Below are 94,362 nucleotides of genomic sequence, written 5' to 3'. Positions count from 1 at the left end.
GTTATTACTTTAGTATTTTTTTTATTTGACGCAAAAAATGTTACAAATAGGATGACAATAAATATTCCTGCGAATACAAAAAATGGAGCAGTTAAGCTGGTACTTTTTGTTAGAAATTGTGCTAGTTGCATAGAAATAGGAGCTATAAAATTGCCAATATTACAGCCAATAAAAATCAATGAAGTAGCAAAATTAATTGTATCCTTTGTAGTTACTTTATCTAAGTTACTAAAGATAAATGGGAAACACCATGATCCTGTTATACTTGATAAAAATAAACCTGTTAGCAGGAACGCCATATTACCATTTGACGTAGCAATTAACAAATTTGAAATTATAAAGAATATAATTCCCAAGTATAGGGTTCCTTTTCCTATCCACTTATTTATTGGTCCAAACATAAATCCTGCTAGTATTCCTAAGATAGGCATTAGAGCTAAATAGTTACTAGCATTAAAGTTTACCCCTTTAATTTCAGTTGCAATCGATGCAAATCGGACAGAAATAGCAATGCTATTCATTACGAGTAAGATTGCAAATAGGACTAGAGCAAAAACCATTGGATTCATCTTTTCTTTTACATGATTTTCAGGTATGACGCTATTTTCATCTCTAATTTCAGGAACTTTTAGCGCGAATAAGAGAGCTACAGGAAACGCAATTGCATAGACTAAAAAAGAAGCCGTCCAATTAATGTTCACTAAAACTCCAGCAAGAAAAATAAGAATTGTCTGACCTAAAGCTTCCATTGAATTTCTAATACCTAATAGTGTTGCTCTAGTATTGCCAGAATATAAAGAACTGATATATGTCACAGCCAATGAATTATATAATCCTAAACCGGCTCCTAATATTACTCGACTAATAAGAACGGTTTGGAAGGTAGCTGTAAATACTGGGATAATTCCTCCTATACCAGCTAATAATAAACCTAAAATTATTGTATTTTTCATTCCTATTCTTTTGGCAAAGTAACTAGATAATAAGATAAACACAATAACAGTTATACTTGGTGCAGTTCCTAAAAGTTCACTTTGACTTTGTGATATCCCCAAAGACTGTTTCATTTGTGGAATAACACCATTAATTGCTTGAGAGCTTGTTAACATTAGTGAAATACTTAAGATTGCTCCTTTTTGAAGTAAGCTTTTTTGGTTATTCATCTCTACTTTTCCTCCTGTGTTATAACCCAAATTTTAGAATCAAAATCAAATGTTTCTGGGCGTCGATTCTGATCATTTATTTGTCCACTAGATGCATCTGAACAGACTAGTCCTGCTCTCATCAATTCTATTCCAGATTGCAAACTATTTTGTCCTATTTTATAAAATCCGTCATTATCTAACCCTTTCAATTTCAACCGGCGATATGGAGCATTCACCTCATTTAATGTTTTGTAATGGGCTACAATAGCAGTCTTCTTATCATGGCTAACAACCATCCATGCAGTTTGATTATCATCATTGAATGGTGATAATAGTCTATAAAAAGTACCATTATGAATTATGGTTCTATATTTTTTATAAAAGGCAATTTGTTCTTTTACAATCCTCAAATCGCCTTCACTTAATTCATTTAAGTCAAGCTCATATCCAAATGCACCAAAAAAAGCTACATTTCCTCTAGTTTTTATAGGTGTTATACGGTTTGTTTGATGATTTGGAACAATTGATACATGAGCACCAATAGACGAAAGAGGATACAGCATACTAGTTCCATATTGAATTTTTAACCTTTCAATTGCATCTGAATCATCACTAGCCCAAGCTTGAGGTGCATAGTGAAGCATTCCAGGATCAAAGCGCCCACCACCTGATGAACAAGACTCAAATAGTATGTTAGGATATTTTGTTATAAGTTTTTCATATAAGCAATATACGCCTAGTACATATCTGTGGAATACTTCTCCTTGTTGATCTGCTGACAAGTGACTGTCAAATACATCAGTCAATGGACGATTCATATCCCACTTAATGTAATCTAAGTTTGATTCATCAATGATTTTACACATTTGATCGAAAATATTTTCAACAACCTCATCTAACCCAAAATTTAATACATATTGGTTCCTACCATGATTAGGTTTTCGATTAGGTGTAGAAATAATCCAATTCGGATGTGTGCGATATAACTCACTATCCTTATTCACCATTTCAGGTTCAAACCATAAACCAAATTTCATACCAAAACTACGAATTTTTTCTGAAAGGCTGCCGATTCCTCTAGGTAGTCTTTTAGGATTTACATGCCAATCTCCTAATCCTGCACAATCGTTTTCTCTTTCTCCAAACCAGCCATCATCTAATACAAATAATTCAATACCAACATCAAATGCTTTTTTAGCAATATTTACCAACTTTTCTTCGTCAAAATCAAAATATGTTGCTTCCCAATTATTAATTAAGACAGGACGGTCTTTTTCTCGCCACTTACCACGAGCTAAGCGTTTTCTAAATAGTTGATGAAAAGTTTGACTCATGGCATTTAAACCCTTACTTGAATAAACCAGAATCGCTTCTGGTGCTGTAAATATTTCTCCTGGATTGAGTTTCCAATTAAATCCAAATGGATTGATGCCAACTTGTAGTCTAGTAACATCCCATGTATCTACTTCTGCTTGAATTAAGAAGTTTCCTGAGTAAACTAGTGCTGCACCAATAGCTTCTCCTTGATTTTCATCAGTATTTTTTCTTTTTAAAGTAACAAATGGGTTATGCTGATGGCTTGAAATACCTCGAGTAGATTCAATTGATTGAATTCCTTGTTGTAAAGTACGCGACTTAATAGTTCTTTCTCTTCCCCAAGCACCAGATAATTGTTGCCATTCATAATTTGCATCGGGTAAATCCAATGATAAACTGCTAATATTCTCGATTATTTGAATATCTTTTCCTTTATTCATAACTCGCGCGCTACGAGTAATAACAGGATAATCTCTATAAATTGTATATAATAATTCTACTTGAACATTTGTAACTGAATCTAAAACATAAACTTTCAATGTTTTGCTTTCATCATTATTATCAACATAGGTAGCAGGTAAACCTTCTAGTTTAGGTTTTCCTTCTTCCACTTCGTACCCTTGATATACAAAATTTGTTAAACGAGATCCATTTTTCTGTAATAACGAAATGGAAGGATGTCTAAAATCAGTTGTACCATATTCAGGAAACTCTTGTTTTAAGTGTTCAAGCGAATATAGCAAATCGCTTTCATTTCTATAAGTAGTCATAGGTCGATGGTGCATTTCAATTAGATGGCTATAATCGCTATCTGGCAAGTTTTCTCCATAATATAAATGCAATAATTTACCATCTTCCGATATCTTAAAAATGTAACTTATCTCCTGATTAAACAAATGAAATTGTTGGTTTTCTGATCGATAAATAATATTCATTTCATTATCCATATACATAAGCTCTCCTCCGTTTCTTTATTGCATTATAAAAAACGCTCACATAAATAGTAAGCGTTTAAAGTAACGAATATTTATCAAAATCAAATGTTTAGTTTATTCACCATTAATGATTCCTAGACCTAATCTACGTTTTCGATATACTCCCGGTGAAACACCATTTGCTTTCTTAAAGGCTTTAGAAAAAGATTGTACTGTTGAGAATCCTATCTTGTCACTGATTTGCTGGATTGAATATTCAGTTGATGATAACAGATCGTTTGCAATAGAAATTTTGATTTCACTAATATACTCTTTTATTGATATTCCCATATCATTCTTAAACAATCGTGATAAATAATTTTCGTGTATCGATAGACTGACAGCAATATCTTTAACAGATAATTTTTGATACGCATTTTCGCGGATTATTTCAATTGTTTGACGAACAAAAGGATTCATCTTTTTAGTAATTATCCCTTCATTCAGATAACTAGCTGAACTTAAGAGGAGTTCTAAAAATTTATAAACTTGTTTTTGTCTGGACAATTCACTAACTAGATTGTCCTGATCATACGATAAGGTTTCAAAAATTAATCCTTTAAATGAATTTAAATTTTCGACTTTAAAAGCAAGATGTTCCTTTCCAACACCAATTTCTTTTAGATAGTATTCTACAAAATTGCCACTTAAACCCAACCATACATATGACCACGGCTTTTTTTCATCTGCTTGATAAAAAGTAGATACTCCTGGTGGGATAACAAATCCTTGCCCTTTCTTCAGAAAATATTTTTGATCATTAATTGAATAATAGCCTTCACCTTCTACCACTATGTGTATTAAGTATTGTTCTCGAATAGCTGGTCCAAAACTATGTCTAGGTTCTGTTTTTGAGTATCCACAAAAATTAAAGTAACAATCTCTCAACTGAGTATTAGGTTCTTTTACTAAATATAGAGAATTTTCCATCTTCGCCCTCCTATATTAGATTTGGATAATTTTTGTTTCGTTATGTTTATATTATTACATAATAACCATCTATTTAATCAATTGTTTCGTCTTTTATTTTATTTATGTACTAGTTGAAATGAATCATACTGTCTAATAATAAATTCTCTATCACTCAAAAACGATATAAAAACTATTATACTCCTTTTATATTTTTTTGTCTCGATGTGTCTTTTTATACACGTTTTCCGTTATTAATGGTGAATAGAAGAAAAATCCTATTTTGATCATTGAAAATTAAATATAATTTTTGAATAACGTTCCCTGCTATTCGAGCGAGAAACTCAAGTACGCCATGACCTAGTTAGAGATAAATACTTAGTGATTCTTTTTATTTTGGAACAACAAAACGCCATGACAATAGCAGTATATAATGATATTTCCGTAAGGCTCGCCATAAACTGGCGGGAGGTGAAATTCCTATGCGCTTACCCAAAGCAATTCAAAAATTCCAAATCATTATTTTAGGAGATGATTTTATAAAGTCGAGAGTCTACTTGAATAAAAAACAGACCTGTGAATTTCTGGGAATTGATAATAATACTTTAGATAAATGGATTCGTATATACAATTTTCCAGTAATAAGAATTGATGGTATAGTACGCTTTGACATAAAAGATATCAAAGATTTCATGAATACATTTAAAACAATTTGAAATTTTCTTCTCGCCGCATATACTAAAATTAGCGAAATATACTGCCTTACTTTTTTAAGGAGTGAGGAGTTTGCCTACAAAACTTTCAAATGGAAAATATAAAACTAATCTGAGGTATCCAAAAAAATTCAGAGAAATAACAGGAACTACATCAGAAAAGTATCAAAAAACATTTCCAACTAGGCAGCTGGCTATTAAAGCCGAAAACGATATGAAAAAGAAAATAGAAAAAGTCTTAAGGGAGGAGAATGCAAACTCATTAGAATTAAATGGAAGTCAGTGCAAGCTGAGCAATTGTTGAGATTAAAAATTAAACAAACATCAGATCAGTATCTCTTTACCTATACTAAACCATCCGGAGAAGTAAATTGCCTTGTTCACGCTGATTACCTAAACTGTAGAATCAATTCAATTAAAAGACGACATTCTGAATTGGCTCATTTATCTCCACATAAGCTTCGTCATACTTATGCAACTATAGCTAGACAAGGTGGAGCAAATATGAATCAATATCTAGTGCTTTAACACACTCAGATATTTCTACTACGAGAATATATGTAAATACACCAGATGTAGTAGATAAAACTGTTTTTGAAGCCTTTCAGAGAGGGTTGAATAAATGTGATTAATATGTGTTCTTAAAAAAGAAAAAGACACTTTTCAAATAATTGAAAAGTGCCTTGAAACATTGATATATAAATAATATTAACGTTTTGAAAACTGTGAAGCTTTACGAGCTTTCTTAAGACCTGGTTTTTTACGTTCAACCATACGTGCATCACGAGTAAGTAAGCCAGCACGTTTAAGAGCTAAACGGAAATCAGGATCAACTTGTAACAATGCGCGTGCGATACCGTGACGGATTGCACCTGATTGTCCAGCGTATCCACCACCATTTACGTTTACAAAAACATCGTATGAACCTTTAGTTTCTGTAACGCCGAATGGTTGGTTGATTACTTCACGCAAGTCTGCGTGTGGGATGTATTCTTCAACATCTTTTTTGTTAACAGTAATTTTACCAGTACCTGGTACTAAACGTACGCGGGCTACTGCATTTTTACGACGGCCAGTGCCGATATATTGAGCTTGTGCCAATGAAATTCCCTCCTATTAGATTAAGTTTGTGATGTCCAATACTTCTGGTTGTTGTGCAGCATGTGGGTGTTCAGCGCCAGCATAAACATGAAGTTTCATTCCTTGTTTACGGCCTAAAGTGTTTTTAGGAAGCATGCCTTTTACAGAAGTTTCGATCAAACGACGAGAATTTTTAGCACGTAATTCTCCAGCAGAGACTGATTTCAATCCTCCTGGGAAGTTTGAGTGACGGTAATAAATTTTATCGCTTGCTTTGTTACCTGTTAATTTGATTTTTTCTGCATTAATGACGATTACGAAATCGCCTGTATCCACATGAGGTGTGAATGTTGGTTTATTTTTACCACGTAAGACAGATGCTACTACTGCTGAAAGACGACCCATAGGAACATCTGTTGCATCTACTACGTACCATTTACGTTCTACTTCGCCTGGTTTGGCCATATATGTTGTACGCACAATTTTTTCCTCCAATTCAATTTCACGAATGTTTGACATACACTTGAGTTTCCGGGGCTCTTGTGGGGCAAACAATACCATATAACATAATACCTTCTATAAAGCCTAATGTCAACGTAATTCCGCCTCTTTTTGAAAATTTTCTCCATTCGTTTTCTGCTATTTTCTCTGAAAAACGAAACTTGTTGTTGCAGGCTTCTAAAACTGAATATCTTTATGAATATTATGTATAAAATTTCATTAACAAAGTGAGCATCCACTTCTTTTCCTTAACCATCGACAATAGTATAAAAACCTGATAATCACCACTTTTATGTATAAATATTTAATTTTACCCTTGATTTATTATTTTTATTCTGATAAGATAGCTTCAATCACTTGAAAACATGCGGAAAAGGAGTTAATAAGTATGAAAGAAAAAGTAATATTGGCCTATTCTGGAGGATTAGATACCTCCGTTTCAATTAAATGGTTAACGGACCAAGGATATGATGTGGTGGCTTGCTGCCTAGATATCGGTGAAGGTCGCGACACCCAATCCATTAAAGACAAAGCGTTGGCAGTTGGCGCGATTGAATCTTATGCCATCGATGCCCGCGAAGAATTCGCCCAAGATTTTGCTTTGATCGCTTTACAAGGCAATACTTTTTATGAAAATTCTTATCCTCTTGTTTCCGCTTTGTCTCGTCCATTGATCGCCAAGAAATTGGTGGAATTGGCATTAGCGACTGGCGCAACGACCGTCGCCCACGGCTGTACTGGTAAAGGCAACGACCAAGTTCGGTTTGAAGTAGCGATCTCCGCTTTAGCGCCTCACTTGAAAGTGATCGCACCGGTTCGGGAATGGAAATGGTCCCGAGAAGAAGAGATTGCCTATGCGGCTGAAAAAGGAGTGCCGATTCCCGCTGACTTGGACAATCCGTATTCCATCGACCAAAACTTGTGGGGACGTGCCTGTGAGTGCGGCGTCTTAGAAGATCCTTGGGCAACCCCGCCAAAAGGAGCCTACGCCATCACACAAGAATTAGAAGATACTCCTGACGTACCAACGATCGTTGAGATCACTTTTGATCAAGGGGTACCGACCGCCATTGATGGCGAAACGATGAATCTAGCAGAATTGATCATGAAACTAAACCGGATGGCTGGCGAACATGGCGTTGGTCGGATTGACCATATCGAAAATCGTTTGGTGGGGATCAAATCACGGGAAGTTTATGAATGTCCAGGAGCGATCGCTTTGATGACAGCTCATAAAGAATTGGAAGATTTGGTCTTTGTCCGGGAATTGGCGCATTTCAAACCAATCATCGAGCAGCAATTAGCCCAAGTCATCTATGATGGTCTTTGGTTCAATCCATTGACGGAAGCCTTGATTACCTTCCTGAAAAGCACGCAAGTCTACGTCAACGGGATCGTGCGTTTGAAATTGTTCAAAGGCAACGTCATTTGTGAAGGACGTAAATCTGAAAACAGTTTGTACGATGAAAACTTAGCAACGTATACTTCTGCAGATACCTTTGATCAGCATGCGGCCATCGGCTTCATCAAATTATGGGGACTGCCAAGCAAAGTGCACGCTGAGATCCAAGCACAACAGCAACTAACAGAAACATTGATTTAAGTATGCACGGCTGAAGCTGCCGCTTCAGCCGTAATCTTTTTTTGAGGTGAGAATATGGCAAAATTATGGGGCGGACGTTTCGATGGGAAAAACGAAGCATGGATCGATGCTTTTGGGGCTTCCATCACGTTTGATCAAAAGTTAGCAAAGCAAGACATTCTTGGCAGTTTGGCACATGTCAAAATGCTGGTCCATACGGGCATCATCAGTCAAACCGATGGCGAAGCGATCATTGGCGGCTTGACCACGATTCAACAGCAATTAGCCGCTGGCGAATTGACCTTCACGATTGAAAATGAGGACATCCATTTAAACATCGAGACATTCTTGCATGAATTGATTGGACCAGTGGCAGGCAAATTGCATACTGCCCGTAGTCGTAATGACCAAGTGGCGACCGATATGCATTTGTATTTGAAAGAAGTCGTGCAAGAGGTGATCACTTTGATCGCTGAATTGCGAGAAGCGCTGGTTTTACAAGCCGAAGCCAACATCTACACCATCATGCCTGGTTATACCCATCTGCAGCATGCACAGCCGATTTCTTTTGCCCATCACCTCTTAGCCTATTACAGTATGCTGACGCGTGACCAAGAGCGTTTCAGTGAGAGTTTGAGCCGCATCGATGTGATGCCTTTAGGCAGTGCTGCTTTGGCAGGAACTACCTTCCCTATCGATCGTGCTTTCACTGCTCAAGAGTTAGGGTTCAGCAATATTTACAGCAACAGCCTAGATGCGGTCAGTGATCGTGATTTTATCTTGGAATTTTTAAGCAACGCCTCTTTATTGATGATGCATCTGTCTCGTTTTTGTGAAGAGCTGATTCTTTGGTGCAGCCACGAGTACCAATTCGTGGAACTGACCGATACCTTCTCCACCGGCAGCTCCATTATGCCTCAAAAGAAAAACCCTGACATGGCGGAGCTGATCCGTGGAAAAACAGGACGTGTCTATGGGAATCTCTTTGGCCTTTTGACGGTCATGAAGGGTTTGCCGCTGGCGTACAACAAAGATTTCCAAGAAGACAAAGAAGGCATGTTTGACAGTGCCGAAACCATCACGAAAAGCTTGCAGATCATGACAGGCATGATCGCAACGATGAAGGTCAATCAAGCACGGATGCAAGAATCCACTGAAAAGGATTTTTCTAACGCAACAGAATTAGCGGATTACTTAGCTGGCAAAGGCGTGCCTTTCAGACAAGCCCATGAGATCGTTGGCAAGCTCGTCAGTGAGTGTTTGAGCAAAGGCATCTATCTGCAAGATGTTTCCTTGGAAGACTACCAAGCGATCCATCCTGCCATCGACAGCGATATTTTTGAAAAACTTGATTCCTATACCGCCGTCAAAAATCGTCATTCGTATGGCGGCACCGGTTTTGATCAAGTGGCACAGCAAATTGAAGCCGCCAAAGCATTATTGGCAAGCAAGTAAAAAAACCAGCGAAGAAAATTCTTCGCTGGTTTTTTGTTGATTAATGACGTACGCGAGATTTCGCTGGATCGATCAATGGCGCTTCGCCTAAGTGCGCTTGGATCATCCAAATACGTTTTTCGATGGCTGTTTTGAAGCCGATGAAGATATCTTGGGTTGGATCGTCGCCTTCTTCACCAGATACTTCGATCCCTTTTTGGTATAAGTCCGCTAAGTAACGGTAGCCTTCCACCAATGTAGCTAAGCGTTCTGGAATCGTGCGGTCCCAGTTACCCACTTCATCAGGGATTTGAGTGTGTTCTGCCATTTCACGCAAAGTTGAATATGGTGAACCGTCTAATGTAATCAAGCGTTCAGAAACTTCATCCAATTGCTCATTTAGATCATCCATGAATTCGTCCATCATTGGATGCAAGGTCAAAAAGCCAGGTCCACGCATGTACCAGTGTGTTTGGTGAACGACCATAGCCATTTGGCTTAAATCAGCAACAAGTTGGTTTAATACTTCTTTTGTTTGTTCAAATTTCATAACGATTCCTCCTCTAAATTATCTATTTTAAGGATAATACGAAACAAATAAAAAGTACAACAAAATCATCTATTTGAGAAAATTTCTCACTCTCTTACGTATTTCTTTATGAGGGGGTACGAAAAATGACGATTTTCGTGTTTTTTTTAGGCGCTTTACTCGGCTTCTTTTGGCTTTTACTCTTGCAAACCCTGTTTTGGAATCCACCAAAAAGTGATTCTCGTTCTCACTACCAGAAAGTGAACAAAGTTTCGGATAACCATTGGTTTTTTCTGCTTCCTACAAGATGGCCTTCATCCCCGCTTTATTGGGTCTTCGCTTGCATATGCTATGGCGGACTTTGCGGGGTTGCCTTTCATGCTTCAGAAAGCTTCCTGGCTTTTGTCTGGCTGACCAGTGCCTTTTTACTCAGCTTGACCGACTTGATAGACTATAGCGTCTACCCGCAACTGCTGTACCCCGCCCACCTACTGCTAGCGCTGGCACAGCTTAGAAGCGGCGCTTCTTTTCAATGGCTGTCTTTAGGCTTGCTGGTTCCACTGGTCTTTTTTGTCTGGCAGGAAAAAATGGGCGGCGGCGATCTCTTAGTGCTGGCAGGCTGGGGCACTTGGCTAGCGCCAAAGACACTTTTGGCCCTCTTACTGGTAGCCAGCAGTCTCGGTCTCCTCGCTTTTTTTAGCTATCAAGGCATCTGGAAGAAACGATTGGCGCAGTTGCCCTTCGTCCCCTTCTTGAGTCTGGGTTTGCTGATTGTTCGCTTTCTAGTGTTTCATACTTTTGACGCTTTTTTTCTTTGAAGTGAAGAAAAACAGGACAGGAAAAAGCGGGACAAGTTGGCCTCATCCCGCTTTCTCTTTCTGCTCTGTTGCTTCCCCTGCCTATGATAACGGCGTCCGTTTTTTGCGATCAAGGTAGATGCCTACTGCGATCACTACTAACAACAGTCCCAAGACGACCCAACCAGCGGTCGTGGTGTCATTGGTTTTCGGTAAGTTGCCAGTTCCCGGTTTCGTTGTTTTGCCTTCTTTGACACGGTTGTTGAATACCATGTCTGCCGTTTGCTCCGCTTCAGCTACTAATTTTCCTGCTTGATCTTTGACGGTGACCGTTACTTGATAGGTGGTTTCATCATAGATGATCGTTGCATCGTTGCCAGCTTTTTCACGAATCGTGTAACGATGTTCCCCAGCATCGTCATACGTCAATGCATCAAAGGTAATCGTTCCATTTGCATCATTGCGTTGGGTTTGCAGAACCTTTCCAGCTTCATCCACTAATTCAAATGCGAATTCGTTGGCTTGCAAATCTCTACCCGTCAAGACTTTCTTAGCACTTAGTACGACACTGCCTGCTTGTGGTTGGTAGCTGTTTTCAAAGACTTGATCGCCTTCGTATTCCGCCACTGCGGTCAACTGTCCCGCTTCATCGATGACCGTTACGACTACTGCCAGTTCTTTCGTATCGTAGGTGATGGTACCGTCAGTTCCTGCTTTCTCACGAATGGTGTAGTGGTACTCACCTGTTTCATCATATGTGAGAGCATCAAAGTAGATTTGTCCGGTTGCATCATTGGCTTTTGTTTGAAGTACAGTTCCATCTTCATCGACTAGTTCAAAATCGAATTCGTTTGCTTGTAATGTACGACCAGTTAAGGTTTTCTCGGCACTTAGTACGACACTGCCAGCTTTTGGTTGGTAGCTGTTTTCAAAGACTTGATTGCCTTCGTATTCCGCAACTGCCGTGAGCTGTCCGTCTTCATCCGTTACAGTGACAACTACCGCCAGTTCTTTCCTATCGTACGTAATCGTGCCATCGATTCCTGCTTTCTCACGGATGGTATAGTGGTACTCACCTGTTTCCTCGTAAGAGAGTGCGTCAAAGTAGATCTTGCCAGTGCCATCGTTGGCTTTTGTTTGAAGAACAGTTCCGTCTTCATCGACTAGTTCAAAATCGAATTCGTTTGCTTGTAGCGTACGACCAGTTAAGACTTTCTCGGCACTTAGTACGACACTGCCTGCTTGTGGTTGATAGCTGTTTTCAAAGACTTGATTGCCTTCGTATTCCGCAACTGCGGTCAACTGTCCGGCTTCATCAGTGACGGTTACAACTACCGCCAGTTCTTTTGCATCGTAAGTGATGGTGTCATCGTTTCCTGCTTGCTCACGGATGGTATAGCGGTATTCGCCAGCTTTCTCATAGGCGAGAGCGTCAAAGTAGATTTGTCCGGTTGCATCATTGGCTTTTGTTTGAAGTACAGTTCCATCTTCATCCACCAGTTCAAAGGCAAATTCGTCAGCTTGTAAGGTGCGGCCGGTCAAGACTTTCTCGGCACTTAGTACGACACTGCCGGCTTTTGGCGTATAGTCGTTTTCAAAGATCGCATTGCCATCATACGTTGCTTTTGCCACTAGTTGCCCGTCTTCATCGGTGACTTTTACGACAACGCCAATTTCTTTCGTGTCATAGGTAATGGTACTATCTGCGCCAGCTTTTTCCCGAATCGTATAACGGTATTCGCCGACTTCGCCATATGTCAATTCATCGAAATAGATTTGACCATTTACGTCATTGGTTTTCGTCTGCAACACGTTGCCTGCTTCACCGACTAGCTCAAAGGCAAACTCGTTGGCTTCCAGCGTGCGGCCCGTCAATACTTTCTCAGCATTCAGCACCACTCCGCCGACTTTTGGCGTATAGTCGTTTTCAAAGACTTGGTTACCTTCATATTCGGCAACTGCGGTCAACTGTCCGTCTTCATCGGTGACGGTCACGACTACCGCTAGTTCTTTCGTATCGTAAGTGATGGTACCGTCAGTTCCTGTCTTCTCACGAATGGTGTAGTGATACTCACCTGTTTCCTCGTAAGGGAGCGCGTCAAAGTAGATCTTGCCAGTGGCGTCATTGGCTTTTGTTTGAAGTACAGTTCCATCTTCATCGACTAGTTCAAAATCGAATTCATTTGCTTGTAAGGTACGACCGGTTAAGACTTTCTCGGCACTTAGTACGACACTGCCGGCTTTTGGCGTATAGTCGTTTTCAAAGACTTGGTTGCCTTCGTATTCGGCAACTGCCACAAGCTGTCCGTCTTCATCGGTGACGGTCACAACTACCGCCAGTTCTTTTGCATCGTAAGTGATGGTGCCGTCAGTTCCTGCTTTCTCACGGATGGTATAGCGGTATTCACCTGCTTTATCGTAAGGAAGAGCGTCAAAGTAGATCTTGCCAGTTGCATCATTGGCTTTTGTTTGAAGTACAGTTCCTGCTTCATTGACTAACTCGAAGTCAAATTCTTCTGCTTTCAAATCACGACCAATCAGTACTTTCTCAGCACTCAAAACGACACTACCGGCTTTTGGCGTATAGTCATTTTCAAAGACTTGATTGCCTTCATAGACTGCTTTCGCAATCAACTGGCTGTCTTCTTCCGTGACGGTCACAGTTACCTTTAGTTCCTTGTCAGTATAGGTGATGGTTGGATCGTTGCCGGCTTTTTCCCGAATCGTATAGTGGTACTCGCCAGGCTCGTTGTAAGTGATGGCGTCAAAGGTAACTTGACCGTTACCGTCATTGGTTTGCGTTAAAATCACAGAGCCAGCTTCATCCACCAGGTGGAAAGTAAATTCGCCGTCTTTCAACTCGCGTCCATCAAGCATTTTCTGAACATTCAAGGCAAGGGTTGTTTCTTTGATTTCTCGCTTATTGGCTAGTTCAAAAACATAATTGACTTGCTCATCAGAAATAGTGAAGGTGTACTGAGTCGCATCTCGTTCATATCCTTCTGGTGCGGTGATTTCTTGGATCATGTAATCGCCGTAGCGCAGATTGTCGATCCGTTCAATGGCGTTGCCGTTTTCCATGATCTGATTGTTTTTCACCACCAGATTCGACAAGATGACTTCATAGGTGTTTTGCGCATTTTTGCGGCTTAGTTGGAAAACTGCTTCTTCATCGATCCCTCGTTCTTTCGTGCCATCGGCATCGTATTTCACGATCGTCAAGGAGCCGTTCGTCCCAGAAGAGGTTCCGCTACCGTCTGTCGACTTGATGGTAACTTCTTTGGTCACTGTGTGAATTTCGATCTCACTACCCGTCAAATTGACACTATTGGCCACCCGTTCATTGTTCAAAATCCCGGGATCAAGCTGTGTTTGATAAACGATAAAGTACGGTTTATCAATCAATTCTTCAAAAGCGATCACTAACGATTGCGTCCCTGCGACCACATCCGAGGTGATTTTCGGATTGTCTTCGTTGGTGAAGGTGACTTTTTCCCCTTTTTCCCAAGTGCCATTGTTTAAGACCGCTTCATACACATCTACGATCACGTTATCGTCGGCATCGCGTAAAAAGGTGTGCTGATTGTAGTTGATGGTATCGGTCACTACCGCATTGTGGATTTTGCGACTGTCCGCGTTGATCATGATTTCCCAATCGAGCAACCGATTGTTCTCGGCATTCTGGCTGCCGTTTTTCATCAACCAGTCCGTTTTCGCAGACTTGTCGACTTGGCCATCGGCAGTCAACGTTGTGTCATTGTCCGTCAATGTAATAGTATTTTTGTAGGTAAATACTTCTTCAGATGCTTCCGTTGCCAAGAAGACCGCCAGTGTTTCTGACGTTTCTTTCAGCAAGGTGATCGTAACTTTCTTCGTGTCAGGGTCATAAGTGTAACTGTAATCCTCGTTTAGCACCAATTGCTCTTTCAGTGCTCTGACTTGTGTCGTATATCCAGTTACCGTGACCGTGTATAGCGCCAAGTCTTTCAAGGTTTGGCCTTCTTGCAGCTGGTCCGTGATGGTTGCATCTTTATTGATTTTTTCTTTGTACGTATTGAATAGCCCCATCCAATAGACTTGATCGCTTGAAGCAGTCTGCTCATCAAAAATAGTTCCTAGATTCCGACCTAATACAGCGGTAATCGCTTTGGCGACATCTTCCCCTTCACCAATGAATAGGCCGTATTTCAAGGCATTTTTAACCCAGTTGGTATCCATCCAAGTATTGGATTCAGAAGCTTCCGTGAACGTATTGCCGGCTTCGTCTTTATAATGGACAAACGCTGCATTACTAAACCGGCTGCTAGAACTTCCTAATGCGATCTGCTGTGAAACATCGAAGCTGGTTTTGAAATTAACAGTGATCGTTGCCGAGGTCGTTTGGTACGCTCCTTGCAGCTTGATGCGAAAACCACTCTCAAGTTCCTTCGTTGATCCATCGGCTAGCGTTTTCGTTTCTGTGATCAGCTCTAGCGTATAGTCGGTATTGAGCTCTAAAGGCTCGGTCACCCCGCTGGCTGTCACGATTAACGTATCCGCCAATAAAGCTAAAGCACTGCTGTTTGCGCCAGAGATCAATTGATAGCGGTCTTCTATAATCAGGTCGCTAACTTTTTGCTGATTGGTATTAGCTTCAATTTTCCATGCGACAGTCTTCGCCTCATAATCTTTAGTGCCAGCGGTTTTCACGACACCGATCGTTTTGGTTGGTGTCACTGTCCCGCTGCCCGTCAACGAGGTATTTTGATTGTCGCGGATCGAAGCGTAATTGTATATACGGGTATCGGCTAAAACCGATTCATACAACTGGGTGTCGTATTGGATCTTGTAGTAGCCAGCTTTGGCAAACGTGATGCCAAAGCGTACGATTTCCCCCTCTTTGTCCAGCTGGTATGTCCCATCAAAGGACCAATCCTCTGAAGGGATTGGATTACCGTCTTTGTCAGTGATCACCAAAGTTTCTGGAACAAAAAAGTGCAAGGCTTTTTCAGGATCTGTTCCCGAGTAGGTCTGATCCAAAACTCTGGCTTGATCTTTGTCCAATGTAACGGAAATTTCCCAAGATGCTCGTTTCGTTTCTGGATCGTAGCCTTTAAATCGTTTGTATTCTGATTGTTCATCGTAGGTAACCGTTGCTTCTGCGGTTTTTTCTGTAAAATCGCTACCGTTGATTGTTGCCGTGTTTTTGAAAGAAGAAGCCGTTGGATCGGTGACTGCACTATTAATGACGATTCGAACCGGTTGATTAACCGTTTGATTGAAGGTAAACGTATTGTTAACACTGTTAAACGTATATAAGCCATCGGTACGAATCCATTCATCGGTGGATTCATCGTACAAGTAGCCTGTCGAGGTACTATAAGCTAATCCTTGTGGCATCTTATCGGTAATCACCACATCATGCAATTCACGACTGGTTTGGTTAAAAATAATTTCCCAAACCACTGAACCGCTGGAAGTCACGTTACCCGTCTTAATGATATCGACCTCATAAATAGGTAATGTAATGATGATCTCATGGCCATCTTCATCGTAAATCCCGGTAGGAATGGTCACTTCCTCAGTAACGGTGCTTACACTTAATTCAGTGATCAGATCAATAGTCCCTGAGCGGTTGGAAAGTGTTTGTGCCGCCTCATTAAAAGTAACGGTCAATGTACCATCGAGTGCTAAGGTAAAGCTTCCGATCGATTGTCCGCCGGAACGGGTCAATTCACCACTGACGGTGTTATGAATGGCAAAATAATTCGGCAATTGATACGTATAATAATCACCAGCACGAATTTCTTCCGTATCTGCTAACGACCAGTCAAAATGAATTTTGATATTGTCATTATACATCGGTGGATTTTCGGCAGTGAAAGGCTGATCGTTTAAGTCAGTGATTCGGACATTGTCAAAAAGCTGCACGCCCCGTTCATTCAGGTTGGCACTAAGATTTTCAGCGGTAGCAGAAGCTTCCGTTTCCGTCTCAGCATCTGGCGCTCGGGGTTGAATGCTGTTTTGATTCAGTGTCGAAGATGCTTGGGTTGCTTGACTTTCACTAGGAACGGTTGCTTGTTCTTCTTCTGCTTGACTCGTTGCTGACTGAACTGCTCCCGCTGTCGATGAATCCGTAGGTGCTTTTTCCGTATCGATCGTTCCGGTCACAGGTTCAGTACTTTCTAACGTTTCGGTCGTTCTTTCGGTGCTTTCGGTTGCGTTGATTGCTTCTGCTAGAATGATCGTTGGTTCACAAAAAATGGAACCAAGCAAGACTAGCAAACATATATAGATAGAAAGTTGTTTTTTCATAATTGTTCATTCCTTTTTATAAATTTTTTTCAATTGATCTCGGAAGTGCTCTGCGCATAACATTGTTCAAAAGTGAGCAATATATCCCAATAAACAACTGCTTTTTGCCTCCTCACTAAGGTTCAATCATTTTGGTCTTTGCTACTTGTATCAAACGTATTACTACTATTCCACACTTCTATTTTCCCAAAATTTTGGGGTGGGATGTATTCAAAAAAAATACAACACGCAATTTTTTTGAATACATGTAAAAAAGTGATACTATTTACTTAAAAGGGGGCTCGACGGGCATCATGTTACGGAAATTGTTATCATCTACAACACAAAAGAAACTACAGCTGATTGAGTATTTATTAGACGATCAGGGGACGAGTCTTCACGATCTAGCAGTGAAATTTTCCATTTCAATGTCTGCAGCGAAAACCTATATCGCGGAAATCGACAATGAATTTTCGTTTCTGGACTTACAATTTGACGATTATTCAGCTGTTCGCCTACACTTGCATCCTTTCGCTACTCGACTAGACGTATACAGCCATTTTTTAAATCGCTCGTCTGCGTTCCAATTGTTAGAACTACTCTTCTCATCAAGTTTCACTAGTTATAACATGCTGGCACTAGAATTAAATTTAAGCAAGTCATCGATCATTCGTTTGATCAAGAGGATCAATTTGGTTCTGGCACCGTATGATTTCTTCATCGCAACCAAGCCCATCCAGTTAAAAGGAAATGAACACAACATTCGGCAATTTTTTCTGATTTTTTTCTTAGAGAAGTACCAGTATGAATTTGTGGATGCCAACATTAACCAAGAACAGGATTTCTTGAAGATCGCCCGTATCATGGCAGCTGCGACGCCCCTAAAACTTTATTTTTCCGACATCAAAAAAATTGCTTTTGTAATCTACATCAACACGAAGCGCGATCGTCTATACGCTTCTAATCCCAATGGGAACCACATCGAATATTTCTTAGAGAAAATCGATTTGAGCGAATTTACTGGCTACAGTCGGGCTTATGTCGAGAAAATGGTCGGTTATGTCACGTCCCACATTGGTCAAGACCCTGATGTCTTTCGTAAGACCAAACAAGAGTTTTATCAAATGACCAAACGTATATTTAGAAAATACAACTACCATGAAGCCAATTTTTAAGAGAAGCTCGACGCCGTGGTCTTTTCTTATTTTCTTGGGATCAACTTGCAGGTTCCTTACTGCATCTTGGATGATCGCTTTGCTCGTTTTGTTGATAATTGTGATTTAGTCCAACAGACAGTCAATCAAGACATCGTTCAGGTTTTGACCCATTCAAATTTGCCAATCATTCGACCAAGTACAATCAATTACCTAATTTATATTTTCCATACCTCTTTTCCAAATTTCTCCAAAGAAATCATCGATGCCCACGCTGACTTTCGCTTAGCTTTGTTTTATGATACAAATAGTTACCATACGGAATTTATCCAAACGAAAATCCAACAGTTTATTCCCTATCAGCTAACGATCACGATCTTAAATCCTCTAGACTCGTTTTCTCTGACCAAACTGGACGAGACTTATGATTTGATCATCGGCAATCTGACCCCCTCCTGCAGAAAAAATTTATTTCATTATGCAGACATCAACCTAACTTCGAATGACTTGGCGTTTATCGCTCGGCAGGTTCAGGAAAAGGGGATTCGGATGCTGCAAGAAAAGAATGCGCAATAAAAAAACACCCTCGAAAAGCCGCAATTTAGCGATTTTCGAGGGTGTTTCCATTATTTGTTTGCTGTTTAGTTTAGTTCACTACGCCATGGCTGGATATTTTGCTGGCGATACAAAGCTGCTTTCCCAATTGCATTGAAGAGGGTCATTTTTTGCGTAACCACTGCTTTAGCTGCCTCAATGCATTCTGGGTAAATAGCATTTGGATCCCATAATTCTGTTTCAGCTAAAATTTGACGGCATTTTTTGTAAAAGGCGTATTTATAATCAGAGGAGATATTTACTTTTTGGATACCGATTGCCACTGCCTGAGCGATTTCTTCATCGGGATTGGCCGATCCGCCATGCAACACCAACGGGATATCGACACGATCTTTGATTTCTTGCAAGACATCCATTTTTAGTTCCGGTTTGATATCTTTCGGATAAATACCATGGGCAGTTCCAATCGCAACTGCTAGTGTATCAATGCCTGTCTTCTCAATGAATTCTTGTGCATCTTCTGGACGAGTATAAATTACTTCGGAGACGCCCCCTTCAACGGAGGTTCCGGTATTGCCGATCGTTCCCAGCTCGCCTTCGACAGATACCCCAATCGGATGGCAAATCTCGGTAATCTGTTTTGTCAGAGCAATATTTTCTTCAAAAGGCAGCAATGACCCATCGATCATCACCGAGCTGAACCCGCAATGGATCGCCCGCATAATACTTGCCAGACTGTCGCCATGATCCATATGGATCACGATCGGCACAGAACTGTTTTTCGCTCTGGAAACTGCATAGTGGAAAAATTCATCCTTTGTAAAGGCCAATTCTGTTGGGTGGACCGCAATGATGGCTGGTGCATCGTTTTCTTCCGCTGCTTCGATAACGACGCGTAAAAAGTTACTGTCTGCGACGTTAAAGGCACCAACGGCAAATTGATTTTCTTTGGCAACGGTCAGTAATTGTTTCATATTGATCAACATATAAGTGTGCTCCATTCTTTTTTAAAGTGATTTGTTTTTTGATCCAGATAATTCGATATACTCTTTGACGACTGCTTTTCCTGCTTCGATGGTTTGGTGGATCAGGGTCGGATAATCGCTTTCGGGACAAGCATCCAGCTGTTGGTGCAGGGCATTTCTTTGGGCTTTCATAAAATCAGCCCCTACATTGATTTTATTGATTCCTAATGCCACGGAACGTAAGATATTCTCTCTACCGGCTCCCGAGCCACCATGCAAAACCAGCGGTAGGTCAGTGGCTTCTTTGATTGTTTGAACGATATCAAAGCGAAATGCCGGGCGGTACCCTTCTGGATAATCCCCATGACTGGAGCCGTAAGAAAGAGCGAGACAGTCGACCCCGGTTGCTCGAATAAAATGGATGGCTTCCTCTGGATCGGTATACATCCCATCGCTAGTATACTGATCCCCAGCCACTGCTCCCATGTCCCCAACCTCTGCTTCGACACTGGCATTATAGGCTTGCGCAAATTGCACGATCTCTTTGGTGATGGCGATGTTTTTTTCTAAAGGATGCATAGAGGCATCCATCATGACGCTTGAGAACCCTTCATGGAGACATTGTTTGACGAAGGCGATATCCTGTCCGTGATCCAGATTGATGGCAACCTCCACATTGACATTTTCCGCCATCCGAATGATCGGCTGGGTTAAGTAACGATGATCCAGATGGGTTTTTAAATGGTCTTGCAACAAATCCACGATGATGGGTGCATGAGATTCTGCAGCGGCATCGATCACTGCTTTAGCGGTTTCTAGGTTAAAACAATTGATAGCCATAACCGCATAGTTTTCTCGATTGGCTTTTTGCAGCATCTCTTTCATTGATACATACATCTTCTTCGCTCCTTTTCTTAAGAAATTTCAATCGACGAAAAGTCAATGTCTTCTTCCTCTTCCACGATGGGCGTTTCAACGGGTGCCTTTTTCAATGCAAAGAGCAAAACACCGGTGATGGCAGAACCAATCAAGAGTGCGATGGTAAATTTCAGTGGATCCGTCATGGCAGGAATGATGAAGACCCCTCCAGATGGTACCGGTGAACCGACGCCCCAAACCATGCTTAGACCACCGCCGACGGCTGCTCCGGCCGTACAGGAAAAAATGACGCGAAACGGATCGACGGCAGCGATCGGGATCACCCCTTCTGTGATCATGCAAAGACCCATTGGAAAAGCGATCTTGATGTTGTCTTCTTCTTCCGTAGAATATTTGGGTCGGCGTAAGAGACGAGAGAGGACCCAAGAGATCGTAACACCAAAGGGCGGCACCATTGAGGCTAAAATTTTCACGGCTTCGGGTTCTTGAATGCCTTCCAATAATAGCCCATCAGCAAATAGCGAGGCGACTTTGTTGACGGGTCCGCCAAAATCAAAGGCAGCCATACCACCGACAATCGCGCCAAATAAGAAATTCCCCGAGCCTTGCAGATTCGTTAAGAAGGTAGTCAACGCGTCAGTGGCCCACACGATCGGTACACCGATGACGAAGAACATCAAAGCACCGACGATCAGTGTCGACAAAACTGGAACGATCATCATTGGCATCAGACCTTGTGCCCAACGTGGTACTTTAAGGTTTTTTACTAAGAATAAGACCAGATAACCTGCGAGATAGCCTCCTAACATTCCCCCTAAAAAGCCTGCGCCAATCGCATTGGCAATCAGTCCCATAAAGAGTCCGGGAGCGATTCCTGGACGATCGGCAATGGAGTAGGCGATCGCGGCAGCGATCACTGGCGCCAGCAGCCCCATCCCTAAAACGCCCAGCGAGACCAGTGCATCCGGGATCGTATAGGCAGCATCGTAATTTTCAATGACTGTGCCGTTGGTAAGATTTCCGATCGCAATCAAAAGCCCGGCTGTTACAACGACCGGCAGCATATACGAGATGGCGGTTAAGGCATGTTTTTTCAACTGCAGCTGTTTCATCATTTGTTTCATCCCCCTTTAAATTTGCATTGTCAGAACATCCATTGATTCATCCCTGATTTAATTTTTCTTCAATCGTTTTAAGCAAACGCTTAGGCGCTTTGATCACCATACTAGTTGGAATTTCTACTATTCGCTTGCCTTCAAAGCGGTCTCTGCCGCCGATTTTGATATCTGCCGCAATAATGACAACATCAGCTGCTTGAATATCTGCTTCTGTCAATTCACTTTCTGTCCCGATGGTTCCTTGGGTTTCGATATGGACTTCATGACCAAGTTCTTTCGCAGCTGTTTCAATTTTTTGCTTAGCAATATACGTATGAGCGATTCCTGAAGTACAAGCAGCTACACCAACGATTTTCATCTCTTCTCCCCCTTTCTTAGTTTTCTGCCATTGGATCTTTAGCAAGCAAGGCCATCATTTGATCCTTTGTCCCTGACGCAACGAGACGATCAATAAACGATTCATCTGCTAGTAGCATCGCTACCTTTTGCAGCAGCTTGATATGCATCGTATTGGCATCGGTATTTTTGACTGCAAACAAGATAATTACTTGAACGGGCGCTTCATCGATGGACTCCCATTCAAGCGGACGCTTGGTTTTTCCGATCACTAAGGAAGTCTTTTTCACACTGTCTGACTTTCCATGTGGGATTGCTAAGCCATGTCCGATACCGGTCATTCCTTCCATTTCTCGGGCAAAGACATCTTGGGTGAACCCTGCTAAATCGGTAATTATCTGGTTTTCATATAAAAGTTCAGAGAGTTCAGTGATCGCCTCTTCTTTTGAATTCGCTTCCATTTCCATCTTGATAAGATTGGGATTGATTACATCTGCGATACTGAACGCTTGGATCGTTTGGCTTTCGTTTTTCATCTTTACATCTCTCCTAATAGTTGTTTGACTCGCTTCTCATCCTGTTTGGTAAATACCGAATTGACTAAAATCGTCAGCACCTTCGTTTCTACTGGCAAATTAATGGTGGTTAAGATCAGATCGATATCCTGGTAGTCTTGCGCATGCTTTCGGTACATACGAGCGGAAAGCACATCCACGATATCCAACTCTGGAAATGCCCGTTGGACTTTGACTTTCAGCAGTTCAGAGGTTCCTACGCCGCTACTGCACATGATTAAGACTCGCTGTCTGCGCCGTCGAATGACTTTAAATTTCACAAAATACAGCACCAAGAAACCAATCTCGTCTTCCGATATGGGATTCGTTCCATAGGTTCGCTCCACTTCCTTGCTGACTTGTGCCACTTGCTCAAAAATCCTTGGATACTCTAGTTGAATGTCATTTAGCAGACCGTTTTTCACGATAATTTTATTCTTTAGCCGATAGAGCATCGGCTGGATATGGCAAAGTAGATCGGTCTTGTCTGTTTGCTGGTTCAATTGAATACCCAGTGCTTTTTCCATCTGCTTAGTAAAAAACTCCGTGATTTCGCTGGCTTCTTTTGTCAGATTGGTCATTGCCAAGGGTTTGTTTTCTACTCTGGAAGACACTAGATACTGGTAGAGATAAAATACCTCACTTTCTGGCAGCTCCGTCACGAGATAGGCATTGATTTTTTCAATCACTTGTTGGGCAATTTGATAAAACTCTTGGTGCTGTTCAATCAAATGCTGTTCTTCCTCATCTAAACCCTCAATTATCTCTTCACGGTCAATTTCTCCTTCCCTCATTCGTAAAATCAGAATATACAGATGCGAGAAAATATTCATGTTGTAAGGATACGCAATACTGTTCGCGAGTTTTCGCTCAATGAATTCAAGAATTGAGGTAATAAAGTTGATATCAAAGGCATTGATGGGATATTTTTGCGTGACCATTTCTTCATTCCACACATGGGTTTTCGTAAAGAGATCATTGACACAGCGACGGATATTTTTTTCAGTACCAATCACTGCAATTCTCTTATCGGATCGGATCAACTGGAGTTCAAAGTACTGAAAATATTCCGCAAGACGATTGATATCACTACTTATCACTGCTTCACTCAAATAGTAAGGGGCGAACAACTCTTTGATCATTAAACGCTTTGGTGATTTAAACAATACATGCAGTGCAATCGCATGACGTCGCTCAAGCGGCTCATCATGTTGATCCGTTTCTTGATTTTCAATCGTGCCTCTGAGATATGCTTCATAATCCAAACAAAATCCTTTGCCGATTTCAGACCGAATGATTTCTGAACCAGCAGCCTCATTGATCCGCTTGATCGTCCGGTAAATGGTTTTCGTTGAAACCTTAGCAGCTGTGGCTAGTTCATTAGCGGTCAAATTCATCCCCTGTATCATAAACTGCTCAATCAAACGTGTTTCTCTCTTGCTCAGCTTCATACTGTCTCCCTCCGTATCTTTACTATAGCCTTCTTTGGCTCGAATATTTCTTAATCGATGTCCACTGATTTGGACATTCCAAAAATAGCGCTTTCATTAATCGTCCCAAATGCCCCCTTTTCTAAGATGAAAGAAGGGCGCATTCTTTTTCGTGACATCTCCTTTTGCTAAACAAAAAAAGCTTGCCATTCCGAAGAATGACAAGCTTTTCCTTCACACTGAGTCAATCAGGTGCTGGGCATTGATTAGTTTTGGCTGTTCAATGCGTCTTCAGCAGCCATTTGTGCTTCGATGTCTGAGATGCTGTAGACATTTTCGCTGGCAACTGTTACTTCTTTTGGTTCCATTTCACGGTAACGAGGCATACCAGTACCAGCTGGGATGATCTTACCGATGATAACATTTTCTTTCAATCCAAGAAGTGGATCTTTCTTGCCGCGGATCGCTGCATCGGTCAACACGCGAGTGGTTTCTTGGAAGGACGCAGCAGACAAGAAGCTGTTGGTTTCCAAGGATGCTTTCGTGATCCCTAATAAGACTGGACGGCTAGTTGCAGGAACGCCGCCGGCTACCAAAGTGTCGTAGTTGCGGTCTTTAAAGTCGGCGATATCCAACAATGTTCCTGGCAAGATGCCTGAATCACCTGGATCCATGACGCGGACTTTACGCAGCATTTGACGAACCATTACTTCGATATGTTTGTCACCGATTTCTACCCCTTGCATCCGGTAAACGCGTTGAACTTCCCGTAATAGATAGTTTTCAACAGACAAGACATCGCGAACTTGTAACAGTTGTTTTGGATCGATCGATCCTTCTGTCAATGGTGCACCACGATGGATAAAGTCGCCTTCTGCTACTTTCATCCGGGCAGTATAAGGAACGGTATACGTACGCGTATCGGTTTCCCCTTTGATGGTCACTTCTTTGGTCCGAGTTGAAGGATCTTCTGAGATATCGATGACTTCTCCGGTAACTTCGGTAATGACCGCTTGTCCTTTCGGATTACGGGCTTCAAAGATTTCTTGGACACGAGGGAGACCTTGCGTGATATCGTCTCCGGCAACCCCGCCGGTATGGAAAGTACGCATGGTCAACTGAGTACCAGGTTCACCGATTGATTGGGCAGCGATGGTACCAACTGCTTCCCCAACTTCAACTTCAGAACCAGTGGCTAAGTTGCGACCATAACAATGTTTACATACACCATGTTTGGTGTTACATGTAAAGACAGAGCGAATGGATACTGTTTCGATGCCAGCATCCACCGTTGCTTTGGCTAGGTCTTCGGTGATCAATTGGTTGACCCCAAGAATCACTTCGCCAGTTTCAGGATGGATGATTGATTTACGAGTGTAACGACCAACTAAACGTTCTTCTAAGGATTCGATGATTTCGTTTCCTTCGCGAATTGCTTGAATATCTAGACCACGGTCAGTGCCACAATCGTCTTCACGGATGATGACATCTTGGGCAACGTCAACGAGACGACGTGTCAAGTAACCGGAATCGGCTGTTTTCAAGGCGGTATCGGTCATCCCTTTACGGGCACCATGGGTCGAGATAAACATTTCTAAGACAGATAGACCTTCACGGAAGTTTGAGATGATCGGCAATTCCATGATACGTCCGTTAGGCGCGGCCATCAATCCACGCATCCCAGCAAGCTGAGTAAAGTTGGAGATGTTACCACGGGCACCGGAATCAGACATCATGAAGATTGGGTTTTTCGCTTCCAATGATTCCATCAGTTTTAACTGAATTTCATCTTTGGCTGCATTCCAAACACCAATAACTCGTTCATAACGCTCGTCATCGGTAATTAACCCACGACGGAATTGTTTCGTGATCGTTTCTACTTGTTTGTGGGCATTGTCGATGATTTCATGTTTTTCGTGCAAGTTCATGATATCAGCGATACCAACGGTGATACCCGCCATTGTTGAATGGCTGTATCCTAAGTCTTTCATGCGGTCAAGCATGCGTGACGTTTCAGTGATGCGGAAACGTTTGAAGACTTCTGAAATGATGTTTCCTAAGTTTTTCTTCTTGAATGGGCCAACAAGCTCTTGTTCTTTGATGAAGGCAGGCACATCTGTACCAGCTTCAATAAAGTACTTGTCTGGTGTTTGAACCGTCAAGTTGTAGTCTGTCGGTTCGTTCAAGAATGGGAATTCTGGGGGCATGATCGAGTTGAAGATCACTTTACCCACTGTTGTTACCATCAAACGTTGTTTTTGTTCAGACGTGAATGGTTTGTCCCCTAAAGTGTTTGGATTGATGGCGATCCGTGTGTGTAAATGCACGTAGCCATTGCGCCATGCCGTAACTGCTTCGTCCATGTCACGGAAGATCATGCCTTCCCCTTCACGGCCTTCTTCTTCCATCGTCAAGTAGTAGTTCCCTAGGACCATATCCTGAGATGGTGTTACAACTGGTTTTCCGTCTTTTGGATTCAAAATGTTTTGGGCTGCTAACATCAGCATACGTGCTTCTGCTTGCGCTTCTTCATTCAATGGTACGTGAACGGCCATTTGGTCTCCATCGAAATCGGCATTGTAGGCTTCACAAACAAGTGGGTGCAAACGAATGGCACGGCCTTCAACTAAGACTGGTTCAAATGCTTGGATACCTAATCTGTGAAGCGTAGGTGCCCGGTTCAATAGCACTGGATGTTCTTTGATGACATCTTCTAAAACATCCCAAACTTCGTCTTCTTGACGTTCGATTTTGCGTTTGGCATTTTTAATGTTTGACGCGATTTCACGAGAAACAAGTTCCCGCATCACGAATGGTTTGAACAATTCGATCGCCATTTCTTTTGGCAGACCACATTGGTACATTTTAAGGAATGGACCAACGACGATAACTGAACGACCTGAGTAGTCGACCCGTTTTCCTAGCAAGTTTTGACGGAAACGACCTTGTTTCCCTTTCAACATGTGAGAAAGAGATTTCAATGGGCGGTTCCCTGGCCCTGCAACTGGACGGCCGCGACGACCGTTATCGATCAAGGCATCGACTGCTTCTTGCAGCATCCGTTTTTCATTTTGAACGATGATGTTTGGTGCATTCAAGTCTAACAAGCGTTTCAAACGGTTGTTACGGTTGATTACACGACGATACAAGTCGTTCAAGTCACTTGTGGCAAAACGTCCACCTTCTAATTGCACCATTGGGCGCAAATCAGGCGGGATAACTGGGATAACGTCCATGACCATCCAGCTTGGTTTGTTTCCTGAAGCACGGAATGCTTCTAAGATATCCAAACGGCGGATCGCACGGGTCCGTTTTTGACCAGTTGCGTTTTTCAATTCTTCTTTTAATTCAGCAACTTCGCCTTCAAGATCAACGCCATCTAATAATTGTTTGATGGCTTCGGCACCCATCGCTGCTGAAAATTCTTGACCGTATTGGTCACGTTTTTCACGGTATTCCCGTTCAGTCAATAGTTGTTTTTTCTCAAGGCTGGTGTTTCCTGGTTCAATCACTACGTATGAAGCAAAGTAGATGATTTCTTCCAATGCACGTGGGCTCATGTCTAAGACAAGACCCATCCGTGAAGGAATTCCTTTGAAGTACCAAATGTGTGATACTGGTGCTGCTAATTCAATGTGTCCCATGCGTTCACGACGCACTTTTGAACGTGTTACTTCCACGCCGCAACGGTCACAAACGATGCCTTTATAGCGGATCCGTTTGTATTTGCCGCAAGCACATTCCCAGTCTTTGGTTGGACCGAAAATACGCTCGTCAAACAACCCTTCGCGTTCAGGTTTTAACGTACGGTAGTTAATGGTTTCTGGTTTTTTTACTTCACCATAAGACCAGCTTCTGATTTTTTCAGGAGAAGCCAAACCGATTTGCATACTTTCGAATTTATTTACATCGATCAAAAAAGGTTCCCTCCATTTCATTTCATGGACATATCCGATAGAACGGGGGCTATTTCCGCAGGTGGCGGAAATAGCGAGGGCCGTCTATTATTGCAAGCGATCTTCTGCTGTCTCGATTTGTTGGTTCAACGCGTCGGCGGCATTTTTAGCTTCTGTTTGTGCTTTTTGTTCTAATTCACGGGCTGTTTGTTGCTCCGCAAATTTTGTTAAGGCATCAACGGTGATCAAATCATCATCGTCATCATCCATATCACGCAGTTCGATCTCTGCATCATCGATATCTAGGACACGCATGTCTAGACCCAGTGATTGCAATTCCTTTACTAATACGCGGAATGATTCTGGTACACCTGGTTTTGGAATTGGTTCCCCTTTGACGATCGCTTCGTATGTTTTCACACGACCAACCACGTCATCTGATTTGTAGGTCAAGATTTCTTGCAAGGTGTAAGCAGCACCGTATGCTTCCAGTGCCCAAACTTCCATCTCTCCGAAACGTTGTCCACCAAATTGGGCTTTTCCTCCCAATGGTTGTTGAGTAACCAATGAGTAAGGTCCAATGGAACGGGCATGCAATTTATCATCGACCATGTGGGCTAATTTGATCATGTACATGACACCAACGGAGATGCGGCCATCAAATGGTTCGCCGGTACGTCCATCGTAAAGCACTGTTTTGGCATCGCTGGCCATTCCTGCTTCAGCAACCGTTGCCCAAACATCTTCATCACTGGCACCATCAAAGACTGGTGTTGCCACGTGAATGCCTAATTGACGCGCAGCCATTCCTAAGTGTAACTCTAATACTTGTCCAATGTTCATCCGAGAAGGTACCCCTAATGGGTTCAGCATGATATCGACTGGTGTGCCATCTGGTAAGAAAGGCATGTCTTCTTCTGGCATAATGCGAGAAACGACCCCTTTGTTTCCGTGACGTCCGGCCATTTTATCCCCTTCATGGATTTTCCGTTTTTGAACGATATAAACGCGAACTAGCATGTTCACACCTGGTGACAATTCATCGCCAGCTTCGCGGGTAAAGATTTTGACATCGTGGACGATTCCGCCGCCGCCGTGAGGCACGCGTAGAGAAGTGTCACGCACTTCGCGGGCTTTTTCACCAAAGATTGCGTGCAACAAACGCTCTTCTGCTGAAAGTTCCGTTACCCCTTTTGGAGTGACTTTCCCAACAAGCAGATCGCCATCTTTGACCTCCGCGCCAATGCGGATAATCCCCATTTCGTCTAGGTCTTTCAACGCGTCTTCCCCAACGTTCGGGATTTCGCGAGTGATTTCTTCAGGTCCTAATTTCGTGTCGCGGGCTTCTGATTCATATTCTTCAATATGGACAGAAGTGTAAACATCATCTTTCACCAAACGACGGCTCATGATGATGGCATCTTCATAGTTGTACCCTTCCCAAGTCATGAATGCGACTAAGACGTTTTGTCCTAATGCCATTTCACCTTGTTCCATAGATGGGCCATCTGCTAAGATGTCGCCTTTTTCCACTTTTTCACCAAGTGCCACTAATGGACGTTGGTTGTAGCTGGTTCCTGAGTTTGAACGACGGAATTTGGTAACAGAATAAACGTCTAATGCACCATTGTCACGACGAACGCGCACTTCGGCTGCATCCACGTATTCTACGATCCCATCATGTTTACATAACAAAGCAGCTCCTGAGTCATGTGCTGATTTGTATTCCATACCAGTACCAACCCAAGGTGCTTTCGGATTGATCAATGGTACTGCTTGCCGCTGCATGTTGGCACCCATCAAGGCACGGTTGGAGTCATCGTTTTCCAAGAAAGGAATACATGCGGTTGCGACTGCGACTACTTGTTTTGGTGATACGTCCATGTAGTCGACTTTATCGATCGATACTTCCAAGTTTTCAGAAGTAGCACGCGCCATAACAACGTCGTTTACGAAAGAGCCGTCTTCATTTAACAAGCTGTTTGCTTGGGCCACAACGTAGTGGTCTTCGGTATCGGCAGTCAAGTAATCGATTTTGTCTGTAACACGGCCTGTTTCGCGGTCAACGCGACGGTATGGTGTTTCAATGAAGCCATACTTGTTGACTTTGGCATAAGAGGCCAAGCTGTTGATCAACCCGATGTTTGGTCCCTCAGGCGTTTCGATCGGACACATACGGCCATAGTGGGAATAGTGAACGTCTCGGACTTCATAGCCGGCACGGTCACGCGTCAAGCCACCAGGTCCTAAGGCAGATAGACGACGTTTATGGGTCAACTCACCCAGTGGGTTTGTTTGGTCCATGAACTGTGACAACTGAGAAGAACCAAAGAATTCTTTGATACTTGCGACAACCGGACGAATATTGATCAATTGTTGTGGTGTCAAGGTTTCAGTGTCTTGGATCGACATCCGTTCACGCACGACACGTTCCATCCGAGCAAGCCCGATACGGAATTGGTTTTGCAATAATTCACCAACAGAACGAATCCGACGGTTTCCTAAGTGGTCGATGTCATCGACATTGCCGATGCCTTCCATCAAGTTGAAGAAGTAGCTCATTGAAGCAATGATGTCTGCTGGACGAACGGTACGTGTGGCAGTATCTGGATAGCCATTACCGATCACGTTGACTTCTTGTTCTGGATCTTTTGGTGAAAAGACTTTGATGACTTGGACCGTCATTGGTTCGGTCACGACCCCATCTTCTGATGGATAGTACGTTACACTGTTTAGGCCATTATCGATAAATGCGCCTAATGTTTCCATGACTTGGTGAGTCAAAACAGTGCCTTTTTCAACAATGATCTCGCCTGTTTCAGGGTCAACCAAGGTTTCTGCTAAGGTCAAATTCAATAGACGTGTTTTCAAGTCTAATTTTTTGTTTACTTTGTAACGACCAACATTTGCTAAGTCGTAACGTTTTGGATCGAAGAAACGTGCGTTCAGCAAGCTGCGTGAGCTGTCTGCTGTTTTTGGCTCGCCTGGACGAAGACGTTCGTAAACATCTTTCAATCCTTCTTCGGTACGAGAATCGCTTGCGTTTTTATGCAAGTCTTTTTCGATCGTGTTGCGCAATGATTCACTGTCGCCGAAAATTTCAAAGATCGTATCATCAGAACCAAACCCTAGGGCACGGACTAAGACCGTCAAAGGAATTTTACGGGTACGGTCAATCCGTACGTAAGAGATATCTTTGGCATCAGTTTCCATTTCTAACCACGCACCGCGGTTAGGGATAACAGTTGAACCAAAGCCTTCTTTGCCGTTTTTATCGACTTTGCCATGGAAATATACACCCGGAGAGCGGACCAACTGAGAAACGATAACCCGTTCTGCCCCGTTGATGATAAAGGTTCCTTGTTCAGTCATTAATGGGAAATCACCAAAGAATACTTCTTGGGATTTGATTTCCCCAGTTTCACGGTTCGTCAAACGCAAAGTAACATGTAATGGTGCCGAATAGTTTGCATCATGGGCACGGGCTTCTTCTACTGTATACTTTGGTTCTTTCAATTCATAATCCACAAATTCTAGGGACAAGTTACCGTTGAATCCTTCGATTGGCAAAATATCTTCAAACATTTCTCTTAGGCCCTCATCTAGGAACCATTGGTAAGAGTCGGTTTGAATTTCAATCAAATTCGGTAATTCTAATACTTCACTGATCCGTGCGAAACTTCTACGTTCGCGATGCTTTCCGTATTTTACTACGTGTCCAGCCAAGCTCTTCACCTCTTCATAAAGTCTTTCAAAAAGGCTATCCGATTATTTACAAAACTGTAACAAATATTAAATATAGGTTACAGAAAGCATTTTTTGCGGCTTTTAGGCAAAAAAAAACCAAAAATAGAACGGATGCATTGGGCATTTTCTACTTTTGTTTCCTTATTCCTAAGCCGAAACGGACAATATTTCGTTTCTGCTTTTTTCGTTCAGATAGTTTTTGCAACTCCTTATTATACAGATGAAGCACTTTCCTGTCAAGCTTTCATTGGAAGTTACAATGCTTTTCTGGCGCACCCATTTCCTAAGATTTTCTAAAGAAAAAAACAAGGCTGGTGGGGACTGTTTTTCGTAAGAAACTACTTTGCTTTTTGCCGATTTCTTGCTATGCTAACGAAAACGTTACACGTGAAACATTAGGAAGGATATCCTTATGACGACAAAAGAAAAAATACTGACCTTATTACAAAAAGAAGATACTGTACTGTCCGGAGAAAAACTAGCCCAAGCTTTGTCGATCTCTCGTACAGCAGTCTGGAAAGCCATTAAAGAACTCGAGAAAGAAGGCTATCATTTCGAACACTTGGCCAACGGCTATCGCTTTGTCTCGGATGATCGCTACGATCAAGCAGCACTTGCGGCCGCCTTGCCGATGATTCCCACGATTCAAATCAAGGAAGCTGTTGAATCCACCATGAAAGAAGCCAAGATCGCCGCTTTGGACAGTGGACTGGCAACCCCCGCCCTTTTTTTGACCGAAACACAAACAGGCGGTCACGGCCGCTTCGAACGACCGTTTTTCTCACCGAAAAAACAAGGGATCTATATGAGCTTGCTTTTAAAACCAAACCAAGCGTTTCAAGAATTGCCACAATATACCGTTTTGGCGGCGGTGGCAGTCGCCGAAGCCATCGACGCTCTTCTAATGAAGGAAACGGCCATTAAGTGGGTCAACGATCTGTACTTAGATGGAAAAAAAATCTGCGGTATTTTGTCTGAAGCAACCAGTGACTTTGAAACAGGCCGCATTACTTCGGTTGTGATCGGTATCGGTATCAGTTTTTCAATTCCACAACAGCAGTTTCCAGCAGAGATTCGGGAAAAAGCGACCTCACTCTTTCCTGGTGAAGAGTATCCGACCTTTTCTCGAGTCACGTTGATCCAAGAAATTTGGCGTCGTTTCTTCCAATTGTTGGCGCAGCTGCCTGACATGGATTATATGGCCCGCTATCGGCAGAAATCCTTCGTTTTGGGCCGCACCGTTCAATTTACGCAACAAGGGGTGACCTATGAAGGGATTGCCAAAGACATTACCAACACCGGTGAATTGGTGGTGGAAACAGCGACGGAGCGCAAGTTGCTTTCTTCTGGAGAAATCAGTTTGGAGCGGTATTGAGGCTGCTTTCGTAGGTAACCAGTCACAGCAAGCGTAAACACAAACACTCCATAAACAGACCTGCTTATTCCGAGGGGGTTAAATAAAAAGCAACCTAGGCAGCTCTCAAACAAACTTTACTGCTACGATCAATTTCGCAGAAAAAGCGAGCCTCATCTTTTCATAATAAGTATCATGCTCGTTCTTTTATCATGTCTTTTCTACAGTTTTTATGCGCTATTTCATTCCCCACATAAAAAAGATCGACCTGCTCTTTCAAGAGCAGGTCGATCTTTTTTTTAAAACAATTGCCACAGCAGGCACAAAAGCAAGCCTAAGGCATAGCTGCTGTTGAATAAAATCATGTTCTTAATCGAATAGCCGAAGCTACGTGGGTGCGGCAGACTGGCTTGATGCTCCTTCAAGTTTTGGCGGATTTTTGGCAGTGTCAGAAACACGAGCAAAATTGGCCATTGAAAGAGACCAAACAAGAGGCCCAATAAAATAGCGGCATAAGACGCCAACATCATGCCTTGAAACAGACGGATACCTGCTTCGCGACCGATGTAGTACACCAGCGTATAGCGATGGTTTTCGATATCAGCTTCCAGATCCCGTAAATTATTGGCTAACATGATGTCAGCAATCGTGAAAATCAATGGCAAGGATGCCAACACGATGGCACACACAGCCCAGAGATTCCCCACTAAGCCAAAGGTTCCGTTCGCAAAATCCAGTGCCAGATAAAAAACTTTTTGATCAATGGTATTGATATAGATCGTGATGGCAAAAATCCCTAATCCCATCGTTACACCGCTGAATACCTCGCCTAAAGGCATCCGCGATAACGGAATGGGGCCAAAGGTATAAAAGACCCCGATAAAACAAACCACCAGCCCCATCACTAGCAGCAGCCAGCCGGTAACAAAGGTCAAGTAAAGACCGATCAGTAAGGTTCCTGCCAGCATCGCAAAAATCAGATTGCGAACAGTAGCTTCTGAGATGTTTTCGCGCCCGATCACATTGTGCTGGTATTTGTAGGTCTCTGATTTGGCTTTTTTGAAATCCATATAATTGTTGATGGACGTCGTCGTCAAATCAAACAGCAGCATCCCCAGAAAAAAGATTGCGGTATTCAAAGGATGAAATTCATGAAAATACACCAACGAGAACAACACACCCATAATGAAGGGGAAGACACTGGCCACTTTGGTACGGATCTCCACTACTTCTAAAAACACTGAAAGAGACATCTTTCACTCCTCCTATTCTAAATCCGCACGATCACCCATCGTGTAGCCTGATTCCTCTGAAAGTTCAAAGGTATCTTTGATACCGTCGGTTACATACACTTTGTCTTCTTTTGTGATAAAGATCGCATCGGTACCCTCTTCGGTATGTTGTTCGATATAGGCTAAGCCTTCCTTGACCCCTTTATCAAATGCCACCGTAGTTAACCCATCGCCATCGATGGATTTGTCGGTGATGACAGTTACACTTGCCACATCGCTGTCGTAAGGATAGCCAGTCTCAGAATCGAAAATATGATGGTACGTTTTGCCGTCTACTTCTAAATAACGTTCGTAGATCCCTGAAGTAACTACTGTTTTATTGGTTACTTTGATACTGCCGATAATCGAGCCGCGAGATTTGTTCGGGTCTTGGATTCCGACATTCCATGGCTCATCTGTGCCGCGGTTACTATGACCTAACACATAGACATTCCCGCCCAAATCGACGATCGCGGAAGTCACGCCATTGTCCTTCAGCACTTTGACTACTTCATCCGTGATGTAGCCTTTAGCGATCGCCCCAAGGTCAAGGATCATGTCCTTGTCTTTTAAATAAACGGTTTGATCTTCATCGTTAAACTCGACTTGTTCATAATTGATATGTTTCAATGCTTCATCGATCTCAGATTGCTCTGGCTTGCGGGCATCATCAAAGCCGATTCGCCATAATTGGGTGATGGCACCGATGGCCATATTAAAGCCGCCTTCTGATTTCACACTATAATCATAGGCTTCTTTCAACAAATAATAGATGTCATCCGAAACCTTTACCGGCTTAATACCAGCTTGCGCATTGATCTCATCGATCTCTGACCCTGCTTGGTTGATGGTGATTTTATCGCCTAACTCTCTGATGCGGTCAAAGGCCGGCTTCATGGCGTCCTCTTTGCCTTCATCATAAATGCGAATCCGAGTATAAGTGCCTAATAAAAATTCTTCTTGAAAATATGGTTCTTCTCGCAGCGTCGTTGCTTCCTGATCACTGCCACAAGCTGCCAACATTGTGCCTAAAAAAACAAACATCAGAAAAAACGTTACTTTCTTTTTCATGATTTTCCTCTTTTCTATTGTCTTCAACCTTCATATAATAGCCTTTTTTTAGCAGAATGAAAAGGGGCATTCCGTGATTCCGCAACGTATTTTAGGAATCCTTAATCGAACTTTTTCTTCTTTGTAAAAAACAGTTCTTTTAAAAAAAAACTTCCTGCCAGATTGCTTCCTTTTGCACGAACTTGCTTTTATGACCTTGCTGCCCACGAAAAAAAGACAGCACTCAAAGCGAATGCTGTCCTCTTCATTCAAAAAAGTTGTGATTATTCAGTAACGAAGTTATCCACTTCGATTGTTGTTTGGTCACCTTTTTCAGCGGCATTCAACAATTGTTGTGCATAGATAACAAAGCTGTGGAAGCTGTGGGTTGCACCAGAAACTACATCCATGTCTGCCACAGAACCATCTTCAGCATTGACTGCAGAAACAAAAGCTTCATTGAAGTTTGGAATGAATTCTTCTGGACTTGTACCAGATTTAGCTTCCATGTTTTCGTTGTATGATGCATCATCTTTTTTCGACTCGCCGGCTTCGTTTAGGTAGTCGTAGTTTGATTCAGAGATTTTGCCGTCAGCCACAGTCATTGAGAAGACTACGCGGTAACCATTTGAGTAGTTCTTTTCTTCTAATGTATAGGTTCCGTCTTTCAAGTCGGCTCCATTGTCGATTTCAATGGTTTCCGTGTTTCCTGCTTGCGCCGCTTGAATCAATTGTTGTGCATAGTTTTGGAAGGAATCAAAGGAATGAGTCGCGCCAGAAACTACTTCGATTGAAGAAGGGCTTTGTGCGGCAACTAACTCTTCATTGAATTTAGGAATAAACTCTTCTGGGCTGATACCTGCTTTTTCTTTCATCGTTTCATTGTATTCAGTGTTTTCTGTTTTTGATTCGCCATCCGCATTGACGTTGTCATATTTTGATTCAACGATTTTGCCATCTTTGACTGTGATCTCAAAGGTAACACGGTAGTCGTTTTTATAGTTCTTTTCTTCTAAACGATATGTCCCATCTTGCATTGGCTCGCCTGCAACGACGGTTGCTTCCGTGCTTTCTGTTGATGCTGAATCGCTTGCAGAAGTTTGTGATGTACTTTCACTAGTTGACGAAGAAGCTGTATTGTTGTTGTCCGCTCCGCAACCCCCTAACAATAATGCTGCGAATGAAAATACCGCCATACCTACAATCAATTTCTTTGCTTTCATAATTATCCACCTTTTACTTGTTTATTTTCCCCACAAAAAAGTTTGTGATACATCTAACATTGTAAAGTAAATTTACGATATGTCAACCGCTTCCTTTCCGCTTTTTCTGGAAAAAATGACTTATTTTTTGATTTTCGCAAGTTTTCACGAATTTCAGGAAATATGCGTTTTTTTCATCAGAATCGTTAGACAAATGAACCATTTGTCTATATAATAGGAACGATTGTGTAATTATTATCATAGATTATTTTTATTAAGGAGAGATTTGCAATGGCAAAGAAAAACATTGTCGTTGTCGGTGCCGGTTATGCAGGCGTTTCTGCTACGAAGTACATGGCAAAGAAATTGAAAAAAGACAATGATGTTGAGATAACATTGATCGACCGTCACTCTTATCATACGATGATGACTGAACTGCATGAAGTCGCTGGAGGACGTGTAGAACCTACCGCAATTCAATATGACTTGCAGCGCTTGTTCTCACGCAAGAAAAATGTTCGTTTAGTAACCGATACAGTAACTGGGATCGATAAAGAAAATAAAACTGTCCAAACAAAATTAGGTAGCTATTCATTTGACTACTTGATCTTAGGGATGGGTGGCGAACCGAATGACTTCGGTACACCTGGCGTTAAAGAAAACGGCTTTACTTTATGGTCATTTGACGATGCTGTCCGCATTCGCGAACACATTGAAAAAACTGTCGCAAAAGCAGCGATCGAACCAGATGCAGCATTACGCAAAGCAATGTTGACCTTTGTCGTTTGTGGTTCTGGATTTACCGGGATCGAAATGATCGGTGAACTGATCGATTGGAAAGATCGTTTAGCTTCCGATTATAAATTGGACCCAAGTGAAATCAGCTTGAAAGTCGTTGAAGCAATGCCAACGATCTTAAACATGCTTGATCGTAACGATGCAGCGAAAGCAGAACGTTACTTGAAGAAAAACAATGTTGATCTTGTCTTGAATGCACCAATCGTTGAAGTGGCACCTGACCACATCAAACTAAAAGATGGTTCAACGATCCCAACCCACACATTGATCTGGACTGCCGGTGTCAAAGGAACTAGCGATGCTGCTGATTTCGGTTTAGAAACCGCGCGTGGATTCCGTCTAGTTGCCAATGAGTACATGGAAGCAAAAGGCTACGAAGACAAAAACATCTATATTATTGGTGACTTGGTTTACTTCGAAGAATTCCCGAATACACCAACACCACAAATCGTGCAAGCAGCTGAACAAACAGGTCACACTGCAGCAACGAATATCGTTTCAGCCATTAAAGGCGGCGAAAAACATAAATTCAAAGGAAACTACCAAGGATTTATGGTTTCCATCGGTGCCAAATGGGGCGTGGCGAACTTATTTAATAAGATTCACCTGAGCGGTTTCTTAGCGATCATTATGAAACACATCGTTAACTTGAAATACTTCTTTGATATTCGTTCTGGTTACTACATGTTCCAATACTTAATGCATGAAATCTTCCACATCAAAGATGACCGGACAGTAGCCCGTGGTCACACGTCTCGTTACGGTAACGTCTTGTGGAGTGTTCCGCTTCGTATTTTCTATGGTCTTGTCTGGTTCGTTGAAGCCTTCAAGAAAATTTTGGGTACGAATGGGGAAGTCTTCAAACCTGGTACTTGGTTCGGTGAAGGTTCTTGGTTCCAAGGCAACAGCGTATTCCCTTGGACTTGGGAATATCAAACAGTCGCTGATGCAGCCAGTGGTGCTAGTGAAGCAGCCGATGCAGCAAGTGCCGCTAGTGGCGCCGGCGAAGCAGCCGATGCAGCGACACAAGCCGCACACTTCGGTTTGAGCTATGCTTACGGTGAGCAACCAATGATCGTGATTGAAAAATCACCTGACTGGTTCACAAAAGTTATGCAATTTATCATGCCAAACAACGACGTTGCAATGTTCTTCCAAAAATTCATGGTCTTCTTTGAAATTGCTTTAGCTCTTGCATTGATGGCTGGTCTCTTCACTTGGTTAGTAAACGCAACGACTATCGTTTTAGTATTGACTTTCTGTATGTCTGGTATGTTCTACTGGGTAAACATCTGGTTCATTCCAGTTGCATTTGCCTTGATGAACGGTTCAGGACGCGCAGTCGGTTTAGACCGTTGGGTAATCCCATGGTTGCAACGTACCCTTGGAAAATGGTGGTACGGTACCCCTCGCTCCTTATATGGCAATAAATAAGCCAGCAAAATAGAATACCTGTACGACTTCATGAGACTAAGACATTCTGATTTTCAATCAGTGTCTTGGTCTCTTTCCAAGTACAGAACTTTTTCTTGATCGTCCTTGCACAGAAATCGGTGGATTATTGAGGATTCAGCTAGTAGAATCTTGTCTTCTTATGCTAGAATGAGACACATCACATGAAAGAACAGGAGTCTTTTTTGATGAAACTAAAAGAATTTATCCGCGATGCCCATTTAAAACCATGGGATGGCGTCATCATACTTGTTTTGATCCTCAGCTCTTTTTTACCGCTTTTTATTTTTGGCCAGACGCAAACGGCTGACAAAGAAGCCGTCTTACGGGTCGATGGGACAGAAATCAAACGTTTTGACTTAGTTGAAGGTCAAAAAGCATACACCTATCTTTATGAAGATGAAGACGGAGATACCAATTTACTGGAGATCGAAGGCGATCGGATCCGAATCAAGGAAGCTGATTGCGGCGACCAGATTTGTGTGCGCCGTGGCTGGGCCAGTAAAAATGGGGAAACCATCGTCTGTCTACCTCATAAATTAGTGATCGAAATCCAAGCCGCAGATGGGAGTGAGACCGACGATCTAATCTATTGATCGTTTGCTTATGAGTCGATTACAACGAATAATTTTCATCTCACTGCTGGTCGCCCAAGGGGTCGTGATTGGTTTAGTTGAAAATATGATCCCTTATCCATTTGCCTTTGCGCCTGGTGCGAAACTAGGTTTGGCAAATTTAATTACCATTATTGCTTTGTTCACCATGCCGAAAAAAGACAGTTTTCTCTTGATTTGGCTAAGACTGATTTTAACGACGTTACTAGGAGGAACGGTTTCAACCTTCTTATATAGTATGAGTGGTTCCTTACTGAGCTACTTTGGGATGTCTTTGGTGAAACAGTTGGGGCCTAAACGTGTCAGTATCATCGGCATTAGTGCGGCTGGCGGTTTCTTGCACAACGTCGGACAGTTGATCACCGCCTCATGGATCGCTCAATCCTGGAGCGTGATGCTCTACTTGCCGGTCCTGTCTTTCTTTGGGATCTTGTCCGGGATCGCTATCGGGATCGCCGCCAACTACTTGCTGCGCCGTGTCGAAACACTGCGCCGTTTTCAAATTGATTATGAACGCCAGACCAAAGTCAAATGGCGCTCGGATTCAGAATAAAGGAGTTAATTATGAAACTTCATTCCATGTGGCAAGAGTATCCAGCACTGCAAGCTGACTTATCTGCCTCCTTGCAATTGATGGAAAAATCATTAAAACTAAAAAACAAAGAGGTCGAACAAGCGATCCTGTCCATGATCCATTCAGGTGGGAAACTGTTGCGTCCTGCTTATCAGCTGCTCTTTTCTGCTTATGGCAGCGACAAAGATCGTGAAAAAGCCGTCGCATTGGCGGCCTCGATCGAAATGCTCCACACTGCCTCGTTGATCCACGACGATATCGTCGATCATGCGGACACCCGCCGCAAGCTGCCGACCATTCGTTCCGAATTTGGCAACGATGTCGCTGTCTATGCTGGTGATTACCTCTTCGTCTGCTGCTTTAAATTGATGGCGGATTATGCCAGCTCCATGAAAAGCTTGCAGATGAATTCCCGTAGTATGGAAAAAATCCTGGCCGGCGAATTAGGACAAATGAGCAAACGATACGATTTGTCCGTCACTGTCGAGGATTACTTAGAAAACATTCGCGGCAAAACCGCTGAGTTGTTTGCTTTAAGCTGCTTCATCGGGGCTTACGAAAGCGGCACCTCCTTGCGCTTTGCCAATCAAGCCCGTGAGATCGGTGAAGCCATTGGTCTTGCCTTTCAAATCATGGATGACGTCTTGGATTACAGCCAAGATGCGGCTGCTTTAGGGAAACCAGTATTGGAAGATGTTCGGCAAGGCGTCTATTCCCTGCCGCTGTTAATGGCACTGAAAAGTGACCGCCAACAGCTGCTCCCATTGCTGGAAAAACAAGACGCTATGACGGACACCGACACCCACGAAGTCTATCGGATCGTCCAAGAAAGTGCTGGGATCGAGGAAGCCAAGAAACTCGCTGCCGACTATACGAAAAAAGCTTTGCAGGCGATCCAGAAATTACCTGAGACCAAAGATGAAACCAAAACGTATCTTTACCAGATCACTGCTCAGATCCTTGGGCGAAGCAATTGATCTAATGAACGAACACCAAAAAGCATGGTCGCTGCCAAAAGCGATCATGCTTTTTTAGTTGAGCAAGGGAATCCCTCATGAACTCATTTCTCTTTGGGCAAACACTAAATCTGCAGCAACATAGGAAGAGGTAAAGGTTTTGCGGTATTGGTTCGGTGTATAGCTGGTTTCACGTTTGAAGATCCGGGTGTAATAACCCGCATCATCATACCCCACTTGTTCAGCGATGGCAGCAATGGAATCCTCCGTAGTAACCAGCAGCTTTTTGCTTTGTTCTATTCGATAAAACGTCAAATATTTAGTAAAAGTCATCCCAGTGGCTTCTTTAAAAATCCGGCTGATATAGTTGCGATGCATGTGGCTGAAAGCAGCAAGGACATCTAAGGTTATCGGCTGTTGATAGTTGAGATGGATGTATTCAATGATCTGATTGACTTGTTCAGCGATATTATCAGTGATCGCTGACGTAGAATAGTGCAATAGGGAAATTTGATTCAACGAGAGAATACTACGGTGGATACTGTGCTGAAGCTCTTGCTTGCTTAAAGGCCGCACTAAGTAATCGATGGCTCCGCAGCGCAGTGAGCGATGAAGATTGTCGAAGTTCTTCGTCTCATCAATCAAAATCAGTTTGATGTTCGGCTGTTTTTTCATGACTTCGGCTGTCCAATAAAAAGGATCTTCGGCCTCATTAGAGATTGACAAGATGAGGATATCAACGTGTACTTTCCCAGCGATCGCTACCGTTTCAGCCATTGTCCAAGCATCTTGCAAGAGCGTGGCGTTAAAAAAATCTTTTCTGACCACTTGTTTTATCTGATTTCGTTCCTTTTCATCTGGGGTGGAAACTAAAATGTAGCACATGAAAGCAGCTCCTTTCCGTGTTCTCTTTTTCAAATTATACCATATTTAATCATTTATCATTAAGTTTATTGCTTTTTATGAACAATAACAACACATGTTAAAAATATAACAATCTTGGATAAAATTGTCCTGAAACAGCATAGAACCCTCCTAAAGAAAACGCTTACTTTCTCATATAATTAAAGTATAAAAAACAAGGAGGATGATTGATATGATGACAAAGACAAAGATGCACAGTCCCTTAACACTGGTTGATTCCTTAATGAAACAAGCGTCAGACGCCCAAGAACTTTATCGTACTGCCTCGCAAGAAAAAGTTGATTACGTGGTGGGAAAAGCTGCAGAGAAACTGACCAGCCACTCGATGCACTTAGCAAAATTGGCACAGAAAGAAACCGGCTTTGGAAACGCAGAAGATAAAAACATCAAAAATTTATTTGCCAGTGAAATATTATATAACAGTATCAAAGATATGCCGACGGTTGGAATCGTAGAAGAAATTCCTGAGAAAAAGATGCTAAAAATCGTTGCGCCATTGGGTGTCTTAGTTGCTTTGATCCCCTCCACCAATCCTACATCCACCACGATTTTCAAAGTACTTTTGGCATTGAAAACGAAAAATGCAATCATCTTGTCCCCTCACCCCCGAGCGCTGCAGGCAATCAAGGAGACCGTGTCCCTCTTTAAAGAGGTGCTGCAAGCATGCGGATTGCCGATCGATTTGGTTCAATTACTAGAAGAACCGACAATTGAGGATACCCAAAAATTGATGGCACATCCCGATACCGATCTAATCTTGGCTACTGGTGGTAAAGCGATGGTTCGAATCGCATATTCTTCGGGCAATCCAGCAATCGGTGTCGGCCCTGGTAATACCCCTGCACTGCTAGAAAAATCTGCAGACATCGCGAAAGCCGTTGATCAGATCATCCGTAGCAAAACCTTCGATTATGGGACGATCTGCGCCTCTGAACAGGCATTAGTCGTTGAGCAATCGATCAAAGATGCAGTGATCTCTGAATTGAAAGCAAATCACGGCTACTTTTTGAATCAAGAAGAGTCTGAAAGGCTGGCTGATTTTATCACCACGGCTGAGGGCGGTCTGAATCCCCGGATCATCGGTCAGCCAGCAGTTAAAATTGCCGAAATGAGTGGTCTGTCGGTCCCAAGTGATACGAAAATCCTCGTTTCGGAACAGACGGTCATCGCTAAAGACAATCCCTATGCGCGGGAGAAACTTTCGCCGATCCTCGCGTTTTATACCGTGGCTGATGCCGAGGAAGGCATTCGTTTTTGCCAAGAGTTGCTAAAGATCCAAGGTGCTGGACACACCGCTGTCGTTCATACCAAAGACGATACCTTTGTTCGTGAATTTGGGCTGGCGATCCCTTCTGCCCGAATCTTAGTCAATACCCAAGCAGCTTTAGGAGCCATCGGTGGCACCACGAACTTAAATCCTTCCTTGACTCTAGGTTGCGGGTCCCATGGAGGCGGCAGTACTTCAGAAAATATCCATGTCGCACAGCTTTTAAACACGCACTACATCGCTTACGATGTCGAAAAATAAAGAACCTAGGTGCTTCAAGATAAGCGGCTGAACAATACAGCCCCTTCCTTTCATAAAAACGAGCAGGGAAGAACGATCCATTCGTTTTTCCCTGCTCGTTTTTTCTTCTATTTACTAGTTAACGCATCGTCACAAATTCTTCTGACCCTGTCGGATGAATGGCAACGGTTTGATCAAAGTCTGCTTTTGTAGCACCCATTTTGATGGCTACAGCGAAGCCTTGCAGCATTTCATCGACACCGATCCCGATGCCGTGCAGACCGATGATTTTTTCTTCTTCTCCTAAGCACACCAATTTCATCTCACATTTTTGGCGATACTCATTTAAAGCAAAGTACATCGGTGTAAAGCGCGAGCGATACACCTTTATCTGCTCTTGGCCGTATTTTGCCAAGGCTGCTTCTTCGGATAAGCCAATCGTGGCAATCGGTGGATGAGTAAAGATGACCGTCGGTACTAAGTGATAATCCAAGTACGCATCGCTTTGACCGTTGAACAAGCGTTCAGACAAGCGTCGACCGGCGGCGATCGCAACCGGGGTCAAATCCAATTTTCCGATGACATCGCCCACCGCAAAAATCGAGTCAGCTGTGGTATTTTGATATTTGTCCACAATGATAAACCCTTTTTCATCCAATTGGACATCGGTGTTTTCCAGACCTAACTTATCCGTATTCGGCACACGACCACCAGCAAAAAGGACGCAATCGCCGGTCAAGGTTTCGCCATTTTCAAAGTGAACGAGATACTCGTCACCTTCTTTAATGATACGAGAGGCCACGTAGCCTGCATAAGTTTCGATTCCTGATTCTTGGTACATCTCCACGAGATTATCCGCAAGCATCTTGTCAAAGGTTCGTAATGGCCGCTCTTTGCGGTACGCCCAAGCCACTTGGCTGCCCAGCTGTTGGCTGACACCGCTGATTTCGGCTGCGATGTAGCCTGCCCCTAAGACGACCATACGCTTTGGTGCTTCTCGCAACGCAAAAAAACCATTCGAGTCAATGGCGTACTCACCGCCGGTAATATTCATCGCGCTAGGTTTTCCACCGGTGGCAATCAAAATATTTGCTGCATGGTAGTTTTCCCCATTGACGGTAACCGTGTGGTTATCCACAAATTGTGCATAACCGTGGATAACTTCTACATTGTTACTGTCTAAGCCTTTTTGATAGGCTGTGTGTAAAAAATCAATGTATTTTTCACGGTTATCCACAAGCTCAGTAAAATCAAATTTATCCACATGTGGATAAATGCCGTAGCTAGTTGCGTCCCGTTTGATCATTTCTAACATCTCACTAGCTTGCCACATGACTTTTTTCGGTACACAACCGACATTGACACAGGTGCCGCCTAATTCATTGCCTTCGATCAATAATACTTTGGCGCCGTGCATCCCTGCCCGATTGGCTGAGGCGATTCCGCCACTGCCGCCACCAATTACTATGTAGTCGTATGTTTCCATATTTGTTGTTTCCTCCTTAAGATTGTCTATGTTCTCATCGATCCTTTTTGGCTGGATTGATTCAACAAAAAAAGCCGAGAGAAACTCTCGACCTTATTTTTTCTTCCGAATCATGTCTCCGACTTCCACCGGTTCTTTGACCGGCATCGTCAACAGCATCATAGGATTTGGTGCACGATCGATGGATTCACCGTCTTCATTATACATGACTTCGACGGTTTGGTGAAAGTGATGGAATCCGGGACCGTAAAATTCGATTTCATCGCCAACGGAAAAGTGGTTCCGTTGCCGAATCGTAGCTGTTTTCGTTGCCGGATCATACGCCATGACTTCCCCAATAAATTTGTATTGCGGAATTTTCCGACGCGGACCAAACAACTGCTCATTTTCACTTGGGGTATCGTAGTAAAAGCCTGAGGCAAGCTCTCGCTGCGCAACTTTCCACAGTTCATCGATCCATTCTTGTTTACAGACATAGTTCTCTGGATCGGCCATGTAACTGTCCACGGCTGCTTTATAAACGTTCGCCACGGTTGAAACATAGTGGATCGATTTCATGCGGCCTTCGATTTTGAAACTATCCACGCCGTTTTCAATCAAATCAGGGATATGTTCGATCATCGACATATCCACGGCACTCATGGAAAACTCTTCTTCCACTGTCCCGTTTTTAGTCAAACTGTTTCGTTCCGTTGCAAAGGGCATGTCAAACAGATCATATTTCCAGCGGCAAGATTGCGAACAGCCGCCGCGATTGGCGTCTCGCATCGACATATGATTGGACAAAGTACAACGGCCAGAATAAGAAATACACATGGCACCATGAATAAAGGCTTCGATCTCCACGCTAGTATTTTTGCGGATCTCAGCGACTTCCTCCATCGACACTTCTCGGGCGAGAACGACCCGTTCTAGGCCTTCTTCCCGCCAAAATTCCAATGTTTCATAGTTCGTGGCACTGGCTTGGGTGGACAAATGGATCGGTAGACCTGGCGCTTCTGTTGCGCAGATCTGGATCAAAGCGGGATCAGAAACGATCACTGCCGAAATACCGACATCTCGCAATTCCCGAAAGAATTCCCCTGCACCTTCTTGATTGCCCTCGTGGGTCACCATGTTGGCTGCTACATAGACTTTTGCGTTGTGGGCTTTGGCAAAAGCCACCCCTTCCGCCATTTCTTCATAGGTAAAGTTTCCCGCGCGACTCCGTAGACCATAGGCATTGCCGCCGATATAGACAGCGTCAGCGCCATAGTGGATCGCTGTTTTTAATTTTTCTAACGTACCAGCTGGTGCTAACACTTCTGGTCGTTTCAATGCTTGTTTAACGGTCATTTGTTCTTGCTCCTTACTTGATATCGTCAGGATCGATGGCATAAAATCCAGTGTCCAACCCACGTTCTGCTGGATGAAGTTGGGCAACTTGTTCACTGAGCACAGTTGCTTGCTCTGCTTGCCACTTCCCACTTTCCACAAGGCTCTTGGCTTGGGCAAACAGCTTAGCAATTGCCACAAAGGCAGCCCCTCGTGTATAGATTCCGTCCAGCTTCCAGGTTTGAAAGCCTGTTGCGGCTAATTCCGCCAGCTGCAGCATCAGATTGATGTCGTTATTGGCAAAAATGTGCGTGCCGTGGCTATCTTCATAAATGGAATAGTGAGTTTCTTCTTTTTTCGGTTCAGATAAAAACAACCCACGGTCGTGGTTCTTTTCTTCCGATTGTTGGGTATAGTTATAATAATTTTGTAAAAGCGGACGCTTCGATTGGTGAATGCATGTCGCACCATAAACCAATACTTCCACAGGAATATTTAGTTGCGGTGCCATGATTTTCATTTCCTCGAAAGGAACTTCTCGTGCTAAAACGGCTGCCTTTGCTCCTTTTTGTCCCCAAAAATTGATTTGACGAGCGCTCGTTACTAAGGTTTCCCCTGCATAGATAAATGGCAAGGCACATTCTGGATTTTGCTTCATGCGGTAAATGATCCCAGGATCTCCGAGAGCGATTTGATCGGCTTGATTGGTCTTCAGAAATGCTAGGTATTCTGGAATCCGCTTCATTTTTTCTGGATGCATGATGCCATTGACTGCGATCGTCACTTTCTTTCCAGCTTCGTGGGCCATGTCGATCAGTCTGATTTGCTCTTCACGAGAAAAAGAGGCCGGTAGGCGCAGCCCGAATGTCTCTTCTCCAAAAAACAATGTATCAACATAAGGGATGAGCTGCTGTGCTTGCTCGATCGATTCCACCGTGGCGATAATCTCAACCATAATACTCCTCCTTTTTTCAACTCATTCATAGTATCACACAGCAGGATTCTTTCCAAGAGGTCTCGTTACTCTTTTTTTCACGAATAGCGCTTTTTCCGTTAATCAACCGTTGTCATAAAGCTATTTAGAAGGATATTTTTTTGTGAATCATCAATCATAATTAATAGAGATCACTTGATCACTACTAAACATAGCAAGACAAAAAAGCGACGTTTCTATGGGTGCCGATTACTCGACCATAGAAACGCCGCTGCCGTTATTGGCTCGACTTAAACTTGTTGCAAGACCCGTGCTTGTCCCTCTTTGACATTGAGAGTGATCGATCCTTTGGAAGCACCAATCGTCACTTTGTCACCTAAATGAATTTGTCCTGATAGGAGTGCTTCACTTAAACGGTCTTCGACTTCTTTTTGCAATGCTCGACGAATCGGCCGTGCCCCATATTCTGGATCAAAACCAGCTTTACCGATCACATCGATGGCAGATGGCGTGATCTTCAATTGGATGTCTTGGTTGCTTAACCGTTTGATGATCGCTTTGCTCATAATCTTCACGATTTCGTGGATCTCCCCTTCACCTAAGGATTGGAAGACCACTGTTTCATCCACACGGTTCAAGAATTCTGGACGGAAGGCTTTTTTCAGCTCTTCTAAGATCCGTTTTTGCATCGCTTGGTGATCTTTCGTTAAATCAGTGACATTGAATCCAACGCTTTTTTCTTCGCGGATTTGTTGGGCACCGATATTAGAAGTCATGATCAAAATCGTGTTGCGGAAATCGACCTTCCGACCTTTGGCATCCGTCAAATGTCCATCATCTAGCACTTGCAAGAGGATATTGAAGACATCGGGATGGGCTTTTTCCACCTCGTCCAATAAGATGACGGAGTAAGGTTTTGAACGGATTTTTTCCGTCAATTGCCCACCTTCGTCATAGCCGACATAGCCTGGCGGTGAACCGATCAAACGGCTCGTGCTGTATTTTTCCATAAATTCGGACATATCGACACGAACCAAGGCATCTTCACTGCCAAACATCGCTTCCGCTAAGGCTTTAGCAAGCTCGGTTTTCCCGACACCAGTCGGGCCTAAGAACATGAAGGAACCAATTGGACGGTTGGGGTCTTTCAACCCACTGCGGGCGCGACGGATTGAACGAGCGACTGCTTTGACCGCTTCTTCTTGGCCAACTACCCGTTGATGCAAGATCTTTTCAAGATCCAACAAGCGTTCGCTTTCTTTTTTCTCCATCTGTTGCAAAGGTACACCAGTCCATTGGGAAACGACCGTAGCAACATCTTCTGCAGTAACACTATCGGCATAGCCTGACGCTTCTTTGACTTCCATAAACGCCACTTCCGTCAGTTGTTGGGTCAATTTCTTTTCCTTGATCCGCAGACGAGCTGCTGCTTCAAAATCTTGCTGGCGAATGGCTGCTTCTTTTTCTTCGATCAAGTTAGCGATCTCGTTTTGTAGATCTGCCAATTCCGAACTTTCATCGGTTTTGTCTAGACGCACTTTGGCTGCTGATTCATCCATCAAATCGATGGCTTTATCTGGTAATTGGCGCGAATTGATGTAACGTACGGACAATTGCACAGCGGCGTGTAACGCATCATCAGAAATTTCCACCCCATGATGTTCTTCATAACGAGGACGCAAGCCCCGTAAAATTTCTTCCGCTTCTTCTGGTGTTGGTTCGTCGACTTGCACTCGGGCAAAACGGCGTTCTAACGCAGAATCTTTTTCAATGTATTTTTGGTACTCATCTAATGTCGTGGCACCGATGGTTTGCAATTCTCCACGGGCTAAGGCTGGTTTCAGGATATTCGAGGCATCAATCGCCCCTTCGGCTCCGCCGGCCCCAATCAGTGTATGCAATTCATCAATGAATAAGATGATTTGACCATCTTGATAGATCTCATCGATGATTTTTTTCATTCGGTCCTCAAATTCTCCACGGTATTTCGTTCCAGCAACTAAAGCCCCCATGTCCAGCATCATCAAACGTTTGTTTTGCATGTCTTCTGGGACTTCCCCATTGATGATTTTTTGGGCTAAGCCTTCGGCGATCGCGGTTTTCCCAACACCAGGTTCCCCAACGAGAACAGGGTTGTTTTTGGTCCGACGGCTAAGGATCTGGATCAGCCGTTTGACTTCTTTGGCACGACCGACAACAGGATCTAGCCGTTTTTCACGGGCTAATTTGGTCAAATCACGGGCTAAGGAATCCAAGGTCGGTGTTCCTTGCTGCGCTTTGGCTTGGGCTGGACGACGACGACCAGCACTTCCGTTGGTTTTGCTTTCATTGAAGCCCATTTTTTTCTTCAAAAGCTGACGCATTTTCGCGAGACTCAAGCCGAGATTCAGCATGATTCGTGAAGCCAAAATGTCTTCGTCTCTTAATAAGCCTAATAATAGATGTTCGGTACCGATCTGTGGTGCCCCTAAACGCTTGGCTTCATCCCCTGCATAAGCAAATGTATGTTTTGCTCGTGGTGAATACGCGAGATAGGCGTTTTCTGGGTATTGACGAACGGTGCCGTACCCTGTTAAATGTTCGATTTCTTCACGAATATCGTTTTCTGTGATATTCATTTCCCGTAACGTTTTGCCAGCGATCCCGTTTTGTTCAATGACCAGTGCCAATAGAATATGTTCAGAACCTACCGCTTGGTGCTTAAAGTATTTTGCTTCTTCTTGGGCGATAGCCAAAACGGCTTTCGCGCGTTGGGTGAATAATTCATCCATCTCTTTCACTTCCTGTCTTCGTAACTTAATCGTTCTAGAATTGCATGGAGCAAATCTGCTCGTGTTCTATTTTCATAAGGAGAACGTCCTAGAACTGCTTTCGCGATGACGGTCAACAATAAATTGCCTTCTCGCTTGGACAGGATTCCTTCCTCATAAAGTTTCTGGATTATTGCATACGCATCTTTTTCCGAGATGGTTTCATCGAATAATTGATTCATTTCTTTTAAGTAGTGGTGGCTGTCAGTAATTTTGACTTTCTCGATCCGAATATAGCCGCCCCCGCCGCGTTTACTTTCAACCGCATAGCCTCTTTGAACGGTAAAGCGGGTATTGATCACGTAATTTATTTGTGAGGGCACGCAGTTGAACAAATTTGCCATTTCTGCGCGACGAATCTCAATGGTTTCACTGTCTTCAAGAATTTTCTTCAAATATGCTTCAATCAAATCGGAAGTGTTGTGATGACTCAATTCATTCCCTCCCTTGACTAATTCTGACCTTCATTATACCCAATTTTTGAATCCTTGGAAAGATGTACGCTTGCACAAATGGCCGGACTAAAGGAAATTTTAAAGACACCTGTGCCTCACTATAAGGTTTAGAAACAAAAACAAGCAGCTCGTCGGGGAACAAAAAGAAAATTCTTTGGTCCCCGAAGGCTGCTTGGTTAAAGTATTGGATTTTAGCTCGTTTCTAATCACTTTCGGAACTGCTTTCGCTCGTAGCCGTTGAATCCGAGGAGTCATCTGAACTACTGCTTTGGGTAGTTGAAGAAGAATCTTGCTCTGGTCCTCTTGAGATCGTTAACGTTACTTGCGAACCGGCAACGACTGAAGAACCTTCCTCAGGTGATACGGAGATCACTTGACCTTCAGGAACACTATCATCGTATTCGCGGTTAGTATTCGGTGTTAATCCTGCACGACGGACTGCTGCTTCGGCTTCTGATTGCGTAAGTCCGATCACAGTCGGCACATTTGTCATTTGAGGACCACTACTAATGAATAGCGTGATTGCAGTTTTTGATGTTACGACAGCCTCGCCACTATTAGGCGTTTGTCCAACAACTGTGCCCTCCGGTTCATCACTCGTCTGAGGCGTGCTAATGATCCGCGCTACATCGACTCCTCGAGAGGTCAATTCTGCACGAGCCTCTGCCTCCGTTAGTCCAATAAGGTTGAGCATTTCAAAGGTATCTGGTCCCGAACTAACTTTAAAGGTAATTTCACCATCAACTGGCGAAATCTCACGTCCAGCCGCAGGTGACTGACTAATGATGTCCCCTTCACTGACATCATCAGATTCTTCTAATTCTGATTTGATATTGTCTTCATCAAAGCCTAGATCAATCAGTTCTTCCTTCACCTCTTCGAAGGAACGACCTTCATAATCATCAAGAGTGATTTTCTTGGCTCCGCTGCTGATATAAAGAGTCACGACGGAATTCTTTTTGACTTCATTGCCTTCTGGCGGATCGGTCTTGACGACATTGCCTGCTTCGACTTCATCGTCTTCAATTTCTTCTACCTCGTCTGCCACTTGCAAACCAGCAGCTTCCAGCTCGGCACGGGCAGCTGCTTCTGTCTGGCCACTGACTTCAGGAATTGCCACATCTCCCCGACCACCGCCGAATAGGAAGTAACTGCCTATGCCTAGCAGTGCGATCACCATAATGATGGGCAGCAGCAGCCACCGTTTGCGTTTTTTCTTTTTCGGCTGCGCTGGTTCTTCAGCTTGATCCGCAACCTTATCTTCTACGGGTTCTTCTACTGGCGGCGTTTCGACTTGGGCTGCTTCCACAGGAGTCAGCACTCTCGTTTCATCCATCAGGGCATGAGGTTCCCATCTCGGTTCATTGAGTCGGTCAGGAGACAACACGGTATCAAGGTCCGCTCGCATTTCATCGGCAGTTTTGTACCGATCCGCCGGTTCTTTGGCGGTCGCCTTCAATACGACGTTTTCCAACGATTGCGGAACATTTTTGTCATAGATCCGAATCGACGGGATCTCATCTTGGAAGTGTTTCAAGGCGATCGTTACGGCTGATTCGCCATCAAAGGGTACTTTGCCGGTTAAAATTTCATAGAGGATGATCCCAATCGCATAAATATCTGATTGATTGGTGGCCATACTGCCTCGTGCTTGTTCTGGTGACAGATAATGCACCGAACCTAGCATCGAGTTGGTTTGGGTGATCGACGTTTCGGATAGGGCGATCGCGATCCCAAAATCGGTGATTTTCACCACGCCGTCTTCATTGATCAGCACATTCTGGGGCTTTAGGTCCCGGTGAATGATGCGGTGCTGATGGGCCAATGCCACCGCTGATAAGATTTGTTGGATGATATCAACGATCTGCAAATAAGGTACGGGATAGTGCGTTTGGATATAGCGCTTGAGATCCATTCCTTTGACATATTCCATCACCAAAAACTGCATGCCGTCTTCTTCACCGACATCATAAACGGTTACGATGTTGGGATGAACCAGCTCAGTCGCCGCCAAGGCTTCTCGTTGAAAGCGCCGAATCGCACTTTGGTCGTTTTGGAAGTCAAAACGAAGCACTTTGATTGCCACTTCACGGTCTAAGATCAAGTCATGCGCCAAAAACACATTTGCCATTCCGCCGCTACCGATATTGCCGATGATTTTATATCGGCCGTTTATCTTCTTCCCAATTTCGATCATGGGCGCTCTCCTCCAACTTTAATCAATAATACCGTGATATTGTCGACACCGCCGCGTTCGTTGGCTTGATCGATCAATGATTGCACTGCTTCTTCCAGCTCAGGGGTTTCTTGGATCGTTGCTGTGATCTCTTCATCTGAGACCATGTTGGTCAATCCGTCTGAACACAGCAGCAAATAATCCCCGTCTGCAATAAAGTGGATCGCCACATCGACTTCGACTTCGCTTGGCATACCGATCGAGCGGGTCAAAACGTTTTTGCGAGGATGATTCAAGGCCATTTCTGCTGTGATTTGTCCTGACTTCACCAATTCATTGACCAGTGAATGGTCCTCTGTGATTTGGGTCAGCACTTGATTGCGTAAAAGATAGGCACGGCTGTCCCCGACATTGGCGATCGTAAACTGGTCGCCTAATAAGGCCACAGCAATGATCGTGGTGCCCATGCCGCTAAGTTCTTCTTGTTCTTGTCCTTTTTGGAAAATCACTTGGCTTTCCGCTTGGATTTTTTGGATCAGCCATTGGGCAGTTTTTTCACTATCTGTCAGTTCTGTCTGTTCCCAAGCGGTGCCGATCTCACTGACTGCTTGACGGCTAGCGACATCTCCGGCCCGGTGGCCCCCCATGCCATCGGCAAGCAAGGCCAATGTCACATTGGCTTTATTTACATAGGTTGCTGCAAAATCTTGGTTTGTGTTGCGACGTTTGCCGACATCTGTTTGAAAACGAATCTCCAATTTCTTTCACCTCGTTACTTTTTGCGTAGACAACTGATAAAAAAGCCATCTGTCATAAAATCTTGCGGATAGATCGTCAACATATCCTCTTGAACAGCTTCGGCTGCCAGCGGTCCTACCGCAAGAGGCATTTGCTCAAATTCAGGATGGTCAGCGAGAAACGCTGCCACGACTTGTTGATTTTCTTCCGCTAGAATCGTACATGTGCTGTAGACCATTATACCCGATTTTTTCAAGGTTGGGGCGGCACTTTCCAAAATCTCTCGCTGAATCTGCGGCAAGCGTTGGAAATCGGCTTCCGTCTTGCTGTATTTGATGTCTGGCTTACGGCGCATCAATCCTAGTCCAGAACAAGGGGCATCCACTAAGATGCGATCAAATTGTTCGGGTGCAAAGGTTTGAGCCGTCTCCCGCGCATCCATCACGCGGGTTTCCACAACTGCTTCTACGCCTAAACGTTGGGCATTTTGCTGAATCAGCTTAACCTTATGGGCATGGATATCCAGTGCTGTCACTTTGCCGCCCTCTGCGGCAGACAAGAAGGCAGCGATATGGGTCGTTTTGCCTCCTGGTGCGGCGCAGGCATCCAATACTTGATGGTCCCGAGCTACTTGTAAAACGGGGGCAACCAGCATCGAACTTTCATCTTGGATCGTCAGTAAGCCTTCTTTGTAGAGGGAAGAGCCCGCCATAAAGCCTTTGTCAGCCACAACCCCATAGGGGGAAAGCTCACTTGGCCGTGCGTCGATGCCTTCTTCTTGCAGCCGCTCGATCGCTGCTGCTTGCGAGATGCGCTGCAGATCGATACGACCACTGGCATGATTGGGTTCAAATAGGGCATAGCCCAGCTCACTGGTTTCTTCGATCCCAATTTGTTTGACTAGTTTCTTCGTTAGCCACAGGGGCAAACTGATTTCCGTTGCTAGACGTTCCATTGGGTCTTTGATCAATGCCAAGTCTGGCACTCCTTGTCGTTGGATCGTGCGCAGCACCCCATTGACGAATTTACCGGTTCCCGGATTGCCTTTGGCTTTCGCGATATCCACGGCTTCATGAATGATGGCATGGGCGGGTACTTTATCGAGATACAGCATCTGATACAAGGAAAGCCGCAGCAGCGTTTTGACCCATGGATCGACTTTGCGGGCATTTTTAATAAACCGGTCCAAATAATAATCCAATAAAAGCTGACGACTGATGGTGCCGTACACCAATTCAGTCAATAAGCGACCGTCTTTGTCATTTAAACGCCCTTGATTCATCAATTCCCGTAGTAGTAGATTGGAATAAGCGCCGCCTTTTTCGATTCGTAACAACGCTTCTAGGGCCACAAAGCGCACTGTATATTGTATGTCTCCAAGATTACGCTTCATAGGTACCTACCTGATCTCCTTTTTGAATCTGTTGTCCACTGCCGTTTAAGAATGCGGCAATGTCTTGTCGGCCTTTTCCAGCTGGCTGCAATTCATCGATAGCCAATACCGTGCCTTCACCACAAGCGATCAGCAACGTTTTTTTCGTCCGTTCAATGATCGTTCCTGGCGGGGCTGTCGTCGTTTGCTCCAACGGTGTTACTTGCCAAAGCTTCCAGCGGTTGCCGTTTTGTGTCGTAAAAGCGATTGGCCATGGCCGCATGCCTCGGACTTGGGCGTCGATTTGCACCGCCGTTTTCTGCCAGTCGATGGCTTCTTGTTCACGGCTGATATTCGGCGAGAAGGTGACTTTTGCTTCTTCTTGCGGAACCGGCTGCAGCTCTCCTGACAAGATTTTCGGCACAGTTTCCAGCAGCAAATCTTTGCCTAATAGGCTCAACTTATCAAACATCGTCCCCACATCATCTTGTGCCGTGATCGGCAAACGAGCTTGAGCAAAAATACCGCCAGCATCCATTTTTTTGATCATTTCCATGATGGTTACACCCGTTTCTTGCTCACCTTCCATGATGGCATAATGCACAGGAGCCCCGCCACGGTATTTCGGCAGTAGGGACGCATGAACGTTGATAGCGCCATGCTTCGGTACTTCTAGTAAAGCACTAGGTAAAAATTGACCGAAAGCTGCCGTGATCAGCAGATCGGGTGCTAAAGCTTGAATCTGCTCCATTTCTGGTGACCCACTGATTTTTTCTGGTTGTAAAACCAACAAGCCATGCTTCAACGCCGCTTCTTTGACGGGGGTCGGAGTGATGGTTTTTTTGCGACCGACGGGACGATCCGGCTGGGTCACGACTGCTGCCACTTCATAGCCGGCTTCAAGCAAGCCTTCTAAAATTGGGACGGAAAACGCCGGGGTACCCATAAAGACGATTTTAGTCATTTTCATGTTCCTCCATATACTTTTCTAAGTCTTCTTCAGGAATGCGTTCGACGAGCTTGTCGACAAACAGCACGCCATTTAAATGATCGATCTCATGCTGCATCGCACGCGCCAAGTAACCGAATGCTTCCACTTCCATTTCTTCTCCTTCTCGATCGAAATAGCGGACAGTGATCTCGTCTGCTCGTTTGACGGTCCCGAAGGTGTGAGGAATACTCAAGCAGCCTTCCACATCAAGGGATTCACCAGAAGAAGCGATGATCTCAGGGTTGATCATTTCAAAGCGATCGTCTTCTTCGACTTCCACGATCGCCACTTGCAGGTTTTTGCCGACTTGCGGTGCGGCAATACCGATCCCATCGTGGGCAACCATCGTTTCATAAAGGTCGTCTAGTAGCTGAACGAGCTCATCGGTAATTACTTTGACGGGTTTTGCTTGCCGACGAAGACGTTCATCGGGGGTAATAATAATAGGATAACGCATATTTTCTCCTCTAAATAAAATTCAACGGCTCTTGGTCAATCGACACGTACAATCCTTTGCGCTGATCGATTTGACTTTGATCCAACAGACGGGTCAACAAAGCAGGTAGCTGCGGTTCATTTTTGTATTTAATGATCAATTGGTAGTAATAACGGTTTTTCACCCGCAAAATCGCACTTGGTGCCGGCCCCAACAAAATACTTTTCGGTGACAGCTCCTGCTGCAGATCCCGCGCGATCGCAAACATCTTCTGAGCGGCGACTTGCTCTTCGGGATGGCTGCAGGTGATTTTGACGGTGAAATAGTACGGTGGATAACCGCTTTGGTGCCGCATCCACATCTCTTTTTGATAGAAATCTTCGTAGTCTTGCGACTGCGCCAACTGGATGGCATAGTGCTCAGGGTTGAATGTTTGGATCACCACTTCGCCGGTTTTTTCCGCCCGACCTGCCCGACCACTGACCTGAGTCAACAGCTGGAACGTCCGTTCACTCGAACGAAAATCTGGCAAGTTCAAGGCAGTATCGGCATTCAAGACCCCTACCAGTGTGATATCAGGGAAATCCAAGCCTTTAGCGATCATTTGAGTCCCTAACAAAATATCCGCTTTTTTCTCCCCAAACAAGGTCAAGATTTTTTCGTGGGCGCCTTTTTTGCGGGTGGTATCGACATCCATCCGTAAGACCCGCGCTTCGGGAAACAGTTCCTTCAACTCTTCTTCCACTTTTTGCGTGCCCGTTCCGTAATAACGAATCTTGTCTGCATTACAGTTGGGGCAACGATGGGGGATGTGTTCTTCATGCCCGCAATAATGACAGCGCATCGTTTTGGTATCCATATGCAGCGTCAAGGAGATGTCGCAATTTGGACAAGGCAAAACATACCCGCAATCGCGGCACATCACGAAGGAAGAGTAGCCGCGCCGATTCAGCAGCAAGACGATCTGTTCTTTGCGGGCCAAACGGTCTGTGATTTTTTCCTGTAACGGACGAGAAAAGGTTTGATACTTTTTGTTGGCAAATTCGGTACGCATATCCACGACTTCGATCTGCGGTAATTGCGCACTGGTTTTTGCTCGTTGATTCAATTTCAATAAGCGGTAGACTTCTTTTTGGGCCCGAGCACGAGATTCTAATGATGGCGTCGCACTGCCTAACACCACTGGACAGTGATGGTACTGACTGCGCCAAATCGCTAAATCTCTCGCATGGTAACGAGGGGCTTCCTCTTGCTTGTAGGAAGCTTCGTGCTCCTCATCGACGATGATGACCCCGATGTTTTTCAACGGAGCAAAAATCGCCGAGCGGGCGCCAACCACCACCTGCGCCTCCCCACGTTCGATCTTACGCCATTCATCGTATTTTTCACCTTGGGACAAGCCGCTGTGTAAAACAGCCACTGCGTCGCCGAGACGGCTTTTAAAGCGTTCGACCATTTGCGGGGTCAAAGCGATCTCCGGTACGAGCATGATCGCGGTTTTGCCTTGTTTCAGCATTTGGGCGATCGCTTGTAGATAGACTTCTGTTTTTCCACTGCCGGTGATCCCTTCCAGTAAAAAAGTCTGCGCCTCTTGGTTATCCGCACAAGCAGTGATTTGCGCTACTGCAGCTGCCTGTTCTTCATTTAATTCAAGGGGGACCGTTTTTTGAAATTGACGGTCTTTGTAAGGATCGCGGTAGGCTTCAACTTCCGTAAAGGTCAGCCAGCCAGCTTCTTGCGCTTGGTTCAAAGCCGCGGTGGAAATCCCTTGTTCGGTAAAAAAGGAAACCGGCAAGCGGGCTTCCTCTGTCAAAATCTGTAAGATTTCCAGCTTGCGTTTGGCCCCTTTGCGCAGCTGTTGCTGGACGGCGGGGATTTCTGCTGGCTCGATCTTGCGTTCAATGTAACGGGTCATTTTCGCTTTGTTTTTATTTTTCACGAGATACTGCAATTCAACTACTGCGGCTTCCCGCAAAGGCTTCAACTGCGGCAGCAGCCCTGCACTTTCGGCGTCTTGCCAACTGAGGATGCCGTCTTCGGGAAAATATTCTTTGATGGGATGATTTCCTTCCAGCAAAACGATCTGCTTTTGGTACTCGGCTTTCATCACACTAGGCAGCATCGTCTGCAAGCAAGTAATCTTAAAGGCAAAGGTCGTTTCCTTCATGTAGTCGGCTAATTGGAGAAGTTCTTCATTGACGACAGGCGACAAATCCAACAAACGAACGATTGGTTTTAAGGTCTGCTGCGGTTCGGCAACTTCTGAAAGGCCGACGACGAACCCTTGGATATGGCGGTCGCCCTTGCCAAATGGCACTTCGACCCGCATCCCTGTCTCAATGGCGGCTTGTAATTCTGATGGGATCAGATAGGTAAAAGGCTGATCGGTCTGCATCGTGGGAACATCCACGATCACTTCTGCTATGTACGCCATTTCTTCTCCTCCTTTTAGGTTCTATTTTACTAAATGGGTGGGGGTTTGTCTGTACCCCTTACAAAAATTTAACCATCGCCATTCAAAAGAAAAAGCCAGAACACAGGCGTGCTCTAGCTTGCTTTTGTCTATAGCTTTTGTTCGTCGCGGATACGCGCTTCTAATTCTTTTTGTTCTTGGTCTTTTTGCGCTTTGCGCTCTTCTTGTTCCATTTTCAAGCGGGCCCGTTTGATTTCTGGATGCGGATCATTAACGACTAATTCCGCTTCGATTTCTTCAAGCGCTTGACCCACGCTTTTCACTGAATCAAAGTTTTCTAGTGTTGCTTGCGCACCGGCATCAAGTTCATGTGCCCGTTTGCTTGCTAAGATCACTAATGAATATTTTGAATTGACACGATCCAACAAAGAATCGATTGAAGGTTTTAACATCATATTTCTTACAGCTCCTCTAACATTTTGATATAGGTTCCGATCACTCGGTCAACGCGAAAATGTTCACTTGAAATAATTTCGCGAATTCGTTGGACTGCCTTAGGTACTTCATCATTGACAACGGCATAATCATACAAAGCCATCATTTCGATTTCTTCACGGGCGACACGCATCCGTTCATCGATCACTTCGGCAGAGTCGGTTCCTCTTCCTGTAATACGAGAGCGTAATTCTGCCAGATCAGGTGGCGTCAGAAAAATAAACACACCATCGGGAACTTTGTCTTTTACTTGTTTTGCCCCTTGCACTTCGATCTCTAAAAACACATCTTTTCCTTGATCCAGTGTCTGTTGGACATAAGATAATGGGGTGCCATAATAATTGCCGACATATTCGGCGTATTCCAGCATTTCACCGGCTTCGATCAAGGCTTCAAATTCTTCCCGCGTGCGGAAATAGTAATCGACCCCTTCCACTTCTCCCTCGCGTTTTTGACGAGTGGTCATTGAAACGGAATATTGAAAATCGTTGTCGTCACTCTCAAAAATTGCTTTGCGCACGGTCCCTTTCCCTACTCCGGAAGGTCCTGATAAAACTATAAGTAATCCTCGCTCTGACATAATGACGTCCTTTCACTGACATTTGCTTAACGTCTATTTTGCACTTTTTTTCAGCAACTTTCAAGAACTACTTTATTATAATGGGAATTTCATGAAATTGCTAGTCTACACTTCGGCTGCTTTCTTAAAAGCCCATGTTGCTTAAGGTATTGATGACCCCTGCCAATTCGTCTTTAGCGGTGATCGCTTTTTCGGTAGGATCCGTCACTTCTTGGCAATCGATACGCACGATGTACCGACGATTTAAAGAAACCGCTACGCCATCAACTAATAGATGAAGAAAATCCGGCTCGATGGCTACGCAGGCATCTTCCCATGCAGAGAAATTCTCTTTGTCAGAGGGAATACTGCGCTTGATGACATTTTTTCCGCTTAGTTCGTGAAAGGTGATATCGTAATATTTCATTGGTTCATTCCTCCTACTCGATGTTTTGAACTTGTTCTCTGATTTTTTCAATGATCGTCTTCATTTGGACGACACTGTTTTTGATTTGGATCGGACTTGATTTTGAGCCAATCGTATTGACTTCTCGGTTCATCTCTTGGATCAAGAAATCCAGCTCTCGACCTATCGGTGTCTCAGCTGCCAGCAGCTCCGTCATCGTCATTAAATGGATACTTAAACGATCCAGTTCTTCGTGGATATCGCCGCGTTCTAATAAAATCGCCAACTCTGTCAGTAAACGATCGCGCTCGACTTCTTCCCCTAGATAGGCAGTCAGTTTCTTTTCAAAGCGTTCTTGGTAGTCCGCCTCATAGAGGGCCACGAATTGTTTGAGTTCTGTCAGTTTTTCCTGCAGCTGTCGCTGGTTTTCTTGCAAGATCTGCAGAATGCCTTGCCCTTCCACCCAGCGGCTTTGATCGATCGCTGCCAGCGCTTGATCTAATGCTTCCATCACGCCATCGGCCAAGGTGCTTTCTTCTGGCTCTTGATCAGAGATCGTTAGAAAAGCTTCGTGGAGCAAGAATTGTTCCAGCAATGCTGCTTTTGGTAGCTCTGCTAGGTCAAAACGGTCTTTGGCTTCGCTATCGATCTCCTGCATGAAACGTTCCAGCAGGTCCCATTGGATCTCGATCTGTTTCGTATGTGCGGTTTTTTCTTTTAAAGTCACATACAATTCGATTCGTCCTCGCTGGAGGGTCTGCTTGATCGACTGCCGTAAAGCACCTTCTAGAGGATTCAATTGTTTGGGCATTCGCAGCTGCAGGTCCAAAAAGCGCTGATTGACACTTTTGATCTCAATTTCGATCTGCACATCTGGCGTTTCTGCACTGCCTTTGCCAAAACCAGTCATACTTTTCATTTGATCACTCCTCACCGTTTTGCTTTCTTACATGGAAAGCAGGGCTTTTTTAAGTTCTGCAAATTCTTCATTGGATAAGGTCACGCCTTTGCCCATCTTCTCGTGCTCTGGGCCCCAATCTCTCAGATCAAATTTTGGCGGACGCCCATTCCAGCTCACCAAATTCAATTCTTTGCGCCAGCCTCTTTGATTTTCCGAAAGCACGGCGATCTCTTCAACGATTTCATACGAAAATTTATCCATTTTCTGCTCCTTTCAAAAGATAGTGACTATACGCTGCCATTAAAGCAGTCAGCGGGTAACGCCGACGAATCTGCTGAAGGGCGGGCAGATTCAATTGCTGCGTCCGATAAAAAAAGAAAAAGCGGTTTTGCTCGGACAAGACAAAAAAACGGTCGCGATAATAGCTCAGCCACTCGGTGATCGACCAGGCATCGGCTTCTTCCACTGCCTTTAGCGCAATTTTTTCAGCTAAAGCCGTTAGAATCGTTTCCTGCTCATAAATCACTGTAGGCGCTAGATACAGTACTTTCGCGGTACACTCTATCAGTATACGCCCCCACTGCTCAAATGGCACATCCTGTTGATAGAATTTACGCATTTTTTTCCAAAATTCTTTTTTCTTTAGTTCCTGATAAAGCAGCGGGTCTGTCTGGCGCAGCTCTTTCAAAAAGCCCCGCCATAACGGCTGAAAATCAACCGTCGTTTCAAAGGTATACCAATGGCCTTGGTATTTGCCGAACACTTTCAAGGTTTCCAAATAGCCTAAGGTCATATTATCCAGCGAACGCTGGGCATCAAAAACCAAAAAGCTGCCTAAGGACCAAGGAGACCCCAACGAAAGCTGCGCAGTTTCTTCCGTCACAACCGTCCTTTTATTGATGCCAGGTCCTTGGACATCCACGGTGATACATTCCGTTGCCCCTTGCTGGAGAGCGACATCGATGGGCAGGTTGTTGCGATAGCCGCCATCGATGTAATAAGCGTCGTTAATTTTTTGCGCCTGCATCGCTGGATAAAATGAAGCGGATGCCAACAACCAATGCAGATTTTCCTCTACTGCGGATGGATCAAAGGCATAAACCGTCTCCTTGAAATCGGGCAGACGAGTCGTACAGATCAGCAAACGACAAGCAGTTTGGCTGAATTTTTCTTGATCAAAGGTCTTTTGCAAAAGCTTTGCCAACGGTTCGGTACTGGCACCGTTGCTTTTGACCGCTTCGCGGACCAGCGAATTGGCTTGATTCATCAAATCTCGCAGTGTTTGGGCACGTACCGAAGCAAGCGGATAGTGCAATACTTGCTCGTTAGAGATATTTGCCCATAAATCGACGGCCGCTTCCACATCGTTCATTAAAATCAAGGCGCCATTCAAGGCACCGACGGAAGTTCCCGTGATCCATTCAAAGGTGATGCCCCGTTCTTGCAGCGCTTGCCAAACCCCGATTTGATACGCCCCATGAGCACCGCCACCGCCTAAAACCAGCGCCGTCTGATAAGCTAGCGCTTTTTGATACCCTTGAGGGACCACCTGATACCCTTGCTGGATAAACCACTCAGCCAAGGGGGTCCGATGAGGGAGCTGCCACAAGACGGCTGCTACAAAACGACTGCGGGCAAAGCTTTCTGTCACACCTAGCAGTTGTTTCCAAGTAAACTCGGCGGCTGCTTCCCCCAGCAGATTGGTGATAGTCAGTGTCTTTTGGTCAAAATCAAACTGCCCGGCAAGGTAAAAGCGGCCATAACGGCTGTCGATCTGCCAGCCCTGCTGCGCCATGTCGGCAAGAAATGCTCGTCGCGCTTTTGAGTGCGACTCAAAAAAGGAAAAGACCAGTCGGCTTTCTTGAAACCCTGCCCTTTGTGCAAGAAAATCGATCGAAGTCAGCTTTTTCACTTTCATCAAGACGCCTCCTTAAGCAAAAAAGAATAGACGAATGACACGCCGGCTGCCGTACCACTCGAGCTATTCTTTTGATTAAAATGTTCGTTGTGCCATGTTGAATGCCGCCAGCATCTCATCCGTGGCTTCATCGACTGGCGTCACAGATTCCAAATCACCTTGGATCACACGACGGGTGACACCGCCCATTTCGCCACAGGTGATCAGCGTGATCATTTTGCGGCCTTCTACTTCGTCAAGCAAATAGACATCGGTCGGATCGACCCGCACAGAAGAAGTCGCGGTATACGTGTAAATATTTTCCAGATCGGTCACATAGATAGCCGCCCCGATGGCGACATCATCCAATGGTGTAAACAAAAGCTCTGGCGATTGGGCGCGATGGCTAGCTAACGCGTAATTGCCTTCCCCCATTTTTTGGGTGGGACTTAACGTACCAGCACCATACAGCAAGGCCTCGTTGGCCAAGCCTTTAAAAATCGGCAGATTGATCCCAACACTGGGAACCGCCACGCCGCCGATCACTGGCAAAGCTTTGTTGCTCAGCTGCGCCCGTAAGACTGCTTCTGAACTTGCCGGCTCCACGGCATCAAAATCAAAGGTCGCTTCCGCTTCCATGTTTTTTTCCACATCACTACGATCAATGGTGCCGACTGCGTATGCTTCACCTGTTTGTTTAATAAAATAATTTTTGATTTGATTATTAAAAATCAATGCTAAACCAATCAATAACAGCAAAAGCAAAAAGAGATTGCTCAGCCAATTCGAAAGTCTGCGTTTCTTTTTTCTCATAGGTTTTCGTCTCCATTAGTTTCTTCTTTTATCATACCAAAATCCTCATAAAGACGCCAATTTTGGCCAGTTTTTTTACGAAAAGACAAGATTTGCCTTTTTTTGTCGAAAAAGGGAACTTAAAAATTGTTTTTTCTGTTATTTTGTAATATAACTTTAAACGAAAAGATACAAGCAATTTTCAGCGCTTTGTTGTAGAATGAACTTAGTAGATAGGAGGGATCGATCGGCATGTCTAACACGATTTACGTACATATTGATACAACCAGCAATGCCGTCTTGACCCGCGGGCTTGCCCCCCAAGATTTTAACAAGAGCATTGTCCATCAGCCCAAGAATTTGCTCTTGCTTGATCCTTCCAGTGATTTCGGCGAATTCGACGGTCATACGGGCTTAAAAGTCATCCGTGGAATGGAAGATGTCCAACTGTTTTTTCAGCAGATCAACAAAGGTCGTATTGCTGAAGAAATGAAGTGGATCGATTTTAACGATTACGAGATGGTCAAAGAATTGACGCCTTTAGAGATCTCCGAATTGTTATATTTTGGCCACATGAAGACACACCTCCACTCCCCTTTCTTTTACAAACTGCAAAATAACTTTGTTTTCTTTGACTTAAAAGATGCACGTTCCCGCGTTTATTATCGCTATTTAGATGAATATTTCCGGATTTTGGCGGATCGGATCACCCGCATCGTCTTAGAAAAAATCAATGATCGCCTCTCCTTTTTTAAAAAAGCAACACCGGTGGAAAAGCTCGATTTTAATTTGCTGAAAGAGTTGCGGGGAATCATGCAAGAAGGCATCGTCTTCTGTCTGACACAAGAACAACTGATCGACAGAACCTATACGATCCCGATCTATCTGTCAGAAGATGCTGGCTTAAAAAACACGCTGGTCAATCAAAAAGAGCTGGATCAAATTGCAGTTTTGCGCTACTCAGCCAGCAAAAAAAGCTGGTCGTTGGAAATCGACAAAGAAGAGCTAGCGTTTGGCTTTATCGACAAAAAAATGTCTTGATGCTTCTCTTTTTCAAAGAGCATCAAGACATTTTTTATGATTTCATTTCTAAAACTAAGCTTTAGGCACAAATAATTTTGGAGCGGCCTTGACTAAGAGACCTAATACGACCCCTACATAAACGATATTGATAATGACCGACGTCCCATTGAAGATCAAGGAATACAGATACGGACTTTGTCCTTCTGGTGCGTACATTCCCCAGACAAAGACCCCTGCCCAATAATGCCAAAACCAACGGCTGATCACCGCCACGATGCCCCCTAAGACGACATACCACGTAACGGTTTTGCTGTTTTGTCGGATCGCTTGCTGGATTTTATTAGCAAACAAGCCGCCCATCCCGCCAAAAGCAAAGGCAAAGGGGTATTCAAAGATGATCTGTGGAACGGTGATAAAGTTACGCATGGCGCTACCAATCAAAATATTCAGCAAGCCCCACATAAATCCAGCTGTCATTCCCGGCAGCACCCCACGACGATACGAATACAAGACCAAGGGCACGAGACCTAGAGACAAGTCGATACTGGAATTGGCTGTCTGGATCGGGATATACGACAAGACGACCCCGATCGCAGCGATCATCGTTCCTTCCGTCCAGACCTGCAGCGACATTTTTCGTTTCAAAAAAAACTCCTCCTTTAGAATCATCACAATTCACAAAGGAGAAGTGTTGGACACTTCAACTCGTCACAATTCCTACGTTCGCATGATCGAAACAGGTACGAAGGGTTTAGAGTACTCTCATTCTCAGCCTTTGCAGACTCCCCTTTGTGATTAGATTCTATTTTATTTTTTGCTTGCGTTTCGCAAGTCACTTTCAAGAATACCATAAATTGGTGAAAAGAAACATGACTGCGATCGTTTTTTCTAAAAACATCCTGAAACTCCTCAGAAAAAAACAACCAATGAGGGGTTAAAGACCGACCATTGGCTGTTGTTCTCATGCTTATGAGGCATGATTAAATTGATAATTTTGATTCAAACAGTGGACTTACTGGTTTGTTCTCATGGATTCGTTTAATCGCTTCGCCCATCAAGGCACCGACACTGATCTCATCGATTTTTTTCGACTTGCGGTCTTCTGGCAAGTGAATCGAATCTGTCACAACTAGATGCTCAATGGCCGAATCTTCGATTCGTTCCAAGGCAGGTCCTGACAAGACAGGGTGAGTACATGAGGCGTAAACACTTTTGGCACCTGCTTGTTTCAACGCATTCGCAGCCAATGTGATGGTACCCGCAGTATCGATCATATCGTCGATCAAGACACAAGTTTTGCCTTCAACATGACCAATGATATTCATGACTTCCGCTACGTTGGCTTTCGGACGACGTTTGTCGATGATCGCGATTGGTGACTTAAGAAACTCAGCTAATTTGCGGGCACGAGTCACGCCACCGTGGTCTGGTGAAACGACGACGACGTCATCGCCTTGAATGCCTCTTTCCAAGAAGTAGTTGGCGATCAATGGTGCACCCATCAAGTGGTCAACGGGGATATCAAAGAACCCTTGAATCTGTGAAGCATGCAAATCCAGTGTAACCATACGGTTCGCACCGGCTTTTTCGATCATGTTTGCTACAAGTTTTGCGGTGATTGGTTCTCTTGATCGCGCTTTGCGGTCTTGTCTTGCATAACCATAATAAGGCATTACTACATTGATCGTCTTCGCACTGGCGCGCTTCAAAGCATCGATCATGATCAGCAATTCCATTAAGTTATCGTTTACAGGGCTGCTGGTTGATTGAATCACGTAGACGTGGGCACCACGAATACTTTCTTCAATATTCACTTGGATTTCACCATCGCTAAATTGTTTGACTGAACACTTACCTAATTCAACACCTACTGCAGCTGCGATTTTTTCCGCCAAAGGACGATTTGAGTTCAGAGAAAAAATCTTCAATCTTGGATCAAAATAATGATTTGACATGAGAACCTCCACTTTCTTTGCGTTCATCTAGAAAAAAATGACTCCTTTTACTAGAATCTTCTTCCTAATAAATAGTAGTCATTTTTCCTTAAGAAATCAAGTCATTTCGCTATTTCTAATTTAGATAAGGCAACTTTTTCGCGTAATCCGCTTTATTTTCCTGACGGGCGCGGGCAATCGCCATACTGTGTTTAGGAATATCTTTGGTGATCGTTGAGCCAGCAGCGATCATCGTTTCCTCTTCGATGGTCAATGGCGCAACTAGATTGGAGCCAGAGCCGATAAAGCAATTGTCGCCGACAGTCGTTTTGAATTTGCTCTTGCCGTCATAATTAACAAAGACTACGCCGCAACCGACATTGATGTTTTTGCCTAAGGTCGCATCGCCAACATAAGACAAGTGTCCGACTTTGGTGCCTTCACCAATCGTCGCATTTTTGACCTCCACAAAGTTCCCGATATGGGCATGGGCCAAAATTTCCGCATGGGGACGAAGATGGGCATTGGGACCGACATCGGCGCCATCATGAATGATGCTCTCCTCGATCGTCGATGCCTTGATCGTCACTTGGTTGCCGATCTTGCTGTCTTCTATTTCAGAAGCTGCCGTAATGACACAGTCTTCTCCGATCGTCGTCTTCCCTTTGATGGTGACACCGGCTTCGATCAGAGTATCTGAGCCGATCACAACACCTTCGTCGATATAAGTCGTTGCCGGATCGATCAAGGTCACGCCATTTTGCATGTGCTGACGATTGATCCGCTGACGCATCAAGCGATTGGCTTCGGCTAAGGCGATGCGGTCATTGACTCCTAATGATTCATGAAAATCTTCGGTTTGATAAGCAGCGATGATTTTGCCGTCTTCCTTTAAGATCTCGATAATATCAGTCAAGTAGTACTCCCCTTGGGCATTGTCCGTATCTAATTTTGCCAAGGCGTCAAATAGCAATTCATTGTCGAAGCAATACGTGCCTGTATTGATTTCTTGGATCAGCGCTTCTTCGATCGACGCATCTTTTTGCTCAACGATTTTCTCCACGATACCGACACGATCCCGCACGATTCGGCCATAGCCTGTTGGGTCTGCCGCTTGCGCCGTTAAGATCGTCGCCGACGCATTTTTCCCTTGGTGGTAATCGAACAAGTTATTCAAGGTTTCCGTCGTCAATAACGGTGTATCCCCACTGATCACTAAGGTCGTCCCTTTTTTGCCTTTTAAAAATGATTCGGCTTGAACGACAGCATGGCCAGTACCCAATTGTTCGGCTTGTAAGGCATAGTTGGTGCGATCCCCCAGCTGCTCTTTGACCATTTCCGCCCCGTGACCAACGATCGTCACGATCTCTTCAGGATTTGTTTCCACCACTCGGTTCATGATGTGCTCCACCATTGGCTTACCGCAAACCGGATGTAACACTTTATATAACTTCGATTTCATGCGCGTGCCTTTTCCAGCCGCTAAAATTATTGCAAAACGTGCGTCCACGTATTCCACTCCTATCAATCTGAAGGATTTTTATTCATTGAATTTCCTATAAACAGTTTAGCCCAAGTACTTGTAAATTTCAACGATTTAAGGAATCGCCACCTAGACCAATCAAAAAAAGACTGGCAGCCGCCGTTTTAAAAACAGCTGCTTGCGCCAGTCTAAGAGCCACAAAAATCAGGCTTTTTTCTCAAAATAATTTCCCGGTACTACCGAGATCGTTTTGGTCTGGGTATCGACATCTTCAACATAAAGCAGAGAGCTGTAATCGCTGATGGCCCGCTTGCCTTTGAATTTCGTTTCGGCAAAAACCGTAATACCGACTAATTCGGCCTCAAATTCTTCAATCAAGCTCTTCATCCCATTGACCGTGCCGCCGCCTTTCATAAAGTCATCAACCACCAATACTCTAGAGCCGCGCTTTAAGCTGCGTTTGGATAATTCCATTTTTTCGATGCGCTCTGAAGAACCAGAGACATAATTGACACTCACGGTCGAGCCTTCAGTGATCTTGGAATCACGACGCACGATCACGAAGGGAACATTCAAGTAGTAAGAGACTGCTTGAGCGATCGGAACTCCTTTAGTAGCAACGGTCATCACCGCATCGATTTGTTCGCCTAAATATTTGGAAGCGATGATGCGGCCGACTTGGCGCAGCAATTCCGGTTCGCCCAATAAGTCAGATAGATAGACATAGCCGCCAGGCAACAAACGGTCTTGCTCAGACAAGCGTTTTGCCAGCCCTTCAACGTACGCATACGCTTCTTCTTCAGAAATTTCAGGCACAAAAAAAACACCGCCAGCAGCGCCTGGCACGGTATCAAGAATGCCTGTTCCTCGTTCTTTAAAGGTCTTTTTGATAATAGATAAATCTTCGCTAATCGATGATTTTGCAGAGGCATATCGTTTAGAAAAGAAGGACAATGAAATCAATTCATGGGGATGATTCAACAAGTAATGTGTCATATCGATCAGTCGTTCACTTCGACGTATTTTCACACCGGACAACTCCTTTAGTTTATTCGCCTTATTATAAGGCTTTTTCGGGATAAATGCGAGCATTATCTGAAATATTGCTTATATTGTTCGGTTTTGATTAGAGTTAAAAAAAAAGAAACGAAAATTCTTCGTTTCTTTTTCATAAAGCCCTTTATTTGAGGCGCTGTTTTCGTTGCACGAGGATCACGATGCGTTTGATCAAATTGATCACTAAGAAAAGAGCGATAAAAACCAGCGTGATCGTCGCTCCCGGTGGTGTGTCCAAATAAAAGGAACTGGTCAAACCAGACATCATCCCAATCATGCCGATCACGACACTGATCAAAATCACCGCGTTGAAGCTTTTGCCTAAACGCATACTGATGGCAGCTGGTAAAACCATGATCGCAGAGATCAGCAATGCGCCCGCAATCGGGATCATCATGGCGATTGCCACCCCCGTCAAGACATTAAAGAGCATCGACATCACTCGCACAGGCAAGCCATCGACATGGGCGGTATCTTCATCAAAGGTCAAAATGTACATGGGCCGTTTGAATAAGAAAAATAAAGCAAAAACGACTAAAAACAAAAAGCCTAAGATCCAGACTTGTTCTTGTGTGATCGTAACAATTGAACCAAACAAATACGATTGGATACTCGTTGCGGAGTTCCCCCCGCTAAGGTTCATCAAGACGAGGGCTAACGCTAAGCCACCGGACATCAAAATGGCGATCGAGATCTCTGAATAACTGCGGTACAGTGTTCGCAAGTATTCCAAAATGATTGCGGCAATGACTACGATCAATAGCGTCGTCAAACTGGGATTTAGATTTAGAAAGAAGCCTAGTGCCACCCCTGCTAAAGAGACATGGGACAGCGTATCAGCCATCAATGACTGTCGTCGAATCACCAGAAAGACCCCCAGCATCGGTGCGATACCAGCAATAAAAATCGCCGCAAGAAAAGCTCTTCTCATGAATTCATATGAAAGCAGCGCCATGGTGAATCCTCCTTCCGCACTAAACGGATCTGACGGTCCGCATATTCTTTGATATCTTCGTGATCATGGGTGATCATCAAAATCGACTTGCCATGGTCATGAGCATTGTGTCGCAGCAGTTCATAAAACAGATTGCGGGATTGTTCATCCATCCCCGTGGTTGGTTCATCTAAAATAAATAAATCAGGATCCGTGGCAAAGACCCGTGCCAAGCTGATCCGTTGTTTTTGGCCACCGGACAACTCACCGATCCGTTTATGACGCACGTCCCACATCCCGACGGCATCTAATGCACGGCGGACATGTTCATGGTCTCGTTTCGTCAGTCGCTTGAACCAGCGGTCTCTTGGGTAGCGGCCTGATTGGACCAATTCCAAAACGGTGCTGGGGAACCCGACATTAAAGGAAGCAATCTGCTGAGGAATGTAGCCGATGCTTAATTTTTCACCAGCGGCATTCTTGGTCGCCAAGGTGACTGCTCCTTTAGAAGGTTTCAACAAACCAAGGGTTGCTTTGATCAAAGTAGATTTTGCCGCCCCATTTTCGCCGGTCAAAATCACGAATTCGCCGTCTTCAACAAAGTAAGAAATGTCTTCCAAGACGGGCTCATCGTCATAATAAAAGGTCAAATCTTTTACATCGATATAACGCACGCAGGCGCCTCCTTAGTGAATACTTTTTTGTAATGCTGCCAAATTGTCTTCCATTACAGACAGGTATGTTTCGCCGTTATCCATCTGCGCTTGCGTCAAGCTTTCTAATGGATTCAAGACCGCCAGCTCCACTCCTGTTTCAGAGGCTAAGGTCTCAGCCACCTTCGATGACGCGTTTTCTTCAAAATAGATAACTTTGACTTGCTTTTCTTCTACATATTCTTTCAGCTCAGCCAAACGACTTGGCGTTGGTTCTTGATCGGGTGAAATGCCCGAAATCGATTCTTCGACTAAATTATACTGCCGTGCCAAATAGCCAAAGGCTGCGTGCTGCGTAACGAAGGTCCGCTGAGTCGCATCCTTTAACGCCGCTTGGTAGGCTTCATCTAAAGCAGAAAGTTTTTCGATATAGGCAGCCGCATTTTCCGTGAAGGTTGCCTTTTGCTCAGGAAACTTCGCAATCAGGTCATCGCGGATCGTTTCTACTTCTTGGATCGCTAAGACTGGGTCAGTCCAAACATGAGGGTCATACGTATGATCATGGCCTTCATGGCTGTCTTCGCTTTCGTGATCATGTGCGTCATGATCCTCCTCCTCTGTGCCTTCCACCAACTGAATGTTTTTAGCCGCTTCAATCACTGCTGTTTGCTCAGGATCGACGGAATCCGTCAAACTAGCAACCCAAGTTTCTAGTTCAGGACTATTGTAGACAAGGGCATCTGCATCCATGATTTTGGTCATATCTTTGGCACTTGGCTCATAGTCATGAGGCTCGGTTCCTGCAGGGATCAACAAGGAGACCTCTGCTGCATCGCCTACAACTTCTTTCGTAAATTCGTACATTGGATAAAACGTCGTGACGATCGACAGCTTCTCGGTGTCACTCGATTGACTTGTCGCTTCTTGCTGCCCGCAAGCGCCAAGAAGCACGCCCCCTAAAAGGAGTGCTGTAGTAAGTATGATTTTTTTCATCGGGATTTCCCCTTCCATTTGCTGGCTCTTCTTTTTATTTTAAAACGGAACAACTCCGTTTTGTTAGCAAAAGTTACTCTATCAAATGATTTCCGGTTCGTCAAGACAAATCGTACGTTTTACGATTTAAAACTTTTATTTCGAGATAAATCGGAAAACATAGGAGAAAACGTTCATTTGAAGCGGATTCTTCTCTCGGGAACATCGTCTTATTTTACACTGTTGACCATGCGATTCCTTTGTGTCAGCTTGAAAAATTAGAGAGTATGTAGGATAATAAGCTAAAAGCACTTGCAGGAAACGAAGATGAATGAATTTGTGACTGTGCCGCCAACTGTAAACAACAGTGAACTGCTGAATCGAATCGATTTACCGGAAGATCCTGCATCGCAGCAAACCGAAGAAATCCGCAAAACGATCGACAAACCATTGTACGAAGAAGACAAAAAGAAAAAATCCGCAAAGAAGCAGCACCAAAAAGAATAGCCTTTGCTTTACGTAAAGAATCAGACCCCGACGCCTTTTTTTCGTCGGGGTCTTTTCTGTAAGGCAGCTTCTAGATGCTTCCTCCCTACCTCAGCTGCCTTAATTCTTTACTATTGAACTGGATTTTATAGAAGGAATGCAAAAAAACACAGGCGAATCCTGCCTGTGTCCTTGACTCATTCATTTCAATGTACGTACAAGATAAACCTCGTCACAGAACCCTTTTAAGGCATTGTAGACCCGCTGTGCCCGTGAATATTTTTGACAAAGAGCAAAAACAGTCGGTCCGCTGCCGGTCATCAAGGCAACATCGGCACCATATTTCATCATGCGATCTTTGATCTGTTGGACGATCGGATATTTTGGGATCGTGATGGCTTCTAGGCTATTGCCCATGGCAGCGATCATAGCCGAGTAGTCTTCGGCTAAGACGGCGGCAGACAATGCTGCGATATCTGGATGGTGCAGTTGGTCTAGCTCGACTTCTTGAAAGATTTTCCCCGTTGAAACACTCAGACGAGGTTTGACTAAGATGACCCAACATTGCGGCATCGGCCGCAGCGGCGTCACTAGCTCCCCCTTTCCTGCAATATGAGCAGTGGTCCCATACAGACAATAGGGAACATCAGTACCAACTTCCATACCAATATCGATCAGCTCTGCCATGGAAAGATCCAAGTCCCAAAGACGAACCATCCCCCGCAACGCTGCCGCACAATCCGTACTGCCACCACCTAACCCAGCTGCCACCGGGATATTCTTGGTGATGCGAATGCGGATGCCTTTTTTGATACCATAGCGTTTTTTTAAAATACTGGCGGCCTGATAGACATTATTGCGTTTATCGATTGGTAAAAAAGCTTTGTTGGTTTCTACAATGATCTTATCTTCTGCTATCTCTTCCATTATCAGACGGTCGGCTAGATCAACACTAGACATCACCATTTCCAACTCATGGTAACCGTCTGTTCTTTTCTCTAACACATCGAGACCGAGGTTGATCTTAGCTGGCGCTTTTTCAATAATCTCCATCTTCATTCATCCAATCATCTGATAGTTATTTAGTTCTATCATAGCAGATTCTTATAAGATAGTTGAGTGATTTCTCTTGTTTTTGTGATTGTTGCCATTTTGGTTGCCCTTTGGCTTGGTTCCTCGTAAAATAGAGGTACCAACTCAATAGATAAAAGAAAGCGGGGGAACCACATGGCAAATTTGATTCCAAGAGATTTAGCAGGCGGCGAAGAACTATTAGGCAAATTAATGAACAGTTTTTGGCAAGAACGGCAAATGAACACGGACATTAAAGAGTACGAAGACAAGTATCTCGTTCAAGCAGATTTACCCGGCATCAAGAAAGAAAACATCCGCGTCAGTTACGTCAACAATACCTTGACGATTTCAGCGGCTCAAACAGAGACCACTGAAACCGAGGATGATTTCGGACATTATTTGCGCAAAGAACGCTCTAGCAGTGCCTATCAACGGACCTTCACCATCACAGACATTGATGAAGAGTCCATTAAAGCAGTGTTTGAAGACGGCGTTTTGACCCTGACCTTACCGAAAGCTAGCTACAAAGACGCACCCGCAAAAAATATTCCGATCGAATAACCGAGATACCAAAAAGGCAGTCCCTTCAGAGAACGCTCTGGGGGGAACTGCCTTTTCTTATTTGCGTGCTTGTCGTCGATATGCCTGTCTTGAGGTCTGTGGTTCTTCTTCGGAGACCTCTTTTTTGACGTACAATTTCAAACTGTAGGGTTCATGGTATTTGACATCGTTTTTGACAAAATCACCGCCAGTGATAAATAAGCCCACTGGCTCTAGAGGTTGCTTGCCGGTCCATTGAATCGTGCCGACTTTCGTCATCTCCGTGTAGCTGGTCCCGATCTGCAATACGTACTCGTTTTTCCCTTGCTGTTTGACAAAATAGTAAGGGTACAAGGTATTTTTCGGAATCGTAAAGCCGTTGGATGACGGTTTAATCGCCAATTCTTCTTGAGCGATCAAAGTCTGCAAATGATTCGCCAATACTAGCTGATAGTCTTCTTCAAAATCGATCACTGCTTTTTCAGTCGTCAAACGATCAATGTCGGTGGTGCTGATAGTTTCCCCTTCAATATTGAAGACTTCATCCGGCAAGACTTTGACAAAGGTCTGAGTGACATCGAACTTCAGGTTTTTATTCAAGAAATAATAGAAGATATTCAGTACCCAGAAATAGACTAAGACCAAAAAGCCGATCGTATAAAGGATCGCTTGAAAATAGTTTTGGTTCGCAAACATTCCATAGACGATCCGCAAAATATACGCCGTTGGAATGATACTGAGGATGGTATAGGCGCGATTCAAGTATTTGGGACTGATGTCAAGATAGCCCAAAAATTTGTGGATGCCGTTGATTAAATCTAAAATAAGCGTCATTTTCTCACCTACTCATTTCCTTGATTCTCATCCATGATCACTTGCTGATCTGGCGTGGTTTCTTCACTTGAAGAAGGCGTTTCTTGATTGTTTTCCGGTGTCGTCGGTGAAACACTCTCATCGCTTGATGGTGTCGTTTCTGTCGGCACCGAAGAAGACGGGGTCGTTTCTGGTGTTACTACTTCACTGCTGGATGACGGTGTTGTCTGCTGGTCATCGTTCGTCGGTTGTGAGTCCGTGCTAGCAGGTGTTTGATTTTGACTGTCCTCCGTTATCGAAGACGGTGTGCTTTCACTTGGTGCTTGTTCGGTCGTTTCTGTCGTTTCCGTCGCACGACTTGGTTGGCGATAACTGCCTGAATTCACCACGCCGGTAGCAGTGGCAATGATCGTTGATATCGTTAAAAGTGCAATTGGTTTTAAAATAGGCGGGACTTTTCGCATGATTCTCATCCTTTTCTTACCCGATTCTGCCCATCGGCAGTCTCGGTTCCTTCAGCCTCTTCTTACCTTTATAATCGTTTCTGACAAAAGGGTCAAGATTCCCGAGGCTTCTGTCGCAGGATTTAAAAAAAACTAAACATGTAACTGTTTTCACAAAAAATAACGACGACAGTTGCCGCCGCTACACAAGGTATTCATAAAACTTTTCAAAGGTCAGGTGCAACGTGCCATGGTAATCCCGTAAAAGGGCGGGCAAAGCGATCACTTCTTCATGTTGGATCGGAGCATCAATTTGAATCACCGCTTCCTCATCATCCAGATAATAAGAACTAAACAGTTCATCATCAGCGACTTCTTCTAGCTGATTGGTCAGCTCTTCATAAAACTTTTCTACGATCGGTTCTGCCAACTCATCAAAGACCGGCTGCAAGGCTGCCTCTACATCTGGAAAAGGCTGTGCGAGTAATTGCTGTCCGCTGAGGGAACGACGGGTATTCTCATAGGTCAAATAAAGCAGGTCGAAATAATCCTCTTCTTCCCCGATCGCTTCTAGCGTCAAAAGGGCTTTTTCTACCAATGAAACCAAGGCCGAGGATACCTCTTGATGCATCACCGCATCGACTTTTTCAAATAGTTGCTGTTTCTCGATGACAAATGTTTCTTCCATAAAAGTGAATTCCGCTTTTTCAAAGCAAAGGGAGGTATCAGAGATAAATAGTTGGATCGTTGCCATGGCGTTGCCTTCTTTCTTTTTCAAGCTGCGGACAAAACAGATGATTTGTCAACAGCGAAAATCTTCGTTAGCATAAATAATAGCAGGTGAACAAATTGTTCATCAAGTAATAAGGAGGAGATCGAATGAGTAAAGTTGCTGTTATTGTCACTGATCTAGTTGAAGATGTTGAATTGACGTCACCCAAAGAAGCACTGGAAGCGGCCGGACATGAAGTAGTCGTTATTAGTAATGAAGGCACCGAGACCGTAAAAGGCAAACAAGGTGGAACGTTTCCCGTCGATGCGGCCATCGATACGATCGATCCCGCCAGTTTTGATGCTTTGTTGATCCCAGGCGGTTTCTCCCCTGACCAATTACGGACCGATGAGCGCTATGTGTCATTGACGAAAGACTTTTTGACATCTGATCGTCCCGTCTTTGCCATTTGCCACGGCCCACAACTGTTTATCCAAACAGGACTGACGAAAGATTTGACCTTGACGGCTTATGATTCTGTGCGACCAGATTTAGCCTACGCAGGTGCCACCGTCAAAGATGAGCCCGTCGTGATCGACGAAACCTATCGGTTGATCACCAGTCGGAACCCAGATGACTTAGATGCCTTCAATCAAGCCATTACTGAGGCATTGAACTAACCGCGAATAAGACGTGGTTTCTTTGATAGAAAAAAAGCCGCCAGTTGCAGCGTTCGATCCTTCGTATCGATCGAGCTGCAGCTGAGCGGTTTTTTCTTGCGTAGCTTTTCGGTTTTCAGTGAATGGCTCGTTTCCCGTTACTCGTCAGAAGGCAACTCAAAACCATCGAAAGTCTCGCCATCATAGTAGCGCAATAATTCTTCCGTCGATAATAAGGAAGACGTCATTTCTTCCTGTGCCTCATTGACCTCTCGAAGTTGTGCAAGATAAGCCGCGTAGGCTTCTGCCAACTGCCGATAAACAGCTTGCCGCGAAGTTCCTTCCCCTTGGATCGTCGGCAATTCACGGATAAAGGCCCGATAGACGGGACGGTTTTCCTGCCATTCGATCGGCAACTCAATTACTTGAAGCTGGGCTTCTTCAAACCATCGTTCCATTGCTCTCCCTCATTTCTTTTCTTATTATCGTCAAGTTGGCAGCAAAGGTCAATCGGTGAGCAAAAAAACACAGAACAAGCGCTGAAAGAAATTGACCTATCCGCAAAAGTTCGCTTATTGGGCTAACTTTTACGGATGCGGCAATTTATCTGCTTGTTCTGTGTGTTACTCGTTTTTATGCGGCAACATACGCATATTTTTCAATGTTTTGTCGGATCGTTTCAATCATGTCTTCATCTTGTAAGCCAGTGATTTCTGCAATAACTTCCGGTAGTGATTTTTCATCCAAAAGTGCTTGTAACTGTTGGCTTTGCTCATCTTCAGGGTCTTTGTAGTTGAAGATCATGCCGATCGTTTCATAGAGATGATCTGGCTGCATGTTGCGTTTTTCTAACTCAAGGACTGGTCGGATAAAGCGTTCTTCGGTCCCTAATTTGCGGACAGGTGTCCGTGCCACCCGAGTGATAGCATCGGAAATGTGTTTGTTTTTAAAGCGTTGGATGATTTTTTCGATATACCGTTCATGTTCTTCAGGATCAAAGGCCCACTTCTCAATTAAAAGCCGCCCAGTTTCTTCGAGAACGGATTTTAATTGAATTACCACTAAATGGTCCTGCATCGCTTCATCGATCGTCTGATAGCCTTGGAGGGCGCCTGTGTACGCTACCGTAGCATGACCCGTATTGACACTGAATAATTTCCGTTCAATATACGGTTCCAGGTCCGCCACATAATGGACCCCTTGCAGATGGATCGAGGATTTCATCCCTGACTCTTGGATCACCCATTCGCAAAAAGGTTCTACTTGAACGAATAAAGGATCTTCATGGTGCTGCAGCGGTACGATGCGGTCCACCGCTGCATCTGGAAAACCAACCGTCGCTTCCAACGCTGACCAATCCGCAACGTATTTTTGCACTTCGCTTTTTAAAAAGGTCGATCCGCCGATCATATTCTCACAGGCGATCACATCAATGGCTGGCTTGTCTGGGTATTGCTGACGTGCTTCTAAGCCTTTGGCGATCAGCTCAGCGATATGCGGCAAAATGTTGGGACCAATGGCGGTCGTAAGGATATCTGCCTCGGCGATCGCTTGGATCACCGCTTCTGGTTCTTTGGCATTGTTCAATCCCGTCACATGCTCGATGTGGATCTGTTCTTGGGTCTCATCGGCTAATTCGATCGTATACCCTTGTCTTGCTTTTAAGGCGTCAATGATCGTTTCATTGACATCAATAAATGTGATTTCAAAGTTGTTGGCAGCCAATATCTCGCCGATAAAGCCGCGACCAATATTACCTGCACCAAAGTGAACTGCCTTCATGTCTTGTCTCCTCCTTAAATCCTTATGCCACGGTCAAACTTTGGGCGATTTCTTCTTTATCTAAGGCATCCGCCAATTCGACAACGTTATCGATATCGCTGCAAAAGAGGGCGATTTGTTGGACCAATTGCAGATGATCTTCTCCTTTGCCCGCGATGCCGAAAAGGACGGTGACGATTTTTTCTTCGTCCGCGGTACCGAAATTCACGCCATCCGGCACTTGTACGATACAGATACCTGATTTTTTGACGTATTTTTTGGCTTCATCCGTACCGTGAGGAATCGCAATAAAGTTCCCCATATAGACTGAGAGCATCTCGTCACGCTCAAGCATGGCTTCGACGTATTCTTTTTCCACACAGCCTGCCGCCAGCAGTTTTTCGCCGCAGTAACGAATGGCTTCTTCTTTGGTCGCAAATTGTTTGTTCAATTCAATCATGTCTTTTTCTAATACTTGCATTCGGCTCATCCTTTCTTAATTCGCTGCTTTGATCGATGCCACGATCCGTTGATAGTTCGTCGTTCCCATCAAATTATTGACGGATAGATGGATCGCTTCTGGCGCTGAGGTTTGCGCTTGTGGCGTTAAGGCTTCTTTCGTGATCACCAATGAAGAGGCGTTGGCATGGAGATCATTGATATGGCTTTTTCTGATCGGCATCGTCAGAGCTTCTTTGGCTAAAAGATCTTGGAAGACTTTCTGAGCCATCGTTGCCGAACCTTTGCGATCATCGTGGGCCAAAATGATTTCATTGACTTGCTTAAGGTCATTGGCGGAAGGAACATCTGCCTGGTTGCCTGCTTCAGACGTTTTTGCTGACTCCCCTGCTGTCTTAGTCCCTGACAATGTGGCTACGATTTCATCGTACCGTGGAGAGTTCAGGAAATTCTCAACCGCGACGAAGGTCGCATTTGGCGCTTTTTGTTTGGCACGTTCTTGCAATTCTTCTTGAGTGACGATCAGCGTATTGGCATCGTCCGTCAAATTGTTGATGGCGGAATTCGAGACATTTTGTGGAAGACCCGCTTCTTTGACTTTTTTACGTAAGATCGATGCCCCCATAGCACTGGAGCCCATGCCTGCATCACATGCGAAGATGATACGATTGATGCCAGTCATTGGTTGAGCCGCCAAGCCTTTAGCGCTGAGTTTTGCTGCTTGCGTTTGTTGTACTTTTTCTTCAAAATTATCCACTGTCTCCTTCGCATCCGCTTTCAAAATTGCGGCAGCGACGATAAAGGATACGCCTGCTCCTACGGCAATTCCGGCTAAGACAGAAACGACACTCATTACCGAGTTGAATGGCGTCATTGCTAAGATCGCAATGATCGAACCTGGTGAAGCAGGTGCCCGTAAGCCTGCACCTAGCAATTGGAAGGTAAAGCTTCCTGATACACCGCCGGCAATCACTGCTAAGAACATCAATGGTTTCATCATGACGTATGGGAAATAGATCTCATGGATCCCACCGATAAAGTGAATGATGATCGCTCCAGGTGCCGAAGATTTCGCTGCTCCTTTTCCGAAGAAAGTGAAGGCTAGCAAGACTCCTAAACCAGGTCCAGGATTAGCTTCTAATAAGTAAAGAATCGATTTCCCAAATTCGCTGACTTGCTCAGTACCTAGTGGTGTCAAAATTCCATGGTTGATGGCGTTGTTTAAGAATAGGATTTTTGCTGGTTCAATAAAAATATTGGCTAATGGAATCAAGTGGGCATTGACGATCACTTCTACCCCTGCTGCCATTGCTTCTGTCAAGGTGTTAACAACTGGCCCGATTGCTACAAAGCCCAGTAATGCTAAAGCAAAACCGATCAAACCTGATGAAAAGTTGTTGACCAACATTTCAAAGCCAGCGCGAACTTTGTCTTGGAAGATCTCGTCAAATTTCTTGATGACCCAACCGCCTAAAGGACCCATGATCATTGCACCCAATAGCATTGGGATATCCGTTCCGACGATGACCCCCATCGTTGCGATCGCCCCAACCACGGCTCCGCGGTCACCAGCAATCACTTTCCCGCCAGTATACCCAATCAAGATTGGGATCAAATACGTTAGCATTGGACCGACCATCGTTGCAAAGGCTTCATTTGGTAAATACCCATCTGGAATAAATAATGCCGTTAATACACCCCATGCAATCAATGCGCCGATATTTGGCATCACCATACTCGACAACGTACTGCCTAATTTTTGAACTTTTGCTTTTACTGATGATTTGGCTGCTTTTTGTGTCTGTTCCATTTTTTTCTCTCCTCTCGTCTGCTTACACCCTTATTGTAGGCGCTTCCCAAAACGGTCGAAAGTCGTACTTTGGCACAAAAAACTGTGCCAAAACTTTTAGCCAAACGGACATCACAAAAAAAGGCGAGTAGCCCTACACTCACTGGCTTTTTGTTATGTTTCACGTGAAGCATTTCTATTTGTTTTTTGCCAAAACGAAAAAAAAAAAACGTGTACCCGCTCCTTCTACTCAAGGTAGAAAGAGCGAGCACACGGAGGCAGCTCATTCACTCATTTCGTTCGCTGCTCTTGTTACAAGCCAGTCTGCTGCTGATTGCTTATTCTTCTGCCAGCAAAATCTGTTGGATCTCTTCAACCGATTCGGCATCACTCAGCGCCCGAACATTTTGCATATCAGAACAAAAAAAGGCGATTTCTTGCAAAACAGCTAATTGCTGCTCTTTTAGGACGACTACGAAAAGGATCGTAGCGATTTTGGGCTGCTCCTTCGTGCCGAAGTCGACGCCATCAGGTACTTGGATCAAAAAGAGTCCTTCTTCCTTGATCCATTGCTGGGCTTCTTCTTCCCCATGGGGCAATGCCACAAAGTTGCCGATGTAAACCCCTGTTTTTTGATGGCGCCGCAAAAGGCTTTTGACATAAGGTAAAGAGACGATCTCCTGGTTGACTAAGTACTCGCCAATTTTTGTCAGGGCCTCTGTGGCATCGGTAAAGTGTTGATCCAACAAAATCCGCTCCTGTGGAATATACATCGCTGATCCCTCCTATTGTTTTACTTCTTCAATCAAGAGCGAAGAGAGTAACTGATAAATAATCGAATCATTGCCGGAATTAAAAATCTCCGTATTTAGATCATTCATAATGATCGAACCACTGATCTTCCCTAACATCTGAGAGCTTGTTTCATTGATAGGATACGGCGCCAGCATGACTAATAAACGGGTAACAGCGATTTCTTTTTTATCCATCGCTAGAAGTGGCAGTGGCTGTTTCAAATCGAAAATACGAAAAACAGGTTGCAGGATCGCCGAACTCGCCGCGTGAAACAAGGCAAAGTGAGTGTCAGGAATGCCCACTGGCGCTTGGAAGTAGCGCCTTAAGAGACGATCAACAACTTTCTCACGATCCAAAACAACATGTTCATCAAAAGACGTCAGCACCAGCTGCAACGTTTCTTCCAAGTCCGCTGGGTTATCAATCGCCTGCACTTGAAACAGCGCCAATAGCTGGTTAATAGCTTCGATAAAAGCCAAGACCGCTTCATAGGATTCCTCTTTGACCAAAGCAGAGGGCGCTTTTTTGGCGGAACGTTTTTTCTGACTAATGGCTTGGAAGGCCTTCTTCAACTCTTGAATGTCTTCTTCTAGCAGGATCGGTGAAACGAGTTTGTATTCTCCTTGATACCCTGGCAACAATGAAGTCGAGATCACTAAGTCATAGGTCTCCTCGATATTTTCCCGTTTGACATCCCCCACTCGAAAGAAGGTGATTTGATTGATAAAGGGAAAATGTTTCCGCAGCTGCATCTCTAATAAACTGATGGAGGCTAATCCGCTAGGAGAGATCCCTGCAATATTGACTTCTAACACTTTCGGATTTTTTTCCAACGAATTGGCAAAATGCAGGACCATATAGGCGATTTCTTCTTCCGAGAACTGCTGCTGCGGAAAGACTTGCGGCAGATGATTGCGAATCCCGCTGGCGATCTCGACATACTGGTTCATGATTTTTTCTAGGATAGGGTTGTTCAAATGATCTTCTTCTAAAATCGCCCGCGTCATCACTCCTGAGATATGGGTCAGCAGCATTTTATACAAGTTCGTATCTTCATAAAACGCCACTTCCGTTTGCTCACTGACCAATTCGATCAAGCGTTTTACACGATAAGCCAAGTCGGTATCAAAATGGTCATCAAAAAAATCACGATCAAAGGAATTAGCAAAATCACCTAGTAACACGGCAAAAAAGACGATTTCGTTGATGGAATAAAGCAGTTTCGTCTTTTCGGCGATCTGAGCAAAAATCTTTTTCGCCACCTTCAGCAAGTCTTTGTTGATCTGACTCGGGTACGTCTCTTCTTCCACCGTGTAGCCCAAAGCTACCCGATCCATGGCTAGCGCCAGCATCAAGACGATAAAGGCCAATTTGCGGTCACTAAGTTCTTTAAACTGCGGCTCGATGGTTTCTCGAATCAGCCGCTGGGCTAGTAATAGATGGTCACGGGACAGAAATTGAAAAATAAACGGGGCTTCATCATCGGTTTCCAGTAAATGGAAAAATTGGTACTCATTGATCTCCATCACTAGTGTATTGGCTGTGATCAACCGCCGGTACTTTTCGGAGCCTTCGATCTCATACCCTTGATTGCGCACGATCCTTAACGGCAGCCGTGCGAGACTTTCTTCTAGTTGTTTGATATCTGAAAAAAACGTCGTATTGCTGATTTGGTAACGCTCCAAGAAAAAATGACTAGATACAGGCTTCGTGGCGGTAGTCAGTTGCAACAAAATACGGTGTTGTCGCTCACTAGCCGCGAATTCTTGATCGGTATCTGCCATAATGGCTTCTTGCAATTGGCGAATGCTCGTTTCTGATGCAAAAATTTGGAAATGACCACGACCGACCTTCTCTAAGGTAGCTCCTACTGTTTCCAGGGATTTTTCTAGATTAGCCAGTTCACGGTACACCGTTCGTTTACTGACTTTTAAGACTTGCATCATGCGATCTAAAGAAACCGGACCGGTACTATTCATCAATTCCGTTAATAAAAGTGTTTCACGATTGGTCAAAAACATAGTCGACTCCTTCTGTCAGTAACTGACGATACGCATCTGTCGTCAATAAATCATCCACCACCAGTAAAGGAACATCTGGGATCGGGCACTTTTCTGCAAGTTCTTTCGGGAGAATATAGACTGCCGTAGGATCAAGAGCTTGTCCTTCATATGCCATTTTTTTGACGGTCAAAGGAAGCGCTTGTTGGCGGGCCATTTTTCTTAGTATCTCCACTGCCATCGTTTGTGAACCGCGTTTTTTTCCAGTATACAAAAAGATGATCGTTGAAAACCCTAGCGAACTTGCTGCTTCGATTTGTAGCGATTGTTGCGGATCCTGTTCTCTTCTTTGTAATTCTTGGATCAGCGGGGTATACTCATCTGCCGCCAAAAAATTATCTAACACATAATGCTGTGCGTGAGGTGTCTGCTTTTGGGCAATAGCTGCTAATTCCCGTTGGGTGATCACCAAAAGCGCGGGATCATCCGTCACACGATAAATCGACTGATAGCGGACAGGAAACGTTAGCTGGGCTTCTTCTAACTCTTTCTTTAGTATGCTGGCGCCGATTGCACTGGACCCCATCCCTGCGTCACAGGCCACGACGATCTCCGTCACTTTCTTCATTTTCGGCATCTTACGCTCCTCATTTTCTGTATTGGTCTTCCGTTTTAATAGCACACTAGCAATTGCAAACGATACGACCGTACTGACGACAATCCCAGCTAAGACACCCAGGATCATAGAAGCCGGTGTATTGAGTAATATCGCCAAAATCGAGCCCGGGGACGCCGGTGCTCTCAAGCCTACTCCTAAAAATTGGAAGATCAGTGTACCGCTGAAACCACCAACGATCGGACCAAGCAACACCCAAGGATCGAGCAGAACAAACGGGAAATACACTTCATGAATCCCGCCAATGGCCTGCACAAAAATGGATGCTGCGGCATTCGTTCGGTTTCGCTTTGAACCAAAGAAAAGATACGCCGCTAAGACCCCTAATCCCGGACCGGGGTTGGCCTCGATCAAAAATAAAACCGACTGACCGTTGACTGCCGCAGCTTCGATTCCTAGCGGCGTAAATAGTCCATGATTGACAATATTATTAAAAAACAAAACTTTCAATGGTTCTACAATGATATGAATAAAGGGCAAGACATTTTGCCGAACGAAATAATCCACGAGCTGATAGCTGCCGAGACTGAACCAATTAAAAAGCGGCGCCAATAGGAAATAACTACCTAAAAAAAGGAGTCCGCCAAGCGCACCTGCAATAAAATTGCGCACCAGCATCTCATAGCCACTTTTGACCTTACTAACGAACGAATCACTGCGATACAACAGCCAGCCTGCCAGTGGTCCCAGTAGCATCGCCCCAAAGACTTGGGGAATATCCGTTGCGAGAATAGCCCCTAAGACCGCCACTGCTCCTACGACCCCACCTCGCTCAGGTGCCAACATTTGCCCACCTGTATAAGCAATCATGAGGGGCAGCAACACAGTCAAGACCCCTTGTTCCATTTGCTGGATCACTTGTTGATCGACTGAAAAAAAAGGCAGCAGGAATGAAATCAGCATCCACGCAATAAAAATACTTAAATTCGGCATCATCATGCGAGAAAGATAATTCGTATAAAACTTAACCGTTATCATTTTTTCTCTGGAAGACGAGGTCTTGTTCATTTTATCCGCTTCCTTTCTCTTTTCTATTATAAGATGTTCTGGCAAGACTGAAAACAAAAAAAGCATACGTTTTTTTAAACAGAAATCAAAAAAAGCTGACGTAAAACGCCAGCTTTTGAAATAGCTTCAATTGATTTAGTTTACGCGTACCGCGAAATCTGGTGAGTAATAAGAGTAACTGCTGACAGAAACACTTTGACCAGGTGTTGGTGCATGAATGTATTGTCCGTTACCCATAGCGATCGCCACGTGATGCGTGCTTCCACGGCTACCCCAGAATAACAGGTCGCCAGCTTTTGCTTCGTTGATCGAAATCACCGTACCGGAAAATTCTTGTGCGTAAGTTACCCGTGGTAATGAGATGCCAACTTTAGCAAATACATATTGTGTAAAGCCAGAACAGTCAAAGCCATCTGGTGTCGTACCACCCCAAACATAAGGGGTACCAATGTATTTCATTGCTTCTGCTACGATTGCTGAACCGTTGACCGTTTGTGCGGGTGCAGGAGTATTGCTTGCACCATTGCCGCTATTGTTCGATCCTTGGTTGTTATTGCTATTGTTATTGTTGGCAGGAGTCGATGGTGTCGTATTTGTTGAACCGCCACCTTGTGATGAACTGCCTTGCGTAGTATCAGTCGTCGTACTAGAATTTGTTGTTGAGTTTGATGTCGTTGAATTCGACGTTGAAGACTCGCTTGATGCTGCTTCCTGAGTAGCTGCTTCAGCTGCTGCCGCTTCTTGAGCCGCTGCTTCTTGTGCTGCTTGTTCACGAGCTGCTGCCGCCGCCGCTTCTTCTGCAGCGATGCGTGCTTGTTCTGCTTCGTATTCTTCTTTTTGTTTTTCTAAATCAGCTTTTTCATCTTCTTTCGATGCTTGTTGAACAGCCAATTCCGCTTGCAAAACATTTAAATCAGCTTGTTTGGCTTGTAGATCCCCTAATTGTGTTTCTAATTCAAATTGGTTCGCTGCGATTTCTGCCAATTTATCGTCGTTTTCCGCTTTTTTCGCTTCAACTGCTTCTTGGTCTGCTTTTTGTTGATCCACAAGATCTTTGTTAGCATTGACGATCGTTGTCATTGCTTGCACACGACCAATGGCATCGGTTAAAGAGTCAGCTTCTAATACTGCATCAATAAAGTTTGTGCTTTGACCGTTGACTTGAACGTCACGGGCTTGTTTTTGGATCGCTTCTTCACGCTTTTCGATTCTGACTTTCAAATCGGCAATTTCTTGCTTCAACTTTTCAGAATCCGCACGCAAATCCCCTTGTTGTTGCAACAAAGCTTGGGCTTTTTCATTGATTGCAGCCACGTCGCTTTCAAGTGCTGCTACTTGTGACTGGATGCTTGCTTGCTGGTTTTGCAAGTCAGAGATTTCTTGATTTTTTTCTTCAATTTTATTGTCAAAATCTGATGCAAAGACAAGTGTCGGTGCTGCTGCAGAAGTAAGAACAATTGAACTTACTAACAAGAAAGATAAAATTCGCTTTTTCACTCTTCATTCCTCCGGCTGTTGCTTCCCCTAATATGGTTTTTTTATGTATAAATGCTTAAGAATACCTAAAGTCCTTCACGATAGTGTGATTGTAACACAGCCGTATGTCAGAGAGATAAAAGGAATATTACAAAAACATTTCAATCGCTGTTATTTTTATACCGTCAAAGGCAAAAAAAATGAAGCTATTCGTCTTTGAATAGCTTCATGAATGGAACGACTAAAAGGATAAACAAAATGATGTTCAATAAAAGCGTTGGTGCTAAAAAGCGGGAAACAAAGAATGACGTGCTAACTGATGCGATCTTAAATAGCAACTGGACGCCCAACGTCACAACTTCTAAGCTGGTAACAAAGATGATCATTCCGAAAAACATGGTAAATACATTTTGATAAAGCGTATTTTTCAAAATGTACATGATCCACACGATTAGAGGAAACGCCACCGTGTAGATGCCGATCACACCGACATAATACACGTCATAGAGACAGCCGATCACCAGCGCCGTGGTAATCAAAAAGTTTTTCGGCAAATACTTTGCGCCACACAAAAGGGCGATCAGCAAAAGATGGGCACTGGCGATATAATTGTCTTGGGTCCATTTTTCCAAAAAACGCGTCAGTTGTCCATCTGCCAACATCATCAAAAAGAAGACGCCCGCTGCCAGGTATTTGATGTAGTCATGCTTTTTCATGGCTATTCCTCACCTGCCAAGCGTTTGATAATCGTTACTGCTTGAATATCATACATTTGGGCATACGGTTTTACAAATACTTGGGTATCAAGACCAAACTCATCTTTGGTGGTACGGATCACTGTTCCGATCGCCAAATCGGCGGGCGAGTTTCCTCCTAATCCAGAGGTCTGCACGACATCGCCTTCCTTCAGCTCATTGTCCCCCGTCAATTGGGTAATGACTAAGGAACGTTCTTTTTGATCGTAACTACTTAGGATCCCAAAGTTTGACCCATCTTCGCCGCTGATTCGAACCGGATAGTGGTTGGAATTCTGGTTTTCAGAAGTCAAAAGTTCAATTTTAGAAGAAGCTGCATTGACCTCAATGACACGACCAATCAAGCCTTTTTGCGACATGACTGCCATGTTGACCTCAACGCCATCTCTTGAGCCTCGGTCCACGATCAGCATATCTTGCCAAGTATCCGGTGACCGATTGATGACATTGGCGGAGATCCGTTCATAATTCGTCAAGGTTGCGTTCAGCTCTAGCTCTTCTTTCAAGGCATCGATTTCTCTTTGCGCATTGTCCTTCGCTTGTTCCAGTTCCTCAAAACTGTCCAACTTCTCTTTTAAACGTTCATTTTCTTCATAGGTCACAAATAAATTTTTGACTGAATTGGCACCATTTTCAATCCAACGAAAAGGAGCGGTAATCACTTTATCGATAAAGCCAACGGAGTCATTGACCGTAGATTGCACGGCATTGGTGGAGTTTCCCGCTGCTCGGCGGGCGATCGTCACGCTTAATACGGTGACAACTAAAATCACAATAATCAATGTGATGATAATATTTTTATTAGGATTAAACTTTTTCACAAAGACACCTCAAATAATTCCAAACTGTAGTTCCAATTTTACCATTAATGCCCTGCAAACAAAAGCTAAGTTGTCCGTCTTAATGTTTTTTTTGTAATTAAGTTTCTGAAATTTTCAACAAAAAAAAGAGACGTTCCGTCTCTTAATCACAACTTTGAATGACTGCTATCATCCCGCTGCTAAAGGAAAAACCTGCTGTCTGTGTCAGAAATTCATTGCTGGCATATGAAGTTGGGTACGGTACTTGGACGTTTTCTAATAAATACTTGCTACCTGTTAACGTCAAATCTGTTACCGGCGTCAAACAGCAATACGCCAAATACTGCATCTCGGGTTCTTTTTCCAGTTGATAGGTGCCCGGTAAAAAGAACTGAACGACATTTTGACGATCTAAAAAACGCAGATTTGGGGCAAATGGACGAAACCGATCTTCTAAGGGCAGCCATAGATTGGCTAAAAGATGGTCGAGACGTCCTCCTGTTGCACCAATCAAGTCGATTTGCGCTTCTGGATAGCGGCGCAACGTCTCCACCAATGCCAATTGGGTGTCTGTATCATCTTTTTCAGCAGGGGCTTGGATCACGGTCTTAACTTGTTGTTTGACCGCTTGCAGTTCTGCTACGGTCAGGGAGTCGAAATCACCGATTGCCAGATCGACTGGCCGTTGGTGCTGAAGCAAAAACAGGGCCCCGCGATCAATTCCAATGTATTTATCATACGCCATCAACTGTGGCCAATTTTCAGGGCGCCCACCTGCTGCTAACAAAATCTTCATTTATTGCAAAGCTTCTTTCAAGGCTCTGATTTGTGCTGCAGGTTCATCGGCATCGTAAATATAGCTTCCTGCTACGAAAACATTTGCACCTGCTTCCAGGCAGCGTTTGGCTGTCTCAGGAACGATCCCGCCATCTACCTCGATATCATAATGATAGCCTTTTTCTTCTTTTAAAGCAGCCAGCGCCGCAATTTTTTCCAGTGATTCTTCAATAAAGGACTGCCCACCAAACCCTGGATTGACCGTCATAACTAACACTTGATCACACATGGATAAAACATGTTCAATGGCTGAAACTGGTGTGCCTGGGTTGATGACGATTTCTGCTTTGACATTTTCTGCCACAATCATTTGGATCGCACGATGGATATGAGGTGTTGCTTCCGCGTGGATCCCAATGATATCTGCTCCAGCTTCTGCGAAGGCATGGATATACTTTTCTGGTTCGGTGATCATTAGGTGAACATCCAACGGCAGTTTGGTAACTGGGCGAATCGCTTTAACGATGTTTGGGCCTAAGGTAATATTAGGGACGAAATGACCGTCCATCACGTCTACGTGAATATAATCTGCGCCATGGCGTTCCACTAACTCAATGTCTCTTTGAAGATTTGCAAAATCGGCACTTAAAATAGATGGTGCTAGTTTCATCATGCTTTTCCCTCACTTTTTCTTCTTTTTATAAACCGGACGTCGGTTTTCAATCTCTTCTAAAAATTGCACGTAATTCTTATAACGAGTCTCGGCAATCTCATTTGCTGCAACTCCCTGCTTGACTGCACAATCAGGTTCATTGAGGTGCATACATTCCCTAAAACGGCAGTTGGCAGCTACTGCTAAAAAATCAGGGAAGAGCTTTGGTAACTCTACTGCTTCGATTTCCAGAAAATCGATTGAACTAAAACCAGGCGTATCGGCAACCAATCCATCACAAATCGGCAAGAGCTCCACATGACGGGTCGTATGTTTCCCCCGTCCGAGAGATTCTGAGATCACTCCTGTTTCCAATGCCAATTCCGGGACGATTCGATTCAATAGCGTAGACTTTCCAGCACCGGATTGCCCCATAAACACGGTAATCCGCTCAGGGAAGTACCGTTGAAGTTCCAATAGATCTTCGCCTTCTGCTTTTGACGTGATCACGTGGTAGCCAATTGCTTGATAGGTCTCCTCAATTGCTTTCATTGCGGCAAGATCTTTCACAAGATCCGCTTTTGTCAAAAAGATGATCGGTTCGATTCCCTCATACTCTAAGGTCACTAAAAAGCGATCCAATAGGTTATAGGAGAAGTTCGGCTCAACTAGACTTGTCACGACCACTCCTTGATCCACATTTGCGACTGGCGGTCGAACCAGCTCATTTTTTCGCGGCAAGATCTCTAAAAGATAGCCGTCTGTTTGATTGCTACTTTCAAAAATCACTTCATCCCCAACCAAAGGAGTGATTTTTCGATTTCGAAAATTTCCTCGAGCGCGGGTTTGAAAGATTTCATCTTCTGATGCCACATAATAAAATCCGCTTAGCGCTTTGATGATTTGTCCCTTCAAACAATTTCCTCCTCGTTTTTTACTATTGTATCATATTTTCAGGTCTTCTCACTGGCTGAAAACACAAAAAAAGCCTGAAGCGAATGCTTCAGGCATCAAAAAATCGGGAAGACAGGATTCGAACCTGCGACCCCTTGGTCCCAAACCAAGTGCTCTACCAAGCTGAGCTACTTCCCGATAATAAAAATGAAACAAATAAAAAGACTACGCGCCCAAGAGGAGTCGAACCCCTAACCTTTTGATCCGTAGTCAAACACTCTATCCAATTGAGCTATGGGCGCATATTATGAAATGCCGAGGACCGGAATCGAACCGGTACGGTGATCACTCACCGCAGGATTTTAAGTCCTGTGCGTCTGCCAGTTCCGCCACCCCGGCTGAAAATTGCTAAGGCAAAGCGGAAAACGGGGTTCGAACCCGCGACCCCCACCTTGGCAAGGTGGTGCTCTACCACTGAGCTATTTCCGCATATTCCTGATGCCGGCTAAAGGACTTGAACCCTCGACCCTCTGATTACAAATCAGATGCTCTACCAACTGAGCTAAGCCGGCAATGAAGTGCGGGTGAAGGGACTTGAACCCCCACGCCCGAAGGCGCTAGATCCTAAATCTAGTGCGTCTGCCAATTCCGCCACACCCGCATAGGTTATTACTATGAGTCGTACAGGGCTCGAACCTGTGACCCTCTGATTAAAAGTCAGATGCTCTACCAACTGAGCTAACGACTCATATGGGGGTTAACGGGATCGAACCGCTGACCCTCTGCTTGTAAGGCAGATGCTCTCCCAGCTGAGCTAAACCCCCATAAGGTAAAAAAAACGCGTGGCGACGTCCTACTCTCACAAAGGGAAACCCTTCACTACAATCGGCGCTAAGAAGCTTAACTTCTGTGTTCGGCATGGTTACAGGTGTATCCTTCTTGCTATCGCCACCACACTATTCAATTGAGTAAGTGTTGCTCACTCAAAACTGGATCGAAGAAATCAAAACTCTTCCGAGTTTACGTGCTTTTTTCTTTTTTGGTTAAGTCCTCGATCGATTAGTATCAGTCCGCTCCAACCATCACTGGCCTTCCACTTCTGACCTATCTACCTGATCATCTCTCAGGGATCTTACTTTCTTAAAGAAATGGGAAATCTCATCTTGAGGTGGGCTTCACACTTAGATGCTTTCAGCGTTTATCCCTTCCCTACATAGCTACCCAGCGATGCCTCTGGCGAGACAACTGGTACACCAGCGGTAAGTCCATCCCGGTCCTCTCGTACTAAGGACAGCTCCTCTCAAATTTCCAACGCCCGCGACGGATAGGGACCGAACTGTCTCACGACGTTCTGAACCCAGCTCGCGTGCCGCTTTAATGGGCGAACAGCCCAACCCTTGGGACCGACTACAGCCCCAGGATGCGACGAGCCGACATCGAGGTGCCAAACCTCCCCGTCGATGTGGACTCTTGGGGGAGATAAGCCTGTTATCCCCAGGGTAGCTTTTATCCGTTGAGCGATGGCCCTTCCATGCGGAACCACCGGATCACTAAGCCCGACTTTCGTCCCTGCTCGAGTTGTAGCTCTCGCAGTCAAGCTCCCTTCTGCCTTTACACTCTTCGAATGATTTCCAACCATTCTGAGGGAACCTTTGGGCGCCTCCGTTACCTTTTAGGAGGCGACCGCCCCAGTCAAACTGCCCATCTGACACTGTCTCCCAGCCCGATAAGGGCTGCGGGTTAGAGTGGCCATAACGCAAGGGTAGTATCCCACCATTGCCTCCATCGAAACTGGCGTCCCGATCTCTACGGCTCCTACCTATCCTGTACATGCGGTACAGACACTCAATATCAAACTACAGTAAAGCTCCATGGGGTCTTTCCGTCCTGTCGCGGGTAACCTGCATCTTCACAGGTACTAAAATTTCACCGAGTCTCTCGTTGAGACAGTGCCCAAATCGTTACGCCTTTCGTGCGGGTCGGAACTTACCCGACAAGGAATTTCGCTACCTTAGGACCGTTATAGTTACGGCCGCCGTTTACTGGGGCTTCAATTCGTACCTTCGCTTACGCTAAGCACTCCTCTTAACCTTCCAGCACCGGGCAGGCGTCAGCCCCTATACGTCATCTTTCGATTTTGCAGAGACCTGTGTTTTTGATAAACAGTCGCTTGGGCCTATTCACTGCGGCTGCTCGTTAGAGCAGCACCCCTTCTCCCGAAGTTACGGGGTCATTTTGCCGAGTTCCTTAACGAGAGTTCTCTCGCTCACCTTAGGATTCTCTCCTCGACTACCTGTGTCGGTTTGCGGTACGGGCCGTTGTTTTCTCACTAGAAGCTTTTCTTGGCAGTGTGACATCAGAAGCTTCGGTACTATTATTTCCCTCCTCATCACAGCTTGTCCGTATAGGTAGAAGCATTTGACTCCTACCAAGACTTACTGCTTGAACAGACATATCCATCAGTCTGCACTTCTTAGCCTCCTGCGTCCCTCCATTGCTCAAACAAAAACAACGGGTACAGGAATATCAACCTGTTGTCCATCGCCTACGCCTGTCGGCCTCGGCTTAGGTCCCGACTAACCCTGGGCGGACGAGCCTTCCCCAGGAAACCTTAGTCATTCGGTGGACAGGATTCTCACCTGTCTTTCGCTACTCATACCGGCATTCTCACTTCTAAGCGCTCCAGCAGTCCTCACGATCTGCCTTCAACGCCCTTAGAACGCTCTCCTACCAATGCACCTAATGGTGCACTCCACAGCTTCGGTAAACTATTTAGCCCCGGTACATTTTCGGCGCAGGGTCACTCGACTAGTGAGCTATTACGCACTCTTTAAATGGTGGCTGCTTCTAAGCCAACATCCTAGTTGTCTGTGCAACCCCACATCCTTTTCCACTTAATAGTTATTTGGGGACCTTAGCTGGTGGTCTGGGCTGTTTCCCTTTCGACTATGGATCTTATCACTCACAGTCTGACTCCCGGATATGAATGAATGGCATTCGGAGTTTATCTGAATTCGGTAACCCGAGATGGGCCCCTAGTCCAAACAGTGCTCTACCTCCATCATTCTCAATTCCGAGGCTAGCCCTAAAGCTATTTCGGAGAGAACCAGCTATCTCCAAGTTCGTTTGGAATTTCTCCGCTACCCACACCTCATCCCCGCACTTTTCAACGTACGTGGGTTCGGTCCTCCAGTGCGTTTTACCGCACCTTCAACCTGGACATGGGTAGATCACATGGTTTCGGGTCTACGACAACATACTCATTCGCCCTATTCAGACTCGCTTTCGCTACGGCTCCGTCTCTTCAACTTAACCTCGCATGCTATCGTAACTCGCCGGTTCATTCTACAAAAGGCACGCTATCACCCATTAACGGGCTCTAACTTGTTGTAGGCACACGGTTTCAGGATCTATTTCACTCCCCTTCCGGGGTGCTTTTCACCTTTCCCTCACGGTACTGGTTCACTATCGGTCACTAGGGAGTATTTAGCCTTGGGAGATGGTCCTCCCGGATTCCGACGGAATTCCTCGTGTTCCGCCGTACTCAGGATCCTCCTAGGTGTTATCCAAATTTCGCCTACGGGGTTTTTACCCTCTTTGACATACTTTTCCAAGTATTTCGACTATCTGAATAGACTACCATATCGGAGTCCTACAACCCCAACAAGCAAGCTTGTTGGTTTGGGCTTTTCCCGTTTCGCTCGCCGCTACTCAGGGAATCGAATTTTCTTTCTCTTCCTGCAGGTACTTAGATGTTTCAGTTCTCTGCGTCTACCTCGACTGCGCTATGTATTCACGCAGACGTAACATCCTATAAAAGATGCTGGGTTCCCCCATTCGGAAATCTCTGGATCATAGCTTACTTACAGCTCCCCAAAGCATATCGGTGTTAGTCCCGTCCTTCATCGGCTCCTAGTGCCAAGGCATCCACCGTGCGCCCTTATTCACTTAACCTTTGACCTTACGGTCGGTT

77 protein-coding genes, 8 tRNA genes, 2 rRNA genes, 1 pseudogene and 1 riboswitch are annotated in these 94,362 nt (G+C 44.4%); of the genes and pseudogenes, 17 read left to right on the top strand and 71 right to left on the bottom strand.

The features are described from left to right. From A5870_RS00445 to A5870_RS00435, 3 genes are all read right to left on the bottom strand, one after another. On the bottom strand, positions 1-1,163 hold a 1,163-nt coding region (locus A5870_RS00445; RefSeq protein ID WP_086291478.1), incomplete at its 3' end, for an MFS transporter. A gap of 2 nt (positions 1,164-1,165) precedes the next feature. Further along, entirely contained in the window at positions 1,166-3,415 is a 2,250-nt protein-coding gene (locus tag A5870_RS00440; protein WP_086291477.1) for an alpha-galactosidase, read from the bottom strand. Between the two features lie 96 nt (positions 3,416-3,511). Continuing rightward, a complete protein-coding gene (locus A5870_RS00435; RefSeq protein WP_086291476.1) occupies positions 3,512-4,366 on the bottom strand; it encodes an AraC family transcriptional regulator in 855 nt (284 codons plus the stop codon). Positions 4,367-4,827: 461 nt separating this feature from the next. Between A5870_RS00435 and A5870_RS00430 the strand changes: the two genes are divergently transcribed. Beyond that, positions 4,828-5,061: a helix-turn-helix domain-containing protein gene (locus tag A5870_RS00430; protein ID WP_086291475.1), complete on the top strand. Its 234-nt coding sequence runs from the start codon at positions 4,828-4,830 to the stop codon at positions 5,059-5,061. A 70-nt stretch (positions 5,062-5,131) separates the two neighbouring features. Then, positions 5,132-5,690, top strand: a pseudogene (locus tag A5870_RS00425) (tyrosine-type recombinase/integrase). Positions 5,691-5,766: 76 nt separating this feature from the next. Here A5870_RS00425 and rpsI read toward each other — a convergent pair. After that, a complete protein-coding gene (gene rpsI / locus A5870_RS00420) occupies positions 5,767-6,159 on the bottom strand; it encodes a 30S ribosomal protein S9 (protein ID WP_003128901.1) in 393 nt (130 codons plus the stop codon). A gap of 15 nt (positions 6,160-6,174) precedes the next feature. After that, positions 6,175-6,621, bottom strand: coding sequence for a 50S ribosomal protein L13 (gene rplM, locus A5870_RS00415; protein WP_301280258.1), 447 nt, complete (start codon positions 6,619-6,621; stop codon positions 6,175-6,177). A 406-nt stretch (positions 6,622-7,027) separates the two neighbouring features. Here rplM and A5870_RS00410 point away from each other — a divergent pair, with 406 nt between their 5' ends. Together A5870_RS00410 and argH are read left to right on the top strand one after the other, a co-directional pair. Beyond that, on the top strand, positions 7,028-8,242 hold the full coding sequence (locus tag A5870_RS00410; protein ID WP_086291474.1) for an argininosuccinate synthase: 1,215 nt from the start codon (positions 7,028-7,030) through the stop codon (positions 8,240-8,242). A 54-nt stretch (positions 8,243-8,296) separates the two neighbouring features. Further along, positions 8,297-9,676: an argininosuccinate lyase gene (gene argH / locus A5870_RS00405; protein WP_086291473.1), complete on the top strand. Its 1,380-nt coding sequence runs from the start codon at positions 8,297-8,299 to the stop codon at positions 9,674-9,676. Positions 9,677-9,716: 40 nt separating this feature from the next. Here argH and A5870_RS00400 read toward each other — a convergent pair whose 3' ends face one another. Then, the gene (locus tag A5870_RS00400) at positions 9,717-10,205 is read right to left on the bottom strand and encodes a Dps family protein (protein WP_005230382.1); all 489 of its coding nucleotides are present in this window, start codon (positions 10,203-10,205) and stop codon (positions 9,717-9,719) included. A gap of 125 nt (positions 10,206-10,330) precedes the next feature. Between A5870_RS00400 and A5870_RS00395 the strand changes: the two genes are divergently transcribed. Beyond that, on the top strand, positions 10,331-11,002 hold the full coding sequence (locus tag A5870_RS00395) for a prepilin peptidase (RefSeq protein ID WP_086291472.1): 672 nt from the start codon (positions 10,331-10,333) through the stop codon (positions 11,000-11,002). Positions 11,003-11,083: 81 nt separating this feature from the next. Here A5870_RS00395 and A5870_RS00390 read toward each other — a convergent pair whose 3' ends face one another. Next, positions 11,084-17,275: a Spy0128 family protein gene (locus tag A5870_RS00390; protein WP_086291471.1), complete on the bottom strand. Its 6,192-nt coding sequence runs from the start codon at positions 17,273-17,275 to the stop codon at positions 11,084-11,086. Positions 17,276-17,568: 293 nt separating this feature from the next. Here A5870_RS00390 and A5870_RS17500 point away from each other — a divergent pair, with 293 nt between their 5' ends. After that, positions 17,569-18,429 carry a helix-turn-helix domain-containing protein gene (locus A5870_RS17500; RefSeq protein WP_242595938.1) on the top strand — a complete coding sequence of 287 codons (861 nt, stop codon included), beginning with the start codon at positions 17,569-17,571 and terminating at the stop codon, positions 18,427-18,429. A gap of 15 nt (positions 18,430-18,444) precedes the next feature. Further along, positions 18,445-18,984: a hypothetical protein gene (locus A5870_RS17495; RefSeq protein ID WP_242595937.1), complete on the top strand. Its 540-nt coding sequence runs from the start codon at positions 18,445-18,447 to the stop codon at positions 18,982-18,984. A gap of 65 nt (positions 18,985-19,049) precedes the next feature. On the opposite strand, the gene A5870_RS00380 is transcribed toward A5870_RS17495, so the two are convergent. From A5870_RS00380 to rpoB, 8 genes are all read right to left on the bottom strand, one after another. Then, positions 19,050-19,949: a ketose-bisphosphate aldolase gene (locus tag A5870_RS00380; protein WP_086291470.1), complete on the bottom strand. Its 900-nt coding sequence runs from the start codon at positions 19,947-19,949 to the stop codon at positions 19,050-19,052. Positions 19,950-19,970: 21 nt separating this feature from the next. Further along, positions 19,971-20,825, bottom strand: coding sequence for a class II fructose-bisphosphate aldolase (locus A5870_RS00375; protein ID WP_086291469.1), 855 nt, complete (start codon positions 20,823-20,825; stop codon positions 19,971-19,973). A gap of 17 nt (positions 20,826-20,842) precedes the next feature. Further along, complete coding sequence (locus tag A5870_RS00370) at positions 20,843-21,922, bottom strand: PTS fructose transporter subunit IIC (protein ID WP_086291468.1); 1,080 nt, start codon at positions 21,920-21,922, stop codon at positions 20,843-20,845. Between the two features lie 46 nt (positions 21,923-21,968). Further along, positions 21,969-22,283 (bottom strand): PTS fructose transporter subunit IIB, encoded by a 315-nt coding sequence (locus A5870_RS00365; RefSeq protein ID WP_086291467.1) that lies wholly within the window; start codon positions 22,281-22,283, stop codon positions 21,969-21,971. A 16-nt stretch (positions 22,284-22,299) separates the two neighbouring features. After that, a complete protein-coding gene (locus A5870_RS00360) occupies positions 22,300-22,797 on the bottom strand; it encodes a PTS sugar transporter subunit IIA (protein ID WP_086291466.1) in 498 nt (165 codons plus the stop codon). Between the two features lie 2 nt (positions 22,798-22,799). Next, positions 22,800-24,266, bottom strand: a complete 1,467-nt coding sequence (locus A5870_RS00355; protein ID WP_086291465.1) for a BglG family transcription antiterminator — start codon at positions 24,264-24,266, stop codon at positions 22,800-22,802. 245 nt (positions 24,267-24,511) lie between these two features. Next, positions 24,512-28,162, bottom strand: a complete 3,651-nt coding sequence (gene rpoC / locus A5870_RS00350) for a DNA-directed RNA polymerase subunit beta' (protein WP_081119190.1) — start codon at positions 28,160-28,162, stop codon at positions 24,512-24,514. An 87-nt stretch (positions 28,163-28,249) separates the two neighbouring features. Next, the gene (gene rpoB / locus A5870_RS00345) at positions 28,250-31,867 is read right to left on the bottom strand and encodes a DNA-directed RNA polymerase subunit beta (protein WP_008381746.1); all 3,618 of its coding nucleotides are present in this window, start codon (positions 31,865-31,867) and stop codon (positions 28,250-28,252) included. Between the two features lie 433 nt (positions 31,868-32,300). Between rpoB and A5870_RS00335 the strand changes: the two genes are divergently transcribed. Then, positions 32,301-33,263, top strand: a complete 963-nt coding sequence (locus A5870_RS00335) for a biotin--[acetyl-CoA-carboxylase] ligase (RefSeq protein WP_086291463.1) — start codon at positions 32,301-32,303, stop codon at positions 33,261-33,263. Between the two features lie 278 nt (positions 33,264-33,541). Here A5870_RS00335 and menA read toward each other — a convergent pair whose 3' ends face one another. The 3 genes from menA to pplA all read right to left on the bottom strand — a co-directional run bounded on the left by menA (position 33,542) and on the right by pplA (position 36,786). Further along, positions 33,542-34,495: a 1,4-dihydroxy-2-naphthoate polyprenyltransferase gene (gene menA / locus A5870_RS00330; protein WP_086291462.1), complete on the bottom strand. Its 954-nt coding sequence runs from the start codon at positions 34,493-34,495 to the stop codon at positions 33,542-33,544. 12 nt (positions 34,496-34,507) lie between these two features. Further along, on the bottom strand, positions 34,508-35,584 hold the full coding sequence (locus A5870_RS00325) for an FAD:protein FMN transferase (RefSeq protein WP_086291461.1): 1,077 nt from the start codon (positions 35,582-35,584) through the stop codon (positions 34,508-34,510). A 263-nt stretch (positions 35,585-35,847) separates the two neighbouring features. Then, entirely contained in the window at positions 35,848-36,786 is a 939-nt protein-coding gene (gene pplA, locus A5870_RS00320; protein WP_077454144.1) for an extracellular electron transfer flavoprotein PplA, read from the bottom strand. 270 nt (positions 36,787-37,056) lie between these two features. Here pplA and A5870_RS00315 point away from each other — a divergent pair, with 270 nt between their 5' ends. From A5870_RS00315 to A5870_RS00300, 4 genes are all read left to right on the top strand, one after another. Further along, positions 37,057-38,997, top strand: a complete 1,941-nt coding sequence (locus A5870_RS00315; protein WP_005230327.1) for an NAD(P)/FAD-dependent oxidoreductase — start codon at positions 37,057-37,059, stop codon at positions 38,995-38,997. Between the two features lie 206 nt (positions 38,998-39,203). Beyond that, entirely contained in the window at positions 39,204-39,611 is a 408-nt protein-coding gene (locus A5870_RS00310) for a NusG domain II-containing protein (RefSeq protein WP_005230326.1), read from the top strand. 10 nt (positions 39,612-39,621) lie between these two features. Beyond that, positions 39,622-40,182, top strand: coding sequence for a Gx transporter family protein (locus tag A5870_RS00305; protein ID WP_005232987.1), 561 nt, complete (start codon positions 39,622-39,624; stop codon positions 40,180-40,182). Positions 40,183-40,193: 11 nt separating this feature from the next. After that, positions 40,194-41,180: a polyprenyl synthetase family protein gene (locus A5870_RS00300; RefSeq protein ID WP_164890366.1), complete on the top strand. Its 987-nt coding sequence runs from the start codon at positions 40,194-40,196 to the stop codon at positions 41,178-41,180. 75 nt (positions 41,181-41,255) lie between these two features. On the opposite strand, the gene A5870_RS00295 is transcribed toward A5870_RS00300, so the two are convergent. Next, the gene (locus A5870_RS00295) at positions 41,256-42,044 is read right to left on the bottom strand and encodes a response regulator transcription factor (RefSeq protein WP_086291459.1); all 789 of its coding nucleotides are present in this window, start codon (positions 42,042-42,044) and stop codon (positions 41,256-41,258) included. A 211-nt stretch (positions 42,045-42,255) separates the two neighbouring features. Between A5870_RS00295 and A5870_RS00290 the strand changes: the two genes are divergently transcribed. Further along, entirely contained in the window at positions 42,256-43,611 is a 1,356-nt protein-coding gene (locus A5870_RS00290) for an aldehyde dehydrogenase family protein (protein ID WP_242595936.1), read from the top strand. A gap of 118 nt (positions 43,612-43,729) precedes the next feature. Here A5870_RS00290 and gor read toward each other — a convergent pair whose 3' ends face one another. From gor to A5870_RS00200, 18 genes are all read right to left on the bottom strand, one after another. Continuing rightward, on the bottom strand, positions 43,730-45,076 hold the full coding sequence (gor, locus tag A5870_RS00285) for a glutathione-disulfide reductase (protein ID WP_086291457.1): 1,347 nt from the start codon (positions 45,074-45,076) through the stop codon (positions 43,730-43,732). A gap of 93 nt (positions 45,077-45,169) precedes the next feature. After that, positions 45,170-46,411: a peptidase U32 family protein gene (locus A5870_RS00280; RefSeq protein WP_008381725.1), complete on the bottom strand. Its 1,242-nt coding sequence runs from the start codon at positions 46,409-46,411 to the stop codon at positions 45,170-45,172. A gap of 13 nt (positions 46,412-46,424) precedes the next feature. Further along, positions 46,425-47,345: a peptidase U32 family protein gene (locus A5870_RS00275; protein ID WP_086291456.1), complete on the bottom strand. Its 921-nt coding sequence runs from the start codon at positions 47,343-47,345 to the stop codon at positions 46,425-46,427. 269 nt (positions 47,346-47,614) lie between these two features. Further along, positions 47,615-50,095, bottom strand: a complete 2,481-nt coding sequence (locus A5870_RS00270) for an ATP-dependent Clp protease ATP-binding subunit (RefSeq protein ID WP_010748867.1) — start codon at positions 50,093-50,095, stop codon at positions 47,615-47,617. A gap of 5 nt (positions 50,096-50,100) precedes the next feature. Beyond that, positions 50,101-50,568: a CtsR family transcriptional regulator gene (locus tag A5870_RS00265; protein WP_005230319.1), complete on the bottom strand. Its 468-nt coding sequence runs from the start codon at positions 50,566-50,568 to the stop codon at positions 50,101-50,103. A 223-nt stretch (positions 50,569-50,791) separates the two neighbouring features. After that, a complete protein-coding gene (pknB, locus tag A5870_RS00260; protein ID WP_074934237.1) occupies positions 50,792-52,786 on the bottom strand; it encodes a Stk1 family PASTA domain-containing Ser/Thr kinase in 1,995 nt (664 codons plus the stop codon). Beyond that, a complete protein-coding gene (locus tag A5870_RS00255; RefSeq protein WP_077454136.1) occupies positions 52,783-53,523 on the bottom strand; it encodes a Stp1/IreP family PP2C-type Ser/Thr phosphatase in 741 nt (246 codons plus the stop codon). The genes pknB and A5870_RS00255 overlap by 4 nt, the downstream gene beginning before the upstream one ends. Before the next feature lie 14 nt (positions 53,524-53,537). Then, positions 53,538-54,896 (bottom strand): 16S rRNA (cytosine(967)-C(5))-methyltransferase RsmB, encoded by a 1,359-nt coding sequence (gene rsmB / locus A5870_RS00250; RefSeq protein WP_015510616.1) that lies wholly within the window; start codon positions 54,894-54,896, stop codon positions 53,538-53,540. Beyond that, positions 54,886-55,839 carry a methionyl-tRNA formyltransferase gene (fmt, locus tag A5870_RS00245; RefSeq protein ID WP_086291455.1) on the bottom strand — a complete coding sequence of 318 codons (954 nt, stop codon included), beginning with the start codon at positions 55,837-55,839 and terminating at the stop codon, positions 54,886-54,888. The genes rsmB and fmt overlap by 11 nt, the downstream gene beginning before the upstream one ends. Continuing rightward, positions 55,832-56,323 (bottom strand): peptide deformylase, encoded by a 492-nt coding sequence (gene def / locus A5870_RS00240; protein WP_005230314.1) that lies wholly within the window; start codon positions 56,321-56,323, stop codon positions 55,832-55,834. The genes fmt and def overlap by 8 nt, the downstream gene beginning before the upstream one ends. 10 nt (positions 56,324-56,333) lie before the next feature. After that, complete coding sequence (priA, locus tag A5870_RS00235; RefSeq protein WP_086291454.1) at positions 56,334-58,736, bottom strand: primosomal protein N'; 2,403 nt, start codon at positions 58,734-58,736, stop codon at positions 56,334-56,336. Between the two features lie 128 nt (positions 58,737-58,864). Then, the gene (gene rpoZ, locus A5870_RS00230; RefSeq protein ID WP_005232977.1) at positions 58,865-59,170 is read right to left on the bottom strand and encodes a DNA-directed RNA polymerase subunit omega; all 306 of its coding nucleotides are present in this window, start codon (positions 59,168-59,170) and stop codon (positions 58,865-58,867) included. A gap of 5 nt (positions 59,171-59,175) precedes the next feature. Further along, complete coding sequence (gene gmk / locus A5870_RS00225; protein WP_005230308.1) at positions 59,176-59,790, bottom strand: guanylate kinase; 615 nt, start codon at positions 59,788-59,790, stop codon at positions 59,176-59,178. Positions 59,791-59,914: 124 nt separating this feature from the next. Then, positions 59,915-60,196 carry a hypothetical protein gene (locus tag A5870_RS00220; RefSeq protein WP_005230307.1) on the bottom strand — a complete coding sequence of 94 codons (282 nt, stop codon included), beginning with the start codon at positions 60,194-60,196 and terminating at the stop codon, positions 59,915-59,917. 13 nt (positions 60,197-60,209) lie between these two features. Beyond that, complete coding sequence (locus A5870_RS00215) at positions 60,210-61,094, bottom strand: YicC/YloC family endoribonuclease (protein WP_086291453.1); 885 nt, start codon at positions 61,092-61,094, stop codon at positions 60,210-60,212. 27 nt (positions 61,095-61,121) lie between these two features. Continuing rightward, positions 61,122-61,337 carry a YdbC family protein gene (locus A5870_RS00210; RefSeq protein ID WP_005230288.1) on the bottom strand — a complete coding sequence of 72 codons (216 nt, stop codon included), beginning with the start codon at positions 61,335-61,337 and terminating at the stop codon, positions 61,122-61,124. Next, on the bottom strand, positions 61,330-62,994 hold the full coding sequence (locus tag A5870_RS00205; protein WP_086291452.1) for a patatin-like phospholipase family protein: 1,665 nt from the start codon (positions 62,992-62,994) through the stop codon (positions 61,330-61,332). Before A5870_RS00205 ends, A5870_RS00210 begins: the two co-directional genes overlap by 8 nt. Positions 62,995-63,069: 75 nt before the next feature. Beyond that, positions 63,070-63,786: a class A sortase gene (locus A5870_RS00200; protein WP_005230283.1), complete on the bottom strand. Its 717-nt coding sequence runs from the start codon at positions 63,784-63,786 to the stop codon at positions 63,070-63,072. Between the two features lie 231 nt (positions 63,787-64,017). Between A5870_RS00200 and A5870_RS00195 the strand changes: the two genes are divergently transcribed. Continuing rightward, entirely contained in the window at positions 64,018-64,806 is a 789-nt protein-coding gene (locus A5870_RS00195; RefSeq protein ID WP_086291451.1) for a hypothetical protein, read from the top strand. Between the two features lie 54 nt (positions 64,807-64,860). Here the strand turns inward: A5870_RS00195 and thiT are convergent, their stop codons facing one another. From thiT to A5870_RS00160, 7 genes are all read right to left on the bottom strand, one after another. Next, positions 64,861-65,433: an energy-coupled thiamine transporter ThiT gene (gene thiT, locus A5870_RS00190; protein WP_008381706.1), complete on the bottom strand. Its 573-nt coding sequence runs from the start codon at positions 65,431-65,433 to the stop codon at positions 64,861-64,863. A gap of 52 nt (positions 65,434-65,485) precedes the next feature. Then, positions 65,486-65,587: riboswitch (TPP riboswitch) on the bottom strand. Positions 65,588-65,768: 181 nt separating this feature from the next. Then, a complete protein-coding gene (locus tag A5870_RS00185) occupies positions 65,769-66,743 on the bottom strand; it encodes a ribose-phosphate diphosphokinase (RefSeq protein ID WP_005230276.1) in 975 nt (324 codons plus the stop codon). A 115-nt stretch (positions 66,744-66,858) separates the two neighbouring features. Then, positions 66,859-68,232, bottom strand: coding sequence for a bifunctional UDP-N-acetylglucosamine diphosphorylase/glucosamine-1-phosphate N-acetyltransferase GlmU (glmU, locus tag A5870_RS00180; RefSeq protein ID WP_005230274.1), 1,374 nt, complete (start codon positions 68,230-68,232; stop codon positions 66,859-66,861). 177 nt (positions 68,233-68,409) lie between these two features. After that, the gene (gene purR / locus A5870_RS00175) at positions 68,410-69,234 is read right to left on the bottom strand and encodes a pur operon repressor (RefSeq protein ID WP_008381701.1); all 825 of its coding nucleotides are present in this window, start codon (positions 69,232-69,234) and stop codon (positions 68,410-68,412) included. Between the two features lie 151 nt (positions 69,235-69,385). Further along, a complete protein-coding gene (locus A5870_RS00170) occupies positions 69,386-70,216 on the bottom strand; it encodes a metal ABC transporter permease (protein WP_005230272.1) in 831 nt (276 codons plus the stop codon). Next, a complete protein-coding gene (locus A5870_RS00165; protein WP_005232967.1) occupies positions 70,189-70,869 on the bottom strand; it encodes a metal ABC transporter ATP-binding protein in 681 nt (226 codons plus the stop codon). The genes A5870_RS00170 and A5870_RS00165 overlap by 28 nt, the downstream gene beginning before the upstream one ends. Positions 70,870-70,881: 12 nt before the next feature. Beyond that, positions 70,882-71,841, bottom strand: coding sequence for a metal ABC transporter substrate-binding protein (locus tag A5870_RS00160; RefSeq protein WP_139843151.1), 960 nt, complete (start codon positions 71,839-71,841; stop codon positions 70,882-70,884). A gap of 306 nt (positions 71,842-72,147) precedes the next feature. On the opposite strand from A5870_RS00160, the gene A5870_RS00155 reads away from it, so the two are divergent. After that, a complete protein-coding gene (locus A5870_RS00155; RefSeq protein ID WP_005232965.1) occupies positions 72,148-72,327 on the top strand; it encodes a hypothetical protein in 180 nt (59 codons plus the stop codon). Positions 72,328-72,507: 180 nt separating this feature from the next. Here the strand turns inward: A5870_RS00155 and ispE are convergent, their stop codons facing one another. Beyond that, positions 72,508-73,359, bottom strand: coding sequence for a 4-(cytidine 5'-diphospho)-2-C-methyl-D-erythritol kinase (gene ispE, locus A5870_RS00150; RefSeq protein ID WP_034878197.1), 852 nt, complete (start codon positions 73,357-73,359; stop codon positions 72,508-72,510). 174 nt (positions 73,360-73,533) lie between these two features. Between ispE and A5870_RS00145 the strand changes: the two genes are divergently transcribed. Continuing rightward, a complete protein-coding gene (locus tag A5870_RS00145) occupies positions 73,534-73,941 on the top strand; it encodes an Hsp20/alpha crystallin family protein (protein ID WP_077454126.1) in 408 nt (135 codons plus the stop codon). Positions 73,942-73,998: 57 nt separating this feature from the next. Here A5870_RS00145 and A5870_RS00140 read toward each other — a convergent pair whose 3' ends face one another. From A5870_RS00140 to A5870_RS00125, 3 genes are all read right to left on the bottom strand, one after another. Further along, the gene (locus tag A5870_RS00140) at positions 73,999-74,754 is read right to left on the bottom strand and encodes a DUF6681 family protein (RefSeq protein WP_086291449.1); all 756 of its coding nucleotides are present in this window, start codon (positions 74,752-74,754) and stop codon (positions 73,999-74,001) included. Between the two features lie 8 nt (positions 74,755-74,762). Further along, positions 74,763-75,197: a hypothetical protein gene (locus A5870_RS00135; RefSeq protein ID WP_077454124.1), complete on the bottom strand. Its 435-nt coding sequence runs from the start codon at positions 75,195-75,197 to the stop codon at positions 74,763-74,765. 181 nt (positions 75,198-75,378) lie between these two features. Continuing rightward, a complete protein-coding gene (locus tag A5870_RS00125) occupies positions 75,379-75,930 on the bottom strand; it encodes a hypothetical protein (protein WP_086291448.1) in 552 nt (183 codons plus the stop codon). A 125-nt stretch (positions 75,931-76,055) separates the two neighbouring features. Between A5870_RS00125 and A5870_RS00120 the strand changes: the two genes are divergently transcribed. Continuing rightward, complete coding sequence (locus tag A5870_RS00120) at positions 76,056-76,568, top strand: type 1 glutamine amidotransferase domain-containing protein (RefSeq protein ID WP_005232958.1); 513 nt, start codon at positions 76,056-76,058, stop codon at positions 76,566-76,568. Between the two features lie 137 nt (positions 76,569-76,705). On the opposite strand, the gene A5870_RS00115 is transcribed toward A5870_RS00120, so the two are convergent. The 23 genes from A5870_RS00115 to A5870_RS00005 all read right to left on the bottom strand — a co-directional run bounded on the left by A5870_RS00115 (position 76,706) and on the right by A5870_RS00005 (position 94,343). Beyond that, positions 76,706-77,005 carry a hypothetical protein gene (locus tag A5870_RS00115; RefSeq protein WP_005232957.1) on the bottom strand — a complete coding sequence of 100 codons (300 nt, stop codon included), beginning with the start codon at positions 77,003-77,005 and terminating at the stop codon, positions 76,706-76,708. A gap of 175 nt (positions 77,006-77,180) precedes the next feature. Beyond that, positions 77,181-78,329, bottom strand: coding sequence for a mannitol-1-phosphate 5-dehydrogenase (locus tag A5870_RS00110; protein WP_086291447.1), 1,149 nt, complete (start codon positions 78,327-78,329; stop codon positions 77,181-77,183). Positions 78,330-78,351: 22 nt separating this feature from the next. Continuing rightward, on the bottom strand, positions 78,352-78,789 hold the full coding sequence (locus A5870_RS00105; protein ID WP_005230254.1) for a PTS sugar transporter subunit IIA: 438 nt from the start codon (positions 78,787-78,789) through the stop codon (positions 78,352-78,354). 15 nt (positions 78,790-78,804) lie between these two features. Next, complete coding sequence (locus A5870_RS00100) at positions 78,805-80,577, bottom strand: PTS mannitol transporter subunit IICBA (RefSeq protein WP_086291446.1); 1,773 nt, start codon at positions 80,575-80,577, stop codon at positions 78,805-78,807. A gap of 317 nt (positions 80,578-80,894) precedes the next feature. Next, positions 80,895-81,329 carry a PTS sugar transporter subunit IIA gene (locus tag A5870_RS00095; RefSeq protein ID WP_016612038.1) on the bottom strand — a complete coding sequence of 145 codons (435 nt, stop codon included), beginning with the start codon at positions 81,327-81,329 and terminating at the stop codon, positions 80,895-80,897. 12 nt (positions 81,330-81,341) lie between these two features. Further along, a complete protein-coding gene (locus A5870_RS00090) occupies positions 81,342-83,372 on the bottom strand; it encodes a BglG family transcription antiterminator (RefSeq protein ID WP_086291445.1) in 2,031 nt (676 codons plus the stop codon). Beyond that, the gene (locus tag A5870_RS00085) at positions 83,353-85,101 is read right to left on the bottom strand and encodes a PTS sugar transporter (RefSeq protein WP_086291444.1); all 1,749 of its coding nucleotides are present in this window, start codon (positions 85,099-85,101) and stop codon (positions 83,353-83,355) included. Before A5870_RS00085 ends, A5870_RS00090 begins: the two co-directional genes overlap by 20 nt. A gap of 69 nt (positions 85,102-85,170) precedes the next feature. Continuing rightward, positions 85,171-86,532, bottom strand: a complete 1,362-nt coding sequence (locus tag A5870_RS00080; RefSeq protein WP_086291443.1) for a C40 family peptidase — start codon at positions 86,530-86,532, stop codon at positions 85,171-85,173. Positions 86,533-86,717: 185 nt separating this feature from the next. After that, positions 86,718-87,227, bottom strand: coding sequence for a rod shape-determining protein MreD (gene mreD / locus A5870_RS00075; RefSeq protein WP_005230239.1), 510 nt, complete (start codon positions 87,225-87,227; stop codon positions 86,718-86,720). A gap of 2 nt (positions 87,228-87,229) precedes the next feature. Beyond that, complete coding sequence (mreC, locus tag A5870_RS00070) at positions 87,230-88,087, bottom strand: rod shape-determining protein MreC (RefSeq protein ID WP_077454117.1); 858 nt, start codon at positions 88,085-88,087, stop codon at positions 87,230-87,232. Positions 88,088-88,229: 142 nt separating this feature from the next. After that, positions 88,230-88,862: a thiamine diphosphokinase gene (locus A5870_RS00065; protein WP_086291442.1), complete on the bottom strand. Its 633-nt coding sequence runs from the start codon at positions 88,860-88,862 to the stop codon at positions 88,230-88,232. Further along, positions 88,863-89,516 carry a ribulose-phosphate 3-epimerase gene (gene rpe, locus A5870_RS00060; protein WP_005232947.1) on the bottom strand — a complete coding sequence of 218 codons (654 nt, stop codon included), beginning with the start codon at positions 89,514-89,516 and terminating at the stop codon, positions 88,863-88,865. A gap of 9 nt (positions 89,517-89,525) precedes the next feature. Further along, positions 89,526-90,410: a ribosome small subunit-dependent GTPase A gene (gene rsgA / locus A5870_RS00055; protein WP_086291441.1), complete on the bottom strand. Its 885-nt coding sequence runs from the start codon at positions 90,408-90,410 to the stop codon at positions 89,526-89,528. 103 nt (positions 90,411-90,513) lie between these two features. Then, positions 90,514-90,587, bottom strand: a tRNA-Pro gene (locus A5870_RS00050). A 30-nt stretch (positions 90,588-90,617) separates the two neighbouring features. Next, positions 90,618-90,691, bottom strand: a tRNA-Arg gene (locus A5870_RS00045). Between the two features lie 11 nt (positions 90,692-90,702). Then, a tRNA-Leu gene (locus A5870_RS00040) sits at positions 90,703-90,788 on the bottom strand. 18 nt (positions 90,789-90,806) lie between these two features. Continuing rightward, a tRNA-Gly gene (locus tag A5870_RS00035) sits at positions 90,807-90,878 on the bottom strand. A gap of 10 nt (positions 90,879-90,888) precedes the next feature. Next, a tRNA-Thr gene (locus A5870_RS00030) sits at positions 90,889-90,961 on the bottom strand. Between the two features lie 7 nt (positions 90,962-90,968). Next, positions 90,969-91,050, bottom strand: a tRNA-Leu gene (locus A5870_RS00025). 14 nt (positions 91,051-91,064) lie between these two features. Then, positions 91,065-91,137 (bottom strand) — tRNA-Lys (locus tag A5870_RS00020). A gap of 3 nt (positions 91,138-91,140) precedes the next feature. After that, positions 91,141-91,213: transfer RNA gene (locus A5870_RS00015), tRNA-Val, on the bottom strand. A gap of 16 nt (positions 91,214-91,229) precedes the next feature. Then, positions 91,230-91,345, bottom strand: a 5S ribosomal RNA gene (gene rrf, locus A5870_RS00010). Between the two features lie 83 nt (positions 91,346-91,428). Further along, positions 91,429-94,343 (bottom strand): 23S ribosomal RNA (locus tag A5870_RS00005). Between the last annotated feature and the right edge of the window lie 19 nt (positions 94,344-94,362).

The organism is Enterococcus sp. 2G9_DIV0600, from assembly GCF_002140615.1.
GTDB classification, from domain to species: Bacteria; Bacillota; Bacilli; order Lactobacillales; family Enterococcaceae; genus Enterococcus_D; species Enterococcus_D innesii.
This window is presented reverse-complemented; position numbering and strand designations above follow the sequence as displayed.

Bases quoted from the DNA above. Each gene is read 5' to 3' on its own strand.
- A5870_RS00440 (WP_086291477.1), bottom strand. From the start codon at position 3,415: ATGTATATGGATAATGAAATGAATATTATTTATCGATCAGAAAACCAA.
- A5870_RS00435 (WP_086291476.1), bottom strand. From the start codon at position 4,366: ATGGAAAATTCTCTATATTTAGTAAAAGAACCTAATACTCAGTTGAGA.
- A5870_RS00430 (WP_086291475.1), top strand. From the start codon at position 4,828: ATGCGCTTACCCAAAGCAATTCAAAAATTCCAAATCATTATTTTAGGA.
- A5870_RS00410 (WP_086291474.1), top strand. From the start codon at position 7,028: ATGAAAGAAAAAGTAATATTGGCCTATTCTGGAGGATTAGATACCTCC.
- argH (WP_086291473.1), top strand. From the start codon at position 8,297: ATGGCAAAATTATGGGGCGGACGTTTCGATGGGAAAAACGAAGCATGG.
- A5870_RS00400 (WP_005230382.1), bottom strand. From the start codon at position 10,205: ATGAAATTTGAACAAACAAAAGAAGTATTAAACCAACTTGTTGCTGAT.
- A5870_RS00395 (WP_086291472.1), top strand. From the start codon at position 10,331: ATGACGATTTTCGTGTTTTTTTTAGGCGCTTTACTCGGCTTCTTTTGG.
- A5870_RS00390 (WP_086291471.1), bottom strand. From the start codon at position 17,275: ATGAAAAAACAACTTTCTATCTATATATGTTTGCTAGTCTTGCTTGGT.
- A5870_RS17500 (WP_242595938.1), top strand. From the start codon at position 17,569: ATGTTACGGAAATTGTTATCATCTACAACACAAAAGAAACTACAGCTG.
- A5870_RS00380 (WP_086291470.1), bottom strand. From the start codon at position 19,949: ATGTTGATCAATATGAAACAATTACTGACCGTTGCCAAAGAAAATCAA.
- A5870_RS00375 (WP_086291469.1), bottom strand. From the start codon at position 20,825: ATGTATGTATCAATGAAAGAGATGCTGCAAAAAGCCAATCGAGAAAAC.
- A5870_RS00370 (WP_086291468.1), bottom strand. From the start codon at position 21,922: ATGATGAAACAGCTGCAGTTGAAAAAACATGCCTTAACCGCCATCTCG.
- A5870_RS00365 (WP_086291467.1), bottom strand. From the start codon at position 22,283: ATGAAAATCGTTGGTGTAGCTGCTTGTACTTCAGGAATCGCTCATACG.
- A5870_RS00360 (WP_086291466.1), bottom strand. From the start codon at position 22,797: ATGAAAAACGAAAGCCAAACGATCCAAGCGTTCAGTATCGCAGATGTA.
- A5870_RS00355 (WP_086291465.1), bottom strand. From the start codon at position 24,266: ATGAAGCTGAGCAAGAGAGAAACACGTTTGATTGAGCAGTTTATGATA.
- A5870_RS00335 (WP_086291463.1), top strand. From the start codon at position 32,301: ATGACGACAAAAGAAAAAATACTGACCTTATTACAAAAAGAAGATACT.
- menA (WP_086291462.1), bottom strand. From the start codon at position 34,495: ATGTCTCTTTCAGTGTTTTTAGAAGTAGTGGAGATCCGTACCAAAGTG.
- A5870_RS00325 (WP_086291461.1), bottom strand. From the start codon at position 35,584: ATGAAAAAGAAAGTAACGTTTTTTCTGATGTTTGTTTTTTTAGGCACA.
- pplA (WP_077454144.1), bottom strand. From the start codon at position 36,786: ATGAAAGCAAAGAAATTGATTGTAGGTATGGCGGTATTTTCATTCGCA.
- A5870_RS00315 (WP_005230327.1), top strand. From the start codon at position 37,057: ATGGCAAAGAAAAACATTGTCGTTGTCGGTGCCGGTTATGCAGGCGTT.
- A5870_RS00310 (WP_005230326.1), top strand. From the start codon at position 39,204: ATGAAACTAAAAGAATTTATCCGCGATGCCCATTTAAAACCATGGGAT.
- A5870_RS00305 (WP_005232987.1), top strand. From the start codon at position 39,622: ATGAGTCGATTACAACGAATAATTTTCATCTCACTGCTGGTCGCCCAA.
- A5870_RS00300 (WP_164890366.1), top strand. From the start codon at position 40,194: ATGAAACTTCATTCCATGTGGCAAGAGTATCCAGCACTGCAAGCTGAC.
- A5870_RS00295 (WP_086291459.1), bottom strand. From the start codon at position 42,044: ATGTGCTACATTTTAGTTTCCACCCCAGATGAAAAGGAACGAAATCAG.
- A5870_RS00290 (WP_242595936.1), top strand. From the start codon at position 42,256: ATGATGACAAAGACAAAGATGCACAGTCCCTTAACACTGGTTGATTCC.
- gor (WP_086291457.1), bottom strand. From the start codon at position 45,076: ATGGAAACATACGACTACATAGTAATTGGTGGCGGCAGTGGCGGAATC.
- A5870_RS00280 (WP_008381725.1), bottom strand. From the start codon at position 46,411: ATGACCGTTAAACAAGCATTGAAACGACCAGAAGTGTTAGCACCAGCT.
- A5870_RS00275 (WP_086291456.1), bottom strand. From the start codon at position 47,345: ATGGTTGAGATTATCGCCACGGTGGAATCGATCGAGCAAGCACAGCAG.
- A5870_RS00270 (WP_010748867.1), bottom strand. From the start codon at position 50,095: ATGGATGAATTATTCACCCAACGCGCGAAAGCCGTTTTGGCTATCGCC.
- pknB (WP_074934237.1), bottom strand. From the start codon at position 52,786: ATGATCGAAATTGGGAAGAAGATAAACGGCCGATATAAAATCATCGGC.
- rsmB (WP_015510616.1), bottom strand. From the start codon at position 54,896: ATGAAGCGTAATCTTGGAGACATACAATATACAGTGCGCTTTGTGGCC.
- fmt (WP_086291455.1), bottom strand. From the start codon at position 55,839: ATGACTAAAATCGTCTTTATGGGTACCCCGGCGTTTTCCGTCCCAATT.
- def (WP_005230314.1), bottom strand. From the start codon at position 56,323: ATGCGTTATCCTATTATTATTACCCCCGATGAACGTCTTCGTCGGCAA.
- priA (WP_086291454.1), bottom strand. From the start codon at position 58,736: ATGGCGTACATAGCAGAAGTGATCGTGGATGTTCCCACGATGCAGACC.
- rpoZ (WP_005232977.1), bottom strand. From the start codon at position 59,170: ATGATGTTAAAACCTTCAATCGATTCTTTGTTGGATCGTGTCAATTCA.
- gmk (WP_005230308.1), bottom strand. From the start codon at position 59,790: ATGTCAGAGCGAGGATTACTTATAGTTTTATCAGGACCTTCCGGAGTA.
- A5870_RS00220 (WP_005230307.1), bottom strand. From the start codon at position 60,196: ATGAAATATTACGATATCACCTTTCACGAACTAAGCGGAAAAAATGTC.
- A5870_RS00215 (WP_086291453.1), bottom strand. From the start codon at position 61,094: ATGAAAAGTATGACTGGTTTTGGCAAAGGCAGTGCAGAAACGCCAGAT.
- A5870_RS00210 (WP_005230288.1), bottom strand. From the start codon at position 61,337: ATGGATAAATTTTCGTATGAAATCGTTGAAGAGATCGCCGTGCTTTCG.
- A5870_RS00205 (WP_086291452.1), bottom strand. From the start codon at position 62,994: ATGAAAGTGAAAAAGCTGACTTCGATCGATTTTCTTGCACAAAGGGCA.
- A5870_RS00200 (WP_005230283.1), bottom strand. From the start codon at position 63,786: ATGAGAAAAAAGAAACGCAGACTTTCGAATTGGCTGAGCAATCTCTTT.
- A5870_RS00195 (WP_086291451.1), top strand. From the start codon at position 64,018: ATGTCTAACACGATTTACGTACATATTGATACAACCAGCAATGCCGTC.
- A5870_RS00185 (WP_005230276.1), bottom strand. From the start codon at position 66,743: ATGTCAAATCATTATTTTGATCCAAGATTGAAGATTTTTTCTCTGAAC.
- A5870_RS00170 (WP_005230272.1), bottom strand. From the start codon at position 70,216: ATGGCGCTGCTTTCATATGAATTCATGAGAAGAGCTTTTCTTGCGGCG.
- A5870_RS00160 (WP_139843151.1), bottom strand. From the start codon at position 71,841: ATGAAAAAAATCATACTTACTACAGCACTCCTTTTAGGGGGCGTGCTT.
- A5870_RS00155 (WP_005232965.1), top strand. From the start codon at position 72,148: ATGAATGAATTTGTGACTGTGCCGCCAACTGTAAACAACAGTGAACTG.
- ispE (WP_034878197.1), bottom strand. From the start codon at position 73,359: ATGGAGATTATTGAAAAAGCGCCAGCTAAGATCAACCTCGGTCTCGAT.
- A5870_RS00145 (WP_077454126.1), top strand. From the start codon at position 73,534: ATGGCAAATTTGATTCCAAGAGATTTAGCAGGCGGCGAAGAACTATTA.
- A5870_RS00140 (WP_086291449.1), bottom strand. From the start codon at position 74,754: ATGACGCTTATTTTAGATTTAATCAACGGCATCCACAAATTTTTGGGC.
- A5870_RS00135 (WP_077454124.1), bottom strand. From the start codon at position 75,197: ATGCGAAAAGTCCCGCCTATTTTAAAACCAATTGCACTTTTAACGATA.
- A5870_RS00125 (WP_086291448.1), bottom strand. From the start codon at position 75,930: ATGGCAACGATCCAACTATTTATCTCTGATACCTCCCTTTGCTTTGAA.
- A5870_RS00120 (WP_005232958.1), top strand. From the start codon at position 76,056: ATGAGTAAAGTTGCTGTTATTGTCACTGATCTAGTTGAAGATGTTGAA.
- A5870_RS00115 (WP_005232957.1), bottom strand. From the start codon at position 77,005: ATGGAACGATGGTTTGAAGAAGCCCAGCTTCAAGTAATTGAGTTGCCG.
- A5870_RS00110 (WP_086291447.1), bottom strand. From the start codon at position 78,329: ATGAAGGCAGTTCACTTTGGTGCAGGTAATATTGGTCGCGGCTTTATC.
- A5870_RS00105 (WP_005230254.1), bottom strand. From the start codon at position 78,789: ATGCAAGTATTAGAAAAAGACATGATTGAATTGAACAAACAATTTGCG.
- A5870_RS00100 (WP_086291446.1), bottom strand. From the start codon at position 80,577: ATGGAACAGACACAAAAAGCAGCCAAATCATCAGTAAAAGCAAAAGTT.
- A5870_RS00095 (WP_016612038.1), bottom strand. From the start codon at position 81,329: ATGTATATTCCACAGGAGCGGATTTTGTTGGATCAACACTTTACCGAT.
- A5870_RS00090 (WP_086291445.1), bottom strand. From the start codon at position 83,372: ATGTTTTTGACCAATCGTGAAACACTTTTATTAACGGAATTGATGAAT.
- A5870_RS00085 (WP_086291444.1), bottom strand. From the start codon at position 85,101: ATGCTTTTTTTGTTTTCAGTCTTGCCAGAACATCTTATAATAGAAAAG.
- mreD (WP_005230239.1), bottom strand. From the start codon at position 87,227: ATGAAAAAGCATGACTACATCAAATACCTGGCAGCGGGCGTCTTCTTT.
- A5870_RS00065 (WP_086291442.1), bottom strand. From the start codon at position 88,862: ATGAAGATTTTGTTAGCAGCAGGTGGGCGCCCTGAAAATTGGCCACAG.
- rpe (WP_005232947.1), bottom strand. From the start codon at position 89,516: ATGATGAAACTAGCACCATCTATTTTAAGTGCCGATTTTGCAAATCTT.